Annotated in this window: 121 protein-coding genes and 1 tRNA gene (2 of these 122 only partly in view); 30 read left to right on the forward strand and 92 right to left on the reverse strand. The window is 35.4% G+C overall.

Going from position 1 to position 115,343, the window contains the following annotated elements:
* The 6 genes from ATE84_RS14015 to ATE84_RS14040 all read right to left on the reverse strand — a co-directional run.
* Nucleotides 1–195, reverse strand: partial view of a TraM recognition domain-containing protein gene (locus ATE84_RS14015; RefSeq protein WP_101448551.1) — the 5' portion only. 1,230 nt of this gene lie to the left of the window's left edge; only the first 195 of its 1,425 coding nucleotides appear in the window; it begins with the start codon at nucleotides 193–195; the stop codon falls past the left edge of the window.
* On the reverse strand, nucleotides 192–452 hold the full coding sequence (locus ATE84_RS14020) for a hypothetical protein (RefSeq protein ID WP_143273632.1): 261 nt from the start codon (nucleotides 450–452) through the stop codon (nucleotides 192–194). Before ATE84_RS14020 ends, ATE84_RS14015 begins: the two co-directional genes overlap by 4 nt.
* A 61-nt stretch (nucleotides 453–513) precedes the next feature.
* Complete coding sequence (locus ATE84_RS14025) at nucleotides 514–1,236, reverse strand: hypothetical protein (RefSeq protein WP_101448553.1); 723 nt, start codon at nucleotides 1,234–1,236, stop codon at nucleotides 514–516.
* A 7-nt stretch (nucleotides 1,237–1,243) separates the two neighbouring features.
* Nucleotides 1,244–3,271: a hypothetical protein gene (locus tag ATE84_RS14030; protein ID WP_101448554.1), complete on the reverse strand. Its 2,028-nt coding sequence runs from the start codon at nucleotides 3,269–3,271 to the stop codon at nucleotides 1,244–1,246.
* A 4-nt stretch (nucleotides 3,272–3,275) separates the two neighbouring features.
* The gene (locus tag ATE84_RS14035; protein WP_101448555.1) at nucleotides 3,276–4,625 is read right to left on the reverse strand and encodes a hypothetical protein; all 1,350 of its coding nucleotides are present in this window, start codon (nucleotides 4,623–4,625) and stop codon (nucleotides 3,276–3,278) included.
* A gap of 1 nt (nucleotide 4,626) precedes the next feature.
* Complete coding sequence (locus ATE84_RS14040; protein WP_143273633.1) at nucleotides 4,627–5,139, reverse strand: hypothetical protein; 513 nt, start codon at nucleotides 5,137–5,139, stop codon at nucleotides 4,627–4,629.
* Nucleotides 5,140–5,410: 271 nt separating this feature from the next.
* Between ATE84_RS14040 and ATE84_RS14045 the strand changes: the two genes are divergently transcribed.
* Complete coding sequence (locus ATE84_RS14045; protein WP_143273634.1) at nucleotides 5,411–7,426, forward strand: hypothetical protein; 2,016 nt, start codon at nucleotides 5,411–5,413, stop codon at nucleotides 7,424–7,426.
* A gap of 3 nt (nucleotides 7,427–7,429) precedes the next feature.
* Here ATE84_RS14045 and ATE84_RS14050 read toward each other — a convergent pair whose 3' ends face one another.
* Nucleotides 7,430–8,272 (reverse strand): hypothetical protein, encoded by an 843-nt coding sequence (locus ATE84_RS14050; protein WP_101448558.1) that lies wholly within the window; start codon nucleotides 8,270–8,272, stop codon nucleotides 7,430–7,432.
* A 334-nt stretch (nucleotides 8,273–8,606) separates the two neighbouring features.
* On the opposite strand from ATE84_RS14050, the gene ATE84_RS14055 reads away from it, so the two are divergent.
* Nucleotides 8,607–9,851, forward strand: a complete 1,245-nt coding sequence (locus ATE84_RS14055) for a hypothetical protein (RefSeq protein WP_101448559.1) — start codon at nucleotides 8,607–8,609, stop codon at nucleotides 9,849–9,851.
* Between the two features lie 17 nt (nucleotides 9,852–9,868).
* Here the strand turns inward: ATE84_RS14055 and ATE84_RS14060 are convergent, their stop codons facing one another.
* From ATE84_RS14060 to ATE84_RS14105, 10 genes are all read right to left on the reverse strand, one after another.
* Nucleotides 9,869–10,681, reverse strand: a complete 813-nt coding sequence (locus tag ATE84_RS14060) for an N-6 DNA methylase (RefSeq protein ID WP_101448560.1) — start codon at nucleotides 10,679–10,681, stop codon at nucleotides 9,869–9,871.
* Between the two features lie 240 nt (nucleotides 10,682–10,921).
* Nucleotides 10,922–11,626, reverse strand: a complete 705-nt coding sequence (locus ATE84_RS14065) for a hypothetical protein (RefSeq protein WP_101448561.1) — start codon at nucleotides 11,624–11,626, stop codon at nucleotides 10,922–10,924.
* Nucleotides 11,627–11,646: 20 nt separating this feature from the next.
* Nucleotides 11,647–12,171: a hypothetical protein gene (locus ATE84_RS14070; RefSeq protein WP_143273635.1), complete on the reverse strand. Its 525-nt coding sequence runs from the start codon at nucleotides 12,169–12,171 to the stop codon at nucleotides 11,647–11,649.
* 135 nt (nucleotides 12,172–12,306) lie between these two features.
* Nucleotides 12,307–12,861, reverse strand: a complete 555-nt coding sequence (locus ATE84_RS14075; protein ID WP_143273636.1) for a hypothetical protein — start codon at nucleotides 12,859–12,861, stop codon at nucleotides 12,307–12,309.
* 33 nt (nucleotides 12,862–12,894) lie between these two features.
* Nucleotides 12,895–13,488: a hypothetical protein gene (locus ATE84_RS14080; protein WP_101448564.1), complete on the reverse strand. Its 594-nt coding sequence runs from the start codon at nucleotides 13,486–13,488 to the stop codon at nucleotides 12,895–12,897.
* Entirely contained in the window at nucleotides 13,472–14,452 is a 981-nt protein-coding gene (locus ATE84_RS14085) for a M91 family zinc metallopeptidase (protein WP_101448565.1), read from the reverse strand. The genes ATE84_RS14080 and ATE84_RS14085 overlap by 17 nt, the downstream gene beginning before the upstream one ends.
* 8 nt (nucleotides 14,453–14,460) lie before the next feature.
* The gene (locus tag ATE84_RS14090) at nucleotides 14,461–15,534 is read right to left on the reverse strand and encodes a hypothetical protein (protein WP_101448566.1); all 1,074 of its coding nucleotides are present in this window, start codon (nucleotides 15,532–15,534) and stop codon (nucleotides 14,461–14,463) included.
* On the reverse strand, nucleotides 15,534–16,865 hold the full coding sequence (locus ATE84_RS14095) for a hypothetical protein (RefSeq protein WP_101448567.1): 1,332 nt from the start codon (nucleotides 16,863–16,865) through the stop codon (nucleotides 15,534–15,536). Before ATE84_RS14095 ends, ATE84_RS14090 begins: the two co-directional genes overlap by 1 nt.
* 126 nt (nucleotides 16,866–16,991) lie before the next feature.
* Entirely contained in the window at nucleotides 16,992–17,276 is a 285-nt protein-coding gene (locus ATE84_RS14100; protein ID WP_101448568.1) for a hypothetical protein, read from the reverse strand.
* A 200-nt stretch (nucleotides 17,277–17,476) separates the two neighbouring features.
* Nucleotides 17,477–17,962 (reverse strand): hypothetical protein, encoded by a 486-nt coding sequence (locus ATE84_RS14105; protein WP_143273637.1) that lies wholly within the window; start codon nucleotides 17,960–17,962, stop codon nucleotides 17,477–17,479.
* A gap of 422 nt (nucleotides 17,963–18,384) precedes the next feature.
* Here ATE84_RS14105 and ATE84_RS14110 point away from each other — a divergent pair, with 422 nt between their 5' ends.
* A complete protein-coding gene (locus tag ATE84_RS14110; RefSeq protein ID WP_101448570.1) occupies nucleotides 18,385–18,924 on the forward strand; it encodes a helix-turn-helix domain-containing protein in 540 nt (179 codons plus the stop codon).
* Here the strand turns inward: ATE84_RS14110 and ATE84_RS14115 are convergent.
* The 6 genes from ATE84_RS14115 to ATE84_RS14130 form a co-directional block, all read right to left on the reverse strand.
* On the reverse strand, nucleotides 18,911–19,120 hold the full coding sequence (locus ATE84_RS14115) for a hypothetical protein (protein ID WP_101448571.1): 210 nt from the start codon (nucleotides 19,118–19,120) through the stop codon (nucleotides 18,911–18,913). The genes ATE84_RS14110 and ATE84_RS14115 overlap by 14 nt on opposite strands.
* A complete protein-coding gene (locus ATE84_RS14120; RefSeq protein WP_143273638.1) occupies nucleotides 19,104–19,634 on the reverse strand; it encodes a hypothetical protein in 531 nt (176 codons plus the stop codon). Before ATE84_RS14120 ends, ATE84_RS14115 begins: the two co-directional genes overlap by 17 nt.
* Nucleotides 19,594–19,767 (reverse strand): hypothetical protein, encoded by a 174-nt coding sequence (locus ATE84_RS26215; protein ID WP_158237260.1) that lies wholly within the window; start codon nucleotides 19,765–19,767, stop codon nucleotides 19,594–19,596. The genes ATE84_RS14120 and ATE84_RS26215 overlap by 41 nt, the downstream gene beginning before the upstream one ends.
* 440 nt (nucleotides 19,768–20,207) lie before the next feature.
* Nucleotides 20,208–20,420 carry a hypothetical protein gene (locus tag ATE84_RS25865; RefSeq protein ID WP_143273639.1) on the reverse strand — a complete coding sequence of 71 codons (213 nt, stop codon included), beginning with the start codon at nucleotides 20,418–20,420 and terminating at the stop codon, nucleotides 20,208–20,210.
* 79 nt (nucleotides 20,421–20,499) lie between these two features.
* Nucleotides 20,500–25,938, reverse strand: a complete 5,439-nt coding sequence (locus tag ATE84_RS14125; RefSeq protein WP_101448573.1) for an Ig-like domain-containing protein — start codon at nucleotides 25,936–25,938, stop codon at nucleotides 20,500–20,502.
* Nucleotides 25,939–25,942: 4 nt separating this feature from the next.
* On the reverse strand, nucleotides 25,943–26,689 hold the full coding sequence (locus tag ATE84_RS14130) for a hypothetical protein (protein ID WP_233195810.1): 747 nt from the start codon (nucleotides 26,687–26,689) through the stop codon (nucleotides 25,943–25,945).
* Between the two features lie 537 nt (nucleotides 26,690–27,226).
* Here ATE84_RS14130 and ATE84_RS14135 point away from each other — a divergent pair.
* From ATE84_RS14135 to ATE84_RS14145, 3 genes are read left to right on the forward strand one after another with little or no spacing between them, the layout of a single operon-like run.
* On the forward strand, nucleotides 27,227–29,491 hold the full coding sequence (locus tag ATE84_RS14135) for an ATP-dependent endonuclease (RefSeq protein WP_101448575.1): 2,265 nt from the start codon (nucleotides 27,227–27,229) through the stop codon (nucleotides 29,489–29,491).
* Nucleotides 29,488–31,374, forward strand: a complete 1,887-nt coding sequence (locus ATE84_RS14140; protein ID WP_101448576.1) for a UvrD-helicase domain-containing protein — start codon at nucleotides 29,488–29,490, stop codon at nucleotides 31,372–31,374. Before ATE84_RS14135 ends, ATE84_RS14140 begins: the two co-directional genes overlap by 4 nt.
* Nucleotides 31,375–31,425: 51 nt before the next feature.
* On the forward strand, nucleotides 31,426–32,880 hold the full coding sequence (locus ATE84_RS14145; RefSeq protein ID WP_101448577.1) for a hypothetical protein: 1,455 nt from the start codon (nucleotides 31,426–31,428) through the stop codon (nucleotides 32,878–32,880).
* 51 nt (nucleotides 32,881–32,931) lie between these two features.
* On the opposite strand, the gene ATE84_RS14150 is transcribed toward ATE84_RS14145, so the two are convergent.
* Complete coding sequence (locus ATE84_RS14150; RefSeq protein WP_143273640.1) at nucleotides 32,932–33,207, reverse strand: hypothetical protein; 276 nt, start codon at nucleotides 33,205–33,207, stop codon at nucleotides 32,932–32,934.
* Between the two features lie 135 nt (nucleotides 33,208–33,342).
* Between ATE84_RS14150 and ATE84_RS14155 the strand changes: the two genes are divergently transcribed.
* Both ATE84_RS14155 and ATE84_RS14160 read left to right on the forward strand, forming a co-directional pair.
* Nucleotides 33,343–33,726 (forward strand): type II toxin-antitoxin system RelE/ParE family toxin, encoded by a 384-nt coding sequence (locus ATE84_RS14155; RefSeq protein ID WP_199176879.1) that lies wholly within the window; start codon nucleotides 33,343–33,345, stop codon nucleotides 33,724–33,726.
* Nucleotides 33,726–34,037 (forward strand): DNA-binding transcriptional regulator, encoded by a 312-nt coding sequence (locus ATE84_RS14160; RefSeq protein WP_199176880.1) that lies wholly within the window; start codon nucleotides 33,726–33,728, stop codon nucleotides 34,035–34,037. Before ATE84_RS14155 ends, ATE84_RS14160 begins: the two co-directional genes overlap by 1 nt.
* 744 nt (nucleotides 34,038–34,781) lie before the next feature.
* On the opposite strand, the gene ATE84_RS26775 is transcribed toward ATE84_RS14160, so the two are convergent.
* From ATE84_RS26775 to ATE84_RS14180, 5 genes are all read right to left on the reverse strand, one after another.
* Nucleotides 34,782–35,474 (reverse strand): response regulator transcription factor, encoded by a 693-nt coding sequence (locus ATE84_RS26775; protein WP_101448580.1) that lies wholly within the window; start codon nucleotides 35,472–35,474, stop codon nucleotides 34,782–34,784.
* A 93-nt stretch (nucleotides 35,475–35,567) separates the two neighbouring features.
* Nucleotides 35,568–36,077, reverse strand: a complete 510-nt coding sequence (locus tag ATE84_RS26595; protein ID WP_233195811.1) for a transposase — start codon at nucleotides 36,075–36,077, stop codon at nucleotides 35,568–35,570.
* 11 nt (nucleotides 36,078–36,088) lie between these two features.
* The gene (locus ATE84_RS26600) at nucleotides 36,089–36,385 is read right to left on the reverse strand and encodes a hypothetical protein (RefSeq protein WP_233195812.1); all 297 of its coding nucleotides are present in this window, start codon (nucleotides 36,383–36,385) and stop codon (nucleotides 36,089–36,091) included.
* On the reverse strand, nucleotides 36,354–36,914 hold the full coding sequence (locus tag ATE84_RS26605) for a transposase (RefSeq protein ID WP_233195813.1): 561 nt from the start codon (nucleotides 36,912–36,914) through the stop codon (nucleotides 36,354–36,356). Before ATE84_RS26605 ends, ATE84_RS26600 begins: the two co-directional genes overlap by 32 nt.
* Nucleotides 36,915–37,410: 496 nt before the next feature.
* Entirely contained in the window at nucleotides 37,411–38,013 is a 603-nt protein-coding gene (locus ATE84_RS14180; protein WP_101448581.1) for a hypothetical protein, read from the reverse strand.
* Between the two features lie 524 nt (nucleotides 38,014–38,537).
* Here ATE84_RS14180 and mobF point away from each other — a divergent pair.
* Genes mobF through ATE84_RS14195 form a run of 3 tightly spaced genes read left to right on the forward strand, consistent with a single transcriptional unit; the run spans nucleotide 38,538 to nucleotide 42,177 of the window.
* Nucleotides 38,538–41,249, forward strand: a complete 2,712-nt coding sequence (gene mobF, locus ATE84_RS14185) for a MobF family relaxase (RefSeq protein ID WP_101448582.1) — start codon at nucleotides 38,538–38,540, stop codon at nucleotides 41,247–41,249.
* 18 nt (nucleotides 41,250–41,267) lie between these two features.
* Nucleotides 41,268–41,741 (forward strand): hypothetical protein, encoded by a 474-nt coding sequence (locus ATE84_RS14190; protein ID WP_101448583.1) that lies wholly within the window; start codon nucleotides 41,268–41,270, stop codon nucleotides 41,739–41,741.
* Nucleotides 41,680–42,177 carry a hypothetical protein gene (locus tag ATE84_RS14195; RefSeq protein ID WP_143273641.1) on the forward strand — a complete coding sequence of 166 codons (498 nt, stop codon included), beginning with the start codon at nucleotides 41,680–41,682 and terminating at the stop codon, nucleotides 42,175–42,177. Before ATE84_RS14190 ends, ATE84_RS14195 begins: the two co-directional genes overlap by 62 nt.
* 477 nt (nucleotides 42,178–42,654) lie before the next feature.
* Here ATE84_RS14195 and ATE84_RS14200 read toward each other — a convergent pair whose 3' ends face one another.
* The 7 genes from ATE84_RS14200 to ATE84_RS14230 all read right to left on the reverse strand — a co-directional run bounded on the left by ATE84_RS14200 (nucleotide 42,655) and on the right by ATE84_RS14230 (nucleotide 47,069).
* Nucleotides 42,655–43,053 (reverse strand): DUF2958 domain-containing protein, encoded by a 399-nt coding sequence (locus tag ATE84_RS14200; protein WP_101448585.1) that lies wholly within the window; start codon nucleotides 43,051–43,053, stop codon nucleotides 42,655–42,657.
* Entirely contained in the window at nucleotides 43,054–43,533 is a 480-nt protein-coding gene (locus ATE84_RS14205) for a hypothetical protein (protein WP_101448586.1), read from the reverse strand. It abuts the gene before it with no gap.
* A gap of 167 nt (nucleotides 43,534–43,700) precedes the next feature.
* Nucleotides 43,701–45,413, reverse strand: coding sequence for a ParB/RepB/Spo0J family partition protein (locus tag ATE84_RS14210; RefSeq protein WP_101448587.1), 1,713 nt, complete (start codon nucleotides 45,411–45,413; stop codon nucleotides 43,701–43,703).
* A 20-nt stretch (nucleotides 45,414–45,433) separates the two neighbouring features.
* Nucleotides 45,434–45,751, reverse strand: a complete 318-nt coding sequence (locus tag ATE84_RS14215) for a hypothetical protein (RefSeq protein WP_101448588.1) — start codon at nucleotides 45,749–45,751, stop codon at nucleotides 45,434–45,436.
* Between the two features lie 9 nt (nucleotides 45,752–45,760).
* Nucleotides 45,761–46,087 carry a hypothetical protein gene (locus tag ATE84_RS14220; protein ID WP_101448589.1) on the reverse strand — a complete coding sequence of 109 codons (327 nt, stop codon included), beginning with the start codon at nucleotides 46,085–46,087 and terminating at the stop codon, nucleotides 45,761–45,763.
* A 61-nt stretch (nucleotides 46,088–46,148) separates the two neighbouring features.
* Nucleotides 46,149–46,637: a J domain-containing protein gene (locus tag ATE84_RS14225; protein ID WP_101448590.1), complete on the reverse strand. Its 489-nt coding sequence runs from the start codon at nucleotides 46,635–46,637 to the stop codon at nucleotides 46,149–46,151.
* A gap of 66 nt (nucleotides 46,638–46,703) precedes the next feature.
* Entirely contained in the window at nucleotides 46,704–47,069 is a 366-nt protein-coding gene (locus ATE84_RS14230) for a single-stranded DNA-binding protein (protein WP_101448591.1), read from the reverse strand.
* Between the two features lie 426 nt (nucleotides 47,070–47,495).
* On the opposite strand from ATE84_RS14230, the gene ATE84_RS14235 reads away from it, so the two are divergent.
* The 3 genes from ATE84_RS14235 (at nucleotide 47,496) to ATE84_RS14245 (ending at nucleotide 49,969) form a co-directional block, all read left to right on the forward strand.
* Entirely contained in the window at nucleotides 47,496–47,744 is a 249-nt protein-coding gene (locus ATE84_RS14235) for a hypothetical protein (protein ID WP_143273642.1), read from the forward strand.
* A gap of 10 nt (nucleotides 47,745–47,754) precedes the next feature.
* Entirely contained in the window at nucleotides 47,755–48,258 is a 504-nt protein-coding gene (locus tag ATE84_RS14240; protein ID WP_101448593.1) for a hypothetical protein, read from the forward strand.
* Between the two features lie 283 nt (nucleotides 48,259–48,541).
* Nucleotides 48,542–49,969, forward strand: a complete 1,428-nt coding sequence (locus ATE84_RS14245) for a hypothetical protein (RefSeq protein WP_101448594.1) — start codon at nucleotides 48,542–48,544, stop codon at nucleotides 49,967–49,969.
* Between the two features lie 60 nt (nucleotides 49,970–50,029).
* Here ATE84_RS14245 and ATE84_RS14250 read toward each other — a convergent pair whose 3' ends face one another.
* A complete protein-coding gene (locus ATE84_RS14250; protein ID WP_101448595.1) occupies nucleotides 50,030–50,647 on the reverse strand; it encodes a hypothetical protein in 618 nt (205 codons plus the stop codon).
* 153 nt (nucleotides 50,648–50,800) lie between these two features.
* Between ATE84_RS14250 and ATE84_RS14255 the strand changes: the two genes are divergently transcribed.
* Both ATE84_RS14255 and ATE84_RS14260 read left to right on the forward strand, forming a co-directional pair.
* Nucleotides 50,801–51,397 carry a hypothetical protein gene (locus ATE84_RS14255; RefSeq protein ID WP_101448596.1) on the forward strand — a complete coding sequence of 199 codons (597 nt, stop codon included), beginning with the start codon at nucleotides 50,801–50,803 and terminating at the stop codon, nucleotides 51,395–51,397.
* Nucleotides 51,398–51,833: 436 nt separating this feature from the next.
* Nucleotides 51,834–52,439, forward strand: coding sequence for a C2H2-type zinc finger protein (locus ATE84_RS14260; protein WP_101448597.1), 606 nt, complete (start codon nucleotides 51,834–51,836; stop codon nucleotides 52,437–52,439).
* On the opposite strand, the gene ATE84_RS14265 is transcribed toward ATE84_RS14260, so the two are convergent.
* The 9 genes from ATE84_RS14265 to ATE84_RS14305 form a co-directional block, all read right to left on the reverse strand.
* Nucleotides 52,436–52,795, reverse strand: coding sequence for a hypothetical protein (locus ATE84_RS14265; protein ID WP_101448598.1), 360 nt, complete (start codon nucleotides 52,793–52,795; stop codon nucleotides 52,436–52,438). The two genes, ATE84_RS14260 and ATE84_RS14265, sit on opposite strands and share 4 nt — an antisense overlap.
* Before the next feature lie 4 nt (nucleotides 52,796–52,799).
* The gene (locus ATE84_RS14270) at nucleotides 52,800–53,111 is read right to left on the reverse strand and encodes a hypothetical protein (protein WP_101448599.1); all 312 of its coding nucleotides are present in this window, start codon (nucleotides 53,109–53,111) and stop codon (nucleotides 52,800–52,802) included.
* A 113-nt stretch (nucleotides 53,112–53,224) separates the two neighbouring features.
* Nucleotides 53,225–53,638 carry a hypothetical protein gene (locus tag ATE84_RS14275; protein ID WP_101448600.1) on the reverse strand — a complete coding sequence of 138 codons (414 nt, stop codon included), beginning with the start codon at nucleotides 53,636–53,638 and terminating at the stop codon, nucleotides 53,225–53,227.
* Between the two features lie 11 nt (nucleotides 53,639–53,649).
* The gene (locus ATE84_RS14280) at nucleotides 53,650–54,063 is read right to left on the reverse strand and encodes a hypothetical protein (protein WP_101448601.1); all 414 of its coding nucleotides are present in this window, start codon (nucleotides 54,061–54,063) and stop codon (nucleotides 53,650–53,652) included.
* A 156-nt stretch (nucleotides 54,064–54,219) separates the two neighbouring features.
* Nucleotides 54,220–54,582, reverse strand: coding sequence for a hypothetical protein (locus ATE84_RS14285; RefSeq protein WP_101448602.1), 363 nt, complete (start codon nucleotides 54,580–54,582; stop codon nucleotides 54,220–54,222).
* Nucleotides 54,583–54,901: 319 nt separating this feature from the next.
* Nucleotides 54,902–55,399: a hypothetical protein gene (locus ATE84_RS14290; protein ID WP_101448603.1), complete on the reverse strand. Its 498-nt coding sequence runs from the start codon at nucleotides 55,397–55,399 to the stop codon at nucleotides 54,902–54,904.
* On the reverse strand, nucleotides 55,389–55,889 hold the full coding sequence (locus ATE84_RS14295; RefSeq protein WP_101448604.1) for a DnaJ domain-containing protein: 501 nt from the start codon (nucleotides 55,887–55,889) through the stop codon (nucleotides 55,389–55,391). Before ATE84_RS14295 ends, ATE84_RS14290 begins: the two co-directional genes overlap by 11 nt.
* 201 nt (nucleotides 55,890–56,090) lie before the next feature.
* Complete coding sequence (locus ATE84_RS14300; RefSeq protein ID WP_101448605.1) at nucleotides 56,091–56,324, reverse strand: hypothetical protein; 234 nt, start codon at nucleotides 56,322–56,324, stop codon at nucleotides 56,091–56,093.
* Between the two features lie 12 nt (nucleotides 56,325–56,336).
* A complete protein-coding gene (locus ATE84_RS14305) occupies nucleotides 56,337–56,567 on the reverse strand; it encodes a helix-turn-helix domain-containing protein (RefSeq protein WP_101448606.1) in 231 nt (76 codons plus the stop codon).
* A gap of 98 nt (nucleotides 56,568–56,665) precedes the next feature.
* Between ATE84_RS14305 and ATE84_RS14310 the strand changes: the two genes are divergently transcribed.
* From ATE84_RS14310 to ATE84_RS14315, 3 genes are all read left to right on the forward strand, one after another.
* Nucleotides 56,666–56,881 carry a hypothetical protein gene (locus tag ATE84_RS14310; protein WP_101448607.1) on the forward strand — a complete coding sequence of 72 codons (216 nt, stop codon included), beginning with the start codon at nucleotides 56,666–56,668 and terminating at the stop codon, nucleotides 56,879–56,881.
* Between the two features lie 15 nt (nucleotides 56,882–56,896).
* A complete protein-coding gene (locus ATE84_RS25875) occupies nucleotides 56,897–57,112 on the forward strand; it encodes a hypothetical protein (RefSeq protein ID WP_143273643.1) in 216 nt (71 codons plus the stop codon).
* A gap of 139 nt (nucleotides 57,113–57,251) precedes the next feature.
* Nucleotides 57,252–57,533, forward strand: coding sequence for a hypothetical protein (locus tag ATE84_RS14315; protein WP_143273644.1), 282 nt, complete (start codon nucleotides 57,252–57,254; stop codon nucleotides 57,531–57,533).
* On the opposite strand, the gene ATE84_RS14320 is transcribed toward ATE84_RS14315, so the two are convergent.
* From ATE84_RS14320 to ATE84_RS14340, 5 genes are all read right to left on the reverse strand, one after another.
* On the reverse strand, nucleotides 57,530–57,790 hold the full coding sequence (locus ATE84_RS14320; RefSeq protein ID WP_101448609.1) for a hypothetical protein: 261 nt from the start codon (nucleotides 57,788–57,790) through the stop codon (nucleotides 57,530–57,532). The two genes, ATE84_RS14315 and ATE84_RS14320, sit on opposite strands and share 4 nt — an antisense overlap.
* Nucleotides 57,791–57,802: 12 nt before the next feature.
* Entirely contained in the window at nucleotides 57,803–58,072 is a 270-nt protein-coding gene (locus ATE84_RS14325; protein WP_101451024.1) for a helix-turn-helix domain-containing protein, read from the reverse strand.
* A gap of 137 nt (nucleotides 58,073–58,209) precedes the next feature.
* Complete coding sequence (locus tag ATE84_RS14330) at nucleotides 58,210–58,647, reverse strand: antirestriction protein (RefSeq protein ID WP_101448610.1); 438 nt, start codon at nucleotides 58,645–58,647, stop codon at nucleotides 58,210–58,212.
* A 75-nt stretch (nucleotides 58,648–58,722) separates the two neighbouring features.
* Nucleotides 58,723–59,160 (reverse strand): hypothetical protein, encoded by a 438-nt coding sequence (locus ATE84_RS14335; RefSeq protein ID WP_101448611.1) that lies wholly within the window; start codon nucleotides 59,158–59,160, stop codon nucleotides 58,723–58,725.
* A 501-nt stretch (nucleotides 59,161–59,661) separates the two neighbouring features.
* Nucleotides 59,662–59,735, reverse strand: a tRNA-Met gene (locus ATE84_RS14340).
* Between the two features lie 198 nt (nucleotides 59,736–59,933).
* On the opposite strand from ATE84_RS14340, the gene ATE84_RS14345 reads away from it, so the two are divergent.
* Both ATE84_RS14345 and ATE84_RS14350 read left to right on the forward strand, forming a co-directional pair.
* Nucleotides 59,934–60,326 (forward strand): START-like domain-containing protein, encoded by a 393-nt coding sequence (locus ATE84_RS14345; protein ID WP_024769073.1) that lies wholly within the window; start codon nucleotides 59,934–59,936, stop codon nucleotides 60,324–60,326.
* A 61-nt stretch (nucleotides 60,327–60,387) separates the two neighbouring features.
* Nucleotides 60,388–61,236, forward strand: a complete 849-nt coding sequence (locus tag ATE84_RS14350; protein WP_101448612.1) for an aminotransferase class IV — start codon at nucleotides 60,388–60,390, stop codon at nucleotides 61,234–61,236.
* Here the strand turns inward: ATE84_RS14350 and ATE84_RS14355 are convergent.
* From ATE84_RS14355 to ATE84_RS14375, 5 genes are all read right to left on the reverse strand, one after another.
* Complete coding sequence (locus ATE84_RS14355; protein ID WP_101448613.1) at nucleotides 61,233–61,793, reverse strand: YqgE/AlgH family protein; 561 nt, start codon at nucleotides 61,791–61,793, stop codon at nucleotides 61,233–61,235. The two genes, ATE84_RS14350 and ATE84_RS14355, sit on opposite strands and share 4 nt — an antisense overlap.
* A gap of 132 nt (nucleotides 61,794–61,925) precedes the next feature.
* Nucleotides 61,926–62,198 carry an HU family DNA-binding protein gene (locus ATE84_RS14360; RefSeq protein ID WP_024769076.1) on the reverse strand — a complete coding sequence of 91 codons (273 nt, stop codon included), beginning with the start codon at nucleotides 62,196–62,198 and terminating at the stop codon, nucleotides 61,926–61,928.
* 187 nt (nucleotides 62,199–62,385) lie between these two features.
* A complete protein-coding gene (gene fmt, locus ATE84_RS14365; RefSeq protein WP_101448614.1) occupies nucleotides 62,386–63,333 on the reverse strand; it encodes a methionyl-tRNA formyltransferase in 948 nt (315 codons plus the stop codon).
* Between the two features lie 5 nt (nucleotides 63,334–63,338).
* Nucleotides 63,339–65,240, reverse strand: a complete 1,902-nt coding sequence (locus ATE84_RS14370) for an ATP-dependent DNA helicase RecQ (RefSeq protein ID WP_101448615.1) — start codon at nucleotides 65,238–65,240, stop codon at nucleotides 63,339–63,341.
* A gap of 1 nt (nucleotide 65,241) precedes the next feature.
* The gene (locus ATE84_RS14375) at nucleotides 65,242–65,799 is read right to left on the reverse strand and encodes an AAA family ATPase (protein ID WP_101448616.1); all 558 of its coding nucleotides are present in this window, start codon (nucleotides 65,797–65,799) and stop codon (nucleotides 65,242–65,244) included.
* A gap of 465 nt (nucleotides 65,800–66,264) precedes the next feature.
* Between ATE84_RS14375 and ATE84_RS14380 the strand changes: the two genes are divergently transcribed.
* The 7 genes from ATE84_RS14380 to murA all read left to right on the forward strand — a co-directional run bounded on the left by ATE84_RS14380 (nucleotide 66,265) and on the right by murA (nucleotide 73,281).
* Nucleotides 66,265–66,726, forward strand: coding sequence for a (2Fe-2S)-binding protein (locus tag ATE84_RS14380; RefSeq protein ID WP_101448617.1), 462 nt, complete (start codon nucleotides 66,265–66,267; stop codon nucleotides 66,724–66,726).
* A 20-nt stretch (nucleotides 66,727–66,746) separates the two neighbouring features.
* Complete coding sequence (locus ATE84_RS14385; RefSeq protein ID WP_101448618.1) at nucleotides 66,747–68,912, forward strand: xanthine dehydrogenase family protein molybdopterin-binding subunit; 2,166 nt, start codon at nucleotides 66,747–66,749, stop codon at nucleotides 68,910–68,912.
* Between the two features lie 7 nt (nucleotides 68,913–68,919).
* A complete protein-coding gene (locus tag ATE84_RS14390) occupies nucleotides 68,920–69,975 on the forward strand; it encodes an XdhC family protein (RefSeq protein WP_101448619.1) in 1,056 nt (351 codons plus the stop codon).
* A complete protein-coding gene (locus ATE84_RS14395) occupies nucleotides 69,953–70,570 on the forward strand; it encodes an NTP transferase domain-containing protein (RefSeq protein ID WP_101448620.1) in 618 nt (205 codons plus the stop codon). Before ATE84_RS14390 ends, ATE84_RS14395 begins: the two co-directional genes overlap by 23 nt.
* 86 nt (nucleotides 70,571–70,656) lie before the next feature.
* Nucleotides 70,657–70,941, forward strand: a complete 285-nt coding sequence (locus ATE84_RS14400; protein WP_101448621.1) for a DUF493 family protein — start codon at nucleotides 70,657–70,659, stop codon at nucleotides 70,939–70,941.
* A gap of 321 nt (nucleotides 70,942–71,262) precedes the next feature.
* Nucleotides 71,263–71,919 carry a DUF4290 domain-containing protein gene (locus ATE84_RS14405; protein ID WP_101448622.1) on the forward strand — a complete coding sequence of 219 codons (657 nt, stop codon included), beginning with the start codon at nucleotides 71,263–71,265 and terminating at the stop codon, nucleotides 71,917–71,919.
* A 45-nt stretch (nucleotides 71,920–71,964) separates the two neighbouring features.
* Entirely contained in the window at nucleotides 71,965–73,281 is a 1,317-nt protein-coding gene (gene murA, locus ATE84_RS14410) for a UDP-N-acetylglucosamine 1-carboxyvinyltransferase (RefSeq protein ID WP_101448623.1), read from the forward strand.
* Nucleotides 73,282–73,457: 176 nt separating this feature from the next.
* Here the strand turns inward: murA and ATE84_RS14415 are convergent, their stop codons facing one another.
* From ATE84_RS14415 to ATE84_RS14560, 29 genes are all read right to left on the reverse strand, one after another.
* The gene (locus tag ATE84_RS14415) at nucleotides 73,458–75,350 is read right to left on the reverse strand and encodes an ATP-binding protein (RefSeq protein WP_101448624.1); all 1,893 of its coding nucleotides are present in this window, start codon (nucleotides 75,348–75,350) and stop codon (nucleotides 73,458–73,460) included.
* 360 nt (nucleotides 75,351–75,710) lie between these two features.
* Nucleotides 75,711–75,902 carry a cold-shock protein gene (locus tag ATE84_RS14420; protein WP_024769089.1) on the reverse strand — a complete coding sequence of 64 codons (192 nt, stop codon included), beginning with the start codon at nucleotides 75,900–75,902 and terminating at the stop codon, nucleotides 75,711–75,713.
* 207 nt (nucleotides 75,903–76,109) lie between these two features.
* A complete protein-coding gene (locus ATE84_RS14425; RefSeq protein ID WP_101448625.1) occupies nucleotides 76,110–76,586 on the reverse strand; it encodes a hypothetical protein in 477 nt (158 codons plus the stop codon).
* A 945-nt stretch (nucleotides 76,587–77,531) separates the two neighbouring features.
* Nucleotides 77,532–81,281, reverse strand: coding sequence for an amino acid adenylation domain-containing protein (locus ATE84_RS14430; RefSeq protein WP_101448626.1), 3,750 nt, complete (start codon nucleotides 81,279–81,281; stop codon nucleotides 77,532–77,534).
* 405 nt (nucleotides 81,282–81,686) lie between these two features.
* Nucleotides 81,687–82,550 carry a DKNYY domain-containing protein gene (locus ATE84_RS14435; protein ID WP_101448627.1) on the reverse strand — a complete coding sequence of 288 codons (864 nt, stop codon included), beginning with the start codon at nucleotides 82,548–82,550 and terminating at the stop codon, nucleotides 81,687–81,689.
* A 119-nt stretch (nucleotides 82,551–82,669) separates the two neighbouring features.
* Nucleotides 82,670–83,461 (reverse strand): DJ-1/PfpI family protein, encoded by a 792-nt coding sequence (locus ATE84_RS14440; RefSeq protein ID WP_101448628.1) that lies wholly within the window; start codon nucleotides 83,459–83,461, stop codon nucleotides 82,670–82,672.
* 114 nt (nucleotides 83,462–83,575) lie between these two features.
* Nucleotides 83,576–84,052, reverse strand: coding sequence for a hypothetical protein (locus ATE84_RS14445; protein WP_101448629.1), 477 nt, complete (start codon nucleotides 84,050–84,052; stop codon nucleotides 83,576–83,578).
* A gap of 85 nt (nucleotides 84,053–84,137) precedes the next feature.
* The gene (locus ATE84_RS14450; protein WP_101448630.1) at nucleotides 84,138–84,350 is read right to left on the reverse strand and encodes a hypothetical protein; all 213 of its coding nucleotides are present in this window, start codon (nucleotides 84,348–84,350) and stop codon (nucleotides 84,138–84,140) included.
* Nucleotides 84,340–85,179, reverse strand: coding sequence for a bifunctional 2-polyprenyl-6-hydroxyphenol methylase/3-demethylubiquinol 3-O-methyltransferase UbiG (locus ATE84_RS14455; RefSeq protein WP_101448631.1), 840 nt, complete (start codon nucleotides 85,177–85,179; stop codon nucleotides 84,340–84,342). The genes ATE84_RS14450 and ATE84_RS14455 overlap by 11 nt, the downstream gene beginning before the upstream one ends.
* 694 nt (nucleotides 85,180–85,873) lie before the next feature.
* On the reverse strand, nucleotides 85,874–89,245 hold the full coding sequence (locus ATE84_RS14465) for a sialate O-acetylesterase (RefSeq protein ID WP_101448632.1): 3,372 nt from the start codon (nucleotides 89,243–89,245) through the stop codon (nucleotides 85,874–85,876).
* An 870-nt stretch (nucleotides 89,246–90,115) separates the two neighbouring features.
* Complete coding sequence (locus ATE84_RS14470; protein ID WP_101448633.1) at nucleotides 90,116–91,318, reverse strand: hypothetical protein; 1,203 nt, start codon at nucleotides 91,316–91,318, stop codon at nucleotides 90,116–90,118.
* Nucleotides 91,319–91,565: 247 nt separating this feature from the next.
* Nucleotides 91,566–92,387, reverse strand: a complete 822-nt coding sequence (locus tag ATE84_RS14475; RefSeq protein WP_101448634.1) for a maleylpyruvate isomerase N-terminal domain-containing protein — start codon at nucleotides 92,385–92,387, stop codon at nucleotides 91,566–91,568.
* Between the two features lie 180 nt (nucleotides 92,388–92,567).
* Nucleotides 92,568–93,365, reverse strand: a complete 798-nt coding sequence (locus ATE84_RS26470; RefSeq protein WP_199176881.1) for a hypothetical protein — start codon at nucleotides 93,363–93,365, stop codon at nucleotides 92,568–92,570.
* Between the two features lie 94 nt (nucleotides 93,366–93,459).
* Entirely contained in the window at nucleotides 93,460–94,083 is a 624-nt protein-coding gene (locus ATE84_RS14485) for a class I SAM-dependent methyltransferase (protein WP_101448635.1), read from the reverse strand.
* Between the two features lie 217 nt (nucleotides 94,084–94,300).
* Nucleotides 94,301–95,788, reverse strand: coding sequence for a serine hydrolase (locus ATE84_RS14490; RefSeq protein ID WP_101448636.1), 1,488 nt, complete (start codon nucleotides 95,786–95,788; stop codon nucleotides 94,301–94,303).
* Nucleotides 95,789–95,997: 209 nt separating this feature from the next.
* Nucleotides 95,998–96,345, reverse strand: a complete 348-nt coding sequence (locus ATE84_RS14495) for a hypothetical protein (protein ID WP_101448637.1) — start codon at nucleotides 96,343–96,345, stop codon at nucleotides 95,998–96,000.
* Nucleotides 96,342–96,902, reverse strand: coding sequence for a hypothetical protein (locus ATE84_RS14500; RefSeq protein WP_101448638.1), 561 nt, complete (start codon nucleotides 96,900–96,902; stop codon nucleotides 96,342–96,344). The genes ATE84_RS14495 and ATE84_RS14500 overlap by 4 nt, the downstream gene beginning before the upstream one ends.
* A 122-nt stretch (nucleotides 96,903–97,024) precedes the next feature.
* A complete protein-coding gene (locus ATE84_RS14505) occupies nucleotides 97,025–97,756 on the reverse strand; it encodes an MBL fold metallo-hydrolase (protein WP_233195814.1) in 732 nt (243 codons plus the stop codon).
* Nucleotides 97,757–97,909: 153 nt separating this feature from the next.
* Nucleotides 97,910–98,773 (reverse strand): CPBP family intramembrane glutamic endopeptidase, encoded by an 864-nt coding sequence (locus ATE84_RS14510; RefSeq protein WP_101448640.1) that lies wholly within the window; start codon nucleotides 98,771–98,773, stop codon nucleotides 97,910–97,912.
* 207 nt (nucleotides 98,774–98,980) lie between these two features.
* On the reverse strand, nucleotides 98,981–99,487 hold the full coding sequence (locus tag ATE84_RS14515) for a hypothetical protein (RefSeq protein ID WP_101448641.1): 507 nt from the start codon (nucleotides 99,485–99,487) through the stop codon (nucleotides 98,981–98,983).
* 16 nt (nucleotides 99,488–99,503) lie between these two features.
* Entirely contained in the window at nucleotides 99,504–99,779 is a 276-nt protein-coding gene (locus tag ATE84_RS14520) for a hypothetical protein (protein ID WP_101448642.1), read from the reverse strand.
* Entirely contained in the window at nucleotides 99,769–100,152 is a 384-nt protein-coding gene (locus ATE84_RS14525) for a hypothetical protein (RefSeq protein ID WP_101448643.1), read from the reverse strand. Before ATE84_RS14525 ends, ATE84_RS14520 begins: the two co-directional genes overlap by 11 nt.
* Nucleotides 100,153–100,163: 11 nt before the next feature.
* Nucleotides 100,164–100,445, reverse strand: coding sequence for a hypothetical protein (locus tag ATE84_RS14530; RefSeq protein ID WP_143273645.1), 282 nt, complete (start codon nucleotides 100,443–100,445; stop codon nucleotides 100,164–100,166).
* A 186-nt stretch (nucleotides 100,446–100,631) separates the two neighbouring features.
* Nucleotides 100,632–101,153, reverse strand: coding sequence for a hypothetical protein (locus tag ATE84_RS14535; RefSeq protein ID WP_101448645.1), 522 nt, complete (start codon nucleotides 101,151–101,153; stop codon nucleotides 100,632–100,634).
* 78 nt (nucleotides 101,154–101,231) lie between these two features.
* The gene (locus ATE84_RS14540) at nucleotides 101,232–102,362 is read right to left on the reverse strand and encodes a DUF695 domain-containing protein (protein WP_233195815.1); all 1,131 of its coding nucleotides are present in this window, start codon (nucleotides 102,360–102,362) and stop codon (nucleotides 101,232–101,234) included.
* Nucleotides 102,363–102,494: 132 nt separating this feature from the next.
* A complete protein-coding gene (locus ATE84_RS14545) occupies nucleotides 102,495–103,376 on the reverse strand; it encodes a leucine-rich repeat domain-containing protein (RefSeq protein ID WP_101448647.1) in 882 nt (293 codons plus the stop codon).
* A gap of 139 nt (nucleotides 103,377–103,515) precedes the next feature.
* Nucleotides 103,516–104,040, reverse strand: a complete 525-nt coding sequence (locus ATE84_RS14550) for a hypothetical protein (RefSeq protein ID WP_101448648.1) — start codon at nucleotides 104,038–104,040, stop codon at nucleotides 103,516–103,518.
* Nucleotides 104,041–104,264: 224 nt separating this feature from the next.
* On the reverse strand, nucleotides 104,265–105,101 hold the full coding sequence (locus tag ATE84_RS14555) for a hypothetical protein (RefSeq protein ID WP_101451028.1): 837 nt from the start codon (nucleotides 105,099–105,101) through the stop codon (nucleotides 104,265–104,267).
* A 413-nt stretch (nucleotides 105,102–105,514) separates the two neighbouring features.
* On the reverse strand, nucleotides 105,515–106,387 hold the full coding sequence (locus ATE84_RS14560) for a PD40 domain-containing protein (RefSeq protein ID WP_101448649.1): 873 nt from the start codon (nucleotides 106,385–106,387) through the stop codon (nucleotides 105,515–105,517).
* Between the two features lie 532 nt (nucleotides 106,388–106,919).
* Between ATE84_RS14560 and ATE84_RS14565 the strand changes: the two genes are divergently transcribed.
* Both ATE84_RS14565 and ATE84_RS14570 read left to right on the forward strand, forming a co-directional pair.
* Entirely contained in the window at nucleotides 106,920–107,897 is a 978-nt protein-coding gene (locus tag ATE84_RS14565; protein ID WP_101448650.1) for a heme-binding domain-containing protein, read from the forward strand.
* On the forward strand, nucleotides 107,894–108,385 hold the full coding sequence (locus ATE84_RS14570; RefSeq protein ID WP_101448651.1) for a hypothetical protein: 492 nt from the start codon (nucleotides 107,894–107,896) through the stop codon (nucleotides 108,383–108,385). Before ATE84_RS14565 ends, ATE84_RS14570 begins: the two co-directional genes overlap by 4 nt.
* Before the next feature lie 5 nt (nucleotides 108,386–108,390).
* Here the strand turns inward: ATE84_RS14570 and ATE84_RS14575 are convergent, their stop codons facing one another.
* From ATE84_RS14575 to ATE84_RS14600, 7 genes are all read right to left on the reverse strand, one after another.
* Entirely contained in the window at nucleotides 108,391–109,455 is a 1,065-nt protein-coding gene (locus ATE84_RS14575; protein WP_101448652.1) for a LytTR family transcriptional regulator DNA-binding domain-containing protein, read from the reverse strand.
* A gap of 339 nt (nucleotides 109,456–109,794) precedes the next feature.
* Entirely contained in the window at nucleotides 109,795–110,793 is a 999-nt protein-coding gene (locus ATE84_RS14580) for an IS1595 family transposase (protein ID WP_101444842.1), read from the reverse strand.
* 39 nt (nucleotides 110,794–110,832) lie between these two features.
* A complete protein-coding gene (locus ATE84_RS25880) occupies nucleotides 110,833–111,078 on the reverse strand; it encodes a hypothetical protein (RefSeq protein ID WP_143273646.1) in 246 nt (81 codons plus the stop codon).
* Nucleotides 111,079–111,666: 588 nt separating this feature from the next.
* The gene (hutF, locus tag ATE84_RS14585; RefSeq protein WP_101448653.1) at nucleotides 111,667–113,049 is read right to left on the reverse strand and encodes a formimidoylglutamate deiminase; all 1,383 of its coding nucleotides are present in this window, start codon (nucleotides 113,047–113,049) and stop codon (nucleotides 111,667–111,669) included.
* A 109-nt stretch (nucleotides 113,050–113,158) separates the two neighbouring features.
* Complete coding sequence (locus ATE84_RS14590; RefSeq protein WP_101448654.1) at nucleotides 113,159–113,962, reverse strand: N-formylglutamate amidohydrolase; 804 nt, start codon at nucleotides 113,960–113,962, stop codon at nucleotides 113,159–113,161.
* 14 nt (nucleotides 113,963–113,976) lie between these two features.
* Nucleotides 113,977–114,561 (reverse strand): HutD family protein, encoded by a 585-nt coding sequence (locus tag ATE84_RS14595; RefSeq protein WP_158237261.1) that lies wholly within the window; start codon nucleotides 114,559–114,561, stop codon nucleotides 113,977–113,979.
* Nucleotides 114,562–114,573: 12 nt separating this feature from the next.
* Nucleotides 114,574–115,343: the final stretch of a urocanate hydratase gene (locus ATE84_RS14600; protein ID WP_101448656.1), read on the reverse strand. Its footprint extends 1,231 nt past the window's final position; 770 of the gene's 2,001 nt are visible here — the last part of the coding sequence; the start codon falls outside the window, past its right edge; the stop codon is at nucleotides 114,574–114,576.

Below are 115,343 nucleotides of genomic sequence, written 5' to 3' on the forward strand. Positions count from 1 at the left end.
CCCTCCCATTTGAGGTGATGCGGTTAATGCACCTGTTTGCAAGCTTTGCAAAACACCGGACGTTTTACCACTCCCTGGGCTTCCTAAAATTAATGTGTTATTGGCAAAATCTCTGGCAGTGATATTCTCATCACCATATTGCTGAATGACCGCATCCAGCGGTCTATCAACCCGTTGTTCTGTGTTTCGTTTCATCGTGCATGGAGATATAAGGTAAAACGGTGATATTCCAGTTCTGGTGGCAAATCTGTGGCTTTACTTTCCGTAAAGAGTTCAATAATTTCTTCTTTAGACAATAATCGCTCATGGAATATTGGTATGAAGATATACTGCCTGTTTCTGGGATTGTAATAGGCATCATTAGACCCTTGTCTGTAAGTGAGGTGATATGCCTCACTCTTCAAGTAGGCAGCAAGCTGCGCTACGCTATAAATTCCTTCTTGCTTCATCATTTTTTGGATTTTAAATTATACGGTAAGCAAGCCCTGCAGAAGCAGGGCGTAAAAGAGCTATTTAAGAGGAAGGGTGATTCCGATCCTGCTTACGTGACAAGGGAGCACGACTGGCACGACTCACCGTATTTTTCTTGGCAGATGGTTTAGCATCTTTCATATTTTTCTGAGTCAGATTACCCAGTACCATGGAATCATTCTGATCCCAACGCATTTTATTATGATTGTTAATCACCAGAATACCCACGACAAGCATACATACCGCTACAATCATCAGGAAAATTCCTAAATTAGGGGCAATGGTTCTCTTCACGATTTCTGCAATAAAAAACATCGCAATCGGCTCTGCAAAGGCATTAATCCGTAATCTACTCTTTTTGAAGAAGGGCATTTCCAATTTACTGATCACATCAAATATATAACTATCTCCTAAATGTCTTGTATACCGATGCGGGATCTGTTTTGCATTTAAATATGCCCTGACGGTATGGTATATAGCGCGTACCAGATAGATAATGGCAAAGAGCCTGAAACTCGCATAATCGAGTGTTGCACCGAGTAACGGCAAATCAGTAATCCAGTCGGCGAGTGCTGCAATTAGCATCAGGCCACTCCATGCAAATAAGATCATTTCTACTTTCAGGATACGCACCCCGAAATTCCGTCTGAGAAAGACAAAGCCGACTTGCGCTATAATAAATATGGCGCCTAATACGCGATTATCAGTAAAATTGAGTGCTGCTTCGTCTAAGTGTTTTTTTTCATTTAATTTTAATGCTTCCATGATGTTTTTATTTAAGTTGATATTGTAATAATGCAGGAGATATATTGTTTTTAAATCTTCCTGCTGTTGATTGTATTGGTGTTCCTGTGGTTTCTACCAGTAGCTTACCATTTGCATAATGGGCTTTACGTACTGCTCCAAATGTCTTGGGAAAGTGACATTTTTGAAGTGATTGTGTGTTGATGTTGATGACCCATAAATGACCATAAATTCGATCTTCCAGTATGATATGGGTATCTGAAGACCCCACGATACGAACTGGCAGAGAAGTATGGGTGCAAGGGTCAATGATGGAAGTCGCTTTCCAATCCACTTTATGATTTGGTGATACATAAAGCTGATTTTTATAGGTCACTGCCATATGCTGATCCAGTAGTGCAAAATCACGAATAGTCACGCTGGGATTATCTCTGAAGGGCAGGGGGCATTGCCACCAGCCACCAGTAGCTTTTGAAACGAATATCCCTTCTGAACTCTGCATCCATAACCGTGATGTTTTATCAATTATGAGGGATTTGGGAGTGCCTTTTACCATTTCAAAATGGCGTGTGCTTTCATAGCTTGGTCTTAGATCAATCCGCTCAATGGTAAGAGCGGAGAGGTAATAGGCAAGCTGCAAGGAATCATCTATCACGACATGGTAAGGTACTTGCCGTTTCTGTGTCACCAAATCCCATGTTTTGCCCTTGTCTTTTGAGCGGTGTAAATGGAAAAAAGGATGACCGCCTTTGGTTTTGGAGGATGCGGGTTCTGCAATACCCATAAACCAATCTCCATGAACAGCACCCCGTTTTAATGCCCGCACCCTATGAAAAGAAGCCTGATTGATCTGTTCTTTGGTTTCTACATCCAGTATCTTATTAGCACCATTGATATAGATCCTGCTACTATCGATAATGATACCGCTTCCTCTTCCACGATAGCTCGGTAGCATGGTATAGTGATGCGTTCCCAATAACCTTTGACAGATATTTTCTGGTTCCAATGATATGTTAAGTAATTGTGCCGCTTTTGCTTGTTGCGTATGTGCAGCCTTACTACCTAATGCGATAGTGAGCATATTATCCTTGGGTAATTGTGCCGATACCATTAGATGATCACCCACTAGCGTAAATGCAGAGTATTTGTACACTTTGGGTAAATGGATATCACGTTCTTTCCCTGTACGCAGATCCAGGATCAGATTACGACTGAGTTGGGTTACCACCAATTGATGATGTTTAAGTGCCTGTATCCGGTAAAAACTAATGGCTCCATGTTTCATCTTATGGGCTGCCATTTCTTTCCATTTTTTACCGTCAAAGACATAGAGGTAATGCCCTGCTATCGATAGAACCAGATAATGTTCATTGACAAGGATAGTCCCATAACCTTCTGTACCCCCTCCCAGATCCTTGGTTATATCGGTGAATGTGTTGCCTCCGTCGTGTGAGACATAAAGCTTGTCGCGATCACACTGCACATATAATCCTCCCTGAAACCATCCAATCGCTTCAATGCGTCTAAGACGTTTATCACCGAGTAAAGCAATCTGACCTGTACGCATGTTGAGTACGGATAAGGTAGAATGATAACCAGCATCACGGGATGCCCCATACAGCATGTCATTTTTGATATCGACAGCAAACAGATCGGGAGTTTTATGTCCTTTGGTAATACGTTGCCAATCTTTACCATTGCGTGTTCTATAGAGTACCCGATTAGCACGCATAGCCTTACGGTTATAGTGATTTACAGAAGCATAGATATAATCTCCTGCCTGAAACATCGGTTCCCACAACATATAAGGTAACGTCTTGATATAATGATGATCAGAATAGAGATAAATAGCTTCATCCGTACCTACAATCAGGTCGTTAGACTGGTTCAATGGCAATACACCAATCACAGGTCGATTATCTGGACGATCCATCGTGATATAGGGTGATGATACAGGTAATGCAGGGGAGGGAGCTGTATTTTCGGCTTTAGCATCTCCTTGCAGAGTGATGGTACTCCCTCCTAGAAGGAGTACCATCCATAATATCATATTCATAGCGTTAGTTTCTAGGAGAAGCCCCTATTTTACGTATGAAATTGATATAGACTTTTCGAGCAATATCTTTAGCGCATAATGCAATCGCTCTTTCATATAAGGTCTTTCTAACAGGCGCTTTATCGGCACTCTTACCCAGATAGCGTTTATATTTACCTTTGACAATATCTGTATCACCACTCCCTTTTTGCCAGACCGTGATCCATTGATACGTATTTTCACTAATCATTGAATAGACCACTTTATTGGTTTTACGTTCAATCACCTCTACATTGACTTTGGCGCGGGCATTATATCCTGAAGAATAGGTAGTAATGGTTGCTTTTTTAGTAATGGCTTTGCCGTTTGTATCTGGTTCTTCGCGGCTATACTCTTGCTTGTCGGAAGTTTTGCCTCTTGTGACTAGCTCTAATCCGTTAGTGACTAACTTCACATGGTAATCTGCACTTTTACTATTGACGATCTCCACGAATGGTAAACGGCTAAATCCAGACATACGCAGGATTTCAGCTTTTACATCCTCATCCAAAGTACCTCCAAATCCACCATGTCCGTGATAATGTCCTGAAAAATACACGGTACTGGTAGCGAGTTTTTTGGCTGATTCATATTGTGATTTGGCATCCTTGAAGTCGGTGACATATTCATTGGCAATAAGAAAAGAAAGGGCAGAACGTTTATAGTGTTCTTTATCCCCCTGAGCATTGCCTCGTTTCAGATAATAGTGTCCGCCGGTATAGTAATCATTAGCAGCATAGGTGCGGTAGGTTGATAGTTTAGTAGCGAGATTACCTAACATATCGGCATCCACTGGATTGACCTTGATATTTACTTTAGGATGATGGAGTTGTTGTAATTTGGCATTAACGATATTGAAACGACCTGCATACCACATACGGTCATACATGGCCTTGCTACTTTGCCAGTTTTGATATTCGGGTATTTCAGGATGTGCTTTTAAATCCTGTTCAAATTCTTTAAGTGCCCGTGAATAATTTTCTGTTGTCAGCACTTCCAATGCTTTACGCTCTGCTCGTTTTCTGGGGTTCAGTTCCAGAACTCTGGCAGCATAGCCTAATCCGTCAATGAATTTCTCTTTCTTGATAAATCGTTTTGCTTTTCTGGCACATGAATTCGGTGCAGGGCAGTGAGGGCCCCAGCCCTGATTCCATACTGCGGGGTGATCAGAATAGGATAATTCAGGAATGGCATCGATGGTAACGGTTGTAGCGTTACTAAGTTCTTTATTATCATTGCCAGGGACTTTGATGTCTTGTGCAATAATGTGACTGGATATGAATAGGGCAGTGATTACTATTGTTCTTCGTAACCCTAAATAAAAATGTGTTTTCATCTTACTGTTTTTTTAAGTGTGTTAATGTGTTTCCGATGGCTTCATGGAGTTGAATCATGTGTTTTTTAGTCTCTTGTAGCGTGGATTCATTTGCCAGATCAGGTGATGTCTCAAAGAGCCGTATTATCTCTCTGGAATAGCTTTTGAGTGTAATCAGACGGGTAACAGTGTTTTCACGCTTTGTACCCTCAGAATGGTTCAATTGCTCGGATAAACCTTGATGTTCCATGTTACTACTCACCATAAAACCATCGAGTGTTTTTTGAAGTCGTTTCAGTTTCTTACGTTTCTTCTTTGGCTTGAGGTTTTTGAGATCATGGGCTATTCGATGGATCTGTTTTATTGTTTTGGCAAAAGAAAATGCCTTTAGGCAAAAGGAGCAATCCGTTTCCTTTTTAAAGGCTTCTACAACTTCTTTGATAGAGAAGTCTATTTTCTGGGCGGTGATCGATGCTGTAGAAAGCAAAAGCATTCCTATGAGAAGCATCATTGTGTAATGGGTGATTGTTTTCATATGTTTTACAGATTTAATGAGATATTAATTTCAATCACAAGGAACCTGATTATCAAGGGAAAGGCGATACATTAAAAATTGTTTAAAAGTGTCAGTGGCAAGGGAAGAAGAATATTACACCTAAAGGCTTGTGTCATGCGGGATTGGCGGACATTGAAATATGAGGTACGGAAAATAGTTTGGGGAAAAAATGTACTAAATCGAATTATAATTGTTACATATTCAGTAATTTAGGTGTCATATATTTATTCATCTTCTAAACATTTCACTTGTGGGGCGAGCGCGGGGTAAAAAGATTGCAGCTTTTATGCTGGATGACTTAAACGAATCATTTGAGAATAGTGGGCTAAATAGCTTAAATGAAAAGACCGAAGATATTCATCAGAAGGTCAAAAAATTTCTACTAGAAGGGTCGCCCTATGGACGGGTTCTTTTTAAACATCGCAACTGGTTAAGCCGTAAACGTCCTGTTGTGACAGAAGATGATATAGAGGAGATATTATTTACTTCCAAAGCACTTGGATCTGTACTTCGTAAAGAACCGGTAGCGATCAAAACGCTTTATATTCTTGCAGCCTATTTAGGCTATCCACTCAAAGATGCCAAGCGTATCATTACCGGAAAAGATAGTAGTGAGATTCCCTATACCAAACATCTGGCAGGAGCATGGCATATCTATTTCCACGATTCTTCCAAAGAAGCTGCTGATAATATCATGCGTGGTCTACTCTGGTTAAAAATTGCCAAACGTAGAGGTTATGCGTTCAAAGCCTCTTTTATGGTCAAATGGAGTGATGAACCGTTTGAAGGCATTGGTCGTATTGAAAATCAGACGCTCATATTGGAGTTTAACCGTGATTATCCGTTCTTTTATGTCTGTGCCAAACTGCCAGAAAAAGCGGGGCGTAAACCAGACGGGCAATGGCTGCTCAATGCAGGTGCTATATCCAGCGGACTAGAATTACCAGTGATGGCTAATGCGATTCTACTTAAAGCGATCAAGATCACTGATGAGGACGAGTTATTTAAAAAACCTATTAAATCGGTACTCTATCAAGAGTTAAATAATAGCCCTGATCAATTATCTTCCAATCAACAATTGGTCAATGAGGCTATTGTGTATTTATCGCGTAACCAAGATCGTCCTGTATTTCCATTTACACCGGATACAGTGGTAGAACTCAGTAACCGCAACGCACTCGCATTGAAACAAGAAACACGACATAACTATACCACATTGAAGCGCAAGCTGGATGAAGTAGAAAGCGGTAAAGCGTGGTACTCTTTCTCACGGGTCATATCCGATGAGAACCGTATTGCTATCTTTCAGTGGTGGTTTGGGTTTAATGATGCAGAGCAGATCGTCACGGTGAATCGTTGGCGGATAGACCGCCCAGATTACGGCGAGTATGAAGGTGAGGTAACACTCAAAAATGATCACCTCTATATCCATATGCGAGATAAAGACCGGACCAAACGTAAAAGTATTATAGCACCGCTACCCAAAGAAGAGGAGTTAGATACATTATACGGGATTAGCTCGACGACCTTTCCAACAGGTACAACAATGGATTCTAATAATATGGCAGTCCGTGAGGTGATGTTCTACATACCCGCAGACACATTTGAGGGTTATGAGATAGGGAAGGGGTATCTGAGTTATGAAGATTTCATAAAGTTTGATGGTGTCAGTGATGAACAGAAGCTTTACCTGTCCAACCGCAAATATTCCACATTATCTTTTCCACATCCGCAAAATCCACAGAAGCATTATTATAGACTCAATAAAGCCAGACATTTTGCAGGGGAGTATTTTATTATTCTCCGCAATGATTACACCGACAAAAAAAGCCTGTATCTTATGACCACGACCATAGATTCGCTTTCCAATGTAACACTGAAGGTCAAAATATCGGATAAATTACCAGCCACTAACTATACAGGAACGGTAGAATATTTTGCCAATAATCTGCATATGCATCTGGAAATTGACACAGCAGAACACCGCAAGCAGAAGATTGCCAATCTGATATTTGATAGAGTGGCTGTAGATTCCGAAGAACCTCCAGAATTATTTACAGGCATTAGTGTCACAACAGATCGTGAGCTGGAGGCAGAAGCTTACCCGTTTGTGATGATCAAACGGCAGCTATTACGGAACAAATACCCATTTGAACCATCCTTGATTGATATAGAAAATGATCCAATCATTACGTTGGACATCATCCTAAAAGAACATCTACACAAAACCGCAGAGGAGTTTTTCTACCGACATGCACTGGTGTAATGTCTATCTTTTGATAAGGTTTTCAGCTTCTTCTAAAACAGAAGGGGTTTCACGGGGTTTATCATTAGTGTCTATATCTTGACCATTCTCAATGGTTACTTTTTCCTGTTTGCCTAGCTTCGCATCGCGGTATTCTTCCCATGTTGAGTAACCTTCATCATTGAGTGTATAATGAACAAATGTATCGTGTTTTTCGATTAATTCATCAGGATTAAACACCCATTTGCCTACAATATTTTCACGACTACCATGTAACTCTTCATATTCTGCTTTAATATCGGGAGGTAATCGATCATAGCCTAATGGTGTGTAACGTATCTGTTTTTCACCATTTTCATCAAACTGTACACTATAGGCATTAAAATCTTTCTCCAATTCACCATCTTTTGTAAGAAAATAATATTCGTTAGTGAGCATCGATTCCGCTTCCATCGCATCATATTTATACTTACGGCGTTCTAATTCATCCGCATAAGCCGCTTCAAGGTATTTTTGCCAGTCTTTATTCTCATTGCGATCCTGATTAGAATACATTTGCTCAAATGTTTTATCAAAATCATCTGTCACTAATTCTAAAGTACCAAACTGATCCAGTTGCGCTTCCCATTTCCCCGATGCAGGATTAAATTCTCCTGTTCCAAGGAATTTTGCTCTTTGTGCTTCAATTTCTTCGTGGGTTAACGGAACTTTTTCACTGTCATTTTCTAGCTGTGAAAAGGCAGCTTCCATAGATTCATTTTGTTTCATATCCAGAGTGCGAGATTCTGGTCGAGTATCACCGTTCTTCTCTTTCCAAGATACAACCAAATCCGAAGCTTGTTGTTTTACCTCATTATCTATACTCATATCCTGCCTTCTGTATTCTGTTATAGCGTATCTATCTTACGGAATAAAAGTTAACAATTCATTAACAAAGCTAATACAGTTTGTTTCTTGTCAAAATGTTAATTTTGAGATGATTACCCCATTAAATATATTGTTTCATCTTATAAAATATCTAATGGAGTATTTTTATTCTACCCATGTTCGTGCGTGTTTTTTTTCAGTCACCCTATTTCTTTTGCCATTTCAACTATTTGCTCAAAGCAACCTAGTTAATATTGAGGTGAGGGACAAACAGCATTTTCAAATAACTAGATACGAAGCCATAAGTGTACCGTATCGTAATAAAAAAATGTCGATGCCTTATACCATTATCATTGAGGGCGGTCAGAATAATAAGACTGATTATCTCTTCAAAGATGAGGTGCTTCGCTATTCATTGGATAATATGAATGAAAATACTGTGCTTCGGATCAAGCTGGAAGAACGTACAGTGAAAAATATCAGGAACAACTTATTTAATAGCTTACTACGTGATATTGCACTGATCGGGTTGATTCAAAAAGTGATTGAGATTCAATTAGCTCCAGATAAAACTCCTAATAAATCTAAAATTAGTGGAGAAACTTACAATGAAGTCAAACAAAGGCTCAGGAAATATGTTAGAGAAAAAATTAAGGACGAGCTGCAGGATAGACTTGAATTGCAAATAGAAGAGACTTTTGACTTAATCGACAAATGGGAGGCAATGCTTGCAGCATCAAATGGAGAAGAGAACCAATATTACAAACATTTCAAACCGATTAACATATTTGATATGGTGAAGGGAAGCGGCGTTAGAAAAAGTGGTGCAAATACCAACTGGTTTTTCGATGTGGGATGGTCTTTCTATAAAAAAGATTTGGGCGATAGATGGAGTCAAAAGGCTTCAGGAATTAAAAATATCTCACTAGAGTTTGTATTCGCCCGAAATATTATCAGTAAAGATTTAGGAAATGACCTCTCTATAGGACTATATGGGTTTGTGGGTTATGAAATTTATAAGCATCAACTTAATAACGATGCGATGGATGTGTTTGTTTCCAGTGAGAATATCAATGGGGCAACCGAGGATTTTCATCCACTGACTTCCAATGAAGGTGTGATCTTATGGAACAATCAGGCTAGTGTTGGAGGCATTATACAGTTATATAAATATAGATCCTTTTTCAGTGAAATAGGGGCGGGATGGAACGTATTTCAACGGAGTAATATACAATTTGATGATAAAGCATCAGATGATACTGGAATTAACCATTTGGCTAGTGGACTCTCATTAACAGATGACAAAATTAAAGATGTTACCAAAATCAATGGCAGCATCTATGGACTTGCAAAAATTGGGTATCTCTATACCACCAAAGATAAGAATGATCGAAATTATGGCTGGAAGATTTTTGTTTCAGGAAGATTCTGGAATAAGGATATAACTCCCAATGAAGATTATCCATTATACAGACAGGTTGCAAGCCAAGGAGGTACTGTCACTTTTGAAAAGTTACCTGTGTCTGAAGATGATGGATTATTTTACATCATTAGTGCAGGAGTGGGGTTTTCGTTTTAAAAAGAAACTAGGGAGCATCAATCCCCCTCATCAAATATGGCGAATAGATCAGTCTGCTTGCCTACAGTGCGAATTAGTTCTTCTTCAGCTTGACGATCTGTTTCAGCCTTTTCTTCTGCATATTTGGCTTTTTGATTTTGCCACATCTGGTAGATAGTGCTTTGCTCTTTCTTAATGGGGGTGATACTTGGTAGCCCGTAGATACGAATGTTATGATTAATCTTCCAGCCTCGTTGATAGTCATCTGGATTGAGTGCATTATGCTGTACTACTTCACCTTCACAGCCATGTAGCATCATATTAATGCAAGTCATCTTGCAGCAGATAGGATCAATGTCTTCTGCATAAGTATAGTTACCTGGGAAATGTCCTTGAAATGCGATTAGGAAGCGACCAGAGCCGCAAGTGGGGTCACTCATGGTAATTCCCTTGCCTGTTAAGTCTTCGCCTTTGCTCGATTGTATTAGAGTCATTAAGTCAACGATAGGTTCCGGTGTGAAGAATTGGCCCAAACCAGATTTTTTGCTACGGCTTGCCAGTGCTTCATAGAACGCTCCAAACAAATCAAACCATTTGAGTTCTTCTGTATCGATTTTCTGGTGAAATAGCTGCATGATTTCAGGAATCATAGAACCAATCAATAAACGCTCATCTTTGGTGTATTTGTCAAATATGCTGACATTGAAATTATCAATATTGGGAGGTGTAAAGTAATTCATCATGGCTGATAGAAAGTCATCAAACACAGTAGAGTAATCGTGCCTATATTCTAGTTTTCGGAATAGTTGGTAAAATGGTCTAAAATCATGTGGAACATCAGTAGTTTTCATGTAGTACTCCTTTAAGTGAAACAGGTTGAATGTCCTGCGCTTCCACTTAGCGGAGCGGTTTTTGCCCGAAAGAGGGCAAGTGGCGGTTACAAAAATACGAGTGCGCGATAGCGTATCTGGAGATTTTTGTCAGCGGTACTTGAGGTAGGAAATAGATGAAAGAACCGTCCTTCTTTACGGCAAAAAAAGTCAGCTTTGCAGGTTATTCAGCCTGAATTGCTTGGAGGTAAATGAATTGTATTATTTGATATGATTAGTCCATTGTTGAGCAAGTTCCTCTACATAATCAACAAAATTATCTACGCCCTTGAATGTATGGAATGTATATTCTGGCTGATTTTCAAGACAGATAACATTGTCAAAGCAATGGTCATGAGAGAATAATAGAACTTCTTTGGTAGTCGTATCATACATAGTCAAGGTGCCATTAGCTTCATTCACAAATGAAACCATATTGGAATAATCGATTTCTTTTAAACCTTCTTCTTCACAGCTTTCAGAATAGTAGTCATTCCAGCCATCTAAACCTTTTTTGCATTCTGAGCCAATAAAAAGAAAGTTCTGATTGTCAGTAAAAAGCTCAGTCTCGCTAAACTCTTCAAAATCATTAAATGATTCCTGTATACCGCCTATATTGGCTAGTAACATTTTGTGTTCTGAGATTAACTCATTGGGAAAAGAAGCTTCATCTTCCATTTTGCAGAACCAACCGCACTTTACACCCTCTAGATCATCCCATGCAAATAATGTGTATTTCTGATCATTAATGGTTGCAACAGTCTTTCGTGCTTTCTCTATCAATATCGATAGAGTAGGGAACAGATCCTTAAATTCCTGACTTGTTTCTAACTCCTCATTGTTCTTTGTGATAAACACTTTGTCAGATGGCTGTATAAACCACGCAATTTCATTTGCGAAAGTTTCAAAATCGTTATTTATGTTCATGTAGGGTAATTATAAATTGGCTAATAAAACCCCATAGAATCTTTTATGTGTTTAATCTCTATATTGGTTATATCACTTGATTCTAGGATTTCTTTAACTCTTGGAGTTATTGTTAATGCTGCTGTTCCCTCTGGAAAAAAGACGTCGGAACCGTCCCACGTTTCAGGGTCAAATTTTACCCCGACAAAAGAATAGTCTTCACTATCTTCTTTTTTCTCTGGTTGGATATATTTACCTGACCTACCTATTACCTGAAAACCGTGATATTTTTCTTTTACGCCTTTAATCTCTACGGGATAGGTTTTAAAACCGATCACACTATGTTCTCTTAAAAGGGTAAGCAATTTATCAGAAATCACCTTATTCATACCATCATTAAAAGCTAGTACATCGTATAAACGTTTACCCATACCTTTTTTAGTTTTCACTACGTGGTCAACATAATTCACTATACCTGAACTAACGACATAAAAATCATCCTTGAATGTCGCATCCAAGATCATTGCACGCGAGCTTTGTCCTACACTCAGTTCGTAGAACTTCATTTTTTCATCGTATTGAATGTGGTTATAATCCTCCATATTTCTTTGTTATTTCTAGCCCTTTTTGCATTACTTGATCTCTCGTTGCTTTTTATGTGGTTTAGGATTTCTCTTTATTTTTAATGCTATTTTTCTTACTTAGTCCGAGAATTGATCAAATAGTGACAAATCCTTTAAATCATTGATGCTAAAATTAATCTTTCCGAAAAACTTACACGAACAGGATTTAGTGTTCGGAATATCAATCAACAGCATTTTGTTAAACGCAAAGGCATTATTTTGGGTTTCGTTTTTGTTTAAGAAGTCCTCAAATGCACTCATATCAAAATGTTGAATGGTTTTCGTTTGGGTTAGATCTTTTTCATCATAATAATATTTCGTAATAATGGCTTTATCTGATAACACTCTTATCCAGAAAGTAACGCTTTCAGATATTTCTCCAGATTGATCGAGCCTCAGAAAGAACACCCTTTCTTGCTTCTCTCTGGCATTGTATTCTATATACCTATTAAGTAAGCTCCCCACATAAGGTTGAGTTTTGACATGTAAGGAATCAACACCATATCCCATTTCAAAGATTCTTAGGCATTTCTCGTTATTTTTAATAACCTCGTTTATGCCATATCCGACCTCAAATAGTTCTTTATTTTGTTTTTTATCGCAGCTTACGGCTAGTACAATAAATGGTATCAATATGTATTTAAAATTTTCAATCATTTATTGTACTCAATCCAAGAATTGGTCAAAGAAAGACATGTTTTCTATAGACCTTATGTCGATATTTGGAAGGTTATTCAGGAATTTGCATTTACACGAATTGTTGTTCTTAAAATCAAAAATGAGTACATTATATCTTCTATGCCGCTTTAAAACACCAGTGTTTTTTTGTAAGAAACCATCAAATTCCTTCATACCGAACTGTTTCAATTTCTTATGAACTGGTGCAGGTTGTTTATCTTTCCAATCATATCTTGTGACTACTACATCATTATCTTTAATAACTCTCATACCCAGCGATGTTGTTTCGTACACTTCCCCTTCTTTATCAATTCTAATGTATAATAAGCGTTCTTGTTTTTGCCCTTTATTATCAACAATGAATCTGTTTATTATACCTTCTACGTATCTATATTTTTTTAGCTTCAGAGAATCGATACCATAAATTTTTTCAAAAATACGTAGACAGTAGTCATTTGTCTTAACGGTGTTAGTGGCACTTAAATCTATTTCAAAGGATTCAGCATTATACTGCTTCTGACAACTACTTGTTAGAATAACAAGTAGTAAATTCAGTATTATGAAATTAATATTTTGATTCATATCTAAAGTTTTTAAGTTTTACCATCTTTCGGGCTTTTAATCCTCTTTCCCGTCTTATTGGATTCTCAACGCTATTACGAATTTTTGCTTCTCGTTTTGTTAATTGTCGAAGCGTATTATTAATAAAACTACCCTGCTGAAATCTCTCACTATCGGGCAAATCTTTGAAAGGCGTTACAAAATTTGATGCGCCAATCGGTTCTGTACCGTTAGCAATATCTCTGGAATGTCCCAGTTCGTGTGCTAATCCTATTTCAGAAGGTCGGTTTTTGTTTCCACTAACATCCACTCCAGAATTAGTATTGTTAGGATTAAATTCAACAGTGGAATCACCTTCATTGGTTGTTACAGCCCCTTCCTGATCAAAAGGTATAGTATGGTTTTTATCATCAGGAGAATTCACAATCGTTACCACTTTATCACTACTTACTAATCCATCAACTAGGTTTTGACCTTCATTACATCCACTGTTGCAACCAGATTCTACAATCGTAACATTACCGTTCTTATCCATCGCCAGTTGACTATCTGTAAGTGATTGCAAGTTGGCAAATGCTGCATCTCTGAACTCTTTATCTCCTTGAATGATAACATCTTCAGGGGCTAGTCCAAGTGGATCAACGTAACGAATTGGATTGTTATTCACAAAATTATAGGGTGATTTATCAGGGAACTCATCCGACAATGGATCAGGATTCATCCACCTACTCATAACTGTTGGATCGAGTGTAGCTTCTGAATAAAGAGTGTCTTCAACCGCAAAGGCACTTATTTGGTGATTATAGGTGTTAAACAGAACACTGCCAATACGTACGATACTGTCATTGTCAAAATGCTCAATGTATTTGCCTTTACTCAGCGTTCCCATTTTTGGTTGATAATTAAATTCTTCAAAAGGATTTTGCGAAAAAGCAAGGTGAGTGGTGGCTATTGTACATAAAAAGAAAAGGATAACTCTTCTCATAGTTGTTATTATTTATGGTTAGTGATTTTCTTATTTTCATATCTGGCGCGTTCCTCGTTTAAAGAAGTGAGCCATTGCAAATACATTTTTTCCGGCATTCTTCGATAGCCTGATTGATGGATAGAGGCATAGTCATTTTGCATGTCCAAAAACATAGCTTTGAAACGCTCATCTTTGTAAACTTCTTTGGTAAATGTACCAAACTTATCTTCTACCTGCTGCTCAAACATTTTCTTTTTAGTTTCAGCTAGCAAGATTCTTCCATTAATATAATGAGGGTAGTATTTCAAAGCAATTTGACAGGCTTTAAACACAAATAAACCGTCATTTGCAGGAAATGCTCTGTTGTATCCTTCAGCCAGATCAATAACACACATGGCAATACTCTGCTTATCATCAAGTGCTTCCATATAGAGTTTATTGCTAATAGCATCCAGATGGATATAACCCGAAGCCATTAACCATGCATCCATTGGAAAAATGCCGCTGGTTAGCTCAGTGTTATACCAACCATCTTTTAAGTTCTTGTGCTTGATGTATACATGATTAGGGGCAAGTGCCAGATGTGCATCTACTTCCATTTCTTCTGCCAGAATTTTATAGAGATAAGGCAGGGAATGGCAATTACCTTTGCGTGTTTCAAGCAGCTTGGACACAAACATGTTTTTCCAGCTTTTGATGCCCCAAATATCTTCAAAATCATAACCGTAAGGTATGTAATCATACAATAATCCATCTTCCATAACGATGGGAATCGTATCTGTAATGACTGAGAATATGGCTGCATATTCTTTCACTTTCAAACTGTCGCGTTCAGAATATTGTAAATTCTTGTTGGCAACTAACGTATTTGCTAACTGCTTTAATAGCGCAATATCATCATTAAATGCGATAGTATCTAATGTCCCATGAAGATAGGCATTCTCCACTTGCATCACTGCTTTTTTGAAGCTGAGTGTACAAGAATCTTTTAACACACAATGCAACTCGTCCAGAGTATTGTTATAGAGTGTTTTTCTATCCTGCGATTGGACGGCAACACCTGAGCCTATGAGTAAAATAAATACTAAGTTTCGTATCATTATTGTTTAACGGATATATGGGTTTTGATGGTTGATTTTAAATCCTTATTATATTGCTTATTTTGTTTCCCTTTCACAGAATGCAACCATTGTTGATAGGCTTCTTCTGGCATCTGCTGATAGCCTAGTGCATCTACTTGTTTGTATTGGTTCATCACATTATGATAAAGCTCTACAGCAAATGGATAATGTTTAATTTGTGAAAAATTCTCCTTTGAAATCCCTAGTTCTTGTAGGGCATATTGCAGCTTAAACGTGTCATAGTTTGCTTTCACAAGCTGTGCATTGACATTATGTGGGTTTAATTCTAATGCTTTACCGACTATCTCAGGCACCATCTCGTCATAACTATATTTACGAATATATCCCAATCCCAGATTTACTAATTGTTGCGACAATAACTGTTTATCTGTTAATGGATGCATAAAGATTTTGTTTTGCAACGCCTCTGCTTTAATATAACCCGATTGAAGAATAAATGCATCAGTCGTTAGCATACCATTGGTCAATTCGACATTATACCACTTGCGTTTAGCATCATCTTGAAACTTGATATAGCTATGATTAGGAGACAGACTTAAACGTGCTTCAGCTCCTATTTCTTCTGCCAATATTAAATAAAGTTGTGGTAATGAGTTACATTGTCCTTTGCCTGTTTCCAGTAACTTGCTGACAAACATTTTCGTCCAATCGTCCTTACCCATATAATCTTCAAAATCGTATGCAAGAGGTAAATGCTTTAGCTGTTTAGATTCTATCGCCAATGTGTCTGAGAAAAATTGAAACAATAGAAAATTCTTGGCAAGGTTATTCGAGTCATCATATCCAAGTTCCTGCATTTTAGTTCGTAAGAAATCCCCCGTTTGTTCAATAGTTTTGTCAAATTCTGCATAGTTTTTTTTGTTCTCGAAAAATGCATTTTCTACAATAAATGTAGCTTTCTTGATAGAAAATGACCGGTCTGACATGTGTTGAAGCTTTGCTAATGCGCTGCGATAAGTATCTGCTCCTGTTTTGTTTCCTTTAGACGGTAAACGATATCGTTTTGGCAAAGAACTCATCGCATCATTAATAATGGCTCTTGCTCTTTCTTCTGCTTGGGCCTGTGCATCTATCTGTTGATCTACTTCAGAACGTAACATCGCATTACGTTGATTGACATTCATAGTTCGGTATACAGAATTATTTGGGCTTGCATAATTTTGCTTGCTATAATCGGTGATACCACTTGCAGAAGGTGTATTTGGTACTATATCGGGTAAATGTTGCGCGTTTACTCTAACCGTAGAGAAGAGGTTTATTGCAATGAGTAATGCTACTATTTTATTCAAGTTGGTCAGGTTTAAGAATTAAACAAATTTAATCTTCTGAATGCTATCTTCCAAATTTCAAGAGAGGGGGATTCACCCCTTCCAGTAATCTTTTCGATAAGGCGTTTGGTATTACCGATCAAAGCCTCAGTTTTGACTGAATGTTCTCCCTTGTATACCAAGATAAGATATTAACTTCGATTCAGAATGAAAGCCAAATGTAAATGCGACCTTCTCCTCATACACAAAACTTTGAAGTTTATCGTCATAACAAATAGGGGCATCCATATCCCGCATCGCAGTGATGAGTCGATATAATGTGGTTTTGGATATTTCTAGTCTGGAAGCAAGCTTGTTCGGAGTACCTGTAGCTTTTAAACGAGTCAGTTGATCTACTCGTTCAATGAGGCGTAATTGTTTGATAAGATGCATAGAATGGTTTTAAACGTTAATTACTATAGCAATAAGTAGGTGTTCATGATTCATTGAGGCTGGTCACATTCAACTAAACTGTTAATAAAATGATATCAGGATACTTTATGCCTGTAAATGAGGCTAAAGTCATAAAGCACCCGATATCCTTCACGGGGTAATTACACAAACTCAACTTATGTGCGTTTTTATCTGTCATTTTATTGTGAACGATTTTTCTTTTGCCAATATTCAATGCATTTCCATTTCATGATACTGTCTTTAAAACGTAGCAATGTTGCTGTGAATATGCCTCTCTTGTTATTGTCAGGTTCTAATCTCCCTTCGAGATGCATTTTTTTCAATACCTGCTCTATGGCTTCAAGACGCGCCTTCTGGTCAAACTTTTCGGCAATCTTTTGCTGTACGATTTGCTTCTTATTAGAGGAAAGCTGATTATATTTGGGATATTCATTCAACATGGTATGGATGTTTTCAATGGATATATCTACAGGATAAGAAAATGAGCGGTAGGTTCTATTAATCAGAACGAATCGCCTTGCTCTATGAATAAGATGAATCGCATCTTCTATAGAGGTTCCTTTGTCAAATAAGCGCATCGTCCAATTATAGATTGTCAATTCATAACATTCCTTATTGGCAACACGTTGTAAAAATTCATCCTTCTCTACCTCAACATATTGCACGATCTCTGCTAGAAAGTAATGACGTTGCTTATCGAATTCTAGATTTTCCATTAATCAGGGCTTTATGGTTAATATGTTTGAAGAAATACACATAAATTGTCTACCAGAGTGTTTTTTATATTGCTTATAGTCAATTTGTTGTGCAAGTACTTCATGTGTAAAATTTTATCTAGCTTTACGGAAAGCCATAATGCAACCAAACATCTAGTTATTGGGAGCATATTATTTGCTTAAAATGTGTATATTCCTTGCGATTTGCTATCTTGGTATAGTATGCAAATAATGGGGAAATTCACTGTGCTAAAAATAGATGCATTCTGGTTTCGGAGGAAACAATTTAGAGTACATCGTCAGAACATGAATCAAATATATACGTAAAATTAATATTATCAAAATAAAATATTAAAATAATTAATAAAAATATGTCGATAGGATCACGAATCAAACTCATTCGCAAACAGGCTGACATGACACAAGCTCAGTTTGCAGAGGCTATTGGGATGAAACAATCCCCATTATCGCAGATTGAGAGTGATAAAATACTTCCATCCATCGAAACGTTAAAGATTGTTAGACGTAAATTTAATATTTCATACGATTTTATTATAGATGGAAAAGAAATACCATCCGGTGTATCTGCATTACCAAATCATGAAAATCGTTCTTTCGGGATAGATTCACGTAATCTTGTCAGTCAATTGGTACAACTTATCAATACACATAGGGAAGAGAATGACGATACCAATTTACAAATCGATTCCATTCTGGAACTAGAGAATTTTGTTCAGACTATTATTGATACACGTATTGGTAGGTTAGAGGATATCATGGAGAAATTGTTAAGCAAAGTTGATGAGAAAATGTTTGAAGAAGGTCTCAAACAAGAAATCCAAGAATCCGATCAACGTTTGCAAGATAAAACACTATTACGTGATAGTGATAAGTCCGTTAAGAAGGCGTAATTAACCGCAATGGTTGTATGGTAATTTCGACTACCTCTTGATACAATTCCTGCTCAAGAGATTGTTTCTTCAGTTTTCTGAATTCGTGATAGACTTTCCTTAATTCTCTGTTGTAAGTTTCTTCACTCATGTGCCCCGTTTCCTTAAGCAGCTTGAGTTCTTCAACCGCTATCTTTAATTTAACCAAGTTCTTCATCTAAGATAATACCGTTTTCTTTTAGTAAAACTTCATCAGAATCCACAATAGATTGCAAAATTTCAATCTCAGTCTGCTTTAATGAATTCCAATAATTAAACAAAAGCCTTAGTCCTACCATAATGAAGTACATTAAAATGGTAGTTACTATGGCATAATACGGGGTGTAGTGCTTATCGTCGATCACATCCAAATCAAAGAATATGTAATAAATTTGAAGGCAATAACAATAAAGAGGGATTGTGTAACTTATACGTAAGGGTTTGAGATTCGTGCCAAGAACCAGAATGATAATAAGTGGCGATATTGACTGGCACATGACCCATATAAATGTAGTGAAATCATAATAGTCATCCTGAATGTCAACTGAAAATCCGATGATCTGGAAAATCTTATCGAGATATAGTATCACTCCTGATAACACGATGAGAAATGTGCCAATATATACCTCAAAAGAGGCTGCTTTTTTGTTCTTAGTTGCTGTCTCCTGGTCTTTTAATTTTAGGTCGCTCAACAGCATATGTTTTAAGCTCTGTAGTTTCATCCTCTCTGGTTTCTTCGTGAATCTCCGTTTCTTCGCAACTACTTAATATGTAGCTTGATAAAATTATAAAAAGAAATCCTAAAAAATAACGTTTTGCATTCATAATACGTGTTTTTAATAAATTATTGATAAAACAAATAATGTAATCGATTGGTATTCATTAAGATAGTCAGAAGAAATGGCTTAAAAAAAGATGAATTTTAACACTCTAAACCCTTTAAAATGAAAGAAAAAAACAGTTTTTTTGCTTGTTACATGGATGGTGGCAAGGCGAAAAACGTCAAATTGCCCTTACAGGTGATTGAATTATTGTGGTTAAAATATTAAAAATCAATATGTTAACCGTAATAGAAATGTGGTTTAACCGTAGTGTTTCGGCGGTGATATCTTTCTATAATCATTATATTGCATATATTATTAAAAATACGTCTATATACAATGGAAAGAGGGTAGCTTCCATTGAAAAGAGATAGCTTATTAAGAATATGTTTAGTAAGGTAGAGAGAGGTTAAAAGAAAGATACTTCATTGTCATTTGAATCTGTCAGGATTTATCCTCGCCACTACCTACAAGTAATGTATTAGAACCATTAAATGCAGATAATTTAACGTCTTCACTGATAGAAACAATTTGATCATTTTGTAACGTAGAGTTCCTGCCCTCGTGCATGATTTTCACCGTAGCGATAAGTGAGATTAACCCCGTGAGAAACCCTATACATGATGCTATAAACACTAATATTTCAATGTTTGTCATGCGTAAATATACATAAATCTCATTGATCTATAGGCGCTGATAAAACTTATTCTTCCTTTTCTAAATAGGGGCTATGCCTCTACACTCCCAGAAGATCCACCGTGCTGCCATTATCAAACAACAATGTCTCTACGTGGTAGTCAGTATCACTCACATATTGGTTGTCTATGCGGATGGATTCTCCGGTTGGGGTGTAGGTTACTAGCAGGTCATTTCCGGTTTGTGAGAAGGTTACGTCGGCTGCTACGATTCCACCTATTAGGTGCAATGTGTCCGATCCGCTTCCTGTGTAGTTTTGCTCATAGATGAGATCGTTTCCATCACCTGATTCCCACACATATGTATCATCACCAACACCGCCATAGAGTCTATCAGCACCGACTCCACCTTCAAATACATCATCACCTCCAAGCCCTTCCAAGGTGTCATTACCGCCACCCCCAAGCATGGTGTCGTTATATGCGCCGCCATCTAGATTATCGCCACTTGTGCCACCGCGTACTTCTACGCCTTGTTCCAAATTGTAGGTTGTGCCATTATCAAATTGCAGTGTTTCGATATGGTAGTCCACATCACTATGCAGGTGATTCTGAATGGTGAATGTTTCGCCCGTTGGGGTGTAAACCACTTTTACGTCGTGACTTGTGGTGCCGTATATATCCAAGTCAGCGAGCGTAATGCCGCCCGTTAAAAAGATGATATCTCCTGTGCTACCGCTATTGCTTTGCTCAGCAAAAATGTCATTACCATCGCCAGCTTTCCATAGATAAGTATCATTCCCTGTTGCGCCTTTTAGCGAGTCATTACCCAAATCGCCCGATAAAGTATCATCACCTGCATCGCCGCTCAATGTATCATTATCTTTTCCACCAAACATAGAATCATCATAGATGCTGCCCTGAAGATGTTGGTTTCCAACACCACCAAGCCACTGTACACCCGTTTGAAGATCGTACGTTGTGCCATCATCAAAGCTTAAGAACTCAATGTGATAGTCTGTATCGCTGTAATGTAGGTTTTGTAGAGTAATAATTTCACCGGTTGGCGTATGTTCTATACGTAGATCATGGCTGGTATAGCCATAGATATGCAGATCGCTAAAGGTAATACCGCCTTTTAGGTATACTGTATCCGTGCCACTGCCTGTGTAGTTCTGCTCAATAAATAGATCATTGCCACGACCAGCTTCCCATACATAAGTATCATCACCTGTAGAACCATACACCGTATCATCGCCCAGATCACCATAGAGTGTATCATCGCCTGCATCTCCATTTATCGTATCGTTATCCTTACCACCACGCATCGTATCATTATAAATACTGCCTTTAAGGGATTGATTATCCACGCCACCTAACCAAAGAGCTGCTTGATCGAAGTTATAGCTACTGCCATCGTCGAAAGTAAGCGTTTCAATACGATAATCGGCATCACTATAATGCACATTCTGGAGGGTAATGATTTCACCTGTTGGGATATATTCCACACGCATATCATGGCTGGTATAACCATAAACATTCACATCACTAAGCGTAATACCGCCCGTTAGAAGCAATGTGTCTGTGCCGCCTGAGTTGCTTTCAATGAGCAAATCATCACCATCGCCAGAGCGCCACACATAAGTATCATCGTCATACCCACCATAGACAGAATCATTGCCTAGATCGCCATATAATGTATCGTTACCTGCATTGCCTAATACAGTGTCATTGCCCTGACCACCGCGCAGAGAATCATCATAAATGCCTGCATCTAAACGCTGGCTAGCCGTATCACCTTGCCACGTCATCCCTTGCAGCAAGTTGAAGCTTGAACCATCATCAAACGAAAGAGATTCCACACGATAATGCGTATAATTACTGTACTGATACTGAATGGTAATAGTTTCACCCGTTGGAACATGCTCTACTTTTAGATCACGGCCGGTATAGCCATAGATATTTAAGTCGGATAAGGTAATTCCGCCTGCAAAATGGAGTGTATCCGTTCCGCTACCAGAGACATACGATTCTTGGACTCGATCATTCCCATCACCTGAGGCCCAAATATAGGTGTCATTTCCTGAGTAGCCTTTGAGCGTATCATCGCCTAGTCCACCCACAAGCTGATCGTCACCTGCAACGCCGTACAATGTATCGTTACCATCCAGACCAAGTAGTGTATCATTGGCACTGCCTGATGTGATATTGTTGTTATTCGCATCGCCTGTATGTGTTGCCGTAGCATTCGGATCAACCGCTGCCTGAACGGTCACATTTACCGTTGCAGTATCCGTTTCTCCACCGCTATCAGTCAGGGTATAAGTGAAGCTATCTACTCCCACATACCCTGTAGTCGGCGTATAGGCTATCGTGCCGTTGCTATTGACCGATACAGAACCATTGACAGGATTTGTATCAATCGACAGATTACTATTGGTAAAGGTCGTATCTTCTGTATCCGTGTCATTGCCAAGCACCGCAATATCTACAGAACTATCTCTATCCACAACAGCCGTATCATTCTCCGCAAACGGCGCATAATTGCTTGGCTCAGGGCTGACTGTAATACTCACTGTTGCCGTATCAGAAGACCCAGATGGATCAGTGATTGTATAATCAAAGCTATCCACCCCATCATATGCAGCATCCGGCGTATAGGTAATCGTTCCATCTGCATTCACTATCAACGTACCATTTGCAGGATCAGCATCAATCGTGATGTGGCTCCCGTCTAATGTGCTATCATCGGTATCATTGCTCAGAACTGCAATCGTGGTCGCAGTTTCATACCCCACCGTTACCGTATCATCGCCCGCAACTGGATCGACATTCGCAGGAGCAGCTCCCACCGCAATATATACCGACGCCGTGTCCGTTCCACCTGCACTATCTGTCAGTGTGTAGATAAAGCTATCAGAACCACTGAAACTATTATTTGGTGTGTAGGTAATCGTACCATTATTATTGATTGCCACTACCCCATTCGCAGGGTTCGTATCAATCGACAAACTACCGCTGTTAAAGGACTCATCCTCAATATCCGAATCATTGAACAACACATCCACCGTCACCGCATGCTCAAAGTCGGTGATCACACTTTCATTCCCCGCATTAGGGGCATGATCCGGTTCGGTACCATTCCAAGTCGTGCCATTCCAATAAAGCGTCATATTCGAAAATTCCAATATCTCGACATTGGTCAAACTATCCACTCCATCAGACCCCACATCATCCGTGACGGTAATATCCTGTGCCGTTAAAGTGCTAAGCGTATAATTCGCCGAAGTCGCCGCATAAACCGCCTTATCCGCAGAACCTTCTCCCGCGTTGAAAATGTCATTACCACCGTTCAAATGAGCAGTATCATTCCCACCGAGAGTAGTGATGTTGTCATCAAAGGCACTGTCGGTGTAGTCGTTTGAATCATGAGTACCAACTAACGTAAGTGATTCATCTGCAAGGCCAATGAAATCCAAATCAAGTAGGTTGATGTGACCATTAATTTCTAGATAGAAATTGGTAAAATTACTACTGACAGCAGTTTTTAAAGCTCCTGTAGATGTTGTTATATGTTCAAATTCTAGATCATTTGATGCACCTGTTCCTACTGCCTTAATGTCTGCAAAGCCAAGCCCTGTTACATCGATCTTATCTTCACCCTGAACGAAAGTGACAATGCTATCATATGTATCGTCTGATGTAGGCGTTTTGAAGCTATCAGAAATACTGTGATAGACATAGGTATCAAAACCTTCACCGCCATCCATAATGTCCGCGCCATTACCACCGACCAAGCGATCATGCCCGCCAAGCCCCGCTAAAACATCCAAGAAACCTGCTTTAGCAATAATATGGTCATGGCTGCTAGTGCCAATAAGGTAATTATAATTATTGTCACCTTCTATGATGTTTGCATCACTTACTGAGAAGTTCCAATCCGCCTTAAAGGTAAAATAATCAAGAACAGCAATGGTATTTGGTAATTCTGTGCGAGTATTTGAATCCCATTCTTTTAACAACAGATGGTCACCCGGAATAGGGTCTGCACTAAGTGATGTTGTTACTTCCTCTACAAGTCCGAACTTAAACTCACGCTTATCCGCGCCAGAACCAACTTGAAGTAAATTCCCATCGGCGTTCAGGATTGGTGTTTGTCCATCAATTAGCAAAACTCCACCATTGTCAAAGATGATGTCATCACCAAAATCACCATTCATTTCGAAAGTATCTGTTCCTGCATGACCGATTATTTCATTATTTTCAGTATTTCCCGTAATGGTATCATTACCATATGATCCTTTAGCATTCTCGATACGGTATAGTTGATCTATTGTTTCTCCCAAAAAATCATCAATTATGGCATAGCCTTCTTCTAAATTTATTTTGGTATTATAAGTGCCAGAATAAACAACTGTATCAGTACCATCGCCGCCATCGATAATATCATTACCACTGGTGATTATAATCGTATCATCGCCTCGACCTGCATTGATAATTGTCATTTGTCCTGTTCCAGCAACAAAGTTAAAGAAGGCATTAACTAGGGTTGGAGCTAGGTTTATGACATTGATTAAATCCAAAACCTCATTGTCTTCGTCGTAAATTAAATCTGTTTCAATTGTTCCTAAGTTTAAGTTCCAAGGTCTGATTTGAGAAAATTCAATTCCACCCGATTTATCGTAGGCATTTTCAAGAAATGTATCTGCATTACTCGCGGCTGCTATTAAATGAGACAAAGAATTAGCCTGCCACACATTAGTACCAAATAGTTTGATTGAATCTAAGAAACTTAACTCTCCGCCCAACTCTAAAATTGCTTTAGAAGCCGCAAGCAAGTCATAGGTATCATCGGTATTATGATTGAAATTATCATCATGATTTCCATCATGGAGCAGATGTGAGTTGAATGCTCTGGAATCTCCTGCTGCGACAAAGAAGGCATTGCCTGCCCAAACTCCAAACTCATCAGCATAATATTCTGTTGCAGCAGTCACGGCATCTGCTTCTATAATATCTTTCAAAAGTGATAGCTGCCCATTAGTTCCATCCAGTGAACTAGGTAACTTAACGGATGGATTATCTTTTATATCTTTATCACTCGTGAACATGCCTTTAACTACAGCATCTGCAATAGCATTGGAGATTTCCTGCATCCAAGCTATACCATCCGCCTCAGTGGTTTTTCCACCATATTCTTCTCCAAAAAATGTTTCATAGGTTTTAAACGTATATTCACGAATAGCTTTACTGGCCGTTTGTCCATTCGGACTATTAATATCTACAGCCTGTTTAATAAATAGCCATGTTTGTGTGTATGCGTGATCGTATGAGCCATCCGCAATGGCAATTTTTTCTAATTGATTAATGGGAGTATTTGAATCCGCTGGAACAGAAATATAACGAAGAATTTCTTCATAAATATCCACATAAGATCGGTTCGCCAAATTGGGATTAACATTAATCTCAGAATTAATCATAGCCCTTATTTGATCGGCTTTGCCTACTTCAATTACTTTAGTAATCGGATTAAATACCATTGATTTACTCTCCTCTAATAGATTCTTTATTCAATAATTCAGTGGCTTGCTTCTCCATCCACAATATTTCTTTAATCGCCGTTTCGTGTTCTTTGGCATAGGCATTTAAATCATCAATAAACTTGTTTTTTTTGTGCCGGTTGCTTCTAGCACTTCCTGAAAATCGTAAATGCTTATCTAAAACTACTTTAGCAGAACAAACATTGTCAGGTTTACACATAAGCCTAATAGGGAGTTTTAGCTCCGGAGTATAACCATAATAATAAGTACTATATGGACTTATGGTAGGTAACTCATAGAATCCGTCTTTTTTACGAGCCGTTTTCAACGTGATTTTGCCTTGTTCCATATTTCTCAATCTTTTAAGCTTACCCGTATCATTGTAAGGGTCTTTCACTTCTGGCTCTTGTATTTTAGTGTGTTGTTCAGGAGTCATTTTTTTACGTGCTTCTTCACGTTCTTCCCATCTTTTCTTTCCAGAGTTATAGTCACTAATCTCATCTTTGATATCCGCCTGCATCATTTCTTCAAGCGTTTCTGGTTCATAGGGTTTATCCAACCACGTCAATCCAAAACCCATAGAGGGCATAAGAGGCTTTCCTGTTTTCTTCAGAACAGGGTTTTGATACCACGCATAATCAAAAAGTTCGACTGGATGAAATTTTTGACCATAGCTAGAAAGTCGAATAAGATTAACAGGGACAACCTTCTCCCATTTAAAACGACATTGATTATCCACGTGAGCAGGCATCTCAGTGACTCGTCTAAAAGAGGCATCTTTCCACGGAACTAGAAAAACTCGTTCACCTAACTGCACCAGAATTCTATCTTCCTTAAAACACTCCACATCTGGATTAGGCTCTGGGCGTTCACCCATCGCATAAGTGGTGTTACTTACTACTAATACGGCTATTGCCGTCAAAAATTTCTTCATATCTCGCCTCATATAAAAGATTTATACAGTTATACGCTTGTCATAATTTATCGTCAACACACGTATTAAGGAGATTTTGTGCAAGTTACCCGTATAGCGGGTAGGTGAGGAGAGCTAGGGTAAATAGGATAGGGGCGTATTTTCAGATAACCGCATCATAACATAAATTATGGTAAATTCTTTTTTAATGACCATGTGGTTTTCCGTAATACAGATGTTCTTTAATTTTATTACCTTCGATCTCGAACTACAATTTCCCCAACAGTCTTCTGTAATTGTAACTCCTTGACGCATGTCACCATCAATGTTTTATTCTCATAATGCTAATAATTAATCAAACCATAAGAATTTAATATGCATCTTAGTGTAATAAGAATACAGAACTTTAGGCGATTAAGAGATGTTGTAATTGATCTCAACGATGATATATCAATATTTGTAGGAGCAAATAATAGCGGTAAAACTTCTGTTTCTCAAGCTTTACAGCTTTTTTTATCGTCATCTCGCGAAAAATTTACTCTTCATGATCTTAGTGCTTCTAGCTGGCCAGAAATCGAAGCTTTTGAGAGAGCAGAGGAGGGTGCAGAATTACCAGAAATAACAATTGATTTTTGGTTTAATGTAGAAGCCGCAGATCTCCACCGTGTTATTGATTTATTGCCAGGTTTATCTTGGCAGGGAAATTATGTTGGAATACGGATCGCATTTTCTTCTGTTGATGCTATTGCTACAAAAACGCGTTACGAGGAAGCAAAAGCCTCGGCACTTGCCGCTATGGGAGAAGTTAATGAAGAACAACATTTTGTCCCTTTTCCAAAATCTCTTACGGATTTTTTAACGACCGAACTAAAACAAGAATATGAGCTTTGTTATTATGTTTTAGACTATGCGAAATTTGACGACAACTTTAAGGAACTTGAAGATTATAGTCCTCTCCAAATTATACCAGATAAGGGAGCAATGGGAAAATCTCGTTCTGGAAAAGATATTATTAATTCCCTTATTCGTGTGGATTTTCTTCAAGCTCAACGCCACCTTTCTGATACTTCTGGTGGAAGCCGAAATGAAGAACTATCACGCCATTTAAGCAGGTTCTATAAACGTAATCTAGACAAGCGATCTGATGATTATGAGGCTATGAGGGCATTATCTGAATCAGAAAAGCTTATGAATCTCCACTTAGAAGATGTTTTTTCAGGAACCTTGAAGAGATTATCAAGCCTTGGATATCCAGGTCTTACAAATCCAAGCTTAAAAATTATGTCAGATTTAAACCCTTCCGTTTTAATGAGTGGACAGGATGGAGCACAGGTTCACTACGTACTTGATGGCGGTTTGACTTTACCAGATAAATATAACGGGTTAGGATTTAAAAATTTAATCTACATGGTCGTGGAGCTATTGGACTTGCATAACCAATGGGTTGACATTTCTGAAAATAGACCGCCTTTACATCTTGTATTTATAGAAGAACCGGAAGCACATTTACACACACAATTGCAACAAGTATTCGTCAATAAAATTCTCGATATATTGATTGATGATGATACCCAAAACTATTCCAGTCAATTAATATTAACAACCCATTCTGCTCATATACTATACGAGCGTGGCTTCAAGCCTATTCGTTATTTTAGACGAGAAAGTACAGGTTTACAGCAGTCAACTTCGGTACTTAACCTATCTAAATTCTACACGATAACTGAAGAACCTATTAGGGACTTTTTAGAACGTTATTTAAAACTAACACATTGTGATCTTTTCTTTGCTGATGCCGCTATTTTAGTCGAAGGAAATGTAGAAAGACTATTAACACCTCTAATGATAGAGAAGGAAGCTCCTGAATTAAAGAAAGCCTATTTAACTATATTGGAAATTGGTGGTGCTTATGGGTATCGTTTCCAATCTTTGATTGAATTTTTAGGTATTACGACCCTAATCATTACTGATTTAGACAGTGTTCAAGGATTAGCACCAGAAGAAGCACCGAATGATGGTAATGCTGAGGAGGAAAATGATTTAGAGGTTGATGAGTATGAAGACATAGATGAAGAAGATGAAGACGGTATTCCTAAAAAAGGAAGCACCTGTCGTGTTGAAACAGAACATGCAGTAACATCAAATCAAACTCTCATTCAGTGGCTTCCTAAAGAAAATACTATTAATAATTTATTAGCAGCATCTCCAGAGAGTAAAATACAAGTTCGTTCATCTGAAATATCAGCTACAGTGAAAGTTTGCTATCAGAATACTGTTACTCTTAACCGAGAAGAGGAAAATCTTCAGTTAGCAGGTCGAACGTTAGAAGAAGCTTTTGCTTTTGAAAACCTAGTGTGGTCACAAGACATCTCTAATAAGGATTTGAAACTTCGTGTAAAATCCAGTGACAACCCTACTTTGGAAGTAACGGCAGAACGTCTACATAAAAGAATTCATAGCAAAAATTTCAAGAAGACTGACTTTGCTTTAGCTCTTCTTACAAAGAACATTGATGAATGGGTAGTTCCAAGCTATATGAGAGAAGGGTTAGAGTGGCTTAAAACAGAAATTGCTTCCAGCCCTAATCCTTCTGCCAACCAAGAAAGCATTACTAATAATCAAGAAGAAGAAGAAGAATGACAAGTCGATTAGGAAAACCAGATACTCCAGCGGACATAACACTAAGAAATCGGTTGGAAGAAAACGGTACTCGTCATTTTATTATGATAGCTGGTGCTGGCTCAGGCAAAACAACATCTCTCATTAAAGCATTAAATTATCTGAAACAATCTCGTGGTAATCAAATGCACCAATCTGGTCAAAAAGTTGCTTGTATTACATATACAGAAGTAGCAGTTGATGAAATATCAGGTGATGTAGGTCATGATCCATTGTTTCATGTCTCTACCATTCATAGCTTCTTGTGGTCAATTATTAAACCTTTTCAAAGTGATTTATACGACTGGGTACGGAATCGTTTACTCGAAAAAATCAACGAAGCTCAAGCTAAAATTGATAAACCACGCACTCGCGAGACAACTAGGGTGAAAGAGCGTGAAAACATTGCAAGATATCAAGTTCAATTAGAAGAAATAAAATCAGTAGAGCATTTTACCTATAGTACAGGAAGTGATTATGCAAAAGGTATTCTCGGACATAGTGATATTCTTAAATTAGGGCCATCATTAATTAGAGAGTATCCTCTCATGAGAACCGTGGTTGCTCAACGTTTTCCTGTTATTTTTGTTGACGAAAGCCAAGATACTATTGCAGATTTTGTAGACTCATTAAAAGTATTGGCTGCAAATGTTTCTCAGGAGTTTTGTCTTGGTTTTTTTGGAGATCCATTACAGAAAATATACATGACTGGTATTGGTGATATAACATCAGATGATAATTGGGAGGTAATTAAAAAACCAGAAAACTTTCGATGCCCCATTAGTGTTCTCAATGTCATAAACAAGATTCGATTTGAGGCTGATGGTCTGCATCAAACTCGTGGTCGTATGGTTGATGTAAATGGTGAACTCGTATCTGTGCAAGGTACAGCAAGATTATTTATTTTACCAGCAGATGGTTTACGTGCTCAAAGATTACAAGGAGTACGAGAATGGTTATCACAAGAGAATGAAGACCCTCTTTGGCTCAGTGATGAAGACATAGGAGATGTGAGAATGCTTGTGATAGTTCATAGGATTGCCGCTTCTAGATTAGGGTTTCCAAATCTTTACTCATCTTTAAATGATGGGGCACCGGATAACCTCAGCACTGGTGTTATTGATGGTAGTGCATGGATAGTCCGCCCATTTTTACGTTATATACTTCCTCTTATCCATGCGTCTCGAAGAAAAGATGAATTTCAGGTTATTAAATTATTGAGACAATATTGCCCACGTTTAGATCCTGAAAGATTGATTGCTCAACAAGATATAGCGACCGAGTTAGCGTTACTTGAAACTTATATCACCGAAATGGATGAAATGTTAGCTGATGGTAATAATGTTAATATTGGAGATATGGTTACTTTTCTAGCAGCAAATGAACTTGCAGAACTGGATGAACGATTTAATGCTGTCATAGAAAGTTATGCTTTAGGTATACCCGTACCGGAAAATACAATTGAAAACTCACCACTCAGGTTTATGCAGTGTCAAGCAATGGAGCTTTGGGGGTATCAGAAATATATTGAAATTCAATCACCTTTTTCGACGCAACAAGGAATCAAAGGAGCCGAATTTGATCGTGTTCTTGTGGTTATTGATGATGAAGAAAGTACGGCTAATTCTTTCTCATATGGAAAGTATTTAGGGCTTACTCCTTTGTCTGATACGGATAGAGAAAATATTGATAATGGTAGAGACTCTGTTGTGGATAGAACACGTAGACTATTCTATGTGTGCTGTTCGCGAGCTGTTAAGGATTTAGCCGTTGTAATTTTCTGTGATGATGTGAATTCAACATATAGAATAGTTTCGGAGAAAGGTTATTTCGAATTAGGTGATATTCATCGTTTGGGGATATGATTTTTAAAAACGACATGAGGCTTTTAGTAAAACTTGTATAAATAGTGTGGCGTGACAAATTTAGAAAAATATATAAATGACAATAGCCCAATATTGTCCGGAGAACTGCTTGAAACCCTTATGAAATCTAATAAAGGGCTTTCTAATGAAGCTGCAAGAAAACGGATTTCAAGAATAAAAGGTGACATCATAAGAATACGAGGATTATTTGCTGACGGACAAATTTTGTTTTGTAGTAAAGAAGTTTTTGGGAGTGGGCAGTATTATGAAGGTCTTTCACAAGCATTTAAAATCTCAGGTAAACAATACCATATTATTTTGCAATCATTAGATTTTCATTATGGCCAAATTAGGCTGAATCAGTTGCCATCTTATTCAGTCAATCCAATTGAAAACCTAAAAGGTCATATAACCTTTTCCTCTGCTTTAGAAAAGTTAGAAAATTTGAAACTGGTTAATACAGGCGATGAGTTTGTAACCATATCAAGTTCAATTGTAACAAATGCTTTAAGTCCAAACAGGGCTAAAGGTATCGAAACTGCTAAAAATTTCCTTTTGATTCAGTTCAATGATTGGGCTAGAAAAATTGGCTTGTCTTCATACAACAGCTCAAAATTTCATAGTAGTTTTGGTAATTATCAATTCAATTTTGTATCACCGTCATATGTTGGGTCACTACCCAAAAAAGGTAATAAAGCATTGATTCCGGGTTTTGTGGTAGCTGATATATTGATAGGTAATTCCATTGTCGAAAGTGAGGTGGAGTTCTTTATTAATAAGATAAGGGTTCTAAAATATAGAAAAGGAGTTGGTAATTTCATCCCTTTTTTAATTGTAGATTCAATGGATACGAAGGCACTTAATTCATTGAAAGCAGAAGGAGTAGTAATTGGGTTCGTAGATGAACTTTTTGGCGATAAGTACAAAGAGTTGTTAAACTCCCTCATAAATCTAGTCACCAATGCTGGTGCCATTCTGAAGAAAAACCCAGAAGCCTATTTAGATTTGATATTAAAATTGAATAAGCTGGTTGACGGAAAAACCAATAATTTAAGAGGCGACTTATTTGAGTTGGCCGTTGGCTATTATCAAGGACGTATATGTCAGACTATCGATATAGGTAAAATGATTATTCATGAAGGAAACAGAAGAGAAATTGATGTCTTTGGATTGTTACCTAATAGTATTTTCATATCCGAGTGTAAAGGCTATAATAGCAAGATAGATAAGGAAGAGGTTGAAACATGGCTCGGTGAGAAAGTGCCCGTTATAAGGAAATGGATTCTTGAACAAGCATCTCTTTCAGAACGAGAAATTACGTTTCAGTTTTGGTCTACAGGTGGATTTACACAGGAGGCAATTGAATATTTGGAGAAAAAGAAGTCTAACACCAAAAAATACAATATAGATTTTATTGACCTAGAACAAATGATTAAGTTGTCGAAGGAATTCAAGTCCAAGAAATTTACTGAAATACTCCGAGATTATTACATTAGGGAAATTTGAGGCGATAGTGTTAATTGCATAAGGTGTGTTCTGGAAAGATGAGTAGGACGGTTAAATATCCATCCCCTGTTCGTGGTTTTTTTCTTTAGTTTCTTTGTCTGAAGAACGTTGAACCGGACGATACTGTACTAGGGCTTGTTTGACCTTTTTTGTATTTTCAGGAGTAAGTGCTAGATTTCGTTCTTTATAGTATTCCTGACCTTGCACCTGACCAAATTGATGCATACGCCGATGTAATTCTCGTTGCCCCTCACGTTGGTAATAATAATCACTACCATTATTTTGGCCAGATCGGTAGCCAGTAGGATATGTCTCCGTCAGATCCATAAGCTCTAATACGGATATTTCATACGACCCTGGTTCTTCACGTTCATACATATAACCATCGATGAACCCTTCATTGTAATTCGCTTTTGCTTTTCTATCCATATCTGAATATCAACAAATTATGTGCCGAAAAACATGCAACACTACATCTTAAATCTTGCCACCCATGCCCCAATGGGGTATAGTAGGGTAATGAAAACGATTGTAGAAACGAGTGAATTTCAGAAACAAGCCTCAAAACTACTTTCGGATGATGAACGACACGCATTAATAAATTTGCTAGCTACTTCGCCTTGTATGGGCGATGTAATCTCTGGTACTGGCGGGTTTCGTAAACTACGCTTTGCTAGACAAGATAAGGGTAAAAGTGGAGGAGTTCGCGCGATTTACTTCTACTATGAAGAGAAGGAACTTGTGTTGATAGCGATTGTATATGCCAAAGGGACGCAGGATAATCTGAGTGCGGCACAGAAAGCAACACTACATCAATTTGCCACAGCAATTAAAGGAGCAAAATAATGGATAAAACACTATTTGAAAGCTTAGAGAAATCTGCAAATGAAATGGTAGATTATGTACGCACTGGCAAGCCATCAAAGGAGATGATAGTACATCAAGTCAATGTGCCTGATAATGTCGATGTCAAAGCGATTCGTGAGCAGTTGAAGATGTCACAAGGCATATTTGCAAAAACCTTTGGTTTTAGTGTAAGCACGCTTAGAAAGTGGGAACAAGGAGAACGCACACCGGAGAGTTCTGCACGTGTGTTACTCAATACTATTGCCTATAACCCAAATGCGGTTATCGAAGCAAATAGAGATTGCCACTAACAGCTAAAAAACATCTGGGAGGAGGGCTTATAATCTCGAATACTGAATGATTATTGGAAAATATGGTGGTTTTATGAAAATATAATCTATTGATATATAATGGTATTTTGATATTCAAATTACATAATGTTATTTATGGAAAATATTGTGCAATTAATTGTTGATATACGCAGATCGCTTTGGAGATGAAATTGGAACAATAAAAAGGGAAGCCAAATGATGCCCTATAACAATACTTAATTTAAATGCATCCATTTAAATAGCTACAAAAACATCGATCACTCGGACAATTTGAGCAAAGAAACACATTACATGGTTGTAAATCTATGTCATCAACTGATTTTACAATCATAGTTTTCTCTTTAAACGTCATTTCATAGCCAAAAGGAATAAATTTACATGCCTCACAATGAATACCTCTCTTGATAGTCTCCTCGAAGGTTAAGTTAGGAACTGCCACTTTCTTGAATTCCAAAATTCCCCTCTCTGGATCAGGAATGAGGAAAAGACCAATTCCTTGAATCTGATCTTGATTACTTTTTTCAATAAATGAATACACTTTCTTGGAAGTTTGGTTACTCCCATTAAATTTATTTTTACACATAATAAAAAATATTAAGAACGTTTGTAGGCACACATGTCCTATTTTAGAAGCAGATTCTAGAACTGCTTCAATAATTTTTTTCTTCCATGTAAATCTAGGGAAATAAGGAAATGGAAACAATACGTCGAACGGCGTAATTTTTAAAAAATGGAGAGAGCATTGGCTATCTTTTCTAGCTCAATACGCTTTGAGGTTCCCAATTTTCTGTAAATATTCTCACAATGCTTTTTAACCGTCTTTTCATCAATAAACAAAAGATTTCCTATCTCTTTTCGAGTTAGTTCCAAGCCTAAATGTTTTAGTATTTCCTTCTCTCTTTTAGTTAATGAGTTGTAGGGCTGAAAATACTTGTCCATGATCTTATTGATTCCAAAAAGGCTATTCATGGTATTACTCAATAACTCAATTGTCTGAGGAAATAATGATATGGATATGGTCTGGTTTGCGTTCAATATTTTGGTAGAGGTAAAATGATACAAAGGGTTTTCATCTTTTTTGTATTGCCAGTCTTGAAAAAATGGAATGACATAATTAGGGTCGTCTTTGCCTAGTTCGCGTAATACTTTTGAAAACAAATTTTTGCGTGTATATTCACTTACATGCTTTTCAAAAAGCTTTGAACCTAATGTTTTAATTTCCTCCAAAGAATAGCCCAACATATCACAACCTATCTGAGATACATACTGTATGGATAAATCTTTCTTTGAATTAACATGCATAATGCCAGGAATAATCTCAGACAAATCATCTAATGACAACATCTCATCATTAATCAATTGACTAATTCTATATAACTGTTTGGGTTGGTCTTTCAAAAGCTCTTTTTCAGTCATTATTGATAGTTTGCTTAAAGAGGTTTGGCAATTAGAATAAAAAAACCGCCTCCAAACCTAATCTCGACTAACGTCAAATTTAGTTATAGAAAATCACGATGTTGAAAAATCGAGATCTTCAGGTTTTATATCAAATTTATTGATTTGTTTTTTAATTCTTTTGACGAGTCCCATTTTTCTTTTTTGATCTAGGAATAAATATTCTGTTGGTGGTTTATAAGCTTGTTTCTTAGTGACCATATTCCAAATAATTACGGCAAGTTTTCTTGCAGTAGCACTTACAGCTACTTGTCTTCCTTTTTTGAAGGCTATTTTTCTAAAGAAATTAGATAGATGAGTATCTTTTAGGTTTCCGATAGCATTTGCAGCTTGTCTGAGTGCTGTTTTAATACGGTTACTTCCTTTAGGAGTTCTATGACTAAGGATTTTTCCTCCAGATATTTTATTATTAGGAGCAAGTCTCATCCAAGAAGTAAAATGCTTTGCTGTGGGGAATTTAGTAAATCCCTCTGGGCCAATTTCACTGATGATAGTAAGTACAGTTGCATAACTTACTCCTTCGATTTCCATTAAGTCAATTCCTCCAAAATATTGAAAAGACATTTGATTGAGTTCTATTTTAGGTGCGTTTTTATTGATTCTTTTGTAGGGTTTCTTTTTGGTTTTGAGTTTTTTTTTATTGGATCAAGTTTAATATGTTTTTTTAAGAACTTATCAATTTGTTTATCACAGGCTATAATTTTCTTTTGATAGAATTGGTAACTTTCAAATTCCTGTTTAAGTCCAAATAGGAAATCTTGCCTTTCATTCCCTTTTAAAGCTTTAGCTATTTCTTCTTCAGATTTTCTACAATTAAAATGCCTATGTTTTGCTAACTCATTAGGATTCAGGTTTCCTTTGGATGTCTTCAATGATTTTAAGACCTGTAAGACCGCAAACATCTTTAACTACGACATCCAATCTCATATTTAAAAGTTTAAGATATTTTTGCATTTTACTGGATGCTTCAGCAGCTAATTGTAACCAATTGGTTCTTTGTCTGCAATAAGTTCTAAGTATTTCTGTGGTTTCATCAGGCAAAAAACTACTGCTTAGTAAACCTAAAGCGTGTAGTTTTTGTATCCATCTAGCATCTTTTACGTCTGTTTTTTTACCTCTAGCATTTTTAGTAAATTTTCCATTGGCAAGCACTAAATCAAAACCATTTTTGGCTAATTCAGCGTATAAATTCTGCCAATAACTTCCTGTAGACTCCATCGCAACAGAAGTAATACCATTTTCTTTAAGCCAAAGGCAAATGGCTTCTAAATCTTCGGCATACACGCCAAATTCTTTAACATCACTAAGATCTTGTCCTATTGCTACAAAGTGACTTCTGCTCCCCACATCAATCCCTGCACAGTGAAAATTGATGATGTCTAATTCCATTTTTTTGTTCATAATACCAACTTTAGTTTAAAAAAATGGTTCAAAAGAAGCACTGTATAAATTCTAAAATATCTCGATCGGACTTACATAAAATGCAGTACCACTGGAATTATCACATCAAACTTCATCTAACGACAAGAATGATAGTACTTCGATCAGAATGTTTGCCGAGTTTACTCAAAAGTAACACCAGTTAAAAAATCGACCTATTAATGAACCAATCTAAAGATATGAAACATCTGTTTTTTACGCTTCGTTAGCTCAAGGAATTAATCGGATTCTGATGTGGGGAATGTTTGAAAACGGGGTAATTATTTTTTACGATAAGAGGTTGACGTTAAGTGGTTTAAAAGTACGTAAAAAAAGTCAAGCTATTACGGTTTAAATGTGAAAATTCCCTTAAAATTAATGAAAGAGCTATTTTGTAGAGACTTGAATGTCTGTACTTTGTTTTAAGAATACTTGGTTGAAGAAGGTAGAAACGAACTTTTCAAAATGCTCAATACTTTTATCTCTTAAACCCAAATCTGTTGAGTGCTTCAGAAGAAAGCTGGTACTCACTCAGACACTTTTGCAAGTCTACTTTTAAGTGATACTCATTATTACGAGGTCTAGGTACATACCCTGTTTTCACTGCATCAGAATTGAAAATTAGCAATAGTTTTTCAATTCCTTTTTGTTGATTGCGCATTTTCTTTATAGACTTTGATTTTTTACTCGGAAAGAAAGATTTGGCGACATTAAATGCTTCTCCCATTAATGAATCATTATTGTTCTTGGCTGTGATGTCATTGGGCTGAAAATTATCATGCCCTAGATCTACTGTATATGAATCGAAGGTTAATTCACCGATATTTCCTTTGAGTAATTCTTTAACACCAAAGAGAATTACTAAATCCGTCATTATCCGATTAGCTGCCTCAAACAAAGTTACTTCAGGATATGGGCCGGTATCTGTCTTCTCTCTTTTTAATTTGGTTAGAAACGCAAAGATATTTGACGATTGTACGATTGGATCTATCTCTTCCATAAGGTCAAGATAATCCTCTATGGTTTTATCAATGTTTTGCGATGTTAATTTCCTCGGGAATTTATCTAGTGGTTTTTTCATCTTAGACTAAAGATATGAATTTAAAGGTGTTTAACCACATCCATTTCTTCTTCAAGAACACGAATAACCTCAATCACTTTACCTTCCACAATATAGAAAATGTAATGCTTATTGATTTTTCTTGACAAAAACCTCAAGCCATTTGAACCAAGTTCATCACTTAATCACAACTTTTTTCTGTGATAACTTATATCTGTAATTCAATCATTTAACGGTGTGATTTGATTCTGATAATCAGAATGTTACCTCATTACATCTGTACAACTGGCACGTGTTTTGTAATGCTTTAAATAACCCTTAAGCAACGCTTAGGGGAGATGTCTGTACGCCGTAGGCACAATTAGAGCGCAGCGTCAAAAAAGGTATTAACGACTTCAACCAATAGCGGGGAATATATGAGTCAGCCAAACCAATCAACATAACTACCACCAAACAAATAATCATTCATAGGGGTATGGATGTGTAGCCTGTGACCTGTGCATGGGATGGGCTGCTTGAGCAAGATTTATTAAATCTAGGTAGGTATGTTAACATCAAATAACGGAATGACAGCAAAGGAATCGATTGACTATTATTCGTCAAGTCTTCCTAGAGAGGGTTACTACTTTGCAGATACAGAAGTGAGTTTCTGGTCTGGGAAAGGTGCTGCTATGCTTGGATTGGAAGGAGAGGTCATCAAGCAGGATTTTGATAATGTTTGTAACAACAAACACCCACAAGATCGCACCAAGTTAAAACCCCGCCAAGGCGAAAATATGAAAGCCACAAATGACCTTACTGTGGGTATGCCTAAATGGTATTCGATGGCGCGTGCCTTTACCAAAGATGAAACGTTGAAACAGGAATTGACCGATATTCTTATCAATGCTGTCAAGAACACGAATGGATTTATGGAATCTATGATGCAAACTCGCAAACATATAGGGCTGGCAACCCGTGACGAGTTTACTGATAATGCGGTGTTTTCTAATTATTTACAATCTACATCACGCCCCGTAAATGGCGTTGCAATGATGCAGGATCACGTCCATATGGTTATTCATAATCTAACTTACGTGGAAGAAAAGAATCGCTTTCACGCGGCACAATTGGGAGAAATCTATAAGAATCGCCCGCTTATTGAAGATTATTTCCATAATGAGCTAGCCAAAGGGCTGATTGCCCATAATATCCCCTTTACGCGAGAGAATGGTAAAGCGCAATTACTTACTATTTCCCGCGAAGGGGTGGAGGCATTTTCTGCACGTACTGCACAGATTGATGCATTCTGTAAAGCCAATAACATTACTGACCCCAAGATCAAGGGTGAGCTGGGGGCAAAGCTACGAGAGAATAAAAAAAATGCATTACCAAACGATCAACTAAGAGCTTATTGGAATGAACTATTATCCGATGCAGATCGCAAAGCCATTGATAATATTCGCAACGACGATAATACCACACCGCCTATTTCCTCTGAGCAAGCACTTGCATTTGCGTTGGAACATCATCTGGAAAATGAATCCCGTGTAGGTGAAAGACAAATGCTTCAAACCGCTTTGAAACACGGTATAGGAACGGTTGATTTTGAAGAAATACGTGATGCTTACCACAAATATGGTGTGCTACAAGTGACGGGTGAAAAGGGAGAAGCCCTAACCACTCTCAAATCGATATTTAACCGCGAACAGGAAACGAACAAGATTGTTCGTGAGGGTCGATGGAGTCACCCATCTCATACTGAATTCGACCATGCCATACCGGAATTTCTCAGCAAGAAGCAGAAAGATACGATACAAGGTTTATGGCACTCAACCAACAAGGTCGATTTGGTAAAAGGACTTGCTGGTGCAGGGAAGACCACCACCATTAAAACCTTTGTTGATGGAATAGAGGAAGAGAATAGGAAAGTGCTTGCTACCGCACCTACGCTAAGTGCCACAAAGAATCTTGCAGAAGATGGATTCCGTCATACGGTTACTACTGCAAAATTGTTACACAGTAAGGAGTTACAGGAGGAATATCAGGATCAGGTGGTATTGGTCGATGAATCGGGAATGTTGGGTGAGCTGGATATGCATAAGTTACTGGTTATGTCTGAAGAGTACAATATGCGTGTAGTATTGGTGGGTGATGATAAACAACATTCTGCCGTACCGCGTGGTGAACCTTTCCGGTTATTGCAAAAATATGCAGGGGTTGAGGTATATGAATTGGATGAAATACGTCGTCAGAAAAGCGAACGCTATCGTAAAGCAGTAAGCTTCTTGAGCAAGGGAGAAGCAGTATATGGATTTCAACAACTAGATCAAATGGGCGTGATTAAAGAGATAGATGATAAAGAGCGCTATAAAGCACTCGCCAATGATTATGTGGAAGCGGTAACAAGCGGTCAATCTGCGTTGATAGTGTCCCCTACTCACGTAGAAAAAGATTTAGTCACCGCTGAGGTAAGGAAAAAGCTTAAAGAAGTTGGACGTATCGAGCAGGAAGGAATCATTGTTAATGTTCATCACCAGAAGCACTTTTCTACAGCTCAGAAAAAAGATGCTCGTTATTATGAGGTAGGACAGAAGATAGAATTAAACCAGAATGTTCACGGATTTAGCAAAGGTGATAAACTGAAAGTAATCGGCTTTGCAGATAATGCGTTGATCGTAGAAAATACGATAGGCAAGGTAGGTGACTTGAGACTAGCAAATGCCAAACGATTTAACCTATATGAATATAAAGAAAAAGAATTTGCCACAGGGGATACTATCCGTATTACCAAAGGAGGGGCTAGCGCCATTAAAGGGACAAAAACCCGATTTGACGCTAATAGCCGATATAAGATTGAAGGTTATACAAAAGAAGGTGATTTCAAGCTAGAAGGTGGTCGCATCCTTTCTAAAGAGTTTGGTAATATTGACCATGCAATTGTCACCACTTCACATAGCTCACAGGGGCAGACCGTGGATAATGTGTTTATTGCTAATTCTAGTAAATCCTTTGGATTAGCTACCAATCTCAAACAGTTTTATGTGTCAGCGAGTCGCGGCAAGTTCAATATCAAGGTCTATACCGATGATAAGCAGGAGTTATTAAAACAAGTGCAAAAAACCAGCGAACGTCAAACTGCAACCGAACTTTTGGAAAAAGGGAACGGTTTTTGGAAAAGTAAAATGGAAGAAGCCATTGAAATGGCACGCCGTACTCAAGCCGCCATTGAACGCCAGATGCAAGATCGTGATCGTGATATAAACCCTTCCCGTTAATAGTAAAATGTTGTTGATATGAAAAAAGATAAAACAGTGTCCTTTGTAGATAGAGAAAACCTCAAACGAGGGATTATTTCCGAAGTGGCACATCAGGAATGCTATATAAAAGAGCGTGGGGTCAATGCAAATCCTCATTCGGTGATTTTTGAACATAATGATGGAACCAAAGATTCGTTAAAATATGTGCAGTTGACCGGAGAGCGGTTTTTACCCAAAGACAATATTATTCTGTTGTTCTTCAGTCAGGCAACGGTTACGGTTACAGGAAAGCAACTACATACACTGTTTGATGATTTGGCAAATCAGATTGTATCATCCGTGAAGGTATTCCAGTCACAAATTCCAGCCAATGATGTACATCCTGACGTAGCACTTGTTATGGATATTCAGGTAAAGTATCACGATGCCAAGATAGAACAACACACTGATGAGGCAAAACGAAGTGACTTTAAACAAAAGAACAAAACAGGTAATTTCTTTACTAAATAATATCTTATGTAATAGGGGGCAGGTTTTGTCCGTACCTGTTTCTCAACCCTGTTTTGAAATAGGTTCAGATGAGCAGAAATATCCGTATTCTTTGACGATGCATCTCAAAGGGGGTGATGTACAAAAATCAGTTAGTTACTTATATCTTTTGGCAAACAATTATGATCGTAATGAACGCATCATCCTATTTTATCAACAGATGACGGTTAATATCTATGGTTACAATATGGCTAAGTTGCATGATTTTTTAGATAAGCGGAGGGTATCCTCAATATCTGTCCATGACTTGCACTCATTACCATTAAATAGAGGGAATAAGAAGGCTATCATTACAGATATTCAGGTAGAATACAAAGACAAAGACATCGAGCAAGAAATTGAGCAAATGCGTCAACACGCCTTTAGCAAAAAAGGCAATTCAGGTCATAGCCGTTAACACTCCAAACACATCTTATGAAACGCTAGCGTTTCATTCCACACCACAAGGAATCGTTACCCGAATGGGACGAAACTCATCCAAGATGAGGTTCGGGTGAGGTTATTATTTGGTCATATTCCTTATGAGCGAATGATTAGCGAATAGAGTCCGGTTTATCTCAGATAAATGTGCACTTCATCATAAGTTGCAACATCTCAATCAATAAGGGTATTATCTACTTTATACCCAAACACCCTATTACTAAAACACTCACTATCGCTATTGCTACGATCACAGCCATAATCACTGATGCCGCTAGAAAATGAGAAGGCTATATGGCACAGCCATATAGCCTTCCTTCTTTACCAAGCAGCATTTCAGGATAGTTGGTGCTATCCCTCTGCTCGGTTATCGGCAAGGTGGAGTAAGATATACCCGCCGTATTTCATTGAGGTGAGAGAACCGGAACTTTTGCCCCCTCACCTCAATCTAATATTATGCTATCTCACGTTCTGGCACAAGCCCATCTAACAACACTTTAACGGTATCCCTATTTGTAATGAGCGTGCCTTGTTCTTTGGCGATCTTCTCATACACCCATAATGGAAATTTACCTACAAAGTCATTATCTTTTCTAGCATCCATACCGACTAACTCTTTATGATTGCCATTGATACGGATATAGGCACGTGATAGCTGTTCTTTACCGTTATCCTTTAACCCGAATCCGTGTGCGATTTCTATTTCACCCGTAAATGGTTTTATGAGCACAGCTAAAAACGTAAAATCAAATTCCGGTATGATCCATTTAACGACAGGCAGAAATGTATCAAATTTCCGTTGTGTTTTTCCGTTATCGATCAGTTGTTGATATTCGTTTGCAGTAAATAACATTCATGCCCCCTCGTTTTTAGATTCCGATTGTAATTCGTGTAGTCGATAGCGTATAGCATTATTAGCTTCTTCAAAGATTTCATCGGATATATTATCGTACAAATCTTCTGCTTCTCCATAATTCATATCTGGCAAGAGATCCTTTGCTGTCTCTAATATGGTATCCACACCGATAATGAATTGTTTTTTCAAATCATCGTCTTGTACCTCAAAGTCAAAACCATCTGGTATAGGCTTTTTAGTGATTAAATATCCGATACGATTTACCAGATGATAGCCGCTGGAAATAATGATCATTGTATCACCTTCCAGTATTGTCCAAATATGCTCTGGTTTCTGACTCAAGATATAATCTAGTTCTTCCTCAGAAGTTTCAAACATAAATCCACCCCAACTAGTATCTTCAACTAAATGATTTTGCTTTGGATGGAACACTTCCCAGAAATCTTCATCTCGTATAATTAATGTATTATGTGTCATTTTCGTTGCTCCTGTCTTCTGTAAGATCAATATTATAATGCCTATCCGCTATATGGATAAGATCAGATGAGCTATTGCCAAATTGTACACTTTCCGATTCCATTTTTTTCTCCTTTATTCAATGGTTGAGGTGAAGGCACATGAAGCACCCTCACCTCTGATGTGGTTTATGCTTCTGCCTGATGTTCAAACTGCATCAATTTAGGACAATAAGCGTGTTTAAGCTGTTCTTGATCCTCATTTTGTAATGCCTCTGGATTTGCATAGTAGTCAACCAAAACAGCAATCAAAGCCTTGCGTTTGAGATTGTGCAATCTCTGACCAATCGATGCCCCGCAATCATCTGCGATTTGCAACAATTGATCTTTCTTGAAAAGCGTGAAATAAGATTCGTCTGGTGTCCATCCTTCGCGCACATCAATATCTAAATCTCTAGCCACTTGATGAAAAATACTATTCTCAGATTCTTCTTTTTCAAAAGTTTCTTGTCCAAAACTCATCGCTACCAATAATGAAAACACATGATTCAGTTCAAAATCATTCAACGCTTTAAGGGCTTCATAGAGTGCCGTATAATCTAAATTAGAATAAGATTCCCAACTATTTTTAAATTGAAGTTCTAACGGCGTAAGATAACTTTCAATATGCTCTAATAAATGTACTAAAGCTCTATTTTCCTCTGTTATTGGATCGTGTAGGCTCAATGCTTTATGAAACTTAACCTTAACGTTTTCATTGTTTTTCAGTCGTTGGATTATATCAATTTCTAGGGCTTTTCGGGGATTTGTAGCTATTTCATTTTGTACTAGAATGGTCTTGTGATTAGCAAAATACCCGTAAGCTTTCTTACTAAATTCCGAACGTTCTTTCGGCGTTGAGTCGGTGATTTTCTTGGTATTTTCACGTATCACTAGTTCTTTATGAATTTCTACTTTACCGTCCATCCGATAATGGATAATCACACCGCCATTTTCACCTTCTTCGGCATCCTCATAGCGCCAGTGTTCAAAATTATCGCCCCGCTCGATGCCGACCCAATCCACCACCGGATCGTTTTCATAGTCCTGCATTAGTTGATCTACTGCTTTATCTTGCAATTGAAGAAACTGCTCTACATCATCAAAATAGGTATTATCATCTGCCTCAAATAAATCGGTGGTGATACCGCCTGTATATTCTTCTTTATCAAATAGAGCCATTGATACACTTGGTTTATCATTGATTAAGAACTCTCTTATGCGATTTGCATCCATCTTCCAATCATCTTTAATACGGCTAACAATAGCGTTTTGATCTTCTGAATTTCCCATTGCCAAGGCTTCGGCTTGTGAAAGATTAATTTTACCTTCACGATATAGGGCTTTACTCTCATCACCCAGATTAGTAAGCAGTAAACGACGTTTGATCAGTTGAATAGATACGCTTGATTGTGCTGCCACTTCTTCCAGATTCACGCCTTGTTTAGTGAGTGTAAAAAATACGTCGGCTTCATCTAGCGGGTGCATCTGTTCACGTTGTATATTTTCGACAAGGGCGATTTCTAAATTATCGTTAGCACTCTTGTTTTCTATGATAAGAACCCGCACTTGATAATTTCCGTCAATCTTGCCAAGCTCTAGCAAATGATTAAGTGCGCGATACCTTCTACCACCAGCAACAACCGTATAACCTTCATCATTTTTAGTGACTATAAGGTTTTGTAATAACCCTATTTGATTGATGCTTTGTGCGAGTTGTTCAATCTTTTCTTGATCGAATGATTTACGCGGGTTGCTTTCGTTGTTGGTGATTTCAGATAGTTGAATAATTTGTTCTTTTTGTTGTGTAGCCATTGTACTTACTCCTAATAATGACGTTGAAAAATGGGGATTTAAAGGCATCCCCGAACCTGTTTTAAAAATTAAGCGTAATGTTCTCGATAAATATCGTGAATCACATCATCCATATGAATATCTTGCCCGCTGGTAGTTCTGCCCCAAGTTGGCACACCGCTAAAGTTCATCGAAACGGCTTCCTCTCGATCTTTAAGCTGAAGGGCAAGCCATTCGCTCACGCCCCAATATTCTGCAATATCCACTGGCTCACCTTCAGAATCAAAATGATGTACTAGCTCGATATGTTTGTCGTGTAATTCTTCGCTATCTATTGAATCAAGTAAGCCAATAAAGGGCGACATATTCATCGTTATTTCACGTTCAACAAATTCATTGATTTTCATAATCGCCCCCTATTCGCTTGATTCACGATGAGGTAATTCACCGGAAGCAATAAGTTTATCGAATGCGAGTAAACCCATTTCGTGTGTTTCTTTTATGGCTTTTTCAGTTCCTCTTCCTTGCACTTGGTAGAGCTTGATTGAGGGGTCTTGAAAGATTACAAATGTGGTTCCGAACTCTGTTTTTTGACAGGCTTGTGCCATACACACTAAACCTTTTTTATCCCATTTATATGTGCTGATTTCCCAGTCATAACCATTAATGTTTTTAACCATTGTTTCAGCTTTCCATTTTCCATTTAGATTTTTTTGTACTGTTGTTTGATATGTATTGGTCATGTCGTCTTACTCCATAAAATGTTGCGTTGAGGTGGTTTTAAAATAGAATTGGTGTTTTGCTTTATTGGCTCAATCTGTTGCGATAGTTAGCCTTGGGGGTAGCAGAGCCATATTTAGCTCTAATTTCTTCCATAGAGGATTTCCCACGGCTTCGGCTTTTCCAATTTTCAGGGCGGAAGTGCCAAGCTTTCTTTTTGGAAGCATATTTGAATCCATTTTCTTTCAGGGTGGCTTTATGCTTGAATGTATCCCCTGTTACCCAAACCCACGCGCCACATATTTCAATTTTGATTCCGATAATGGAAATAATAGACATGAGTGCTGCGTTAAGAGCTTCGGGATATAAATCGCCACCTTGTTCTGCTTCGATGACTCCTTCAAAATCCTTTAGAACTTCAAAAGCTGAATTAACGACTTTCATCATTTCTTCACCTGCGGGATTTACATCTGGATGATATTTTTTCGCTGCTTCGTGGAATGCTTTTTTTACTTTTTGCGGTGTTATATTGCCATTAATCCTTAGTATGCTGGCTGCATCTGAAATTTGCATGTTGTCTTACTCCTTTATGGTAATTAAGCAAGGGAGCACCAACCCCCTTGCTATTGAATGGGTTGATTATGTTTTTGTTACTGATTCAGATTTTGGGGTAATGCTTAGAATAGTTTCAGCATTCACATAGGTGTTGTAGTAGATCTTCCCGTCCTGTCCGGTGGATTTCTCATTACCGACTAGATCACCTATTAACTGAATACGATCCCCTTTCTTGAGGTCTTTAGTAGCAACGCCCACTTCTCCCCAACAGCATATATCGACAAACGATACTTTGCTGACAGGCTGACCATTTGCATTGATAACGGTCTTATTGATAGCGATAGTAAACTTGCTTAACTGGTTGCCATTCTGGATAGTAATGGGTTCAACATCTTTGGTAACATTCCCTTTTAGTTGTACAAAATTGTTAGTGTTAGTTACGATATTCATAGTTCTTACTCCGTTTGTTTAATTAAGTTTCGATTGCACGCGCGTGCAATCTTGCCCTTTGGCTGAAAACGGGGGAGGTAAACGGAAAGATAAATCGATAAGATGGTGCGGCTCGCAGGGCTTCAGCCCGAGAACACGGTCTTGTCTATTTATCTTGGAGTGCGCCAGGGGATGTCACCCCTTAGCATCAAACAACAACTAGCCTTATTTGCACAACTCGTCTTGGTGATCGTTACCCTATGGGACGAAACGCATCTATGATGTGGTTCGGTGAGCTTGGCATTGCAAATGCCTAGTGAATAGAGAATGGTCGGTATTCTTCATACCGATGTGCCTGTACCCAATTGATACAATCCCATATAGATGATAGTAATAACCCATATCGAGTTCACTAGAGTACCATCAATGAAACATCACATAGCAGATATGTCCACACTACCCATAATGAAACAATGCTGTACCACCTGTCCGTTTAAGCAAGATGCGAATGGTCATTGGCAAAACCCAACACTCGCCTCAGAAGTAATGACCAGAACCTTGTTCCAAGCACAACAGATCTGTCACGGTACAGAGGGTAACAATCGTGAACCTAGAAATAGATGCAAAGGCGCCTATGACCAAAACTATGTCATCTATGAACGAATAGGACTGGAACCAGAGAAACACCTAGAATAAGGATACTGTTATGAGTAACACCCTCCATCACCACGAAAAGATATCCCAAGAGTACGGAGAGCTTAGTGCGCTTATTGATTTGGTTGAGCTGCCCCCTAACGCAGTGTCGGCAGCAACAGCTTATGGAGAAGTCGCTTATTCAGTACACAGCGGAAGAAATAGCGATTTCGGAGTAATATCCTCACCAAGAGGCAACGTAGGCGACACGATAGACCTAGACGGTGTGAAGCGGAAAATAACCAGCGTGGATGTGATGCGGGTGCAAGATGTGGATGAGGGGATGACTAAATCTAATGGTAGTTATAAAGGAAGATGCCCTTGCTCAAATATGCAGAGAAAACCTAAAGACCCAATGAATGCCGTATTTAAGCAGACTTGGTGCCATATTCATGGTTATGAATTTACTCACTTCTGGCAAGAAACTCACGGCAACTACGACGATAACCCCTACGTGTTCGTCTATGGACTCAATAAGCACACCCAGAATGAAATTCCTCTAAAGAAGGCAAAATAACATTAGTCTTGAATAAGCAGCCAAGATAACCAGCACCCTCACCTGATGGATAACTCAGCGCTACGACTTATGAAAGGTCTCCGCGCCAAGTTACCCACAGGTCAGCATCATCACATCTAGAATCGACTTAGGTAAGGGGTTGGCAAGAAGAAAAAGAAGTGTGCGGATCGCCTGTGCCAAATAGTGGCATCCTATCAGCGGCATAATTCTGTAAACTTCGTATCTTTAACATACTTACCCCACTCAAACATCACGAAATATTCACACATAAACCATCACGCTTATGAAGACTGATGAAGGGCTACAATATTTTCTAAGCAATAAAACCATTACTGATTATGAATATGCGGAATTGGTAAAGCACTATTTCAAAGCCGATAAAACTGATTGGTATAAACAAAACGGCACAGAGAAACAATGGGATGAGGTAAAGGTCAAGCAATTCTGGAAACTTATCCGGATGCATTCCATGCCGAGGGGCAAAGAGAAGGAGCTATATGATTTTAAAGGCTTCGTGTTTCCTGAATTTGTTATTAATGAAAAATCAATAGAAAACTTTTGGAAATCAGAAGAAGAAAAACAGTTTGAATTTGAAGTATCTTTTTGGTGCGCCGCTTTTTTAGGAATAGTAAATTTCTCGAAAGTGGTTTTCCTTAAAAAAATCGAATTAAATCAAACAAATTTTTTTGATTCTGTTGTATTTAGCGAGGTATGTTTTAAAGAAGAAGCCAATTTTGTATTTGCACATTTTTTATGTGAAAAAAAGAAATTTGGTCGTTCTTGCAACAGACGAAAGGTTGAATTTACAAATGTAGTGTTTTTCAGAGAGGCACTTTTTTTAACTACTAAATTTTATGTAAAAACTTATTTTTCCATGATTGAATTTAAGGGATACACAGGATTCCAAGACGCAGAATTCCATGATGAAGTCATTTTTGGGATGTCTAATTTTAGTGGGAAAGCCGAATTTAATAAAACTAAATATGTAAAGAAAACTACTTTTTCAGAGATAAAGTTTCAAGGAATGATATTATTTCAAGCCTTAAATTTTATTTACAATAAGAATGACAAGGAGATAATTCCATTGATGAGCTTTGAAAGCTCTCCATTTGCAAATAATGTGACATTTAGACAAGTAAATCTGACTACCACTTATTTTTACGAATCAGACATTGCGGAAGCACGTTTCAAAGAATGCTCTTGGAATGAAACATATGGCAGACTTGTTTTGGCAAATGAAACTCTCCAGACAGGAGATTTGAATTACTTCAAGATGTTGGAAGAACTCTATCGTCAACTCAAAAAAAACTTCGATAGCAACAAAGATTGGGAGCTTTCGGGTAAAGCCTATGTTAGCGAAATGGAAATGCGCAAACATAGGCTCTTTAATGAAAAGCAATATTTCAGTTGGTTCATCTATTGGTTCTATGGTTTTTTTGGAGGTTATACTCAAAACTTCAAAAGACCTATAATGAGTCTCCTTGGACTTATAGGATTATTCTCATTCATGTATTATTTTATTGATCATAGCTGGCAATGGGCTATACAACGTGGCATCTATGGTGCATTACCCAAACTAATCACCATAGACATACCTGAAGATTGCAATTTTGAAGGGTACTGGCTTATAGCGTCAAACATAGAAACCCTACTAGGTAGTACATTTCTGGTGTTCTTTATTCTGGCACTCAGAAAACGATTCAAGCAGTAAAAAGGAGTTTAATATCATTAGATCAAGACTCAGGTGTGGTAAGCTTGGTAAGAAAAACGCCTAGTAATAACTGCCTAAGGTTTCCGTCAATTTTAAGGGCGAAAAATACCTGCCATCATAACCATTTGAAGCGTGATAAAGATAGCCGTAATATTGTAGTCGCTCTATAAGCTTTCTTTCATGTCTTTTAAACTCTGCTTTTTGAGCGTTTTTAACGGTTTTATATTTCTGATCTCGTTTCTTTCGTTCTTCTTTTTTTTCACTTCCTCGTCCTGCACCAACTTTCCCGAGATTGTGAAAAACGTCATCTCCTTGACCTATAAAGCTGTATAAGAACTTCATTTTATTGTATTTTGCTTCCAATTGACCACTGACTTTTTTCCACTCTTGTTTAGTATAATGAAGTGATATTCGCGAAGTAATGGGATAATTTTTAAATGAAAATGACTTGGATTTAGCGGGATTCAGATAGATGATTTTGGATGGTTTATGACTGAAAACAATGCCTAACCGTGTGCCTGAGCTGTTAAATACTTCAAATTGTTTTTTGTTCTTTACCTTAACTTCGATGTATTTACCTACTCTTACTGCCTTTTGTGAGTGAATGGTGGAAAAAGTGAAGATTGCTATGCATAGCACTAGCAAATGGCGACTCGCCGACCCCTTTAATAGTAACATAATGTAAAGTGTTTTTGATTGTTATTAAGCGGGGTAATTGGCTCTAAATTAACGTTTTATCCATAGATAAGTAATAATTCTTTTGTTAATCAATTGTTAACTTTTTGATTGTAAGATGATTAAATAGGATACAATTTTAGGCAAGGCAAAATCATGCTAGACGAAAATATAAAACAACAGGCACTCGAAATTGCTAGTGGAGCCATAACGAATGAAGATCCTCCTCCTCATGAAGATACAGAAGAACCTTTAAAAGATTGGGAAGTGCTTCGAAAGAACGCCAAGGATAAACTATCTCAAGGAACAGATACATTAGAAGATAATGAAAAGAAATATGATGGTGTCTTATTTATTGTTTACACAGATGAATCCGGAGAAATTAAAGAAACTGCAATCGTCGATTATTATTATTTTGATGAAAATGGCAACCATGTAAGCAAGATGAACGAATTTGGCTATGATCGACTCCCAAAAGACGTGCAAGAAGCCTTTGGCGCAAAAGAAGATGTGGTTGGAAATTGGATAACATGGAACGAGAGCCAAGGCCAGCTATATGATGCTTTTATAGATTATCATCGTGATGATTCTCACGGTTATGATACATGGGAAGAATACCGTGATACCAAGTTAGGTAAGGAAGAAGTGGTGGAAAAAGTCACAATTGAACCTGCCGAGCATGTAGGTGAAAATGCTCCACCTAGAGAAACTCCTACTGTCGAACAGGGTGAAACACTTATTCTCAAGAAGTAATAAAAAAAGGCGAGCTGAACTATCAACTCGCCTTTATCATTTCACCCGATTATTTCCCTACTCATTAAACTGCATGATCTCTGGACAATAACTCTGTCTCAATCACTATGATCAAGATCGTTTCGATTCTTATTCTGATTTTATCAAGGTTGATACTATCGATGAAAATATCAACACCGCCATTTGCTTAACGACACTTTCTAATGTTGAAAGAATGCGTAAAATCAAACATTTTACTGCAAACGAATAGGTGTAGGGGCAATTAGTCCCTTCACCTCAATGATCAACTCTCTGCAGATGCAGAGAGTGTTGTTTCAGCATCTTCTCAAAAAAATTAGACCAGATAAACCCATATCCATTCATATAGGTTCAGCCCACTGTTTAACGGTGTTTTTGGCATATTCTGTGATATGGATTATGTGTAAAACAACGATATATGAAGCAGATAATCACTAAGGAATGGTTTGGTATTTTGGCACTGACCATTATCTTAATTCCGCAAGTAGCACATACGGTGTATGTATTCTCTGAAAACAGCCAGTATGATAACCCCTGGTTCGCATGGTTCTATGCAGCGGGTGTGGATTTAGCGATATTGATATTTACTGTGAGAGGCTGGAAGAAAACCGCCTTTATCTATTTACTCGGAACCATAGCCCATAATGTCGTATATCAGTTCTATCCGGAGAGTGTTTATAGCTCGATACTGATTGCAATCATGTTATCGGGGACGATATTCTCATTCAGTCATTTATTCTATGCGGACAAGCCAAAAGACGAATCACAGGAAGAAAAACTGGATGTATTTACGCAACTTCAGGAACATCATATTGAGTTGGAGCTGAAGCCTTATAGATGTCCTGAGTGCCAGAAGTCATTTGCAAACACCAAACAACTTAATGGTCATATCAGTGGTCACAAACAAACACAGCAATGGAATGATGAGTTATATGGCGATTGGGAAGAACAAAATGATGTCAGAAGTTTGTTATTACAACAATTACATCTGACACCATTAAATGGGCAGTCTGATTTATTCTAAATGGAGGAACTGCCAAGAATCATTGTGGTTATAATTGCCAAAATGAATGACAAAAACTGGATTAACATTGGTCCACGAATATTCTTTGCATATACATCAAGTTTATCATTTGCTATTTTTTGTAACGAGCCGCTTAGTGCACCTAAGGCAAAAACGCCAAAGATAATTGCTAAAAGATACAATATCCATCCTGTGATTATAAGCGTCCTCTGAAAATCATTTACTGAACATACTGTAATAATTTTTTCTGTAAATGTAATAGTCAGTACTAAAATAGCACTCGATATGGTGATCAACTGTTTTACTTGACTTGCAGCAAATTCAAAGGCTTTTTCAACTTTTTTTTTCATATCCATAGTACTAGCAAATTGGTAAATTTGGGCATAAGACTCTTTTAACTTCTTTAAATAATTCCAAACTTATTTGTGGGCTCTGGTTATTTTCCACTAGGTGTTTTAGTGCTAAAATGTGAGTAAAGAGTTCAGTGTTTTTAGCGGTCATAGAAAGCCAGTTTGGGGTTTCCAAAACTTCACTGTCCTGAGCATTCAGAGTATCTTCGATATTACTCTTAAATAAATCATGTGCCTCTTTGGACAACTTTAATCTATAGTCATCCGATGATAATATCTCCTTAGCTATAGATAAATAAAATTTAGTCAGATGTTCTCTCATAAGTGATGTATTTGTGTGTTAAACATAAAAACCCCATATCCAAATGACGAAATTGAATATAGGGTTTAGTTAAGTGCTTTAAAATTAATGATTTATTATGTGTATTCTGTGAATTAAATGTTAAGAGGTGATATAATTTCTGCTATCTGACTGTGATAAATAACCCTGTTCTTAATGACCCGTTTTCGCCATTCGGTATCATAAATGCTTGTCGGCTCTGGTAACATCTCTAAGAATGCTACAGGGCATCGATCTGCTATCGGCCCCATACTGTTATCCATTTCTTTGTAGAAGATATTGCCCTCCATAATATCGACTAATACGGTTAATATGAAATTGTCTCCATCTGCATCTTTCATGACCAGATAGATTGCATTACGCTCGGTTAAGTGTGTTGCTTTGTCAAACCAGAATCTCAATATATGATAACCGTCTGTACTAAATTCTTTTTGGCAGAATTCTAATGCTTGCTCTGCTGTCCAGTCTAAATGTCTTGCTTTATTGTAAGCGAATGATGTCCATCCCATGATTGTATGTTTTAAAGGTGAGTATTTGGTGAAATGTTTGTTTTTTGGTATTTAATCATATCAGCACGATATTTCTGATTAGCCACAAATGCTTTGATATGTTGAGGTACTTGTATTAACCCCGATGCAACGATCTGGTTAAATTGTTTCAATCCGGCTTCATGTACTTCAATTACTGCTTCCTTACTGCAATACTGATAGGTTGTATGTAATCGTAATAAAGGCCGATTCGATGGAATAAATATATCAATGGCTGCATATCCCATTATTGCTGTGCAACGTATAGCCCCTTCCCATTTACGGGTTTCTATATGCCAGTCGCAACCAGATATATCATAGATGAAAGACATTTTTTGCCAGCCAAGCATTGCCTTGTTAACACATGCTTTATGGTGAGTTTCTAATGGATGTTTTATTGTTTTCATGATGTCAGTGTTAATAGGTTATTGATTAATTCAAAGTGCTTTCCGCATTCGCATGAGCCTCTATATTTCTTGCTACTCACGAATATTTTAACCAGGATCATTTCTTTACCACAGTCACAGGTGGTAAATGCATTATTATACATATAGATCACTTCTCTATGATTGGCTGCTTTCATCATCTCTTGAGGGTATTGTTCCTGCATTCAGGAGTTCGGTAAATTTTGCTAGCCCTTTGTCGTGAATTTCTTCAATCGCATTCTGGGTAGCGCGTCGTGTTTCTTGATATAGCCTAATAGATGGGTCTTGAAAGATTATAAAACTAAAGGACTCGAAGCCGTCTTTTGTTTCCAGTTTTCCGGCTTGTGCGGTACAACTAATCTTTCCTGAATTCATCTTCAATGTGGAGATGTTCCAATCATAACCGAGAATGTTTTTCACGATCGTTTTGGCTTTCCAACCATAACCTTTGGTGTTTTTAAGGGTTGTGCTGTACTTTGGGTTTTCTTGATTTGTACTCATAATTCTAAAATTTAATGGTGAATAATGCTGTTTTATTTGCCATTCACCTGCAAGGGCCTGTCTTCAATAAGCAATGACGTAGGAAATTGTGTTTGGAGAAATGCCCTTAGCTTCGCTAAGACAAACAGCATGTGTGAGCCTGTTAAGTCTATGACTTCAATGTGGATAGAAAAATAAATGAATATGAGAATTTGGTTATATTACGGGTTTACCGTAGTTTCGTTTTCGTCAAAATGGCACACATAGAGGTTAAACTCTCACATAAACGCAAACAAAAGATGCAGCTATAAACTGCATCTTTTTTGTTTTTTTAATGTGGTTAGTGGAAGATGAGTGCCGTTTGGTAGCATGGTCTACTCTCGTAGCACTCGGTATATTTTTCACGAAGCATGACACGGATGAGCTCACGTTCACTCTTTGAGACGTGTTTATCATCCGATAAAAAATTATACTCTAACACCATATCAATATTACTGCACCATGGATATTCATCAATGAAGTAACCATATTTGGTAAATATGCGATTGCCATTATTGGCATCTGACATTTCTTGCTTGGTTTGCTGACGGATATAGACCAAATGTGTTTTGCGAAGAATCCATTGCAGACTTTTCATGGGATTATGGTTCGCATTCTCATAGATGATCACCAGTTCATGTTTACGCATCACTTTTGGGGTTAGCTTGGCAAACCCGTAATAGACCTGTAAGCGTTTGGGGTTGCCTTTTGCTATCATGGTCGGTCTATTTAACGGGCTGTTTAGCATGGCTTCAAGCTGCCGATCCCACTCTGCATGTAAGATGGCTTTATCGGTCATAGCTTTTCAGTGTGTTTGGATGGGACGCTTTCTTATTGTCGGGTCGCACCGAACCATATTTCGCACGAATGTCACCCAGTGATTTCTTACCTCTAGATTTACTTCTATATTCTTCAGGACGGAAATACCATGCTTTTTTCTTAGAAGCCCACCAGAAACCAGATTCATTGAGCAAGGTTTTATGTACTTTAGTGTTTCCTGTAACCCATATCCATGCTCCACATATTTCAATGATAAGATCGGGTAGATGGATAATGGCATTGAGCGCAGCACTTAACGCATTGCCGTAATCGCTTTGTTCTCCTTTGCTTTCTCCACTATGATTTTTGAGCACCTCATAGGCTTCATTGACCATTTTCATCAATTCCTCGCCTGCCGGATTGATATCGGGATGGTATTTTTTACAGGCTTCCCGAAAAGCAGATTTCACAATTTTTGGATTAATCTCTCCTGTTATGCCTAGTATTTTGGCTGCATCGTACACATTCATTGTTTTGGATTTTAAAGGTTCATAATGTGATTTAATGCATCCCTCAAAAGCCTTGCATCCAATAAGACTATGTAGAAAACAGAATAGAGGTAGAGGTGTTTGGATGTCAGGCTTTAATTTTGCAGACTAAAACGCATGTTGAAACCGTCACACATAAAAAATGCGCTCCGCGCGGGATTGGCAAAAGAAAAATGAAAGAGGTTAGTCTATTGTTTCCGGTAAGTATTTATTAAGCAAATGACTGGTTCTAAAAGCCTTGATGTAAACCACATCGTCACTATAGCCCGTAAAATGAATCTCTACATAAAATCTCTCAATGGCAAAGAGAATATAGCGTTCCTGATCTTCCATGAAGCTATCAACAAACGTACCTTGTGAAAATACCACTTTATACTGATTGGACTCGGGGAGTAGATTGAATGCTTCGAGTGTCATTGGCTAAAGAGTTTATTCAATATCTTTTAGCAATTCAGAGAGGGTGATATGGTGAATATCGGCAATCATGAACAATGTGTCGATGGTGTAGTTGAGTCCTTCTTCCCATCGCCAGACACTCTTATTTTCGAGATTATGTTCTATAGCAAACTTGGAATAACTGCTATAACCCGCAGAGATACGCAATTCTTTAATACGTTTTCCAATGGCTTGATGTCGTTGTATTTCGTTCTTAGAACTCATTCCACAAAAATCCAGTTAAATACGGAAAAACCGTACGTCACGAAAGCCGATTTTTAGTATCTTGTACTTGCCTTATATAGATTTAATTCCATCTGCTTATGGATAAACACAACGATGAACGATATTACCAATTCACATTGGATGTACTCAAAGCATTGCATTTGAATGCTACCACATTTTTTGATGATCTGGCACAGGACGCTCCTTATGAGGTACAAATATATGTATGGATGGATAAATTATACAAGCAGGGTAAATCAGCTGATGAAGCCATAGAGCTGATTCATCGTGTAAGACGATTCTATATACTTTAATTACGACATATTATTATGATACGACGCTACCATGAATTAAATGAAGAAGAAAAGCAGATTGCCATCACACGGCTTGCATCCCGTGTAAAAACCACTGAATGTAACATGCTGGATGTACTCAATCATATGAACCCATTACTGACGATTCGAGGAGGTAAAGTGGTGATGTTCCGTGAGGCTATGAGTCTATTAACCAAAAAGATACAAGCATACCAAGCTGATACATTGTAACAAAGTGCGTTTCTGTATCAAATCTACCAACCCCATCCTTCAGACATACTCTTATTTTTTTATTGTTAATAAAATATGTGCCGTGATGAATTTGGAATTATTCCAAAACCGTAATTTTGTTACTGGAAAAACTCCATATATGAAAACACAAGAGAATGATTATGGGGATCGTTTGTTTATAGAAAGGCTGGTAGAAAAAAGCTATACAAGCGGTCAATATATCCGTGTGACGGATTCAGGAACTAATGTTGCCCTGTTATCGCATGGTGTGTATACGGTTAATAGTGAAATTCAAAAAAGAAATCTTCGGACATTAAAAGCTATCTTTTATGGACTTGCCATGAAATATAAATCCTATGAGTTCTGTAGCACTCATTATTCTTTTTACAAAGGAAAATGGCATCAACAGGATATGACCTAGCGATCTATATCCATTCCTCGGTCAATGTCTTTATCTTGTGATTGGCTTGGTGGTGCGTGTGTAAAATCACGAAGTCGATCTTTTACTTCATCAAGGTAGGCTTCTCGGCCGTCATTAAAGGTTTGGAGATATATATTATGCACATGAGGGGTTTCCGAAATCTTATTGGCTAATTCCGGTTTGAAGCGTTGCAAGTAATACCCATCATTGAACGCTTTGGCATACAGTTCTTCTTCTTTTTTCTCTAAGTCATCCATTACTGAAAGAGTTTATAATGCGCGTTTTCTGTGTTTCTCTAGATATGCTTCTATTGAAGCAGAATCATAGAGTATGATTTTACGTGAGGGTTGTGTGAACTCAATATCTAAATTATCACGTAATTTTTGCATCGTTGTATCACTACTCACGCCTAATCTTCTCATCGCTTCGTCGGGAGAAATCCATTTGTCTTCTTTTATATCGTGAGTCGCTTTAACGTGCTCAACGACTTCATCTACCAACATAAAGAGGGCTTCTGATTGTAGACATATGACTTTCATTGTATCCATATCAGGGAAGTAACAAAAGACGTGCCATACTGATAATGAGTAGAGTATAAAATGTTAGGTGGCTTTATGTGGTCTTATATGGAACAAAAAAAACCCTCACAGCAACATGAAGGGATTACTTGAAGTGATTAGTCGATAAAACGAAAGATTTCAGCACTCTCTGGATGAATCTTGGCATAGTCTCTCAAATGGTGGTAGGCATCAATATGCGCCTCTATCTCTAGTTTGTTAGCAATATCACCTAGAGCATAGAGGTTAACGCCGATACTTGCTGCATCAGGACTCATTTTGCCTTGGTAGAAGTTAGATGGTTGTTCTATGTCGAGCATCTTATCGTGACGTAACGACATATAAAATCCACCATTGGATAACGTATAAACAAGCCAGTGCCCTCCGTTGTATGATGAACAATAGGCTCTCAGATAGCGATATACCCTCCCCTCAAAATACATGGAGTGCTTGCCAAATCGCTGATACAAAAACTCCATTTCTTCGTTATCAGGGCATAATGTGCGTTTAAGGTGATCGTTACCTTCAAACTTTTCTATAATTTCTGCTGCTGCCATATTAGTTACGTATTAAATGAAACAAAAAAATCCCCTCACTGGCTAGCGAGAGGATTTGAATAGTTCCCATGATTATTACAGTGTAAAAGCTTTTAATTCATTTTCTACATTCTGCTTCTTGCCTTTAATGTATGCTTCAGCACCATCAGCAATATTTCTAATCAGGTTAATATCTCCTGTAGTAAAGCTCTTTCCAGCATCATCTACAATCGTGATCTTACAAGATTCACTGCTATTATACTTGAACTCTGATAGATTACTAAGTGTCGCAGTGGCTCGCTTATGTCGATCCGTTAATCCTTTGAGCTTTTCGACTTGCAGGATACGATCTTCAATACTTACTACTGGTTCTGCACCTACGGCTTGTTTTGCCAAATCTTTGGTCACATCACTACCATTGCTTTTTGTTGGAGGCTCTGGCTTGATGATTTTTGGAGCTGGTACCGGCTTTTTGTTTGTTTCTCCAGGTTTCTTGTCAATTCCATTCTTTTTTGCATTTGCTGTTACTGCCATAATTTCTAATGATTTTAATTAAACAATATTTCATTGTTCAGTATCATCTGGCTAGGACGCTCACTGAACATGCCAGCAAATGCCGCAGCGGAGGGAAAGGCAAGGCAACGCGCCCTCACCTCACGAAACAAAAATCATAAGCGTTCTTTAGCCCGCCTTGCAACAGCGTAAAGGCGAACGGCTATATTTGCAATGGTCAGTGAGTGGAATAGACAGTGTTTGTAATTATTATGATTATAAATTTATGGATGAGAAAGAAGAGTAGAGAAGTGGGTAAAAAAAATGAAAGGTATAAATTCTATAGAAAATCCTCTGTTATCCCAATGAAGAATACATAAAATGTTCAGCAATTATTGATATTTGTGTGAAGTGAGAAGAGATTATTCGGGAGCATTCGTCGAAAATCGAATAGAATGAGAATAAATAGTGTTTGTTTTAGGTATGTTTTAGGTAAATAAAAAAAGCCGACTCGTTAAAGTCAGCTTTTCTTTGTTATTCTTGTAGCGAGAGGGGGGCACGATCCCCCGACCTCCGGGTTATGAATCCGACGCTCTAACCAACTGAGCTACCTCGCCATATTCCTTATTTTAGTGTAAAAAAACCGTTTAAAACCGCTTATTTTTATAGAATACTTTTTGTCGTACTCCTAAGGAGGGTGCAAATATAAAAACAAAATAGATTGACGCAAACAATAATGCATAATTAATTTTTTTTTCAATGTACTTTTATAGTCGATAATTAATCTATATATTGGCTTACCAACAATTAATGATATGTCTGAAAAAATAAAATATGAACTTGAATTTGTGGTACAATCGTCGCCGCAACTATTATATCAATATATATCTACTCCTTCGGGGCTCTCGGAGTGGTTTTCTGATAATGTAAACTCAAGAGGAGAGTTGTTTACATTTATCTGGGATGATTCTGAAGAGGAAGCAAAACTTTTAAGCAAAAAAAGTGGTGAGCGAATAAAATTTAGATGGGTAGAAGATGAAAATGATGGAAATGATTATTTCTTCGAAATGCGTATTCAGGTTGATGAAATAACCAAAGATGTTTCTCTTATGGTTACTGATTATTCTGAAGATGATGAAATGGACGAAAGTAAAATGTTATGGGATAATATGATAGGGAATCTAAAACAGGTATTAGGCTCAGCATAACTCTTCTTTTTATACTAAAAATCTTATACCCCATAAACATTAAAATTTATGGGAATTTTTTATGGTTAATATCAACGGAAATTTACTAGAAGATCATAAAGCAGTATTGGCTATTGATAATAGAGGATATGCATATGGAGACGCTTTATTTGAAACTATCAGAGTTAATTCTGGAACTATACTATTTTGGGAAGATCATTATTTTCGATTAATGGCTTCAATGCGTATTCTTAGAATGCAAATCCCAATGTCATTTACTCCAGAATTTTTGGAAAAAGAAATCATAGATCTTGTCACAGCAAATGAATTAACAAATTCTTCGGTAAGGATAAAATTAATGGTAAATAGAGTATCTGGCGGGCTATATACGCCCGCTTCTAGTGATATAGAATACAACATATTAATTTCTGAACTAAAATCTAGTTTTTATACGATTTCTGATCAAAAGTATGAAGTTACTCTTTTTAAAGATCATTATGTCAATACAGATATTTTGTCTACTCTAAAATCAACCAATAAACTGGTTAATGTTCTTGGCGGAATTTTTGCCAAAGAAAATGGTTTTGATAATTGTTTGTTAATTAATTCTGATAAAATGATTATTGAAGCTTTAAATGGAAACTTATTTCTTGTAAAAGGCAATACAATAAAAACACCTCCAATAGCAGATGGATGTCTAAAAGGCATATTAAGAACTCAGTTATTAAGGATTCTTGAGAAATTACCAGAATATCAAATGGAAGAAGCTTCTATTTCTCCTTTCGAACTACAAAAAGCAGATGAGTTATTTATTACTAATGTAATTACGGGAATTGTGCCAATTACTAAGTTTAGGAAAAAGGAGTATACCGCTAAAACGAGCAAGAGATTATTAGGAATATTAAATGCCAAGGTAAGATTGGGAGATTAATTATATGTAGGGTTTTCTGGGGCATTAGACCAAAGAACATATTCTCCTCCTAGTTCTATCATCTTTTCTTTCCAGAAAGTATCGCAGGACTTTCCAAAAATATTCTTTTTGTAACTATTTTCTACAATTACCCATGAGTTGGCTTCAAGTTCCTGATTAAGTTGCTTAGAATCCCACCCAGAATATCCTAAGAAAAACCTAATTTCATTTGGAGTGATTTTATCTTCAACAATAAGTTGGGACACAATAGAGAAATCCCCTCCCCAATAAATCCCACCAGATATTTCTACACTATTAGGAATTAAGTCGGGTACTTTATGTATGAAGTATAGATTATCTTGTTCGACTGGCCCGCCGTTATAAATCTTAAATTCTAGTTCAATTTCCGGAACCAAATCCGCAAGAAAATATTCAAGAGGTTTATTCATTATAAAACCAATAGAACCTTGATCACTATGATCTGCCAAAAGAACCACCGAACGATTAAAAGACACATCTCCTATTATAGATGGCTCAGCGATTAATAAATGCCCTTTTGAAGGTTGTAGTGATATCATACTATCAATTTAACTTATCTTAAATCTAAATAATTATTTCTAATAATCAAAGTAGTTAGATGTTTTTTGCCAAAAAATCATAAAAAAACTCCCATGATTGGGAGCTTTTAAATAATATCGGAAACGAACTGATTAGTTTACCGAACTTGATAAATCAGCACCAGCCTTAAACTTAACAACGTTTTTAGCAGCGATTTTGATAGTCTTACCAGTCTGTGGGTTTCTACCTTCTCTTGCAGCTCTTCTAGAAACTGACCAAGATCCAAATCCAACTAAAGAAACACGTCCTCCTTTTTTAAGAGTACCTTCAACGTTTCCTAAGAAAGATTCTAAGGCTTTTTTAGCCGCTGCTTTAGTAATTCCAGCGTCAGCTGCCATTGCATCGATTAATTCTGTTTTGTTCATAATTCTGTTTTTAAATTAATTGTTGGTTAAACCAATCTATTATGTTAAACGCTTTACAAATTTATACGGATTTATGATTCATGCAAGGATTGGCCCAGTAAATACAGGGATTTGTTGATAACTCAATGCGATTGTTAATAACCAATGTTGTTTTAGATAGATTTTTAAACCCTATATTACATAGGGGCTAACACATTTTTGCATCTCTATAAAAAACATAACCATTCAATAATGCTTTTGACTCCATTGCTTTTTTTCCGGGGAGTTGAAGTTTTTCTAATATAATATATCCGTTTTTTACTGCTACCTTGATTGTAGAATCTTCAATAATGATTTTACCTATATCAAATGTATGAGCTTCTTCGATAGGTTTTGCATTGTATATTTTTATCTTTTCAGAGACACCTTTATTATATAGTTCACACCAGGCAGCAGGATAGGGGCTTAGCCCTCTAATCAAATTATGAATAGTATATATGTCCTCTTTCCAATTAATTCTGGTGTTCTCGCGATTTAGTTTATACGCTGTTTTAAAAGTACTATCTTTTGGTTGGGGGCTTACCGTTGCCGAATCATTTTCTATTGCTTTTATAGTCTCTAATACCAGATCAGCACCTTTGTTCATTAGTTTGTCATGAAGGACCCCTGCAGTATCATCATTTTTTATCTCAACTTCTTTTTGAAAAATAAGATGACCGGTATCTATTTTTTCATCAATAAAAAAAGTGGTGATTCCTGTCTTCTGCTCTCCATTAATAACAGCCCAGTTAATTGGTGCCGCACCTCTATAATCAGGAAGAAGAGATGCGTGCAAATTAAAAGTACCATATTCTGGCATATCCCAAACTATTTTTGGAAGCATTCTAAATGCAACAACGATATTAAGATTAGCATTCAATGATTTTAATTCCTCAATAAAATGATCATCTTTTAGGTTTGTTGGCTGAAGAACTTTTAGGTTTTTGGATAACGCATATTCCTTAACAGAAGATGCTTTAAGTTTTCTACCTCTTCCCGCAGGTTTATCGGGAGCAGTAATAACACCAACTACATTATATTTATTATCTAGTATTGTTTTTAGGGTTTCAACGGCAAAATCAGGTGTTCCCATAAACAGAATTCGTAAGTCTCTCATTATTTTTATACTAATTGATAGTGGTTATCATGATTGATTGTTATAATTTGGTGTGCATTCATTTCCCGTAATACTTGTAATGCTACATTTTCAGGATATGCTAACTGTGCCAGTAAATCTCTTGAAGATAAGTTATTTCTCTTTAAAAGCCTTATAATATCTTCTTGTATTTTATTGGGGTCTGTTGACGCAGTATTATTTTTTTTTGTGATGCAAAAACTACAGATACCACAATCGGTAGTATCTTTTTCTCCAAAATAATGAAGTAACTGTCTACTTTTGCATTCCGTATTATTTTCTGTAAATTTTAATATTGCTTCTACCTTCTTTATTTTTGAAGTATTTTGTTTTATGAGATGGTGTTTAATGTTGTTGATTGTATGTTCATCTTCACGAGGTAATAAGAAGATGATTTCTGCATCAGAAATTTTGTATATAAACTCTAGTAATTCGGCTTCATGTAGTTTGTTTAAAACAGTAACTACTTCTGCTTCGGATTTTCCTACTTTCGAAGCAATTAAAGGTAGGTTAATTGTCGCTTTTTCGTCAAAAATACCACCATATGTTCTTAAGATTGCCTTAGTAATTAGTTGATATTCTTTGTTGTTTTCAAGAAAATCTAAAAGATGATTTCCTGTGGTAAGAATATGAACACTACTTTTTTTGGTAAATCGTTGCATAAACCGAATTACCCCGCAGCGATCCAAAAATTGTAGCGTATTGTATGTGATGAGCGCGTTTAACTCATAAGTTTTACAAAATGTATTAAATTCAAAATTATGAACAGTTTGCTCACCTTCACCATAAGATATTTGAAAATAGTTACACAGCTTTCTATAGACCAGTTTTACTTGATCTATATCGGGTAATACTTTTATAAATTGATTGTGTAACCTCTGATTATCATTTGTGTTTTTTAAAAGATAGGCAAAAGATTGTTTGCCATCACGACCAGCTCTTCCTGCTTCCTGAAAATAACTTTCTACACTTTCTGGGATGGTATAATGAATTACTGTCCGCACATTGGGTTTATCGATTCCCATTCCAAAGGCATTTGTAGCAACCATTACTCTGATTTCTTCTTTTATCCATTGGTTAAATCGTTTGGTCTTTTCTTGTGCATCTACACCGCCATGATAATATGTTGCCAAATATCCACTGGCATTAAGAAAATCGCTTATTTCAATTGCTGATTTTCTGTTTCGTACATAAACGATCGAAGTTCCTGGGTATGTATCTAAAATCTGAGTGAGTTTGTAATTTTTATCGACTACGTTTTCTACCCTATATCCCAGATTAGGCCTAAAAAACGATTGTCTAAATATTTTAGGTTGAAAAAGATCTAGTTCTATCATAATATCATCCACTACTTCTTTGGTGGCAGAAGCTGTTAAAGCAATCATTGGTACCGAAGGATGTATTTTTCTTAGAATTTCTATTTTTTTATAGGATGGCCTGAAATCATTTCCCCATTGCGAAATACAATGCGCCTCATCTATGGCAATAAGATTAATATTCATTTGCTTTAATCGTTCTTGCACAATATCTTGTTGAAGACGTTCTGGAGAAAGATAAAGGAATTTGTAATTACCATAAATACAATTATCAAGTAAAGTATCTAATTCTGAATATTTGATTCCACTAGGCAATGCTATTGCTTTTATGTCTTTTTGTTGAAGATGTAGTACTTGATCTTGCATCAATGCAATTAATGGCGAAATAACAATGCAAATACCTTCCATTATCAAAGCAGGCACTTGAAAACAAATTGATTTCCCTCCACCTGTGGGTAGTAATGCAAAAGTATCTTCCCCTTCCAGTACCGAAGCTATAATCTCTTCTTGTAGTGGTTTAAAACTATTGTGTTTCCAATACTGTTGTAATATTTTAAGAGGAGACTTTAGCAAACTATTTTATTTTTTTGAGAATAAAATCATAGCGTTCTTGTACTGTCCCAAAAGGAACTTCAAAACAATCATAGCCCAATTGACTATAAATTTCTAACAGATGAAGATGAATTTCTTTTGCTTGATCAAAACTTTCGTAGCGTTCATTATCGGATATATAAATATCCTCCCAAGGCGGTAGTAGAAAAACTTGGTCATACATATGATTTCTACACGCATTTATAAAATCATCATTATATGATTGATCAAAGTAGTTCATATAAGCCAAAACATCTGGTATACCTCTATCATAAAATGTGAGGTGTTCTTTTTTGGATATGGCATCTTTAAATTGATCAACTCTACCGTTAAGGATTTGTGTGTTGAATTGGTAGGGATCAGATACAGAAATTATAGGATTAGAAACAATAGCCTTAGAGTCATCTCTTTTTAAAGCTTCTTGAGTCATACTTCGTATAATCTCGTGAAAACAGAAAAATTGCGCTTCTTCAAGTTTATTGATAATTGAGGTCTTGCCAGTTCCGGGTGCTCCGGTAATTACAATTCTTTTCTTTGTCAAATGGATAATTTTGATGCAAATTTCGGAATTATAAAAGGATTTTGAAAAAAAGTTGTTTAAAGTTTTCTTTTATGATGAACTGATACAGTTGATATGGGATAAAATTTAGCAGCGTAAAATAGTTTTTCAGAAACATTATAGTAGAAATAGTCGTAATTCTCTCTCAATAACATCTATATCTCGACGAAATACAAATATTCGTTTTTCAGCATAATATCGAAATAACTATTCAATTTGGAGAAGTAATTATGTTATTCGGCAAAAAGATTTTATACTTAGTATATAACTACTTTATTTTTATAATATAGTTTGTCATGTATTTACATTGATTTTCAAGAATCATAATTATTTGTAAGGATCTGTTAAAGTTGAATCAATAGAGTGAATTTTTAGTAACTTCAATAGCAATTGATATGCATTTGCTTTATTTAGACTAGTTAAAGATAAATTTAAAAATTAAAATTCATGCCTGTTTATAATTTAAAAATTAATGGTCAATCTCATAATGTTGAGGCAGATCAGGACACACCTCTTTTATGGATATTAAGAGATCACCTTGATATGGTTGGTACCAAATTTGGCTGTGGTATAGGTCAATGTGGTGCATGTACCATACATTTAGACGGTTCTGCTACCAGAAGTTGCTTGCTTCAGGTTTCTGCGGTAGAAAATATGGAAATTACTACGATTGAAGGCTTATCTGAAGATGCTTCGCATCCCGTTCAACAAGCCTGGAAAGAAGTAGATGTACCACAATGTGGGTATTGTCAGGCGGGACAAATCATGTCTGCTGCTGCTTTCTTACAGCAAAATGCAAAACCAAATAAATCAGAAATCAGGGATGCAATGAGTGGTAATATATGTAGATGTGCATCTTACAACAGAATAGAAGAAGCTGTAGAAGTTGCTGCCAGTAAAATGAGTTAACCCATTTAAATTTTAAACGTATGAAAAATAATGTATCACCTTCATTAGGTAGAAGGTCATTTATAAAAACATCGGCATTGGCTGGTGGCGGAATGTTAATTGGGTTTAATTTATTTCAGGCATGTAAACCTGAAGCAAAACCACCCGTTGATATACCTATTGATATTTCTCAATTAAATTTTAATGATTTTAACGCCTTTATCAAAATAGCTGATAATGGTATGGTGACTATCTTTTCTCCAAATCCAGAAATAGGCCAGGGGGTTAAGACTTCTATGCCTATGCTTATTGCAGAAGAACTTGATGTGTCATGGGATAATGTTCATGTAGCTCAAGGAGCATTGGATACCAAAAACTTCACACGGCAAGTAGCCGGAGGAAGTCAATCTCTTAGACAAGGATGGGAACCACTACGCCAAACGGGGGCTACAGCCAGACAGATGTTAATTAATGCGGCTGCTACCAAATGGGGAGTAGATGCTTCAGAATGTAAAACAGAAGATGGAGTGATTATCAATGCCAATGGAGATAAATTGGGATATGGAGAAGTCGTTAAAGAAGCAGCAGCACTTGAAGTGCCAGAAAATATAACATTAAAAGATTCTAAAGATTTTAAAATCATAGGGAAAAATGTTCCTAACGTAGATGTGGATAAGATCATTACCGGAAAGCCACTTTATGGAATGGATTATAAAGAAGAAGGAATGGTATATGCATCAGTATTAAGACCTCCTGCTTTTGGTAAAAAACTGAATGATTTTGATGATACTACAGCTAAAGCTATTTCAGGAGTGCATGATGTAGTTAAATTCGGTGATAAAATTGCAGTTTTAGCAAAAGATACCTGGACAGCAATGAAAGGAAAAAAAGCGTTGAATGCTAGTTGGACTTCGGATTCAAAATTAGAAAACACTGAAGATCATGATAAGCTACTTATAGGCCTTCTTGATGGTAAGAATTTTAATACATTACGTGCCGATGGAGATGTTAAAAAAGCATTTGCAGAAGCAGATCAGGTGATAGAGAGAACTTATGAGTCTCCGTTCTTACCTCATAACTGTATGGAACCTATGAATTTCTTTGCAGATGTTACTCCAGAAAAAATTCGTTTGGTAGGACCGATACAAACACCAGCAGGTACAGCTCGTAGAGTAGCGGATTTATTAGAGCGAGACCCTGAAGATGTTTCTGTAGAAATGACCAGAATGGGAGGGGGGTTTGGAAGACGACTTTATGGTGATTTTGCTTTGGAAGCGGCAGAAATATCAAAAATAGCTCAAAAACCAGTTAAAGTAGTATACTCACGAGAAGATGATATGTCTGCAGGGATTTATCGTCCGGCGATAAAATATAGAATTAGTGCATCAGTTAAAGATGGTAAAATTAGTGGGTATCATCTTAAAGAAGCTTCTGTAAATTCGAATATGTATGGGTTGATCCCTAATTTCTTTCCTGCTGGAGCTGTTGAAAATTATCAAGTAGATGTTGCTAATTACGATAGTAAAATTACAACAGGAGCCTGGAGAGCTCCATATACTAATTTCTTGTCTTTTGCAGAACAAAGCTTCTTTGATGAGTTGGCTGAACTACTAGAGATTGATCGTATTCAACTTCGTCTGGATTTACTGCAAAAAGTAAAAGGAACCACAGATGATAGAATTCAGTATTCTCCAGAACGATTAGAGAAAGTGATAAAAGTAGCTGTGGATAAATCAGGATGGGGAAAAGCAAAAGAAGGAACCTATCAGGGATTTAGTGCGTATTATTGTCATAATACTCATGTGGCAGAAGTTGCAGATGTAGTATTAGAGAATGATATTCCTGTAGTTAAAAAAGTTACTTGTGTGGTAGATTGCGGAATCGTTGTGAATCCACTAGGAGCTAAAAACCAGATCGAAGGAGGAGTTATTGACGGTGTAGGCCATGCGATGTATGGTGATTTTTCGTTTAAAGATGGAATACCGAAAGATAAGAATTTTGATACCTATCGTTTAATTCGTATTAATGAAACCCCAGTGGTTGAAACACATTTTGTAGAAAGTGATATTGCTCCAACAGGACTTGGAGAACCTACATTACCTCCTGCAGGAGCTGCTGTGGCAAATGCTATTAAAGCAGCCAAAGGGATACGATTATACAAGCAACCTTTTATTAAAAATATGAACTCCAAAGCGCCATTAGGATAGTACGCCTATGACACACGAATTCAAAGAAATAATAACATCTTATTATAAAGCCAAACAGCAGGGTATACCTGCTGTTATGGCTACTGTAGTAGATGTAGAAGGATCTTCTTATAGAAGGCCAGGAGTCGGTATGCTGATTCTTCAAAATGGAAAAATGACAGGGGCGGTAAGCGGAGGATGTGTAGAGAAAGAAGTACTTCGACAAGCACAGTCAGTATTTGTATCCGGAAAACCAAAAATGATGACCTACGATGGTAAATATAGATTGGGTTGCGAAGGATTACTATATATATTGATTGAAACTTTTGATATTAGCAATGTTGAGATTACAACGATACAAAAATATCTGAAATCCAGAGTGCCGTTTGAAATCAAATCATGGTACTCAAAAACAGAACAGAAAAACTCTACTATGGGTTCTATTGTTCAATTTAAAGGAGATCAGGAATTCTCTTTTTCGCAAGGAACAGAACCTAATGATAGCCTAGAGAATTTTATGAGGGAAATGCAACCTTGCTTTAAGTTAATAATCATTGGTGCAGAACATGATGCAGTGCAGTTATGTAAATTGGCTTCAGCTACTGGATGGGAAGTAACTGTTGTAGGTTCTCCACAGCATCTAAAAAAAACAGAAGATTTTCCTGGAGTCAAAGAAGTGATTCATAGTACTCCAGAAGATTTAAGTATTGATTATATAGATGATCAAACAGCGATTGTTCTAATGTCTCATAATTTTGCTAAAGACTTATTATATCTTCAGGCATTAAAAGAATCCAGGCCAGTATATATTGGGTTATTAGGACCTGCGCAACGTAGAGAAAAGCTATTATCTGCTTTTATAGAGTATTTCCCCGAGGTTACAGATAGATTTTTGGATGCTATTCATGGTCCCGCAGGTTTAAATCTGGGAGCTGAAACTCCTCAGGAAATCGCTATTTCTATAATTGCTGAAATATTATCTGTAATCAGAGGTCAAAACCCAATACCATTGCAAGAGAAGAAAGGAGCAATTCATGATGATCCAAAAAGGAAAAAAATAAATGTCATCTCTACCAAAACCTAAAATAGCACAACTTATCCTTGCAGCAGGTTCCTCTAGTAGAATGGGTGAGCCAAAACAAGTATTACCATGGAGTAATACTACATTGATTGGTCATGCTATAGAAAAGGCATTACTAATAAAAGAAGTACCAATTTATGTGGTTTTGGGCGCACATTATGACGTGATATATAAAGAGATTTGTCATTTTCCTGTCACAATACTCAAAAATTCAAAATGGCAATCAGGCATGGGATCTACAATACGTTCTGGGATTATGGCTATACAACAGAATAAATTGTCGTATGATGGGGTCTTAGTTTCACTAGTAGATCAACCACTATTGGATACAATACATTTTAATTCATTAATCACTCAGTTTAACAAACAACCGGGTGCTATTGCCGCCACAGATTTGGGCTTTGGTATAGGAGTACCTGCAATTATTCCATCTAAGTATTTCGATGAATTATTGCAATTGAAAGCAGATTTTGGAGCGCGATACATTATTAAAAAACATATGGATAAGATATACACAGTTGATGCTATTGGTAAAGGAGCAGATATTGATACGATTGCACAATATAATGCTATGATAAAAAATAATTTTTCTTCTTGATAAAGAAAAGGAGTTTGTCGGTAACTTCGTTTTTATAAATCATAAGATGTATCTTTGGCCTAAATTTTGATTTGTTAGATGATACTATGAAAGATTCTGAAGAATTTTATGAAAAGTTAAAAGTGCAGTTGGCAGATACATCATTGTGGCCAACTTCGTATCTATATAAGTTTATTGTGCCTACAAACACTGAAAAAATTGAGCAAATTGAAACAATTTTTGATAATATGGGTTCGGTAATTCAGACAAAACAATCCAAGAATGGTAAATATACTAGTGTATCTATCAATGTTAGAATGAAAAATCCGGATCAGGTGATTACTAAATATAAAGAAGTTGCAGAGAAAGTAGAGGGGGTAATTTCATTATAGTAATCTTTTTCACAAAAATACGAAGAAGCAAAATGATAAATTCACTGGGAAGTATGAAAATGAGATGAGTTCAATACTTGTTTTCTATGCTAATACCATTGATCGATAAATAAAATATAGTAATGACAGTAGCTTACTTATTTTATTTTAGTATTTTGCGAGACGAATTATAATAGAATAGTCCAAAAAGTAATCAATTGTCAAACTGAATCTAAAGAGGTTATGCATAATTACTTATAAATAGTTTTCGAGAACTTATATTCACAACACATTACATATTGATTTTTTAGACTATCTCTACACAATTTTCACATACATTTTATGGATATATATAATATAGAATACAATACCGAGCGTGAAAAGCTCATTATCCCAGAATATGGTCGTCATATGCAGAAAATGATAAATCATACTGTTGCTATCGAAGATCGTGAAGAACGTAATAAGGTTGCTAAATCGATTATTGCAGTAATGGGTAATTTGCAACCACATTTACGAGATGTGCCAGAGTTTCAGCATAAATTATGGGATCAGTTATTTATAATGAGTGATTTTAAATTAGATGTAGATACTCCTTTTCCTGTGTTGACCAAAGAAAAATTACAGGAAAGACCAGAACCTCTTGACTATCCTCAGAATTTTCCGAAATATCGTTTTTACGGAAACAATATTAAACGAATGATCGATGTTGCAAATAGTTGGGAAGATGGAGATTTAAAAAATGCACTTACTTTAACAATTGCTAATCATATGAAAAAGTGCTATCTGAACTGGAATAAAGATACAGTAGAGGATAGTGCGATATTTAATCATCTTTTTGAACTAAGTGATGGTAAAATAGATCTTAAAGGAAGTAATGAAAACCTTACTGACTCTTCTAATCTGATGAGAGGAAAAAAGAAAAAGCATACAACAACCAATAGTAACAATAGTGGTAAAAAGAACTACCGAAGCAATCGCGGTAAAAAACGCTATTAATATTAATCAACTACCAATTACTAACCGCTAACGACTAACGATTACATGGGGACTTTTCAGATAGAAGGAGGGCATCAGCTCAAAGGGGAAATAACACCTCAGGGCGCCAAAAATGAAGCCTTACAAATTCTTTGCGCAGTATTATTAACACCAGAAGAAGTTATAATTTCAAATATCCCTGATATACGAGATGTAAATAAATTAATCGAGATTCTTAGAAATTTGGGAGTAAAGGCCCAAAAATTAGGCAAAGGAAAATATTCTTTTAAGAGTGATGAACTTAATCTGGAATATCTTGAAAGCGAAAAATTTAAGAAGGAGGGAAGCGGCCTTAGAGGTTCTATTATGATTGTTGGGCCACTATTGGCAAGGTTTGGTAAAGGATATATCCCTCGTCCGGGAGGTGATAAAATTGGGAGAAGACGTTTGGATACTCACTTTGAAGGTTTTATTAATCTTGGAGCAGAGTTTAGATATAACAAAGAAGAACGTTTTTATGGTGTCGAGGCACCAGAGGGGTTAACAGGCGCTTATATGTTGCTTGATGAAGCTTCGGTTACTGGTACTGCAAATATTGTAATGGCAGCGGTACTTGCAAAAGGTACTACTACAATCTATAATGCAGCTTGTGAACCTTATTTACAACAATTATGTAAAATGCTTAACGCTATGGGGGCAAAAATCTCTGGTGTTGGGTCTAATTTGTTGGTGATTGAAGGGGTTAAAGCTTTAGGGGGATGTGAGCACCGTGTACTACCAGACATGATAGAGATTGGATCTTGGATCGGGTTAGCAGCTATGACAAAAAGTGAAATCACTATTAAAAATGTGAGTTGGGAAAACCTAGGATTGATTCCGAATACTTTTAGAAAACTTGGTATTACTTTGGAGCGGGTAGGAGATGATATTTATATTCCCGCACATACTGATGGGTATCAGATTGAAAGTTATATTGATGGTTCATTTATGACTATTGCCGATGCACCTTGGCCTGGATTTACACCCGATTTATTGAGTATTGTTTTGGTTATAGCGACTCAAGCCAGAGGAGAAGTAATGGTTCATCAAAAAATGTTTGAGAGTCGTTTGTTTTTTGTAGATAAACTTATTGATATGGGCGCTAAGATTATATTATGTGATCCACATAGAGCTACAATTATAGGTCATGATTTTCAATCTACATTAAAAGCAACTACAATGGTATCTCCTGATATTAGAGCAGGAATATCATTATTAATAGCTGCATTAAGTGCTAAAGGAACGTCAACTATTCATAATATTGAACAAATTGATCGAGGATATGAAAATATCGATGAACGTCTTAGAGCAATTGGCGCTAAAATTGTTAGAGTTGAGGGGTGATATGTGAATGTTTTTGATATAAGATTGGGTAACTAGTGGTACGCTTTTTTATCTTTTCATATCTTATCTTTTACGGCTTAAAATGATGATGTAAAAACTAAATAAAAGAGCTTTGGTATTCTTTTTTCTTTAAAATATATGCTTCTCAGAAACATATTGTTTTTCAATTTTATTGATTAAGCTGTTATTTGAGATGCTTTGATATATGGAATAGTAAAATAGAATGTAGATCCTTGACCTTTTTTGCTTTCTAACCAAATTTTTCCTGTTAGCATTTCAACATAAGCTTTAGCGATAGATAATCCGATACCAGCACCTTCTAGCGCATAGCGATCTTCAAGGTCTGCCTGTACAAATCGTTCAAAAATAGCTTTTTGACGATCTTTGGCGATCCCCATTCCGGTGTCTTTTACATAAAATCGAAGGATTTCTTTATCCTTTATATACCCAAATTCAATTCCTCCTTCATTTGTGTATTTAATAGCATTTTTTATCAAATTAGAAAGGATAGTATTAAACTTTTCTTTATCGGTTTCGATGATTGCATCTTCTGCTAGTAAATCATTTGATAATGATAGTACAATATTTTTTTTATCCGTTTGTGGTTTAAAGAGGTTAAATAGATATTTGGTTTGTTTGTTGATATCAACTTCTTCGATATCGACTTTCACTTGATCTGCTGCTATTCTAGAGATATCGATAATATCTCTGATGATATTAAGCATACGTGCTCCACTTTCTTTTATAAGATCCAGATAAAGTTGTTGTTCGTCACCTGTAAGTTTTGGCTCGTTTAAGAGTTCTGCTAGACCAAGAATACCATTCATAGGAGTTCTTATTTCGTGGCTCATATTTGCAAGAAAAGCAGATTTAAGTCGATCGCTTTCTTCAGCTTTTTCTTTTAATCGACTTAATTCAATTTCATATAACTTGATATCTGTAATATCTGTAAGGGTGCCAACATATCCAATAACTTGATGTTTATCATTATATTCTGGTATAGCACGCCCTAATACCCAGGTTATGGAGCCATCAGCTTTAAGAAACCTGTATTCTGCATCAGAGGTTTCTCTTTTATCTGCAGCGGAATACCATCCTTGTTTTAGTCTTTTCCTATCCTCTGGGTGCACAGCGTTAAGCCATCCATCATTCAAAGCTTCTTCTTGTGATAACCCTGAGATGGAACACCATTTGGGGTTAACAAATATGGTTTTTCCATCACTTTGAGTCATAAATACACCTACCGGTATCAGATTCGTTAAAGTTTGGTATCTACCTTTGGTGAATTGAGCAGCTTTTTCAGCTACTTCAAATTTTTGCTTGTATGTTAGAGAATGAAAAATATCTTTAAATGTAAGGTAATTTGCGCTGTAGACTTCTTTTTCAAAATACTTTAGATAAACAGTAAATATAATACTATAGAAAATGGCCATAAACCCTTTTGATAAGAGTCCAGAAAGCAAGAACTTTTGTATGTTTTCAAAATACCAGAATGAGCCTAGTGTAAAAAAGATAGCGTCAAAACTGAGTACCAATATCATAGTAAACATTACTCTTAAGAATAGGTTAGAAGTGCGTTTTGATATAAACTCGTATAAAAATATGATCAATATTGAATCTAGATAAAGTATGCCCGTTCCAACAAATAATACCAGTACATTAGTATAGAAAAAATCTGTAGAAATATCAAATGGATTATAACTATAGGCTCCTTCCATATTAATTCTAAAAGCAAGTAAAAGGAAGCATAATACGATATTGGCTATGACTAATGCGTAGATTAGTTTTCGAGCAGTAATTGCATCTTCTTTAATATATATTAAAAGTATGGCAAAAAGTGCAGCAGAAAATAAAATTGATGAACCTGGAGAAACTACAATGGTATCAGATATTTTAAAATAAAGCGTACTTGCCATGAAGACCTGTACAAATTGAAACAATCCCAAAGAAGCGAATAGCACTCCTAAGCCTATTATCGTACGTAAACGAAATAGTAATAATATTAGGAAAGCAACAACAAATCCTTGAAAAAGAAAAATTAAGATTTGATAGAAAATTAGTGTGTCCATAAGAGTTAATACTACATTTAATAGGCGTTTTTAGATTCTTTGGTTAACCTATTTAAGTATAGCATATAGTTTTTAAGCCCCTTAAAGCTACGAACAATTGTTAAAATATCAGATAAATAAACCAGTAAAAACGATTTTTAATTTGGGATTATTATTGATAATTAAATAAAAAAAAGGCATTTGGACGTGTATTGTTTTGATTTACAGTTTGTTTTTGCTCTAGTTGATTTTTAAAAAAAATAAAGAGATAAGCTTATAATCAATATAAGTGTTCAAAATAGAGTTTAGTTTTTGATGTGTACAAAAAAAACCTGTCATTCTTGACAGGTTATAGTGCTTTAAAAAATTAAGTAGTATATATTAAATTACTTTTACATTTACCGCGTTTAATCCTTTTTTGCCTTCTTGTAAATCAAATTCTACAGCATCACCTTCTCGAATTTCATCGATTAATCCAGAGATGTGTACGAAATGCTCTTTGTTAGAATCTTCTTCAGTGATGAATCCAAACCCTTTGGCATCGTTGAAAAATTTTACTGTTCCTTTATTCATTGTTAAAATTTAAATTAGTTAATAAAAATCAAAGATAACGCCAAATATCTAAATGATCATCATCAAGATGTTTTTTACTTTACTTGTTAACACAATTTTTAAGTGTTTATTGCTAATATAGGTATAAAATAATTAATTTGTTAATTCTAAAGAGTATCGAGATAGGTATATTTGAATAATATAAATGATTGCATATTATATGATTACTTAAAAATGTAGCTTTTGTAATTCTAATCTATAATCGTATTGTAAGTCTTCATGTAGTGTGGTAATTTTCTTTTTAATTGCTGATGTTTCGCGATGATATATGTTTTTGATAACAGTATTGTTTTGTATAGAAGGGGAGAAATTTTTTAACTTTTTGCAAAAATAGAGAAGCAATTCTACTTCGGTTTCTTTGTTTTTTGAGTAGCGTATGTACTTCTTTGTAGTACGCAAAATTTTTCGAACACTCTTTTTAATATAATAATATGATGTGGTATTGATCATTTCGAATTGTTCGTCAATTTCTTTCTGTATACTTATGATATAATGTTCTTCATTGGTTGATTCAAATAATAAATAGGTAAGTAATTCTTTATTTTCTTTTTTAAATCGTGATAGACGAAGACATAATTCTATAAGCTCCTGATGTGAACGATCTGTTAATTCGGTTTTTAGTTCTTTTACAGTGGCGGTTTTCATCTATTAGTATTGAGTGTTTTAGGGTGATACATGTGTAAATGTTGATCCATATAAAATCACAATAGTCATTTAAGTATTGTCAACTAATTACTGTGATTTGTTTAATGCCTGCAATTTAAATAAAACAATAGTTTCGGACAGCTAACTCACTTTTAACTTATGACAATAGACTGTCAATTTTTTGATCCTTTTATACTAAGAAAGTGTAATGTTTTTGTACTTTTTTAGTTAACTGTTTGATTTTTAGTTTGTTCTTTGACAGGGGGTAAGAGAGTTATTAACATAGTTATTAACATTAAAAGTAGGTTTATACGTACTAATTACATATAATTTGTTATTAAAAGTGTATTATATCGTGTTTATTGTTTATTTAAACAAATTATTAACATTAAATAAACAAATAATTTGATTTATTGTTAATAACTTGTTATATTAGAGATAATTAACCTTAAATCACACAGTCATGAATCATTTTTATTCCATTTTTGGGTTGAATTTTAAGAGTATTGTAAATTTTTTAAGAGAACTTCCTAAGGCTTCTAGTTATGCGATTCGTAAGTAATAGAGATATAACAAATTTTGGGCATTTGTTTTTTAAATCTATGAAAGGGATTATTTTTTGGTAATCCCTTTTTTTTATGTTTAAAACGAAAATGTGCTTAATTAAATAAAATAATAGTTCGAGATTGATCCCAAACCATTATTACTTTTAGAACATGTTGTTGTGCGTTTGTTTTTATTAGTCATTTGCTATCGGATGCATATTGATTCTATAGAGCAATTATTTATTATTTTTCTTAATCCATGTTTAATCCAAAACAGTCCTTGAGATAGAAGCATCGCCTTTTAGGATCTAAATATGTTTGTATCATATATCACTTTCACAACAGAATTTTAAGGAAGAACGTATCTTGGCCAAATTAACAAATACTTCCTACTGTCTTGTTAAGAATCAGTATAGATCCCTTGTCGTTGATCTACAATTCGCCCAATAAACCATATAAATGGTTCGACTTGTCCTTTTAAAACACAGGTTCCTTTACAGATGCTATGAAGTAATCCTTGTATATCAGATGATTGCAAAGCGGAAACCGCAGCCTTTTCAGTAAGAAGCAACGAACAAGAAGGTAGATCACAATTCTTATGAGCACTCAATGTCACGTCTCCATCTTTACATAAAATTGTGACTGGCTCAGACTGCTCAGAAACACTAACTGATATGGCGAGGTTTGGGGTTGGAGCAGCAACTTCAGCTATCGATTTTTTTAGGTAGGAAGAGAATACTTTGGCCCAGACTTCGACATCAGAGTGTGTTATGTTTGAACTCCTTGTTTCATAACGAATTATATCGAGTTGCTCATCTACTTCACGTTCTGCTTCGATGAGAGCTTCTAGCGTTTTGTCTACGTCTTCACGTGTATGAGAAGCCGAGCAAATAAGTCTTAAACGGCCTCGTCCGATTTCCACAATTGGATACGTTACGGCCAATGTTTGAACGCCACGTTGATATAAACTTTGTACTATTGCATAAAGTTTATCTTTGTCGCCAAAATGTGGAGTGACAATAGGTCCATCTCCAGTTCCTAAATCATACCCAGCCTCTTCGAATCGCTGACGCATATACCGAGTCATATCCCACAATTGTTCACGCAATGAATCATCAGAGCGTAGACGTCGTAATGAAGTGAGCGCTGCTGCTATATCTGCTGGGCTAATGGAAGCCTGAAAGATGTAGGCTCTGGAAGATGACTTCAAAAGGCCTATGTGCTCCTGGCTAGCTGCAATAACACCACCAATACTACCTAAGGCTTTACTGAGTGTTGTCATAATAAAATCCACTTCGTCAGTGACACCTTGAGCAGCACAAATTCCGGCTCCATCTTTACCATAAAAGCCAAAAGAATGCGCCTCGTCGACTAGCACGAGTGCATTATATTTTTTTGCTGTACGCACGATTTCTGCAACTGGTGCAGTACCTTCGCCCATGCTATATACACTTTCCAAAACTACTAAAACAGTACGATAGGGTGACACTTCTGACTCAAGGACAGCTGCAAGGTCAGATGCATTATTGTGTTTAAACGTTCTAATAGCCGCACCACTTAGACGAGCGCCATCAACAATAGATGCATGACAGAGCTGATCGATAACAACAACATCGTTTTTTCCGAGAAGTCCCGAAATCGCCCCAAGATTGGCAGTGTACCCAGTCGGAAACAGACAAGCGCTAGGCTTTCCTACCAAATCAGCAAACTCTTTCTCGAACTCCAGATGTTGATTAGTCATACCTGTCGCCGCTGCCGAGATACCCATTCCGGTACCGAAACGTGTTAAAGCAATAGAAGCTTCCTCAATAACTTTCGGATCCCGATTTAAGCCAAAATATAGATTAGTCGACCATATAATGGCTTCTTGCTTTTCATCATTGTAGGAATCACTTACTATACCTCTAGCTGCACTTCCTGTTTGCAATACCTTACCATAAGGATTTCTGCGATTGTCGTTTACCATATGCATGAGCTCTTGAACCAGTTTACTCTTATCAGTAGCGTTCCATGATGGAGCATTCGCAGCCTGAAATGTCGGGTGACTAGACTGAATATTGGTTTGGAAACTGGCAAGTGTATCTGTAGTCACACTAGATAGCTTATCTGTTGAGCAACTATTGGGGCTACTACCTATCATATTGGTAATATAATTGACCAATGCATTTGGAGTTGAGTATTCAAAGATCACATTGGCTGACAATTCTTGACCCAATAATTTTGTGAGTCGGCAACTGAACTCTAGTGTAGTTAGCGAATCGAGGCCAAGGCCATCAAATGAATGGTCTGGCAATACCTGTGCAGGGTTTTTTAAGTTAAGGAGAGAAGCCACCTCGTTTTGAATGATCGACAATATTGTTGCTTGTTGTTCGTCCTTTGAGCCTACCAAACGTTGTATGAGAATATTGCTGCTATTGATTGCTTCAGTATTTGTAGATATTGCAATTGCATCTGATTCAAAATTCACCTCTTTTTCCAGATTTATGAGTTTTTTCCGATCGAGTTTGTCATTGGGTAAAAGAGGTAGTGCGTTTAAGTGCTTCACAACTTGAGGAACCATATACTTAGGTAATCGTTGTGATAGATAAGACTTGACTTTTGTCTCTGTCACTGTTTCATCCCGACTTACAACATAGACTACTAGTATTTTTTGGCCAATACCTCCATCTGCTGCTGTAGCCGCCACCGCGTCAACACCTTGCATCGATTCAAGTGTAGATTCAATTTCTTCAAGTTCAATTCTAAAACCTCTGATTTTTACTTGTTGGTCAACCCGGCCAAGAAATTCGATCTCTGCATTGTTTGTCCATCGACACAAGTCACCCGTTTTGTACAACCGATTATCAGGAATCAGATCATTAGGTTCTTTCTCGATAAAACGCTCCTTGGTGAGCGTTTTATCATACAAGTACCCACGTGCAAGCTTGTTCCCTGCGAGATACAATTCTCCAGCTACCCCATCAGAAACGGGTTGCAATGCATCATCCAAAATATATGTACGCGAGTTTGGCACCGACTTACCAATTGTAATAACTTTAGTTCCTCGGGACACTTCGGCAATAGTAGAGTACACTGTATCTTCGGTAGGACCATACGCATTTAACACGCGTAGATCTGGTCTTAGTGCGTATACCTGTTCTACTAGTGAGCGTTTGAGTGCTTCGCCTCCAAACACCAGACATCGTATCCCTTCAGGTAATCTTTCGGTAGAGAGTAATGCCTGTACAGCCGATGCAACCATTACACATGTTCTCACCTGATCTACTGCAGGAAGTTTGGTTAGCTCAAGGGCATTTTTTGCTAATATTATGGTACCACCCAATGACAAAGTTCCCATAATTTCCATTACCGAAGTATCGAAACAAACAGAGGCACCAGCAAACATCCCTTTCAACTCTTCATCACTAAATTTATCACGCATAGACTGACGCATTGCCACAACACTACGATGTTCGACAGCAACACCTTTTGGTCGTCCTGTTGAACCCGAGGTATAGATAACATATGCCAAATCGTTCGCAGATGGTCGTACAACGCTATCAGTATGATCTCCTATTTTATTGATCCATAATAACTCACGTACTCCACTGCATAAATAGGCAGTACTGTCATTATCCACGAAGGCTGCCACAGCACGAGAATGTTCTAACATATATCGTACTCTATCTTGTGGATATGCAGGATCCAATGGTACATATGCACATCCTGCTTGCATCACACCAATTAAAGTAGCTACTAGTTCCCAAGATCTGTTCATACACACCCCGACTAACGATTCTGATTCTACTCCACGACTCTTAAGCTCTCCGGCAACTTCACTAGCTCGTTTCATGAGACTTTTATAGTCAATTCTGGTTTCGCCATCGATAATTGCAATCCGTTCTGGATATTCTAGCATTTGTTTTGCAATCAATCCGCAAATTGTTGTTTCTACATCATTGCTAGTTTTTTGAGCCAGCTGTTTCTCCATTAATTTTTGCAAATCCTGGGGAGTCATTCTAATTATCTCTTCTGCATGTTTCACTCCAGCTGCATTCAACATGCTTCGTCGATTGCTAGCAATTTCGCTCTCGTTCTCGCCTGAATTAAAATGGTCTAATTTATCTGTATTGGTTAACAGCTCTCTAAAGAACTGAGTTAATTTATCCATTATTCCTTCTTTTTATAATTGACTAATTCGCTATTTTGAAAATTAAAAATCTGAAATTATCACTTTATATATATGAATATCGCGATGATGCTAATGTGAAAAAAACTAAGAACTATAATGCTGATTTATATTTCAAAAATTTTGTTATGTGTACATGTAGGAGAGTAAATTATTACTTTTTCGTAGACATTTTATATGTTAATTTTTATCTTTCTCAGTATAAGACCGTTGCTTCACAGTAAGAATACAAAGGGTTTTTGAATTCCCAACAGTATCTACTTATGATGAATAGAGACGATTTTTGGATAAATCTATAAGCTATAAATTTGCTCGACACCTTGGGAGTTTCAATGTTTATAAATGCAAGTTTGGGTAACTTTTTTCTATACTATGTTTTAATGTAATTCAGCTTTTGTTGTAAATAGTTTTTTCTAATTCATACCACCAATATTCTGAGCTCAATTCTTCTCTTTTTGATTCAAATAAAGGAGCATTATGTTTGAAGTCATATTTATCAAGAGAATCTTCTTTCGATAAATATTTAGAAATGGGTTTAAATTTGTCTGAAACAATCCCGTGAATGCTGTTGTTTTTTATGATGTTACAAAATACCAAAGAATCAATATCTACTCCTTCGATTTTTTTTATCGTTTGTAAATCATAAGCATAAACATTGTAGTTGTCGGCAAAAAAGAAAGGCGTAATTCTCTTAAGACTAGAATGAACTCCTTTAACTAACTTACCCTTCCAATATACTTTTTCATCAGAGGTCGCTATTTTAGAGTTCCAAAGCGATAGTATTTGTTTTGATTTTTCAGAGGGATGTAGCTTCAACCATTCTTGTCTGTAGGTATTGTCGAAAAATAGTTCTAAATGATTTTCCTTTATAATTTTTCCGCCTGGACCATAATAGTATCTATGTTTGTCTTTTGCATAATTTTTACCTAGAGGTTCAAAAGTGTCAAAATCAACTTTACCTTTAATAGGCGTTAAAAACATTTTTGTTGAATTACTTTTTTCTATTAGAGAGAAACCATAGAGAGTTTTTTCATTTCTAAAGAAGGTTTGACTAAGCCATTCACAATCATTAGGATTTACTTCAATCGGTGTATCTCTTCTATTTGATATTACCCAATTCAGCAATTTTCCATCCTGCTGAAAGTAGTTATCAATCAGATGGTTTTCTCGAATAGAAATCCTACTAATTATTTGATAGTTCATTCCGTAGCCAATATTTCCTTTTGGAAAAGCATTTTCTGGTAATGTCATCTCTAATTGTTTATAAAGTCTAGTATAAGAAACGTAGGGCAGGGGATAAGCGATACGTTTTGCTAATAAGCACCCACCTTTCGGTTAAGGATAAAAACCCTGTGTTTTCTTGTATATTACTAGCGATCCGTACTTTTGGTTTTTCTTCTATACTTCATTCCATTTGGAGCTATTGGCCAATCTTCTTTCTCATGGAATTCGTATTGTAAAGCTCTTGAAATCATTTGTTTTATTTTCTCTCCACTATGATTGCCTACAATGTATAATGCAGTATCTATTCCGGAAGTAATTCCAGATGATGTAATAAACTTTTTTTCATCTACAAAACGGACATTTTTAATCAATTCAATTTGTGAATATTGTTTAGAAAAATCGTCTGCTACAAAATAATGAGTAGTGGCTTTTTTATTATTTAATGCGTTTGTATTTGCTAATAGATAAGAACCTGTACATATTGATACAGTTTTTGTCTTTTCTTTATTACTCCAATCCGTTATAAAATTTGTAAATGTATTATTCTCAATTAAAGTATTAATAACCGGCATACTTGCTCCAGGAATTATTAAGTAATTGGCCTCGGGCATATTGTTAATAGTATAATCAGCCTTTAATTTAATTATATTGTTTTCGGTTCTAATTATTGATGTATCTAATGCAACTGTAAAAATTTCATATTTTCCTTTAGTCAATTTTCTTGCTTTAGAAAAAACTTCGATAGGCCCTGCAAAATCTTGTAATACTACATTTTGATATATTAATATTGCTATTTTTTGGGTTTCTATTTCACCTTTAGTGGACTCAGTAATAGAATCCATCATTTTATTATGATTAATTTCTTGAGCAGAACAATCTAAGATGCCTAAACTAAAAGCAAATATGGAGGAACAGAATGCAATTATTATGTGTTTCATTTAAAATAGAACTCGTTTAATTTATTAAAATCTAGTGCCAGAGAAAATATTAAATAATTATTTGATCTGGCACTAAATTGCTTTGATTTTATATATAATGTTACTATATATGTTTTATTTCGTTGTCGATCGATTTTTCATCTTAAAAATTAGAACACTTAATAATGCTCCAATTAAAAAACCAATAAATAAATATGTGCTGAAATTTAGGTTCTGAAAATCCATTGAATTCTGAATTCCGTTTTCAAGATTATATTCCGACAATTTTTGTAATTGATTATTCAGTTGAAATATTCTTAGTTGCCAACTTAAAATTCCACATCCGAATATTATTCCAAGAGTTGCTATAGTTTGATTTCTAGATTTTAATCCCGAAAATTTATTTGAGATTAAATACAAAACAGGAATAACCCCAATTGACAATGTGAATATTAAGTGAGATTTAAATTGCTCACTCATAGTGTAACTAACAATTTTGATATTTCTTTTGTTAAGTTGAGAGAATGAAATATCGAGAAAACTCCCTTTGATTAAGAATCCGATAACAACTAATACTACTATCATTCCAATAGATATCAATATTTTTTTCATTAATTTTTGCTGCTAAGGTCTTGGCTCTGGTTAATATGAGAATTAAAAGTAGTAAACTTTCGATTAAGTACTTAGCCAAATTTTTTTATTTTGTTTTATTTTTCCTTTTCGCTATTTTCATGCAACTATAATTACAAGCTCCATTCTCCAAATATTCAATTTTATGTTCGGATAGAAGTCGAACAATTAGTTCTCTTGTTTCTTTTTCATCAAGTCCGAGTTTTTCTCCAAGGTCTATTTCATTCAACTGACCATTGTCTTCAATTAATGTTTTATAATATTTTTCTTTATTTTTCATAAGTTGTTTGTTTTTTTACTGCTATCATCATATGAGGGCTAAAAGGTAAAAGATAGCTGTCATTTTCTGTAATCTGTGTAAGTTCTAATAATGTTTTTTTCTTTTTGTCATTCAACATATTAGTAAAATAATTTTTGTCTAACCAAGCCATTCCTTCAACGGCATAAGTAGTAAGATAAGTTAATTCTTGGTTTATAAATTCGTCTTTAAGCTGTTCAGGTTTATGATAATATGCTTCAGCTAAAAGCCAAGGGAAATCATCTGGAGGATTGTGTATTCCATTTGTCAATTCATCTTTACACATTTCAAAAAATGTTCTTTTATGGATGAGTCCATTTAAAAGACCTACCAGAGTGGATGCGGTATAATTGATAGCAAAACCCAAAATGATTCCGTTATTTTTTAAAACACGTTTCGCTTCTCGAATACTTAATTCTCTATCTTCTTTTTTTTGAAGATGATATAGGGGGCCGTGCAAAATTATTAGGTCAGCAAAATTATTTGGGAATTTTAAACTTCTAGATTCTCCCAAATGAATAGAAAACTTGTTTTTTAGTTTATTGGCTCTGTTTTGCGCTATTTTTATATGTTTTGAAACGGGTTCGACTAAATGAACTTGATGTCCTTTTTTTGCAAGCCATTCTGAATATTTCCCTGTTCCACCACCAATGTCAATTATTTTTGAAGATTGAGTTGGAATATATTTTTCTATGAGTGATTTGATTCTCTCAAATTCAAAAATACCCATTCCTTTGTTAAGTCTGGTTTCTTCAGATGCTGTATTATAAAATAGCTCTATATTTCTACTTATTAACTGTTTTTTATTCATTTTTCATTCATTATAACATGACCACATTTCGAAATGCAGAATGCATTACAAAGTGATAAGGCAATCGATTTAAAATCAATTGTTCTGTTTAAGGTTTTGATAAAAAAATTAGATATGATTACCTGTACATTATAAAATCCAAGGATCTTTATGTATTAATTTCTCGTTTTATAGAGAACGTCTTTTTAGTAAGACTCAAGTAATATGTTGAATTAGTATAACAGACTACAAAGATATTAATTCTGAATTAATTTTTTCTTAGTAGTTGGTTTTGTTTTTTATGGTGTTTTGCAAGACCAATTTGATTTAAAATTCCTTATTTTTTTCTCGGGCATCCCTTTCTTATTGTTTGTGACAGGAAGTTTCGGTTTGTTGTGGCCGAAAAATAAACCGACTGGAGATGAGGTCTACATTAGTCATGCTTTATTAATAGGAGTTCTTTTTATTATTCTATTTTTATTCATGTTTGGATTATTTTACCTCGTATTTGTCTAAACTTCGGAGCATGTTTAGGTGTTTGATTTTTATCAAATTATGTAGATTAAAAATGATGACTTGATAGAGATAATTTAGCTATTATCTCTATCAAGTCATCATTTTATGCTTGCAGGCAACATCTTGTATAAGAAATGTAGGGCAGGTGATAAGCGATACATTTCGGATGAGTACTAAGCAAAATCTAAATATTTTGCTTTTACTGTTTTATTATTCTTTGAACCTTCAAGAAATTGTTCATCTCATCTATTAATTTTATAAGATACAGCCCTTTTGGTAATGTCGAAAGGTTTATTTTTTCTGTTGCTTTGGTTGGGTTGATTGTTCGATGAATTTGTCCTAAGAGATCAAATATTTTAATCTGATATAGATTTGAATTGCTTTTAATCGTTAACTCATTTAGAACAGGATTTGGAAAAATTTGAATCCTGTTTTCATGTACATCTTTAATAACTAATGTTGCATTAGGATCAAAGAAACCAAAATCAATAGTATTATTTCCACTAGAATCAAAATCAAAGAAACAATTAAACGGGTCACCATCGTTTAAAGGTTCTCCATCTATCGTTAAGGTGACGATACCCGACATAATATCCGTAAATGGTTTTCCAGAACCATTATTATCTAAATCTGTATCGTTATTAGCATTGGCTACAAACCCATTTGAAGACACAAATCCGTTTAGTGGTTCTCCTACACCCCAATTATTTAAACTCCAAACGAACGCTACATAATTCCCTGGTTGCAAATCAGAAAAGCGGTAATATCCATCAGCATCTGTTATTTTAACACCTTCGAAACCTTGCCAGTCAGGAATATTATCACCATCAGAATCGCTCCATAATAGAACAGATACACCTGGAATCCCTGGCTCATTTGGATCATTGATTCCGTCTCTGTTAAGATCATTCCATACTCTATTTCCTATTGAAACTACTTTTGGTAAAATTTGTTGGCCTTCACCACAATCATCATTACAAAAGGCCATTTCATTGATTGCCAAAATCATTTCCTTTCCAATTGAGTTTCCGATATTTAAAAAAGTAAGTGCATTATTATTAAAATGAAAAACTCCGTTATATGGTGATATTGATGCATTAAGATAAAATTGCTTGGTATCCACAAAACCAATGTGACCACCATACGTTACGTCATCACAAGCCACCTTTTCCTGTGCAACCGATATTATATTTTGTATACCTTGGACCCAATGGTCATAACTTAGAAAATATCCACCATGCCCAGAACTAGCGACAACTATTGGGAGATCTGGAATTGCTAAATCAGTTCTTACATCATTTATTAGATGGTTGAGATTACTTTCATATTCATTCAGAAAATCATTATTCTTGCCGTCATTCCACCCTTGAAACCAAGCAAATCCTGAAATTTCAAAATCATTTGTTCCAATATTTGGAAACTCTGTCGATAGATTTTGAGTAACATGCTGTATGATTTGAATCATTTTGTTATAGAATGGCCCAGTTTTACCAACAGCGGAAGGTGGACGGAAGTCCTCTGCTAAACTTTTTCCACCCCAGGCCGTTTTGATAATCAGTATGGGATCATCATAATACTCATCTAATTGGTGCGCAAACATTAATTCTGGACCAATTGAATTAGAGTTAGCACCTTGACCAACGGTAACTTTTTCTCTAATTGTTCCTTGATGACCTTCATAATACAGATGAACATTATTCAGCGTAGTCCAATTATTGTCTTGTCCAATTACTGACCAATCGCCACTCGTGTCGTTTTGGATAACATCTATCAAATCGCCTGGATCATTTTCGGGATCAACAACAGTACCTTGTCCTTGCATATTTGACTGCCCAGCTAAAATAAAAACTCTTACTTTACTTGGCGTTTTTTGCTGTCTGGTAACGATAGGCACATAACCGATTTCGAAACCAGCAGGTGGCTGAATAATTACATTTGGGTCAATTGTAGCTAAATTCCCTGCTGATGGAGGAGCTAAATATTCATCCGTATGATTCCAATTAGAATGAATAAGTTCAACTCTAGCTTGCATTGCCGTACGCATGCTAGTTGGTAGATTTGCGTTTATAATCGCAGGTTGGTCAATAAAGCGATACCAGTAATATGTAACGGTTGTTCCATCACCTAAATCCGCAGTAAAAGGGCCGGCTGAAGGGCCAGGGTTATTCCAAGGGCCATTTGGGTCTTGCCAGTGGCAATCTGATTCCAATGGAGTCAAATAAGTAATTTCACTTCTTGGACTTGCAGGAATGTCTGTAGCTATCAAATTAGTAGAAGCAGGAACATTTGTAGCATCAATTGGGCGCCATTTATTATCTGGATCAAGCCTAAAATACTCGGGTAAAATAAAATTACCATTATTTTTATCAACAGTATTTAGATCATATTCAAAACCCATTGTATTGGTGGTTTGTTGAACATTATTTATATAAGTCAAGTCAATTGGATGGTCTAAACCATTTTGCCGACTTTCAGAAATTTCACCGCTCATTGAACCACCATTATTCGAAAAGGAGACATCAATAACCCCTGTCTGGTTCATTCCTGGTTGAACTATTGCACCGCCATTGAACCAAGTTTCCATATCATTCCAAAGTGCATTTTGAGAATAAGCAGTAACTTGATTCATTATAATTGAGTTATTTTCATCACTAATTGGAAATTGTATTCTTTCTATTTTTGCATAACGAGTTCCACTATTATCTGAAGAAATTATTGCTGGAAAAAGTGCTTGCTCCACACCAAGACCAACATTAGGATTCGATGGTCTTGTGTCAAAAAATAAGCCTTCTAAAGCCGGATTAGCCAATACAGGTTTCGTCCAGAAAGTTGGTAAGAAGAAAGCTGCAGGTCCTTTGAAGTTCGTAGAATTCATAAATAATGTCCAACACTGATTTCCTGTTTCAATATTTACACCAGCTGTTTGCGCCATCGGATCGGTTAAAGGTAAAGGTGTGTAACCATAGCCTAACAATTCGCCATTTAAACTTTGCGCCATGTTTAGCCCATCAGGTGCCCAAAGCAACCTATTTGATAATTGAGCAATACCATATTTACCTCCTGGCGTACTCCAATCTCTTTGTCCGTTTCGTAACATTGAACTTTTTCCAGCACCAGGGCCATTTGCCCAAGCGAAAAAATTATGTGAAACGCCACCCATTATAAATTTTGGATGTTTAGTTCCAAAACGTGTATCCATCCACCAGCCTAAACCACCTTCAATAGTTGTATAAAATTTAGCAGGTTCATTACCTGTTCGTTGTGTGGTTAACCAAGAACTCCCAAGTCCTGTCTGGAAATTTGATGCTCCTGGATAATCTTTAAAGATTGGCCATGCAGCACTGTACATCGTATATCCTGCTCCAAAACTAACGTCTTTCACTTTTTTAGTTGTTATCCACGTAAATCCTGTTCTTCGTGCATTAACTACTTGAGCATTGGCTTCATAAAATATAGTTGAAAAAATGATAATAAACAGACTGACCAATAGCGGTAAATTCAAAATGCGGTCTCTAATAGTATCATTGTAAAAACGTATTTTAGATAAATTCATTTGATTTTTATAAGTCATAATAATTGTGTTAATAGGCTACAACATTCAGTATATGAAACATAGCATACTAGGCTGAGCCAAATTTTTATATTTTGTTTTTAACGTATCAATCTTAAAAGCCATACTTCGACAAGCTCAGCAAAGGCTTTACATATTTGACGACTTTACAAATAGGTAATGATCTTTGGATTAAATACTTAAGTCCCTATTTGTTATGTATAGTGTTCGCGAATTTTATTTATGAATCAATTCATCTTATAGTTATCCAAAGCAACTAAATTTTAGTTTTTATCATGTTCAATACTATCCAAATAATGTTTGGTTTTATCCAAAATGCTTTTTTAGCCTATAATGAGGAGTTACCTGATAGAAGTGACTGGACAAGCTTTACGTTTTAACCTTGTATTGTTGGTCTCATCAAGGAAAAGATGTTAAGAGGGTTTTAGTAAAGGTGGACAGAAGATTACTGAGTCATATTCATGCTATTATTAGAACAGAAACGAGAGGTAAGTTAAAATATAAGCCTACAAACTCAACAATGTTTTTGGTACAAAAGTGGACAGCTAAATAATTTGGGTGAAACCTTATAAAAGTTATCACATTGCTATAGTAAGTTGCCTTGTTTGCAATATTTCAACAATATAAAATTATTAGTATGAGATAATTAGAATATCGTATTTTTAACCTATGACTTAGGAAAGGGCTGTACATAGGACTTGGTATTAGTAAATGTTTTTTCAGATTCCACACAAAAATTCCCTTCATTATTAAATTCAAGATAATAGCTGTTGTAAGGTGCTTTTTGATAGATTAACTTATAATAACAAATTTGTGTCAAGATAGACTTAAAAAGACTTGTTTGTTGACTCAGTTTTTTATCAGAAGCAGTTAATTCCTTTTTTTGGGAACAAGCGTATTTTTCATAGGTTCTTGAGGTTTAATGGTTTTTTTTATAAAATCATCTAGTGTGTCAACGCCATGTTTACTTAAAAAATCAGATAATTGATTTCCGTGTAGTAGTGATAATCTTCTTTTCAACTCTTGAATAAATGAATTTGTATAGATAAAATCAACTTTTCCTGAGAAATGTAATTCTTCTAAAGGAGCTAAGAAAATGAGACCATCATAAGCATCATACATGGTTTGATCATGCGCCACATTTAACATATGATTACCTGTATAAGGTGTTTTTCCAAAAACATTTTTTTCTAATGGAATTGCTATAGGGACATTGCCATTTTCTTTAAATGCGTTATCCCATCGTCCATTGTCTATTCTTACCCATTTATAAGAAACTCTGTCTAATCCTTCGGTTGATTTGAATGTAGAATTGTCTAATTTCGATTGGATTGAAAGGTTTACATTGTGTAAACGGATGGAGTATGTTTTTTTTGGATGCCATTGATTTAAGAACGTTCCTGTATTCCAGTAAAATTTTCCACTAGATTTTTTTACCCCTTTATATGCATGTCTTGTATTGGTCAGAAATATACCTTTCGCTCCAATTTTGAAATCCTCTAATGTTTGTAAGATAATTTTATACATAAAATAATCTCTACCTACCAATGATTCCTGAAAGAATTCATAATCTTTTCGGGTTTGGATTGCACTCCAATAAATGGGCTGATTTACACATATCACTTGAATTTTATCAGATTCTGAAAGTTGAGAGTTTTCTTCCCAAATAGTTTCTAGTAAATCAAGATACGTTTTATAACGCCAACCATAACCGCTATAATCATTTTGAAAAACAGATAACAATATCATATTATCCTTTATCGAATTACTAAAATACTCATCGATATAGGGTTGAGAAGTGGTTGAAAACACTTCAATGAAGATATACTTGACTTTACTCTTAAATTGATCGTTCCTTATTAATTCCTGATAAAAATCAAAAGGCTCTTTAGCTAAATGCAATGCATCATCAAAAATAAGTAGATCAACACTCTCCAACAGATCGTTTACGAATTTGACCGGCTCCTGACCTTTTTCTTCAAGAACTTCCAAGTAACCCTTGTTTAATTTATTTTCTTGCGAGTAAGATAGTAGAGAGAAAATAATAAACATTGAAAGAATAGCCTTTTTCATAATTGATGTGTCTTTACATTTTATTTAAGACCTCTTTTTTTGTAAAAGGTTACAAAAGTGCTTTTTATTGTTTCTAATGTTATGAGTATGTGTCGTAGCAGGACAAAAAGTTACCTAGCTATGGGCAAGTTCGCGTATATTTTATACTTTATTCAGCTTTAAAATTACTGCGCTATCATAACTATACAAGAACCATTCGATAAATTACTAATCTGCTATGAACACATACACTGTTGGCATTAGTTTCTTAAACCATAAATGAAACCAAACTAATTGCTTCATTCCCAATTTTTTGATTTCCTATTATTTTAATCTTGTCAGTCAAATCACTTGGCCGTAAACTCTTTGAAAATAATTTCCACGAAGAGTCTTGGTCGATTGAAATTTCTGTAATTGGCAAATTCTCCGATAATGAATCAATAATTTTCCAGCTTTTTCCATTATATTGTACATACCATATTCCACCAGCTTTTCCTGTTATTTCCATTTTGATTGTGTCATCAATTTCCGCTTTAGTATCTCTAAGCGTATAAGGTAGGGCAAACATACAAACTTCTAAAAAAGGATAAAAATAACGTTTAGTCATTAATCCTTGTTTTCCTACAGCATCTCTTATTTGTTGTTGATGTAAGAATTTTTCAGTGTATTCTCGTGCAATATGCATCCAATTTTTGCTTTCATTTTCTCCAGCCCAGGCTACAGAATACTCAGCTTTTTCTAAAAGGTCTAGCGAACCATAATATTTGCAAAATTTGGGTCCTGTATGTTCAAGTAAATCAATTAACATTTTGGGACTTACTCTTTTCATTGATGTCACCCATTCTGCATTCATAGCATTTAGAAAATCTAATAAATCTTGATAAGAGTTTATAACTGGTGGTTCTCCTTTGTAATTATCTCGCAACCCAGACAAGGTTCTAATATTTCCATCTAAGAGATGTGCAACAACATCCTTAACCTTCCATAGTTTTGCTATGGTCTGTTTATTCCATTCTTCATTATTGAGGCTTCTTAGCAATGCAAACAATTTTGTGTCTAAATCTTGAAATTTATCTGTTAAATCAATCATTGTTTTCTAATTAATGAGAACATCTTGTATAAGAAACGTAGGGCAGGTGATAAGCGATACATTTCGGATGAGTACTAAGCCAAGTATAAATATTTTGCTTTATCATTTTTTGTAAACACCAAATTTTATAATTGGCAACTTTGCAAATAAGCATAAATATTTTGATTAAATCTAAAAGCCCTATGTTTTTTGTACATTGTTATAGTGCGTTTTTATTCGGTTTTCTATTTCAATCCAATGATCTTTTCTCATAGAATACAAAAATCGATTGTATAACTTTGTTTTCCATCTAAAAAAACTACTATTTCTTTTTAAATAAGCTTTTGTACAAGCCTCATGTAGCCATTTTTCGTCAAACCCGTTCCATTCTCCAGCTAGACTAATTTGATTTCTTTTTAAAACCGGAAAAACTTCGTACAAGTCAATTTCTTTTAATTCCGATATATGTAAGTCAGAGTTTAAAAAAGTATTAGTAATCGATTCATAATTTTCACTTTGTAATTCCGTATCTAAATAAAATTCGGAAATTGAATTCCATATTGGAATTCTTTTCTCAAGTTCTTCGATTGAGTCATCTTTTTCCCAAGGATTAATGAATTTCTCAAATTCAATCCACTCTTTTTTTATTTGGTTTATCAATTCATCCCCAGCAAAAGCAATGGTTCGTTCGTGAGTGAGATAAATCATATAGTTAACATTTTTATCAACGTAAAAAGTGTCATTTCCAGAAAACTCAACTATGTTCAGTTTGTCAATAATTTTAGTCTCTTTTGGGTAGGTGAATTCATAAATCCCTCCAGTTTTCAGGCTGTTATAAATTCTATTTAATTTGTCAAAACCGAATTTTTTATTGAACTCAACGCTATTAAAATAACATGTATTCTTTTCACTAAAATCTGAAAGAGGAATCCAAAGATTGAATGGGTTTATTTGCCATTTAGCTTTTAGTTCTTTTAGAATTTCTTTCTCGGTTTTCATTTTACTTAAAATATTCTATAACGATCCGTGTATGGTGTCGTAGCTATCACACAGGGTAGCTATCCACTATATACATCTTTGTTGGCATTAGTGTTTATTTTTTAAATATAAATGATATCAATCTTGGTATTCCATTTTCTGAGTTTTCATCAAACCACTCTTTTAATTCGATTAACTGAAAACCATTATTTTTTGCATCATCAATGTATTCTGAAATATGGTGAACATAAACTTCTAATTCTTCAGTTCCGTTTTCCGTTTCGTATTTAGCTTTACTTCCAGAATATTGCTTAAAGGAATGTAATTCACTAATAAAAAACAGTCCATTATTCTTCAGTATTCGGTTTGCTTGAGAAAAAATGTGGTCCAAATTTTCAATATGTTCAAGTGTTAAACTCGAAGTTATTAAATCCGCAAAGTTGTCCTCTATTTCCCAACCTTTAGTTAAATCAACTTTTTTGAATACTACTCTTTTATCAGATATTTTCTCTTCTGCTTTATTGAGCATTTCTTGAGAAAAGTCCAAACCAATTATTCTGTTTGCCTTATTAAGTAACCATTCTGTATTCTTTCCTGTTCCGCAACCTAATTCTAATACATTTTTAAAGTCAAAATTATTCAATGTTTCAATAGTACACTTTTTATCTAAATCCCTTGTTCGATTCTCATTTGTGTCATATTGACTTGCCCAAGCATTATATGCTTTTTCTATACTCATTCAGCTTGTTTTAATGTGTGGTAACGTCTCGCTATGGTTAGTACGGGTATTAAAAGTAGTGAATTTTCGATTGAGCACTTAGCTAAAACTTTTTATTTTGTTTTACTTTTTTGTTCTAAAGCCAAATCAAAAAGACTTGGTGGTGCCTATAAATAGTACTGAACTTTCGTAAATCACCGAATGCTCTATTTGCTATATACCATGTTGTAGGGCGTTTTTATTCGTTCTTTATTTCTTTAATCCTATTCATTATTATTGTGTCATTTGGATTAAGTTTAAGGGCTTTATTGAAATAAATCAACGATTCTTCAATTTTGCCTATTTTATATTTAATATCACCAATATGGAAAAAAGGCTTGTAATTATCAGGATTAATTTCTGAAATTTTTTCAGATGCAATGATTGCTAAATCATACTGATTATTGGTAATCAATTCTTCTATTAGCTCTTCAAATTCATAGTCTCTTATTTTATACACGGCACTATCAAAATCATTTATGTCTTTCTTATTAATTCTATCTTCCAAAACTTCTTGAAGTTGATAGCTCAACATTTTTATATATGATTTTTTTGGATACTCAATATTCTGGTTAGTTAAACAGTTGGTAATAATTTTCCTTAAACTCCAAACTGGCGCAGAAGTATTATTTAGAATAATTATAACAGTTTCTTTTTTCTTGTAATATTCAAGAAAAGAGCGATGTCCTGCAAAACCACCTGCATAAAATAGTGATTCCCCCATTATTGAATCGGTATCGGAAAACCAACCTAATGTATAATCCTTGCTCAATGGAGTTTTAATGCCTTGAGGTGATGTATATAACTTAAATAATGAGTCTGATAAAATGTCTTGATATGAAAATATTTTGGTGAATTTATAGAGGTCATTTGCTCCTGTACAAATACCTTGAGCTCCATACATATCTCCTGTAAAGGTTGCATTATCAAAGTATGGATATATACTTGGGTCAATATATTTTGCATTTCCAAAACTGAATATATAGTCATTTACGTAATACTTATTTTCTTTTGTTTTTTCATAGTTTGGAATTATTGTTCGATTCATCGCTAAAGGCTTAAATATGTAATCTTTACAGTATTGAGGATATGTTTTATCTTGCACTCTTTCTACAATAATGGCTAAAAGCGTATATCCAATATTACTATATTTCCATTCGATACCTGGATTTGATAATAGTTCAGGTGGTTTTTCAATTAATATATTAAGCAAATCTTGATTGTTGGCGATTTTTGTAGCATCCCAGTTTGGGTACAAAACTGCATTGTAGTCAGGTAATCCAGATGTATGTGAAACTAAGTGCTTAATTTTGATATTACCGTAAGGAAGTTCAGGTAAGAATTTTGTAATAAAATCATCATAACTTAATATATTTTCTGATACTAATTTTGCTATTGCTAATGCAGCAAAAGGTTTACTTACAGACGCAATTTCAAACACAGATTCACTTGTGAAATCCTCATTGGAGATTAAATTAGCTTTACCATAATACTTATGAATAATTATTTTATTTTCTTGCGCTACAAGAATTTCACCATTAAATATTTCATCTGTTACCAATTGATTGAAAACTGAATCTATTGATTTTTGTATCCGAGTATGAGATGTATCAATTTGGGTTGACTTGTTATTACAACTTAAGATAGTTATTAGATAAACAAGACTGAAAAATAACTTTAATTTCATTTGTACATTTCTTTTTGTTAATGCCCTATAACGTTTAACTATGCGTAGTGCGGAGGCAGAAAATCACTAGTTTTCGAGCTAGCACTTAGCCAAAGTTTATGTTTTGTTTTTATATTTTCTAAAATACTAAATTTAAATCTTTGGCGACAAACGAAATGAGCGATTACTTTTCGATTAAACCAAAACTCCGCATTATCGCATAAATGTTGTTACCCAACGTTTTTTATTTCAATTTTGTTTTCAATCCAATCGTGGAAATATATTACTAATCCAATTAATAGATGAAAACCAATTAATATTTGTCCAAGTAATTCTACGGAACCTTTTGAATACATTCCAAATAATCCTGTGACAATATGATAAGCTGTCAATAAGAAAAGTCCAACATTGGATTTACTACTCAAAACCCAAAATATAAGTATTAATTGAATTGTTAATCGCCCGATTTGAGTCGGAAGTCTTTCTGAACCGATTTTATTGTAAACTAAAATCATCAAAATGATTTCAATTATGATTGTTAAAATTATGGCTGAAATTAAAACAGGTCTATCTTTCATTTACCTTCTCTATATAATTTCTGTTTATGTTCGTGTTCATATTTCCATATTCTATATCGTATTTTACCTAAAAACTTGTTGAATTCGTGTCTAATTCCACCAAGTTCCCAGTTTACGTCAAATTTTTTCTCAAGTTTTGTTGAATTTGGGGATTTAGCAATATATGATGGTCGAGCAACTTTACAATGTAGCATTGGCTCATTATTTATGATTGTTGGATAAAATTCTGCTGTATGAGAAGTTTTTAAAAAGTATCTTATTTCTATTATAGTTTTATCCGACAACGATTTATATATGTAAAGGTTTATGTCGTAAAGATTTTCATAAATCGCAGTCAATTCAGCCACAATTCCGTTCAACGATTTGGGCGGTTTTTTGTTATTAACTTTTTTTCGAATTTTAGCACGTTCAAAATAATTACCCCAAATATTTTCATCAATTTCCGACATTATATATTCACAATTTCTCGATATTTTATTCCAACAAATATCAGTCGCTATATCAATCAAACTTGATGTAGCATCTAAAATTTTACTTTCGAGTTCTGCTTTTTTCATAATGTTGGGTAACGTTTCGTATAACCGTCAGTTAGGGGTTTATATGCGTTAATTTTAGATTAAGTACAGGCTTTAGCAAATACACGTGGATTCAGACGTAGTCTAATCCGCCATAATTGCGTTTATACATTGTTACCCACTGACTTTTTTATTTCAAATTCAGTTGGGTCGTGATAACCAAAATATTCCATTTGATTACCACACCGTTCAATAATTTCTCTCACTTTATCTAAAGATTCCAATCTCAAATTATTATCTACAGCTCTAATTGTTGCTAATTGGTCAACAGGATGATTTTTATCTTCCAATTCAGCTCTTAAATAATAAGCATCTCCAACATAAAAGGTCCATTGGTCATTGGTTTTTATGGCAATCCCACAATGTCCGAGTGTATGTCCGAACAATGGGATTAAGAGTACTTCTGTCTGTATGTTCAAATCAACTTTTCTTGCAGGAAGTCCAAACCATTCAGTATCGTTAGTTTCATAAAGTTTCAAATCTGGATTATGGGATAGTTGTTGCTGTAAATATCTTTCGTTTCCACTTTTAAAACTTTCATATTCTTCTTTTGAAACGTGAACTTTAGCTTTAGGGAAGTCTGCCAACCCTCCGATATGGTCAGGGTCAAGATGCGAACAGATTATATTCTCAACATTTTTAGGTTTAAGTCCAAGTTTTTCAACCTGTCTAATAGCCGTTAAACTTTCTTCAAATTCAAATCCAGTAACCTCTATCAATTCTTTTCCTAATCTCTTTTCGGGCTCTTTGGATTCCAAAATACCGATTCCTGCATCAATGAGTATAAGTTTTTCATTTTCTTGAATGAGTAAGCAATGTCCGATAGCAGAACCCATTGGTGATTCAATTTTCACACAATTTAAATGATGAATTTTTGTCATAGTTATTTCCGTAGTTTTTTTGTTCAGCTGTTCATTAAGGGACATGGTTTACACAAGTTAAAGATTAGGGTTTACACTAAATTAGTTTCTAACCTTGTAGATTGTTGTTTATTCCCTCCAGTACGGTTTAATAATTTTCCCTTCTTTATGACTTAATACTAAAAGAATAATTGTTGCAATAAGACAAAAAAATGTTGCTTGTATTGAACCTTCTGGTCCAAATTGTCCGCCCGTAAACCATTCTGCACCTTCTATTTTAGAGGTTATTAATGTTTTGGAAATTGTATTTCCTGATACATTAGCTCCGAAAATAGCAGATTGCGTGAAATTCCAAGCAAAGTGAATCGCAATTGGGAACCATAAATTTCTTGTGTATATATAGGCAGCTCCAAGTAGTAAACCTGCCTGAATTGCAAGCCCAATTCCAGCACTTAATGAACTGTTTGGATTGCTTATGTGCAATGCTCCAAATATAAAAGCCGAAATTAAAAGAGATATGTAACTTCCTAATTTTTCTTCTGGAATTCTAAATATTATGCCTCTAAATAAAGTTTCTTCAATAATGGCAGCAGTAATACCACTTGTTAAAGGTGGAATGATAAATAAAATAGGATTAATAGATATAACAGAATATCCGCCTTTTAGGTAAATTACTAAAATTGTTAACGATTGCAGGATTACTCCTAAAACAAGTCCAATCAATAAGTTTTTAATAATGCCTTTTTTCGAGAATTCTGTAATTTCTCTTTTTTCATAAAATTTAAATAAATAAGTATAAGAAATTATAGCAAGTACTGCGACAAATATTCCTCCAATTAGAGTTTTCAAATCCTTATCAATATTCGTGAAATTTAACCCTTTTTGAATTAGAGTCTGTCCAAGTCCAATAATTAATCCACAGACAATAAGTCCGATTATTACTTTAGTCAAAGGAAAGTGAAGAATTTTTTGTTTAATGTTTTTTTTATCCATTATCTTTTTAATTTGTATTGATACTTTTAATGTCTTGTCCTAAAATATGGCTACAGGACAAAATGTTGTCTAACTATCAACTTTATCTGCGCATTGATTGCTATTTTTTTCATTTTGCGAGCATTGCGCTAACATAAATATACAAGAACCAATCGATTAATTCCTAATCAGCTATGATCGCATATATAGTGTTGTACACCGTTTTTATTAATTCATTAATTCTTTCATTCTGTTATTAAATACAGTATAAATCTCTTCAGCTTTTAATTCCGTTTTATTCTTGCTACAGTCTCCTCCTAGCATCACAACTACTATTTCTTTATTTTTAATAGTTTTTGTATTAACTCCGAAAATGGGAGCATATCCACCAGAAAATTCGAAAAGTGTATAGTATTTTAATTCAGAAAATTTGTCCGCTATTTTCACAATACGTTTTTTCAATTCTTTCTTTTCTTCATCCGTCAATTTTAAACTTTCACTTAATTTATAGGGAGTAACACAGGAAATTACTGAATTCAAGTCAGAATTTAGTTTCTCTTTAAGTTCGACTATTATTTTATCTTCTTGTAGTTCCGTAACTATTAGATTTAGTACATGGTTTACTTGTTTATCAGAACCTTCTAGTTCAGATATTTGTTTAAGTAAAGGATTTTCTTGTGCTTTTAATGATAAAGAAAGGAAAATCAATAATAATGAGTAGAAGACTTTTTTCATATGTTGTACACCGTTTTCATTCAGCCTTTCTTAGTTCTATCTCTTTAATTTCTCCATTTACAAACCTTTCAATATCAGCTAAGGGAAATTGGAACCAATACTCAATCTCATTTTTTTCATAATAGCTGAAACAAAACTCTTCTTCAGTCGCATCAAAGCCTCCACAAAAATTATTAGCCTGAAATTGGTCACTACTTTCAATTAAACACCAAACTTCTAAATCAAGGTTTTCTTTTTGAATCTGATTGCAAATTGAAATAAAGTCAGAATTGATTTTTAATCTACTCGCCATTTTTTAAAATTTGATTTAGATAGTTTTGATGGTTTTTAAATCCGTTATTTTGTGGATTATTCAAGTCAATCATTACATCTAATTCTGTGTCATATATTTGCCAATCATACTTTTTTGCTAATTCTATTAATTCAAACAATCCATTCTCCCCATAAAGACTTATCATTTTATTACTTACTGGTTCATCATCTGTATAAAAGTCAATTGAGAAGTCTTTACCTTTAATCTCTCTATGGTTCTTGTTCATAACAATCTCCCCGAATGAATCCTCTAGAATCTTTACAAATTCAATAGGTTCTAATTGATTTTCGTCTACATTCTCAATTGAGTCGATTTTCTGTTTTGAATTAAAAAGTACAATATCCCAACTCATATATAACTGCTTTATGAATTCAATTTTTTATCTATTTGTTTAATTTTAACAACCTGCTCAGCTGTCAGTTTTGTTTCTGTTTCCGACACCACATAGTTTAAGTGGTCAAATGCGCAACCAGATTCATTTTTTTCTAAAAATTCGAAAACAATTTCTTGACCATCCAAAATTCCAGTACTTTCTATTTCTACAGATGAAACTCGACTTTTCCATTGGTCATTTAAAATGCTTTTAGCCAGCTCCCTAATCTCATTTTTTATAGAATTCCCAAAAAATGCTTTAAGTTTCATCATGTTCTTTGTCAAATGGTGTACAACGCCAAATATATGAATCGGTGCAAGGCAAATACACCTATACCAATCGATTTATCCGCGTATTTTTATTTCTTGTTTAATTTATAAAAATATAGCGCCTTTGCAAAAGAAAATAACCTTTCGGTCTAGCACTAAAACTTGCTCTGATTTCATATATAATGTTACCTATAGTATTTTTAGTTTTTCAGCCAATTCGTTTTTCCATTTCTCAAGGTCGTTATATTTTTCGTTGTACTCGTCTACTGGAATATTTAATAACTTATATAAAGTTTCGGATTTGTTAAAACCTAATTTCTCTCCAATTTCTTTAAATTTTGTTATGTCAAGTTCGTCCTCAATATCATCATTAAAATACTCAAACATAATATCTAAAAAAAGTAAGTTCCAGTTAGTTCCATAATTGTCATATACTTCATCGTTTTCTAATTCAAAATGAAAGATTTTTTGAATAGAATCATTGTATCCAAATACTCGGAAAGATTCCCCTTCGTCATAAATTGGAATAATATTTAGTCCATTCAATATTTTGTAATTAGAAATTGTTGGGAAATAGAAATAAGCTCCGTCCACGTTCTCAACACGATATTTTAGTTCGTCTATTCTTCCAATATTCTCAACGAAATCTTTATTAGCTCCAAATCTTATTAATTCAGATTCTCTTTCTTCTATTGGAATTAGTTTTTTCATATTGCTGGGAACGTCTCTTGTATATTGCATATGCTTCCTTCGGGAAGCATATGCAATATACAAATTGTTATGTGCTTTTTAATTGGTTATGAATCTATTAAATGATTGCCAATATTTGTCTTTATAAACATCAAAGTCTATCTCAATTCTATTTTTATATTCGTTTTTGATCTTGTGAAGTACTTTAGATGGTTTTCTAAAGTCAATACAAGCAAAATAAACTTCTCTCATAGAATCCGCTGTTTGTCTCCCAATATTTAGATATCCATCAGAATCTTTTAATTCAAGCATTATCTTTTCCTCTATTTCGTTTAAAAGTTGATAATCGGAATCATTTGGCATTCCATTATTATTTTCTCCGTCATATTTAATTTCCATTATTGAGATCCAAGGATGGGAAGCTTTGCTATCCCAGTTCAATAAATCCGAATTTACTATGGCAAGTAATGGCAGTCCATTTTCTAATGTAGCTTCTAAACTTGAATAGTTATCATCGTCTGTATTATGTCTTAATCCTTTATATTTTTCCACGAACTCTTTTTCTCTCCAAGTCAAAAAGTCCTTTAGTTTTTCTAATGGAATTAAGTCAGATGTTGCATCATTTGTGTTAATAATATTAACATTATCAATCGTGGTAACTGAATTTAATTCGCCAAGAGAATTGTCTAAAGCGAGATAAACTCCATTTGTCATTACAGCTCTAGTTTCTTCGCTAAAACCTTTATGAGTGATTGTAATATCAATCTCATCAGGCATGTGTTTATGGTCAGTTGCATAGAAATTCATTTTACTTTCGTCAAATTTATAACCGTCCATTTGAATTCCGTATTGATTTAAATCAGAAGGTTGTTTGAGTGCTGTAATTTTCCAGTTATCCATCTTCGGTGCAGACTTTGTCAATTCCTCAACAAATACTATGTTTTTGATTACTCCATCCGCAGTTAAAATCAATTCTGCTGTATTATCATCGTACATACCTGCAAGAAACCAAAAACCATCTTTCAATTCGTTAAGTTTAGGGGCAAGTTTGTCAAAAAACACTTTGTTAATGTTTCCTTGGTCTTTGAGAACTTTATGGAATTTCTTTTGGTTTTGTACAAACCAATTCCAAAAATCAGAGTACGAGTTTATTGGCTGTTCTTTTATGTTAAATAGTGATTTTAAAAAACTCATATTCTCTATTAATTCTGATTTTTTTTGAGCGTGCACACAACGTTTAGTATAAGAATAGTAAGGGATTGAAAGGCACTTACTTTTCGGTTTGGCGGACTTTGTTAATCTGCACTAACTTTCGGTTTTGCACAAAACCCTTATCATTTTCACATTGTTGTGTGGCGTATTTTAATTCATTACAATTATTTCTTTCTCTTTCAATTTTTTAATTTGATTATCAGGTATTTTATTACCGATAATGTTAACATATTCGAGGTTTTCAAGTTCAAATAAAGGTGAGATATCATCAATTTGATTATTAGATAAATCAATTATTTTTAGTTCAAATAAGTTGCTCAAAGCATCAATATATCCAATCTGATTGTTTCCTAAATATAATTCTTCTAATCTATTTAATGTGCTAAGTTCTGAAATATCAGTTATACTATTGTTCGATAAGTCAAATATAACTGCGTGTTGACAATACTCTATTCCATCTAATAATTCTATACCACTTTGAGCAAGTTCAAATTCTTCAATATCTTCAAGGTAATGAGGAGGGAAGTCTATTGATAAATCTCCATACTGTCTAAATTTTATTTCATTGTAAAATGATTTATCATATGTTTTTGAGTCAGATTCATTTTCTGTATTTACTTCATCTTTTTCATAAAAATAATACCCTTCTTTTTCGTTGCTTTCCCAAGCATATTCAGGATGATAATCTACACTTTCGTCAATAGTATTTATAACAGTATTCTCAATTTCATTGAGTTGAAGTATGTGAGAATATTTAGTAAGGGAATCTAAATTATTTTCATTGTAAAGTTTATTTATGCTTTTTCTGTGTAATTCACCTTTATCTGGATGGTAAAGAACAATGAGTTTGGAGAAACATTTAGCATCTTTTTCTTCATCAATTGTTACATATTTTGAAATTTTATTTGCTATTTCCCTAATCTTTCCAAAGTTCTTGCTTTTATATAACGCTATCAGTTTTCCTGTGATAGTATTTAAATTATTGTCAGAATATGCATCACTTAGTTCGTTATATAATTCTTTAATATTCATTAATTACTAATATTTTGTTTTATTTTTTCATTTTAAAGCCAAATCAAAAGATTTGGTGGACTTGGTTTAAAGTGCTAAACTTTGGGTTAAGCAACAAAACCCGTATTAATTATAGCCATTGTTGTGTGTTCGTACTTTTTCATCTTATCGTATTCCTTATTCCTGGGTATCTTTTTCCATTAATAAGGGTACTTTCTTCTTCAGGATGAAAATAATAAATCTGCTTTTTATTTAAATCCTTGTATGCATAACAATTATCAAACAGGATAATTCCGTTATTTTTTATTTTCCAATAGTCAACTTTTGGAAACCATTCTGGTATAATATTTTCAACTAATTCAATCTGTGATTGGAATATTTCATTGTGTGTTTTGTCAATATGTTTTTCCTTATTGAAGATTGAGTCATAAAGTTCCTCATTTTCGTAATCAAATACTCCAAAGATGCATTTTGTATTTAAATAGGATATGTTTTTTATATTCTGCGCGTCAGATTTTATTAATTCGACAGGAAACCAACCAGTTAACCTTGGGTTTTCAATTTTGTTGAATTCATTGTAATTCTCAAATTCTTGTAAATAATCTCCGTTATTACAAGATATAAAAAACATCAGAATTAATATTCCGCAAAAAGATAAATTCAGATTAATGTTCTTCAATTTCATTCAGTTCCAGTTTTTTTGGTATGACACACAACGACCCGGCTATGCGTAGTGTGGGATTTGAAAAGCGGAGTTTTCAAATCTGCACGTAGCCAAGAGTTTATATTTTGTTTTTAATTTATTCACTTTAAACACCAAATTAAAGTATTGGCGGACTTCATTAATCGCGCTGACCTTTCGTTTAGTAGATAACCCGCATTACGTATAGGCATTGTTGTAAAACGTTTTTATTTAAATTGCCACCATTTTTTTCGTTTAATCAATTTTTCAATCGAAAAGGACTTTGTTATTTCGTTTGTTTTTTCGTGTTCTAATTGTTGGTTTATTGGTTCGATTATATTTTGCCAACCTGTGGAAAAACTTGCTCTAATTTCACTTCCATTTGGTGTGTAATTCAATTCAATAGGAATTTCGCCAATATTCTCGAACAGTTCTGAAAATTCTTTCTTAAATCTCTTTGGTAAATACCAAGTAACTTTTGGCTCGTTTTTCCAATGTCCGAAACTTGCAACTAAAACATTACATTTTTTAAAGTCAGAAACTGTTGGGGAACTGGCTTGATTTATTCTTGTTGAAACAATTAGGTTATATCCGAAACCTGTTTCAAAGTCAGATTCTAAAACGATTCCACCACCATAATTTCCATTATCTAATTTGAATATTAAACAACTTCCTTTTTTAAATATTGGTTCTTTTTTTGAAATCCGTTTTCTTGCCTTTGGTTTTGCTTTTTCAGATTCTAATTTGGTCAGAAACTTTTCAAGAACAATTTTTCTTTTCTTTATGTCTGATTCACTTGCGTCAAGCTCTTTCCAAACTTTTAAGTCAGATTCACTTTTGATTATTTCACGAACTTTTTCCAAAATGTCATTTGACAAACTTTTAGTTTCCCAAAGAGCCAAAGCCAAAGTAAACCAAAAGTCATTCGTTCCGTTTGGATTGTCGGAAATCAGCTTTTTTTTGATTTCATTCGGTTCTTTTCCGTCATTATACAAATCAAAAAAGTCAGCATAAATATCTGCTGAAGTATCATTACTTTTTATGGCTGTTCCCCAAGTTCCCAATTCAGTTTGTGGTTTTGTCAATGTTCGTTAAGATACATAGTTTACACAAGTTAAAGATTAGGTGTTTACACTAAGTTAGTTTCTAATCTTGTTGCTTCTTTCTTAGGTTTCTTTGATCAAAGAAACCTAAAAATACATTTCTATAATAGACTTTCCAAATAACCACATATCTTTCGATTAAGTCCTAAAGCCCTATGTTTTTTATACATTGTTACCAAATGTATATATAATTATTATTCGATTTATTAGTTAGAGATTTCGAAGCGAACTTATCAAATCACTCGGTGATTGTATGACTGACTGAGAAAATTCTCCATGATGCTTTGGGTTTTCCTCTTCAAGTTGAGTCAAACTACGTTCAAAGCTTTCAAAATAGGCCTTTTGTCTGCTTGATGTCCTTGTCATATGGTCTATTATTTGGGCCTGAGCGTCTCAATAATCTGCGCATCCACCCAAAATATATCCCCATTACCTGAGCTTACCTCTCTATTAAAGAAAATATATTTTCCGTCTGGCGTTACGTATGCTGAAGCCTCCCTAACGCTTGTGTTTATTTTATTCCCTAAATTAATGGCAGCACCCCATGAACCGTCTTGCTGTCGAAAACTGATATACAGGTCAATATCACCATACCCGCTATCTCTTTCACCATCCCAAATAATATAGGATTCATCTGGCGCTATGAATGGGTGGGCATTGTATTTTCCGGTGTTAATCTCTTTGCCGAGCAGTCTTGGTTCTTCGCGTTTGCCGTCTTTGAGTGTTGATATGCGGATTACATCGTTGCTCTTATAATCGTCAAAAACATAGGTGCCCTTGACGGATGCCGACAGGCGCATAATACCCCAGTCTTCCCGGTCAAACATGGGCCCAAGGCTTTTTACTTCTGACCATCCAATCTCGGTGCGTTCTATATATTTACTGCCCAAATGCATACACTTACCATCAGGAGCTAAGAGGGGGCGACCCACCCTGGGTCCCACCACAGACTCGCGCCATTGGTTATTTTCGGATTTAAAAAGAACTAACGACCATTTTCCATTTTTGACGTCTTTCCTAGTAAAATAAAACTCTTTCATGTCGGGTGTGAAGAAAGCGTTATGGTCACGATGCTCTGTCGAAACAAAACCAGGGGCGAAAACTTCAGGGGTTATACCTGGCGGCTTTTGCCCGAGATAGGGACCTTCTAAGCGTGGAAAACTAGAAGCGTTTTCAACGTTTTCTTGAGCAAAGACAGTATTTAGCGATATAACGATTGTCAGTATTAATAATTTAGTAGCTTTCATATTCTCTTCTTTTGTTAATATGTTTGGTAACGGCTCCGGCTATGGTTAGTATGGGATTAAAAAGCAATTAATTTCCGATTAAGCACTTAGCCAAAACTTTTTATTTTGTTTTATTTTTTCATTTTAAAGCCAAATCAAAAGATTTGGTGGACTTGGTTTAAAGTGCTAAACTTTGGGTTAAGCAACAAAACCCGTATTAACTATAACCATTGTGGCTATTGCACAACTTACTAAAAAAGATTATCAAGAAAAACTCTTTACTACTTTTTGTTTAAGTGATAGAGTAAGTAAGAATGACTTTTTATGAACTCTTTAGATTCGATATAAAGGTCTCTTGAAATAGTAAATCAAATATGATATAGTAAAGAGGCTTAAAAATGATCGTTTTGTAATAAATTATGGGCTTGTGTAACGATTGCCGGTGTTAGCAAATGTAATTATTCAGTCAATTATTCGGTCATTTCAGAGTTTAAAATGGTTGTTTCAGCTAGTTTCATTTTTTAGAACTTCATTGTACAACTAGGTTTGTAATATGAAAAAAATAAAATTCTTGATACTTGGACTGCTGGTTAGCTTTATATTGATTCAATTTATAAAACCAGATAAATTTGAAACTTATACTGCTATCAACGAAAATAGTGAATACAATAAATTATTAACTTCAGTACCTGATAGCATTGAACTTATAATTAAAAATTCATGTTATGATTGTCATTCAAATCAAACTAACCTTCAATGGTTTGATAAAATCATACCTATTAACTTTGTTGTAGATTCACATATAAAAGAAGGACGTAAAGCGTTAAATTTTTCAAACTTTGACAGCTTGAACTCCAAACAAGTAAGCGCAAAACTCTTTTACTCACTTAACAAAGCTTTAAGTGGCGAAATGCCTCTTCCGTCATATACATTAGCTCACTCAAAATCCAAGATTACCAATAAAGAATTACAACAAATTAAATCATATTTATTGTCGATTTCTGAGCGGAAACTTACTGATAGTATACAGATTGTTAAAAACTCAATAGAATATTATCAACTTTTAGACAAAAAGATAAAACAACAAGTAAAACCAACTCTTAACGGTATTGAGTATATTCCAGACTATCAGGAATGGAAAGCAGTAAGTACTACAGACCGCTTTGACAATCGTTCTATGAGAGTTATTTATGCAAATGATGTAGCTGTAAAAGCTATTGAGACAGGTAAAATTAATCCTTGGCCAAATGGGACTGTTTTTGCAAAAGCAGCTTGGGCTCAACAAATAGATAATAATGAAATAATTCGTTTGGGAAATTTTATACAGGTTGAATATATGATTAAAGATACTGAAAAATATGCTAGTACTGACAGTTGGGGTTGGGCAAGATGGCGTGGCGATGAGCTAAAGCCTTATGGTAGTGATGCTCTTTTTGTAAATGAATGCATTACCTGTCATAAACCAGTAGAAAAGTATGACTATGTATTTACTGCTCCACTTAATCTTAATGTTTTAAATTCTTCAAAATGAAAAATATTCTAAATGAGAATGTATTAATAATTAGTTTCGGACTCTTGTTTTTACTTTTGGGTTGCAATCAATCTTCTGAAAATAACTTTAATGAGTCTGCCTCAATAGGTAAAACTGATAGTTTACTTGTTAACCCTTTGCTAGAGAAAGTAATTACCGTTACAATCAATCCTAAGAGAAACACTATGAGTACTTTGTATGGAAATGATATTGCTTGGAATTACATTTCATCACATAGCGATTCAAACTATCCTAAAGGTTCAAAACTATATGAGGTAACTTGGTTTCAACAATCTGATAATGTTTGGTTTGGTGCAAATATTCCTGAAAAAATTCTTAAGGTGGAATGTGTTATTTATACAGGTTTAGAAACATCGTCGTATGAGCTTTATAAAGGATATCCTTTAAAAAGAGTAGTAAATATTGATAAAAAATATCAGGAAAGAATTAAGGAAATAGCTTCGCAACGATTTGCAGTAGTACCTTAATAATATTAATTTTTGCCTGCCCATTTTTTAAACTCTGTGATTTTAGCTTTACTAATGATAATTGTTATTGGTGAAATAGGCTTGGTTTCTACTTTTAGTTGAGCATTTCCATATTTTTCTATTTTATTTATGGCTTTTGCCGATATAATAACCTGTCTTGAGGCTCTATAAAATGTTTTTGGATTCAAAGATTTAAATAGTTCATCTAATGTTAAATTAATGGAAGATTTTTCATTGTTATGCTCGACAATGTTAGTGATTTTATTTTCTGTATAGATAATGGCAATATTATCAATATAAACAGGTGTGAGTTTGATTCCTTTATCCGCTAAGAATCTGTCATTAATTGATTTGTCACTATTCGTAGTTTTTGAAATGTTTTTATTTAATTTTTTTAACTCATTAAAGTATTTTGCACTCGTCTCTCTGTTTAGTTCGGTGATTTTCTCTAAACTTTTAGAGTTTATAAATTGAAGAAAAAAATATATCAACAGAGAACTACCTAGCCATACCAGAATAAATATAAATGACAGTTTCTCTTTTAGATTGTCTAATACGTCTTTAAACTTCAAAATATTAGAATGGGAAGCTACAATCCAATCCGTATTTTTAACGGGACTTAGATATACTATCTCGGTATAATTTTCAGTTTCTCTTAAACCTCCAATAGATACTTTCTGTATGATAGATTCTTTGAAATTTTTTTCAATTTTTTGATTGGGTATTGATGTTAATATCGAGTTGTTTTTAGTCAGTGTTTTTCCAATTCTTTCTCTGTCAGGGTGGCATATTTCTTTTCCTGTATCATCAAACATACAAATGAAGCTATTTTCTATTGGACTATTTTCAATACTTCTTTGAAGTTCATTTTTTACTTCTTCTTTTGAATAACCTGATATTAATTTTTCACTTAATAAACTTGAAATTATGTCCGCCTGAATTTTTGAATTTTCTATTTGTTTATTTATTAAGTCTGCTGTAGCTGTATTGTAAATATAATTAAAACTCAAGTAGTAAATTAAACCTAAAATAAGTAGGGTAGAAAGTAATATTATCTTGTTAAACTTCATTAATGGATTAGTGTTGGTTTTTATATTTGCTAACGTTAAATGTAAACGTCTGTGCGATGAAGAAAGTCAGCGGCTTTCGGAATTAGCACAAGGTATAGGTGTTGGCAACTGGCTTTTACTGATTTGAACTCTGCTCAACTATTTTCCATGTTTCCAAAATTTGACTCAATCTTGATTTAAATTCTGTGGAATCTTTACTTTTTTCTATGATAGAAAAAATATCATGCAATTCTCCACGTAGCATAGGATATTTATCTGATACTTTTCTAAAATCCAGCCAGGCCTTAATATGTTTATAAAATGCTGATTTAAATTCTTCTGGGCAATTAGAATAATCGGCTAAGTTCTAAAAAGCATATTATTTACTACTATGTTTTTAAATTCCATCCAGGCAGTATTGGAAGCAAAGGCTATAGCTGCTACGGTTGCCATTTTACTGGTTGAATTTTTTATTTTTTCTAAGACTAAAAACCAATTCAGATAATTCTGAAGGTATTTTGTTGCCACTCCATTGAAGGGCTCCATAAATTTCCTTAGACGCATATCCATATTATTCACATTTTGTACGTGATATATTTTGTCAACAGCTCTTTGACCCTTCGAAGCATTAAATTTTTTGTGTGCTACCTTCTTGTCTTTTGCAAATGCAGTATAGCTTCTGTGACTGTCGCTACAAAGGGTTTCTACTTTAGCCAACTTCCCTTGTAATATAGTCTCCAAGTCACTTTTACTAATGCGACCTCTGGTAGCTACTTTGAAATCTTTGTTCCCTGATCGGTCACAACTGGCTATCACAGCTACTTTTTCATTACTGAGACCAGCTTTACTTGCCTTTGCGCCACGTTTTCTAGCAGGACGATCCAAATTTCGATTCCCTTTTTCAGAGTAAGCAAAGAAAAGATCATCACTCTCTAGGATTCCTTGGAATTCATCCACACTTACGCTCCCAAAGGAGACAAGTAATTTGTGCCTCCAATCAAAAGAAGTCTGAATAGAAATCCCTGTTTCTTTGGCACTCTTGCGAATACTATATCCAGAGAGTAAACAGAATAAATAACGATTAACTTTGTCTTTCTTCTTGAGGTTGTACCAGAACTTACCGGTAGTTTCACTAAAGTTTTTATGACAAGTATTACAAACATAGCGCTGTACTCCTTTGAGCTTACCATTAGCCTTAATTTTATTGCACTTACAATGAGGACAGCTTATGGCTTTACTCTGATTGCTATCAATCAGGGCTGAACCCTCAGTAGAGATCTCCAATAATGTGGAAACAATTTCTGATTGAACCAAAGCCGATGAACTAATGAAAAAATCTCTAAAATCTTCTGGTATCATTTCTCCGTTTTTATAAAGTAAAGATAAAACATATTCTAATTAGAACTTAGCCGAATAATCTAATGACTTCAAGTTCTTGGAGTAATTATTAATTGCTTCACTTACTGAAGTCTTTTCAGAAGCGTGATTTCTGATGTCACCAAAGATGCTATCTTTTTCAAATATATACTTTACACAACTGACACTTTTTCTTTCCATATTTGAAGAGGAACTATTTTCTTTTTTATTCGACCCATTACATGCCAAAAGTAAAAGTGATAAAAATAGGATTATAGGTTTTACCATGATTTTATTAAATTGATAATCTAGCTTGTTGCCAACAATTAAATATACCCAATTGGATATATTTCCTATATGTCTTCAACAAATCTAACTTATTTTTAATAAATATGACATCATCAAACCATATAGGTATAATCTCGACTGTGTTCGGGGTAATGTGGAGACATAACGTATTTCGATAAGTCTAACAAGGCCTTGAGCCCTTCGATACAATCAGAATGACAAGGGTTTCCGGTTAAAAAAGCTATTCTAGATAATTATATCAATAAGGACCAAAATTATACTTATAAGAATTAATCATACCTATTGCGGAAACCCGTAATAATCGTATTACATAGTACAGTATCTTTATACTAAGTTGAGTTTATATGATTGTTATTTAAGTGGTTAAATGTGTAAAACCCTCTAGTTTTTTTACTAGAGGGTTTTTTATATGAAGTATATAAGTTAAACCGTTGTGCATTTAGATTTTTTCAACCATAATCCTATTCTCGATACACCACACTCAAAAGCGTGGCACTCGAATTGACGCATTATGGTTGAAAAAATCTATTCTCAATAACCCACAACAGGTTACACTAGTCAGAAATATCACCTGTTCTTTAATGCATCGATGGTTTTTACAAACTTTTCTTTTATCTCCTGATACTTTGTATGATTTCGGTTTTTAACAATCATTTCTCCGTTAGCAATAGTTCCTAACTGCATGTTTGAATCTGTAGCATATACAATAGTCGATGTAAGATTTTTTGTAGAGGCGGTAGCTAATAATGGTGATGAAGCATCAATAATACAAGCATTTAGAGGTTCTCCAACCTTAAAGAAATCCTTGTTAAAATTATTCATCGCTTTTCTTCCTGTTTCAGTAACCATTTCTAATGCATACATTCCAGAATTTCCTTGTTGATTAGAGGAGTAGGTGTTTCTTTTATGAGAAATTAAGCGTTGTCCATAATCCAAAATACGTAGTTCTTCTAACGGATTAAGACCTATGTGACTATCGGTGCCAATACTCCATTTCCCTCCATTTTCCTGGTATTTTCTTAACGGAAATAATCCATCCCCCAAATTACCTTCTGTACTAGGGCAGAGCACTACATTAGCTTTGCTTTTTGCAATTCCCTCGATTTCATTATCTGTTAGGTGTGTTGCGTGTACCAAATGAAACCTGTCATTCATATCTACATGATCTAATAACCATTCTACAGGACGTTTTCCCAGATATTTGACAGAATCTTCTATCTCTTTTAGTTGTTCTGAAACATGAATATGAAAGGGAATATTCTGAGGTCCAGATTTTGCGATCTCGGCAATATCAGACGGTTCAACTCCTCTCATAGAGTGTATGCCAATAGCAATATTAGCATGTTGGTAGTGTGTACAAGCTTCTTTGCTTGATTCTAATAATGTTAGATATTCATCAATAGTAGGAGAGATAAACCTTCGCTGCCTGTCATTTGGTTCTTGCCCAAAACCTCCTTTTTGATAAAAAATAGGAACCAGCGTAATCCCAATACCTACATTTTTTGCTGCGGAAATAAGACTATTTCCCATTTCGGAAAGATTAGCGTAGGGGACTCCATTTTTATCGTGATGTACATAATGAAATTCGGCTACATTGGTATATCCATGACGAGCCATTTCTGCATAGAGCATTGTTGCTATGGCTTCCATTTGCTCTGGATTCATTGTTAATGCTAATTGGTACATGGCTTCTCTCCATCCCCAAAAGTCATCTGGGGTAGAAGTAGTGCTTTCATGCCTTTCTGCCAAACCTGCCATAGCATATTGAAACGCATGAGAGTGTGCATTCTGAAACCCGGGAATAGCAAAACCATCAATAATTTCATTGGATGTATTTTGTGGGTCAAAAGAAGAGATATCTGTAATGATACCTTCATTATTTACAGTGAAACTGGTGTTTTCTTTCCAGCCAGTATTTTGTAGTATTCCCTTAAAATAATAGGTTTTCATCTGTTCTTTTTTATTGTTTTTTTAATTGTCAGATGGAATTCGCCATTGAACATCTCGGTTGGTATCAACTTTAATTGTTACGGCTCATTTCATAATTTGTTTCAGAATTTTATTTTTGTAGCGTTTCAATTAAACGCTCCATGGTATGTTGTAATATGTGCTGCACTTTTTTTGCTCTTTCCTCATTATAAGTAACTTCATTGTCATCCATATATAAAATTTTATTCATTTCCAGCTGAAGCGTATGAATATTATTCTCTGGATTTCCGAAGTAACGGGTAATATGTCCTCCCTTAAAAGGGGAGTTATGATTAATTTCAAATGTTCCTGATTTTAACCCATGCAAAGCAGATGTAATGAGTTCTGGAGATGCCGTTTTCTCATCGTTATTTCCTAAAATCATATCTGGAAAAGGATCTTTTTGAATCGTACTTACTTTATGGCGGATAGAATGCGCATCCCAAAGTAAAACTTTACCAAACTGGTTTTTTCTATCTTCTATCAGCGTTTTAAGTTGCTTGTAGTAGGGCCAGTAATAGGTATCTAATCTTCTCTTAATTTCGTTTTGATCAGGTTCGAATTCTTGAGACTTATAAATTTTATTTCCGTAAAAATCTGTTATTGGTGTATTGCTTGTAATAAGTCTGTTATCATTATACAAGGGTACACTTTTTGGATCTCTATTAAGGTCGATTACCCATCGACTTAGATTTGCCTTAACTACAGTGATTCCCAAAGATGGTGCGAATTCGTACAGTCGATGTACAAACCAATCAGTATCATCAAGATGGGTACGCATCCTTTTTTTATACTGTTTTTTTATGGCTGAAGGAAATTTTGTTCCCGAATGCGGGACACTTATAATTATAGGAACTATAGGTGCTTTGGCTTCTGTAATCTTAAATAGATTCACACGTTTAAATTTTATTAATTAGTTACTATTTCAGAGAAAACTAAGGTACTATCTTTAATTGCATTAATATGCATATTAGTTGCAATTGGTTGTCGTATAACTAATACATCAGATTGGTGTATCGTATACTCTTGATGATTGATGTCAATAGTAACTTCTCCAGAATAGTTATATATAAATACCCAATCCCACTTATTTTTAATAGGGCATAGGATGTTTTCGTTTTGCTTAGGAGTAAATACGCCTAGTTTACCCACCGTGTTACCTGTGGTCATCAGGTTAAAATCTGTACACATTCCTATAGAAGATGTTTTCCAACCTCCTTCAAATGTATCACTATCTAATTTTGAAAGCTGTTTTGTGTATCTGTCTTCGTGTTGTAATGTTATTTCTCCATCCAAAACCAGAAGTGTTCTCGACACACCTGGAAGTGAAGTGAAAACAGATTTTTCTATTGCAACAGTCGCCATACTTAACCTGAAATCAAAATTTAATTCCTTGTAATTTGCCGTTGGGGGATACATAAAAAATTGTGTAGTTGTTCCCCCAGACCAGGTATTGGTTTTAAATGTATCTGATGTAATGATGGTAACCTCCATAATACGGTGCATTTATATAAAACCTTTTAATAGTTCATCATCTACCAAATTTGGTAATGTTACTTTAAGTTGCGGAGTTCTTTCCATTTCTCTTTTTATAGCGAACAGTGCTTCTTCATTACGAGCCCAACTTCTTCTAGAGATTCCATTATTTACATCATAAAATAACATACGTTCTAGTTTTTCTGAAGCTTCTGCAGAGCCATCGAGTAGCATCCCGAATCCACCGTTGATTACTTCTCCCCAGCCAACACCACCACCATTGTGGATAGATACCCAGGTAGCTCCTCTAAAACTATCTCCGATCACATTATGAATAGCCATATCTGCAGTAAATTTACTGCCATCATAAATATTACTGGTTTCCCGATAAGGGGAATCGGTACCGCTTACATCATGATGATCTCTCCCCAGAACAACCGGAGCCGAAATTTTTCCACTCTCAATTGCCTTGTTAAACGCTTCAGCGATTTTGATTCTACCCTCGGCATCGGCGTATAAAATACGAGCTTGAGAACCAACCACAAGTTTGTTTTGTTTGGCTTCTCTAATCCAGGTAATATTATCCTGCATCTGCTGTTGAATTTCTTTTGGAGAAACTTTTTTGATAGCTTCCATTACTTCTAAGGCAATCTGATCTGTGGTGTCCAGGTCTTCTGGTTTCCCAGAGGTACATACCCATCTAAAAGGCCCGAAACCATAATCAAAACACATAGGGCCCAGAATGTCCTGTACATAGGATGGGTACTTAAAATCAATACCGTTTTCTGCCATGATATCTG

The organism is Aquimarina sp. MAR_2010_214, assembly GCF_002846555.1.
Taxonomy (GTDB): Bacteria; Bacteroidota; Bacteroidia; order Flavobacteriales; family Flavobacteriaceae; genus Aquimarina.

What these genes read in the sequence shown, in the direction of transcription:
- ATE84_RS14020 (WP_143273632.1), bottom strand. Translation starts at nt 452, where the DNA reads ATGATGAAGCAAGAAGGAATTTATAGCGTAGCGCAGCTTGCTGCCTAC.
- ATE84_RS14025 (WP_101448553.1), bottom strand. Translation starts at nt 1,236, where the DNA reads ATGGAAGCATTAAAATTAAATGAAAAAAAACACTTAGACGAAGCAGCA.
- ATE84_RS14030 (WP_101448554.1), bottom strand. Translation starts at nt 3,271, where the DNA reads ATGAATATGATATTATGGATGGTACTCCTTCTAGGAGGGAGTACCATC.
- ATE84_RS14035 (WP_101448555.1), bottom strand. Translation starts at nt 4,625, where the DNA reads ATGAAAACACATTTTTATTTAGGGTTACGAAGAACAATAGTAATCACT.
- ATE84_RS14040 (WP_143273633.1), bottom strand. Translation starts at nt 5,139, where the DNA reads ATGAAAACAATCACCCATTACACAATGATGCTTCTCATAGGAATGCTT.
- ATE84_RS14050 (WP_101448558.1), bottom strand. Translation starts at nt 8,272, where the DNA reads ATGAGTATAGATAATGAGGTAAAACAACAAGCTTCGGATTTGGTTGTA.
- ATE84_RS14055 (WP_101448559.1), top strand. Translation starts at nt 8,607, where the DNA reads ATGCCTTATACCATTATCATTGAGGGCGGTCAGAATAATAAGACTGAT.
- ATE84_RS14060 (WP_101448560.1), bottom strand. Translation starts at nt 10,681, where the DNA reads ATGAAAACTACTGATGTTCCACATGATTTTAGACCATTTTACCAACTA.
- ATE84_RS14065 (WP_101448561.1), bottom strand. Translation starts at nt 11,626, where the DNA reads ATGAACATAAATAACGATTTTGAAACTTTCGCAAATGAAATTGCGTGG.
- ATE84_RS14070 (WP_143273635.1), bottom strand. Translation starts at nt 12,171, where the DNA reads ATGAAGTTCTACGAACTGAGTGTAGGACAAAGCTCGCGTGCAATGATC.
- ATE84_RS14080 (WP_101448564.1), bottom strand. Translation starts at nt 13,488, where the DNA reads ATGAATCAAAATATTAATTTCATAATACTGAATTTACTACTTGTTATT.
- ATE84_RS14085 (WP_101448565.1), bottom strand. Translation starts at nt 14,452, where the DNA reads ATGAGAAGAGTTATCCTTTTCTTTTTATGTACAATAGCCACCACTCAC.
- ATE84_RS14090 (WP_101448566.1), bottom strand. Translation starts at nt 15,534, where the DNA reads ATGATACGAAACTTAGTATTTATTTTACTCATAGGCTCAGGTGTTGCC.
- ATE84_RS14100 (WP_101448568.1), bottom strand. Translation starts at nt 17,276, where the DNA reads ATGCATCTTATCAAACAATTACGCCTCATTGAACGAGTAGATCAACTG.
- ATE84_RS14110 (WP_101448570.1), top strand. Translation starts at nt 18,385, where the DNA reads ATGTCGATAGGATCACGAATCAAACTCATTCGCAAACAGGCTGACATG.
- ATE84_RS14115 (WP_101448571.1), bottom strand. Translation starts at nt 19,120, where the DNA reads ATGAAGAACTTGGTTAAATTAAAGATAGCGGTTGAAGAACTCAAGCTG.
- ATE84_RS26215 (WP_158237260.1), bottom strand. Translation starts at nt 19,767, where the DNA reads ATGAATGCAAAACGTTATTTTTTAGGATTTCTTTTTATAATTTTATCA.
- ATE84_RS25865 (WP_143273639.1), bottom strand. Translation starts at nt 20,420, where the DNA reads ATGACAAACATTGAAATATTAGTGTTTATAGCATCATGTATAGGGTTT.
- ATE84_RS14125 (WP_101448573.1), bottom strand. Translation starts at nt 25,938, where the DNA reads ATGGTATTTAATCCGATTACTAAAGTAATTGAAGTAGGCAAAGCCGAT.
- ATE84_RS14130 (WP_233195810.1), bottom strand. Translation starts at nt 26,689, where the DNA reads ATGCCTGCTCACGTGGATAATCAATGTCGTTTTAAATGGGAGAAGGTT.
- ATE84_RS14135 (WP_101448575.1), top strand. Translation starts at nt 27,227, where the DNA reads ATGCATCTTAGTGTAATAAGAATACAGAACTTTAGGCGATTAAGAGAT.
- ATE84_RS14140 (WP_101448576.1), top strand. Translation starts at nt 29,488, where the DNA reads ATGACAAGTCGATTAGGAAAACCAGATACTCCAGCGGACATAACACTA.
- ATE84_RS14150 (WP_143273640.1), bottom strand. Translation starts at nt 33,207, where the DNA reads ATGGATCTGACGGAGACATATCCTACTGGCTACCGATCTGGCCAAAAT.
- ATE84_RS14155 (WP_199176879.1), top strand. Translation starts at nt 33,343, where the DNA reads ATGCAACACTACATCTTAAATCTTGCCACCCATGCCCCAATGGGGTAT.
- ATE84_RS14160 (WP_199176880.1), top strand. Translation starts at nt 33,726, where the DNA reads ATGGATAAAACACTATTTGAAAGCTTAGAGAAATCTGCAAATGAAATG.
- ATE84_RS26775 (WP_101448580.1), bottom strand. Translation starts at nt 35,474, where the DNA reads ATGACTGAAAAAGAGCTTTTGAAAGACCAACCCAAACAGTTATATAGA.
- ATE84_RS26595 (WP_233195811.1), bottom strand. Translation starts at nt 36,077, where the DNA reads ATGTCTTTTCAATATTTTGGAGGAATTGACTTAATGGAAATCGAAGGA.
- ATE84_RS26605 (WP_233195813.1), bottom strand. Translation starts at nt 36,914, where the DNA reads ATGAACAAAAAAATGGAATTAGACATCATCAATTTTCACTGTGCAGGG.
- ATE84_RS14180 (WP_101448581.1), bottom strand. Translation starts at nt 38,013, where the DNA reads ATGAAAAAACCACTAGATAAATTCCCGAGGAAATTAACATCGCAAAAC.
- mobF (WP_101448582.1), top strand. Translation starts at nt 38,538, where the DNA reads ATGTTAACATCAAATAACGGAATGACAGCAAAGGAATCGATTGACTAT.
- ATE84_RS14190 (WP_101448583.1), top strand. Translation starts at nt 41,268, where the DNA reads ATGAAAAAAGATAAAACAGTGTCCTTTGTAGATAGAGAAAACCTCAAA.
- ATE84_RS14195 (WP_143273641.1), top strand. Translation starts at nt 41,680, where the DNA reads ATGAGGCAAAACGAAGTGACTTTAAACAAAAGAACAAAACAGGTAATT.
- ATE84_RS14200 (WP_101448585.1), bottom strand. Translation starts at nt 43,053, where the DNA reads ATGTTATTTACTGCAAACGAATATCAACAACTGATCGATAACGGAAAA.
- ATE84_RS14205 (WP_101448586.1), bottom strand. Translation starts at nt 43,533, where the DNA reads ATGACACATAATACATTAATTATACGAGATGAAGATTTCTGGGAAGTG.
- ATE84_RS14210 (WP_101448587.1), bottom strand. Translation starts at nt 45,413, where the DNA reads ATGCCTTTAAATCCCCATTTTTCAACGTCATTATTAGGAGTAAGTACA.
- ATE84_RS14215 (WP_101448588.1), bottom strand. Translation starts at nt 45,751, where the DNA reads ATGAAAATCAATGAATTTGTTGAACGTGAAATAACGATGAATATGTCG.
- ATE84_RS14220 (WP_101448589.1), bottom strand. Translation starts at nt 46,087, where the DNA reads ATGACCAATACATATCAAACAACAGTACAAAAAAATCTAAATGGAAAA.
- ATE84_RS14225 (WP_101448590.1), bottom strand. Translation starts at nt 46,637, where the DNA reads ATGCAAATTTCAGATGCAGCCAGCATACTAAGGATTAATGGCAATATA.
- ATE84_RS14230 (WP_101448591.1), bottom strand. Translation starts at nt 47,069, where the DNA reads ATGAATATCGTAACTAACACTAACAATTTTGTACAACTAAAAGGGAAT.
- ATE84_RS14235 (WP_143273642.1), top strand. Translation starts at nt 47,496, where the DNA reads ATGTCCACACTACCCATAATGAAACAATGCTGTACCACCTGTCCGTTT.
- ATE84_RS14240 (WP_101448593.1), top strand. Translation starts at nt 47,755, where the DNA reads ATGAGTAACACCCTCCATCACCACGAAAAGATATCCCAAGAGTACGGA.
- ATE84_RS14245 (WP_101448594.1), top strand. Translation starts at nt 48,542, where the DNA reads ATGAAGACTGATGAAGGGCTACAATATTTTCTAAGCAATAAAACCATT.
- ATE84_RS14250 (WP_101448595.1), bottom strand. Translation starts at nt 50,647, where the DNA reads ATGTTACTATTAAAGGGGTCGGCGAGTCGCCATTTGCTAGTGCTATGC.
- ATE84_RS14255 (WP_101448596.1), top strand. Translation starts at nt 50,801, where the DNA reads ATGCTAGACGAAAATATAAAACAACAGGCACTCGAAATTGCTAGTGGA.
- ATE84_RS14260 (WP_101448597.1), top strand. Translation starts at nt 51,834, where the DNA reads ATGAAGCAGATAATCACTAAGGAATGGTTTGGTATTTTGGCACTGACC.
- ATE84_RS14265 (WP_101448598.1), bottom strand. Translation starts at nt 52,795, where the DNA reads ATGGATATGAAAAAAAAAGTTGAAAAAGCCTTTGAATTTGCTGCAAGT.
- ATE84_RS14270 (WP_101448599.1), bottom strand. Translation starts at nt 53,111, where the DNA reads ATGAGAGAACATCTGACTAAATTTTATTTATCTATAGCTAAGGAGATA.
- ATE84_RS14275 (WP_101448600.1), bottom strand. Translation starts at nt 53,638, where the DNA reads ATGGGATGGACATCATTCGCTTACAATAAAGCAAGACATTTAGACTGG.
- ATE84_RS14280 (WP_101448601.1), bottom strand. Translation starts at nt 54,063, where the DNA reads ATGAAAACAATAAAACATCCATTAGAAACTCACCATAAAGCATGTGTT.
- ATE84_RS14285 (WP_101448602.1), bottom strand. Translation starts at nt 54,582, where the DNA reads ATGAGTACAAATCAAGAAAACCCAAAGTACAGCACAACCCTTAAAAAC.
- ATE84_RS14290 (WP_101448603.1), bottom strand. Translation starts at nt 55,399, where the DNA reads ATGACCGATAAAGCCATCTTACATGCAGAGTGGGATCGGCAGCTTGAA.
- ATE84_RS14295 (WP_101448604.1), bottom strand. Translation starts at nt 55,889, where the DNA reads ATGAATGTGTACGATGCAGCCAAAATACTAGGCATAACAGGAGAGATT.
- ATE84_RS14300 (WP_101448605.1), bottom strand. Translation starts at nt 56,324, where the DNA reads ATGACACTCGAAGCATTCAATCTACTCCCCGAGTCCAATCAGTATAAA.
- ATE84_RS14305 (WP_101448606.1), bottom strand. Translation starts at nt 56,567, where the DNA reads ATGAGTTCTAAGAACGAAATACAACGACATCAAGCCATTGGAAAACGT.
- ATE84_RS14310 (WP_101448607.1), top strand. Translation starts at nt 56,666, where the DNA reads ATGGATAAACACAACGATGAACGATATTACCAATTCACATTGGATGTA.
- ATE84_RS25875 (WP_143273643.1), top strand. Translation starts at nt 56,897, where the DNA reads ATGATACGACGCTACCATGAATTAAATGAAGAAGAAAAGCAGATTGCC.
- ATE84_RS14315 (WP_143273644.1), top strand. Translation starts at nt 57,252, where the DNA reads ATGAAAACACAAGAGAATGATTATGGGGATCGTTTGTTTATAGAAAGG.
- ATE84_RS14320 (WP_101448609.1), bottom strand. Translation starts at nt 57,790, where the DNA reads ATGGATGACTTAGAGAAAAAAGAAGAAGAACTGTATGCCAAAGCGTTC.
- ATE84_RS14325 (WP_101451024.1), bottom strand. Translation starts at nt 58,072, where the DNA reads ATGAAAGTCATATGTCTACAATCAGAAGCCCTCTTTATGTTGGTAGAT.
- ATE84_RS14330 (WP_101448610.1), bottom strand. Translation starts at nt 58,647, where the DNA reads ATGGCAGCAGCAGAAATTATAGAAAAGTTTGAAGGTAACGATCACCTT.
- ATE84_RS14335 (WP_101448611.1), bottom strand. Translation starts at nt 59,160, where the DNA reads ATGGCAGTAACAGCAAATGCAAAAAAGAATGGAATTGACAAGAAACCT.
- ATE84_RS14345 (WP_024769073.1), top strand. Translation starts at nt 59,934, where the DNA reads ATGTCTGAAAAAATAAAATATGAACTTGAATTTGTGGTACAATCGTCG.
- ATE84_RS14350 (WP_101448612.1), top strand. Translation starts at nt 60,388, where the DNA reads ATGGTTAATATCAACGGAAATTTACTAGAAGATCATAAAGCAGTATTG.
- ATE84_RS14355 (WP_101448613.1), bottom strand. Translation starts at nt 61,793, where the DNA reads ATGATATCACTACAACCTTCAAAAGGGCATTTATTAATCGCTGAGCCA.
- ATE84_RS14360 (WP_024769076.1), bottom strand. Translation starts at nt 62,198, where the DNA reads ATGAACAAAACAGAATTAATCGATGCAATGGCAGCTGACGCTGGAATT.
- fmt (WP_101448614.1), bottom strand. Translation starts at nt 63,333, where the DNA reads ATGAGAGACTTACGAATTCTGTTTATGGGAACACCTGATTTTGCCGTT.
- ATE84_RS14380 (WP_101448617.1), top strand. Translation starts at nt 66,265, where the DNA reads ATGCCTGTTTATAATTTAAAAATTAATGGTCAATCTCATAATGTTGAG.
- ATE84_RS14385 (WP_101448618.1), top strand. Translation starts at nt 66,747, where the DNA reads ATGAAAAATAATGTATCACCTTCATTAGGTAGAAGGTCATTTATAAAA.
- ATE84_RS14390 (WP_101448619.1), top strand. Translation starts at nt 68,920, where the DNA reads ATGACACACGAATTCAAAGAAATAATAACATCTTATTATAAAGCCAAA.
- ATE84_RS14395 (WP_101448620.1), top strand. Translation starts at nt 69,953, where the DNA reads ATGTCATCTCTACCAAAACCTAAAATAGCACAACTTATCCTTGCAGCA.
- ATE84_RS14400 (WP_101448621.1), top strand. Translation starts at nt 70,657, where the DNA reads ATGAAAGATTCTGAAGAATTTTATGAAAAGTTAAAAGTGCAGTTGGCA.
- ATE84_RS14405 (WP_101448622.1), top strand. Translation starts at nt 71,263, where the DNA reads ATGGATATATATAATATAGAATACAATACCGAGCGTGAAAAGCTCATT.
- murA (WP_101448623.1), top strand. Translation starts at nt 71,965, where the DNA reads ATGGGGACTTTTCAGATAGAAGGAGGGCATCAGCTCAAAGGGGAAATA.
- ATE84_RS14415 (WP_101448624.1), bottom strand. Translation starts at nt 75,350, where the DNA reads ATGGACACACTAATTTTCTATCAAATCTTAATTTTTCTTTTTCAAGGA.
- ATE84_RS14420 (WP_024769089.1), bottom strand. Translation starts at nt 75,902, where the DNA reads ATGAATAAAGGAACAGTAAAATTTTTCAACGATGCCAAAGGGTTTGGA.
- ATE84_RS14425 (WP_101448625.1), bottom strand. Translation starts at nt 76,586, where the DNA reads ATGAAAACCGCCACTGTAAAAGAACTAAAAACCGAATTAACAGATCGT.
- ATE84_RS14430 (WP_101448626.1), bottom strand. Translation starts at nt 81,281, where the DNA reads ATGGATAAATTAACTCAGTTCTTTAGAGAGCTGTTAACCAATACAGAT.
- ATE84_RS14435 (WP_101448627.1), bottom strand. Translation starts at nt 82,550, where the DNA reads ATGACATTACCAGAAAATGCTTTTCCAAAAGGAAATATTGGCTACGGA.
- ATE84_RS14440 (WP_101448628.1), bottom strand. Translation starts at nt 83,461, where the DNA reads ATGAAACACATAATAATTGCATTCTGTTCCTCCATATTTGCTTTTAGT.
- ATE84_RS14445 (WP_101448629.1), bottom strand. Translation starts at nt 84,052, where the DNA reads ATGAAAAAAATATTGATATCTATTGGAATGATAGTAGTATTAGTTGTT.
- ATE84_RS14450 (WP_101448630.1), bottom strand. Translation starts at nt 84,350, where the DNA reads ATGAAAAATAAAGAAAAATATTATAAAACATTAATTGAAGACAATGGT.
- ATE84_RS14455 (WP_101448631.1), bottom strand. Translation starts at nt 85,179, where the DNA reads ATGAATAAAAAACAGTTAATAAGTAGAAATATAGAGCTATTTTATAAT.
- ATE84_RS14465 (WP_101448632.1), bottom strand. Translation starts at nt 89,245, where the DNA reads ATGACTTATAAAAATCAAATGAATTTATCTAAAATACGTTTTTACAAT.
- ATE84_RS14470 (WP_101448633.1), bottom strand. Translation starts at nt 91,318, where the DNA reads ATGAAAAAGGCTATTCTTTCAATGTTTATTATTTTCTCTCTACTATCT.
- ATE84_RS14475 (WP_101448634.1), bottom strand. Translation starts at nt 92,387, where the DNA reads ATGATTGATTTAACAGATAAATTTCAAGATTTAGACACAAAATTGTTT.
- ATE84_RS26470 (WP_199176881.1), bottom strand. Translation starts at nt 93,365, where the DNA reads ATGAAAACCGAGAAAGAAATTCTAAAAGAACTAAAAGCTAAATGGCAA.
- ATE84_RS14485 (WP_101448635.1), bottom strand. Translation starts at nt 94,083, where the DNA reads ATGAGTATAGAAAAAGCATATAATGCTTGGGCAAGTCAATATGACACA.
- ATE84_RS14490 (WP_101448636.1), bottom strand. Translation starts at nt 95,788, where the DNA reads ATGAAATTAAAGTTATTTTTCAGTCTTGTTTATCTAATAACTATCTTA.
- ATE84_RS14495 (WP_101448637.1), bottom strand. Translation starts at nt 96,345, where the DNA reads ATGAAAGATAGACCTGTTTTAATTTCAGCCATAATTTTAACAATCATA.
- ATE84_RS14500 (WP_101448638.1), bottom strand. Translation starts at nt 96,902, where the DNA reads ATGAAAAAAGCAGAACTCGAAAGTAAAATTTTAGATGCTACATCAAGT.
- ATE84_RS14505 (WP_233195814.1), bottom strand. Translation starts at nt 97,756, where the DNA reads ATGGGTTCTGCTATCGGACATTGCTTACTCATTCAAGAAAATGAAAAA.
- ATE84_RS14510 (WP_101448640.1), bottom strand. Translation starts at nt 98,773, where the DNA reads ATGGATAAAAAAAACATTAAACAAAAAATTCTTCACTTTCCTTTGACT.
- ATE84_RS14515 (WP_101448641.1), bottom strand. Translation starts at nt 99,487, where the DNA reads ATGAAAAAAGTCTTCTACTCATTATTATTGATTTTCCTTTCTTTATCA.
- ATE84_RS14520 (WP_101448642.1), bottom strand. Translation starts at nt 99,779, where the DNA reads ATGGCGAGTAGATTAAAAATCAATTCTGACTTTATTTCAATTTGCAAT.
- ATE84_RS14525 (WP_101448643.1), bottom strand. Translation starts at nt 100,152, where the DNA reads ATGAGTTGGGATATTGTACTTTTTAATTCAAAACAGAAAATCGACTCA.
- ATE84_RS14530 (WP_143273645.1), bottom strand. Translation starts at nt 100,445, where the DNA reads ATGATGAAACTTAAAGCATTTTTTGGGAATTCTATAAAAAATGAGATT.
- ATE84_RS14535 (WP_101448645.1), bottom strand. Translation starts at nt 101,153, where the DNA reads ATGAAAAAACTAATTCCAATAGAAGAAAGAGAATCTGAATTAATAAGA.
- ATE84_RS14545 (WP_101448647.1), bottom strand. Translation starts at nt 103,376, where the DNA reads ATGAATATTAAAGAATTATATAACGAACTAAGTGATGCATATTCTGAC.
- ATE84_RS14550 (WP_101448648.1), bottom strand. Translation starts at nt 104,040, where the DNA reads ATGAAATTGAAGAACATTAATCTGAATTTATCTTTTTGCGGAATATTA.
- ATE84_RS14560 (WP_101448649.1), bottom strand. Translation starts at nt 106,387, where the DNA reads ATGAAAGCTACTAAATTATTAATACTGACAATCGTTATATCGCTAAAT.
- ATE84_RS14565 (WP_101448650.1), top strand. Translation starts at nt 106,920, where the DNA reads ATGAAAAAAATAAAATTCTTGATACTTGGACTGCTGGTTAGCTTTATA.
- ATE84_RS14570 (WP_101448651.1), top strand. Translation starts at nt 107,894, where the DNA reads ATGAAAAATATTCTAAATGAGAATGTATTAATAATTAGTTTCGGACTC.
- ATE84_RS14575 (WP_101448652.1), bottom strand. Translation starts at nt 109,455, where the DNA reads ATGAAGTTTAACAAGATAATATTACTTTCTACCCTACTTATTTTAGGT.
- ATE84_RS14580 (WP_101444842.1), bottom strand. Translation starts at nt 110,793, where the DNA reads ATGATACCAGAAGATTTTAGAGATTTTTTCATTAGTTCATCGGCTTTG.
- ATE84_RS25880 (WP_143273646.1), bottom strand. Translation starts at nt 111,078, where the DNA reads ATGGTAAAACCTATAATCCTATTTTTATCACTTTTACTTTTGGCATGT.
- hutF (WP_101448653.1), bottom strand. Translation starts at nt 113,049, where the DNA reads ATGAAAACCTATTATTTTAAGGGAATACTACAAAATACTGGCTGGAAA.
- ATE84_RS14595 (WP_158237261.1), bottom strand. Translation starts at nt 114,561, where the DNA reads ATGGAGGTTACCATCATTACATCAGATACATTTAAAACCAATACCTGG.